Source organism: Nocardioides sp. GCM10023255 (assembly GCF_042653125.1).
In the GTDB taxonomy this organism is placed as follows: Bacteria; Actinomycetota; Actinomycetes; order Propionibacteriales; family Nocardioidaceae; genus Nocardioides.
Genome location: NZ_JBHSHU010000003.1, coordinates 651,914 through 763,502 on the forward strand (window position 1 = coordinate 651,914; position 111,589 = coordinate 763,502).

The following is a 111,589-nucleotide window of genomic DNA, read 5'->3' on the forward strand; positions in this document are numbered from 1 at the left end:
CATCTTCTGCACCACGTCGACCGGGAAGTGGTGGTCGCGGTCCCACTGCGCGGCGTGCGGCGCGATCTCGGCCTCCGCGAACTCGCGGACGCTGCGGCGGAACTCCTCGTGCTCACGGCTCAGCTCGTACGTCATGGCGCCATGCTAGCCCGGTTGGTTAGCGTTTGTTAACCACGCAGGAGGGGCTCGCGCCTCAGCGGTGCACCGAGCCGTCGACGCCTCCTCCGTTGCCGGGACGCGAGGTCCGGACCGATCGGTCAGCCCGCGTAGGGCACCCGCTCCCAGCTCAGCAGGTCCGCGCCGGGCGCACCCACGGTCACCCGCAGGTAGTCGGTGTTGTTCGAGGAGCCGTCGACGGTCACCCGGGTCAGGTTGTCCGCCGAGCCGCGCACCCGGTAGGTCGCCAGCCACGAGGAGCCGGACGCCAGCGGGCGGTCGGTGTTGTAGACGTGGCTGTCACCGTCGAGGAGGTAGACCGGGCCGGGGAACCGCGAGGCCTCGTCGACCAGCGCCTGCACCCACGGCTGGAAGGCGCTGATGTCGTCCCAGGTCGGCGTGTACGACGGGTCGAACATGTCGGCCTGCTGCAGCACCACGACCCCGCGGTCGTGCCGCGCCCGCGCCGCGGCGAAGGCCGCGTGCAGCTCGTCGACGTCGGCGGCCGTGCGCCCCTCGACGGCCCGCCGCTGCTCCGGGGTCGGCTCGGTGTTGCCCAGCCCCTCCCACGGCTGGAGCCCGTTGTTGCTGCCGGTGACGTTCGCCGCCACGAAGGTGACGCCGGCCCGGCGGTAGGTGACGTTCTCGGGGAACCCGCGACCGGCCTGCGAGGCGACCCGGAAGGCGTCCTGCCCAAGCGTGCGGCCCGGGCGGTCGAAGAAGACCTCACGCACCTTCTGCAGCCGCTCGAGGGGGTCGTAGCCGCCGTTGGTCGCGCGGTGGCAGTCGGTCCACTCGTTGTCGCCGGGCGTGTACACCAGCCCGTCCTCGAACGTGTCGAAGTCGCGGCGGATCAGCCGGAAGTAGTCGTCGCTGCAGACCGAGGAGCCGTTCTTGATGTCCCCGAGGTGCACCACGGAACGGACCGCCGGGTCCCGGTTGATCTGCTCGATCCACGCCGGGAACGCCGCGACCTGGTCCGCGCCGTACGGCACGTCGCCGATCACGGCGAAGGAGTAGCCGGCTGCGGGTCCGTCGTCCCGCGTCCCGGGCGTCCCGGATCCGGCCCGGGCGGCTCCGGATCCGGCGACCGCGAGGGCGAGGGCGGTCAGGACGGTGACGGTGCGGACACGGGGCATGGCGATCCTCCGAGGCAGACGACAGTGGTCAGAACCGTGCCCGGTCGACGTGAATGGCCGGTGATCGTGGCGTGAACTGAGACGAAGGCGACGCCCGGTGAGGTGAGACCTCCGGAGACTTCGCGCGAGCGTGGCGATACTCTCCGCTGCGGAGACCGATCAGCAACCACCGTCAGAGCAGGAGTGCCAGGTGCCGGACAGCAAGCCTGAGGTCAAGCAGCTGCGGAAGGTGCTCGTCGCCAACCGCGGCGAGATCGCGGTGCGGGTGATCCGCGCCTGCAAGGACGCGGGGATCGGGAGCGTGGCGGTCTACGCCGACCCCGACCGGGACGCACTGTTCGTCCGGCTGGCCGACGAGGCCTACTCCCTGGACGGTGCGACCCCGGCCGACTCCTACCTCGACATCGCCAAGATCATCGCGCTGGCCGAGAAGTCCGGGGCCGACTCGGTCCACCCCGGCTACGGCTTCCTCGCCGAGAACGCCGACTTCGCCCAGGCCGTCATCGACGCGGGCCTGACCTGGATCGGGCCGCCACCGGCCGCGATCGAGGCGCTCGGCGACAAGGCCAGGGCCAAGCACATCGCGGTGAAGGCGAACGCCCCGCTCGCCCCCGGCACCAAGGACCCCCTCAAGGACGCCGACGAGGCCGTCGCGTTCGCGCAGGAGCACGGCCTGCCCATCGCGATCAAGGCCGTGTACGGCGGCGGCGGCCGCGGCCTGAAGGTCGCCCGCACGCTCGAGGAGATCCCCGACGCCTTCGAGTCCGCGGTCCGCGAGGCCGTCGGCGCGTTCGGCCGCGGCGAGTGCCTGGTCGAGAAGTTCCTCGACAAGCCCCGCCACGTCGAGACCCAGTGCCTGGCCGACCAGCACGGCAACGTCGTGGTCGTCTCGACCCGCGACTGCTCGCTGCAGCGCCGCAACCAGAAGCTGGTCGAGGAGGCGCCCGCACCGTTCCTGAGCCAGGAGCAGCTCACCGAGCTCTACGAGTCCTCCAAGCGGATCCTCACCGAGGCCGGCTACCACGGCGCCGGCACGTGCGAGTTCCTGGTCGCCCAGGACGGCTCGATCTCCTTCCTCGAGGTCAACACCCGCCTCCAGGTCGAGCACTGCGTCTCCGAGGAGGTCACCGGCATCGACCTGGTCCGCGAGATGTTCCGCATCGCGGCCGGCGAGGAGCTCGGCTACGACGACCCCGAGATCCGTGGCCACTCCATCGAGTTCCGCATCAACGCCGAGGACGGCGGCCGCAACTTCATGCCCGCCCCCGGCACCCTCTCGGCCTGGAGCCCCCCGCAGGGACCCGGCGTCCGCGTCGACGGCGGCTACGAGAACGGCGAGACGATCCCCGGCTCGTTCGACTCCCTCATCGCCAAGCTCATCGTGACCGGCCGCGACCGCACCCAGGCCCTCGAGCGCTCGCGGCGCGCGCTGGAGGAGTTCGTGGTCGACGGCATGCCCACCGTCATCCCCTTCCACCGCGCGGTCGTCTCCGACCCGGCCTACGTCGGCGCCTCCAACCCCTCCGGCGAGGGCTCCTTCGACGTCTACACCCAATGGATCGAGACCGACTTCGACAACCAGATCGAGCCCTACGCCGGCCAGAGCGCCGAGGCCGACGAGCCCACCGAACGACACAAGGTCGTCGTCGAGGTCGGCGGCAAACGGCTCGAGGTCGTGCTGCCCGCCGGGCTCGGCGGACTCGGGAGCGGCCCCTCGACCGGCAACGGCGGAGCCAAGAAGCCCAAGCGCGCCGCCGGCAAGAAGGCCGGCGCGACCGCCGGTGGCGACTCGGTCACCAGCCCGATGCAGGGCACCATCGTCAAGATCGCCGTCGAGGAAGGCCAGGAGGTCGCCGAGGGCGACGTCATCGTCGTCATGGAGGCCATGAAGATGGAGCAGCCCCTCAAGGCCCACAAGACCGGCACCGTCACCGGCCTGCAGGTCGAGGTCGGCGCCACCGTCACCAACGGCGCGGTCATCTGCGAGCTCAAGGACTGAGCGGGTCGTAGCCTCGGACTCGTGAACGCCCCCGCACTCCGGGACCCCGGTCAGCGGGTCAGCCCGCGCGCCCGCTCGATGTGGCTCGTCGGCGCCCTGGTCCAGAGCGTGGTCGTGCTCGCGGTGGTCCTGCTGACCGGCCCGGTGTGGGACTGGTTCGAGCTGCGGTGGTGGCACCTGGTGCTGGTGGTGGCCGCGCTCGCGGCGTACGTCGTCGTGGTCCCCGAGTGGCGCTACCGGGTGCACCGCTGGGAGGTGACCGACACGGCGGTCTACACCCAGACGGGCTGGTGGACCCGGGAGCGGCGGATCGCGCCGATGTCGCGGATCCAGACCGTCGACTACTCCGAGGGCGCGGTGGCACGCCTGTTCGGGCTGGCCAGCGTCACCGTCACGACGGCGTCCAGCGCCGGCGCGCTCGAGATCGCCGGGCTGGACCGGGACCGGGCCCGCCTGCTGGTCGACGAGCTCACCCTCAAGGCCGACGCGGTCGCCGGCGACGCGACGTGAGCCCGCGATGAGCGAGCTCACCCGCGACCGCCGTTGGCAGCGGCTCGACGCGCGGATGCTGCTCGTCCACCCCGCGCGGGAGCTGCTGCGCTTCCTCCCTGTCCTGGTCGGCCTGCTCGTCGCGGGCAACGCCACCGGGGGGAGCGACCTGCCGTGGCAGCTGCTCGGCATCGCCGTGCCGATCGGGCTCGGGGTGCTGCGCTACGTCACCACCAGCTTCCGGATCACCCCGGGTCGGGTCGAGCTGCGCCGGGGGCTGCTCAACCGGCACCTGCTCTCCGCGCCGCTGGACCGGGTGCGGACCGTCGACCTGACCTCCTCACCCATCCACCGGCTGCTGGGGCTCACCACTGTGCGGATCGGGACCGGCACCGCCTCGTCGGACGACGAGGACCGGCTCGACCTCGACGGGCTGCCGCTCGCCCGCGCCCGCCGGCTCCGCGAGGACCTGCTGCACCTCGCCCCGGCCACCGGCGGCCCCGAGCCCGCCACGGCCGACCGCCTCGTCGTCTCGTTCGACCCGTCCTGGATCCGGTTCGCTCCGCTCACCAGCGCCGGCCTGGTGCTCGCCGCCGGTGTGCTGGGCGCCGCGGCCCAGGGCATGAACACCTTCGGGCTGTGGGACCGGCTCGACAGCGGGGCGCTGCTCGACGACACCGCCGCCCTGTCGTGGTGGACCCTGGTGCCGGTCGGCGTCGTGGCGATCGCCGTCGTCGTGTCCGCGCTGTCCGTGGCCGGCTACCTGATCGCGAACTGGGGCCTCACCCTCAGCCACGCGCAGGGCGTCTGGCACCTGCGCCGCGGCCTGCTCACCACGAGGGAGACCAGCCTGGACGACGAGCGCGTGGCCGGGGTCAGCATTCACGAGCCGCTGCCCCTGCGGCTGGCGGGCGGCGGCCGGGCGTCCGCGATCGTCACGGGTCTGGACCGCAGGCAGGCAGGCAGCTCGTTGCTCGTCCCGGCCGCACCCCGCCCGGTGGTGCTCGGGGTCGCCCGCGAGGTGCTCGGCTCCGCCGGCCCGGTGGACGCCCCGCTCGCCGGGCACGGTCCGCAGGCTCGCCGGCGGCGGTTCACCCGGGCCCTGGGCCCGGCGGCCGGTCTCGTCCTGCTCGTGCTGCTGCTCGTCCTCCTCGCCGACGCCCCGGCCTGGCTGCTGGTCCCGGCGCTCCTGGCCGTCCCGGTCGCGCTGGTCCTGGCGGTCGACCGTGCCCGCAGCCTGGGGCACGCCCTGGTGGCCGGGCACCTCGTGGCCCGGTCGGGCAGCCTGGACCGCCGCCGGCACGCCCTCGACACCCGCGACGTCATCGGGTGGACGTTCCGCTCCACCTTCTTCCAGCGTCGGGCCGGCCTCTCCACGCTGGTCGCCACCACCGCCGGCGGCCAGCAGGCGGTGACCCTGCCCGACGTACCGGAGCCGGTGGCCGTCGACCTCGCAGCGGCCGCGGTGCCCGGCCTGCTCGGGCAGTTCACCGCCTGAGCCGGGCGCGGGAACCCGGCCCGGTGTCTCGCCAGTCCGGACGCCGAGCCACGAGGCGCTCGGCGCCGCTAGCCTCGACGCCATGTTCTCCAAGGTGCTGGTGGCCAACCGTGGCGAGATCGCGATCCGGGCGTTCCGTGCGGCGTTCGAGGTCGGGGCGCGCACGGTCGCGGTCTTCCCCTACGAGGACCGGTGGTCCGAGCACCGCCTGAAGGCCGACGAGGCCTACGAGATCGGTGAGCGCGGGCACCCCGTGCGGGCCTACCTGGACCCGGAGGCGATCGTCGCGGTCGCGCTCCGCGCCGGTGCCGACGCCGTCTACCCCGGCTACGGCTTCCTCTCCGAGAACCCCGCCCTCGCCGAGGCCTGCGCCAACGCCGGCATCACGTTCATCGGCCCCACCGCCGAGGTGCTCACGCTGACCGGCAACAAGGCGCGGGCGATCGCCGCGGCCAAGGCCGCCGGCGTGCCGACGCTGGCCTCGGTGGACCCCTCGACGGACGTCGACGCCCTGGTCGAGTCGGCCGCCGACCTGCCCTTCCCGCTCTTCGTGAAGGCGGTCGCCGGTGGCGGCGGTCGCGGGATGCGCAGGGTCGACGACCCGGCCGACCTGCGCGAGGCCGTCGAGACCTGCATGCGCGAGGCGGAGGGCGCCTTCGGTGACCCCACCGTCTTCATCGAGCAGGCGGTGGTGGACCCCCGTCACATCGAGGTCCAGATCCTCGCCGACGGCGAGGGCAACGTGATCCACCTCTACGAGCGCGACTGCTCGGTGCAGCGCCGGCACCAGAAGGTCGTCGAGATCGCCCCGGCCCCCAACCTCGACCCGGAGCTGCGGGACCGCATCTGCGCCGACGCGGTGCGCTTCGCCCGGGAGATCGGCTACCGCAACGCCGGCACCGTGGAGTTCCTGCTCGACCCGGACGGCAACTACGTCTTCATCGAGATGAACCCCCGCATCCAGGTCGAGCACACGGTCACCGAGGAGGTCACCGACGTCGACCTCGTGCAGTCCCAGCTGCGGATCGCCTCCGGCGAGACCCTGGCCGACCTCGGGCTGTCCCAGGACGACATCGTGCTGCGCGGCGCGGCGCTGCAGTGCCGCATCACGACCGAGGACCCGGCCAACAACTTCCGCCCGGACACCGGGAAGATCACGACCTACCGCTCCCCCGGCGGCTCGGGCGTGCGCGTCGACGGCGGCACGACCTACACCGGTGCGGAGGTCTCCGCCCACTTCGACTCGATGCTGGCCAAGCTCACCTGCCGCGGCCGCACGTTCGACAAGGCCGTGGAGAAGGCCCGCCGGGCGGTGGCGGAGTTCCGCATCCGCGGCGTCTCCACGAACATCGCCTTCCTGCAGGCCGTTCTCGAGGACCCCGACTTCGCCGGCGGCAACATCACCACCTCGTTCATCGAGACCCACCCGCAGCTGCTCGCGGCACGCGGCAAGGGCGACCGCGGCAGCAAGCTGCTGCGCTACCTCGCCGACGTCACCGTCAACCAGCCGCACGGCCCGGCCCCGGTGAGCGTGGACCCGGTGACCAAGCTCCCGGCCGTCGACCTCGACGTGCCCGCCCCGGACGGCTCGCGCCAGCTGCTGCTCGAGCTCGGTCCCGAGGGCTTCGCGCGGCACCTGCGCGAGCAGGAGCGCGTCGCCGTCACCGACACGACCTTCCGCGACGCCCACCAGTCCCTGCTCGCCACCCGGGTCCGCACCCGCGACCTGCTCGCGGTCGCCGGCCACGTGGCGAGGACGACACCCGAGCTGTGGTCGCTCGAGGCCTGGGGCGGCGCGACGTACGACGTGGCCCTGCGCTTCCTCGCCGAGGACCCGTGGGAGCGGCTGGCCCGGCTGCGCCAGGCGGTCCCGAACATCTGCCTGCAGATGCTGCTGCGCGGCCGCAACACCGTCGGCTACACGCCGTACCCCACCGAGGTGACCGACGCCTTCGTCGAGGAGGCGGCGCGCACCGGCATCGACGTGTTCCGGATCTTCGACGCCCTCAACGACGTCGAGCAGATGCGGCCGGCGATCCAGGCCGTCCGCAGCACCGGCACCGCGGTTGCCGAGGTGGCGCTGTGCTACACCGGCGACCTCTCGAACCCGGACGAGAAGCTCTACACGCTCGACTACTACCTCGACCTCGCCGACCGGATCGTCGACGCCGGCGCGCACGTGCTGGCGATCAAGGACATGGCCGGCCTGCTGCGCGCGCCGGCCGCCCGCACCCTGGTGACCGCGCTGCGCGAGCGGTTCGACCTGCCGGTGCACCTGCACACCCACGACACCCCGGGCGGTCAGCTCGCCACCCTGCTCGCGGCCATCGACGCCGGGGTCGACGCGGTCGACGCCGCCACCGCCTCGATGGCCGGCACCACCTCGCAGCCGCCGCTCTCCGCGCTCGTGTCGGCCACCGACCACAGCGACCGCGAGACCGGGCTGTCCCTGCAGGCCGTCTGCGCCCTCGAGCCCTACTGGGAGGCCACCCGCCGGGTCTACGCGCCGTTCGAGTCCGGGCTGCCCTCGCCGACCGGGCGGGTCTACACCCACGAGATCCCCGGCGGCCAGCTCTCCAACCTGCGCCAGCAGGCGATCGCGCTCGGGCTAGGCGAGAAGTTCGAGCAGATCGAGGACATGTACGCCGCCGCCAACGCGATCCTCGGCAACGTCGTGAAGGTGACGCCGTCCTCCAAGGTGGTCGGCGACCTCGCGCTGCACCTCGTCGCGGTGGGCGCGGACCCGGCCGAGTTCGAGGAGGACCCGGGCCGGTTCGACATCCCGGACTCGGTGATCGGCTTCCTCAACGGCGAGCTCGGCGACCCGCCCGGCGGGTGGCCCGAGCCGTTCCGCACCAAGGCGCTCGAGGGCCGCACCTGGAAGGCACCGGCCGAGAAGCTCACCGAGGAGCAGGCTGCCGGGCTGGCCGCGGGCGAGACCACCCGGCGACGCACCCTCAACGAGCTGCTCTTCCCCGGCCCCACCCGGGAGTTCACCGAGTCCCGCGAGACCTACGGCGACGTCTCGGCGCTCGCGACGATGGACTACCTCTACGGGCTACGGCACGGCGAGGAGCACGCGGTCGAGATCGACGAGGGCAAGACCCTGATCCTGGGCGTCCAGGCGATCAGCGAGCCCGACGAGCGCGGCTTCCGCACCGTGATGGCGACCATCAACGGGCAGCTGCGCCCGGTCAGCGTGCGGGACCGCAATGTCGCCTCCGAGGTGGCCGCCGCGGAGAAGGCCGACCCGGGCCGGCCCGGTGAGGTGGCGGCGCCGTTCCAAGGCGTCGTCACGATCGTGGTCGCCGAGGGCGACACGGTCGCGGTCGGCGACACCGTGGCCACGATCGAGGCGATGAAGATGGAGGCCTCGATCACCGCACCGGTCGCCGGCACCGTCCAGCGCCTCGCGCTCCGCGACACCCAGGCGGTCGACGGAGGCGACCTGGTGCTGGTGCTGGGGTAGCCGCTCCCACCTGCGGGTCGGGCTCAGCCGCGGAAGGTGCTGCGGTACGCCGTCGGGCTGACGCCGACGCTGCGCTGGAAGTGCCGGCGCAGGGTGGTCGCCGTGCCCATGCCGCAGCGGGACGCGACCTGCTCGACCGACGCGTCGGTGCGCTCGAGCAGGTCCTGGGCCCGCACCACCCGCTGCTGCAGCAACCAGTCGAGCGGCGTCAGGCCGACCTCGGTCTTCATCCGGCGCGCGAGCTGTCGCGTGCTGAGCCGGGCCTCGCGGGCGAGGTCCGGCACGGTGAGCGGCTGGTCGAGGTTCGCGCGGGCCCAGTCCAGCGCCTGCTCCAGCCGGTCGGTGGCCCGGGGGTCCGGCGGCGGGGTGATGAACTGCGCCTGGCCGCCCGGCCGGTGCGAGGCCACCACGAGCCGCCGGGCCAGGCCGTTGGCCGCGGAGGCGCCGTGGTCGCGGTGGACGAGGTGGAGGCACAGGTCCAGCGCCGCCGTCTTCCCGGCCGAGGTCAGGACCTGGCCGTCGTCGACGTACAGCACGTCCGCGCGCACCTGCACCCGTGGATGCAGCCGGGCCAGCTCCGCGGCGTGCATCCAGTGCGTCGTCGCGGTGCGCCCGTCGAGCAGCCCGGCAGCGGCGAGGACGAACGCCCCGGTGCACAGGGCGACCAGGCGCACGCCGGTGGCCTGCGCCTCGCGGAGCGATGCGGCCAGGGTGGGGTCCGTCGAGCCGTCGAGCACGTCGGTGGACGGGACCACGACGGTGTCGACCTCGGCCAGCCGCGCGAACCGGTCGGTCGGGGCGCCGGGGAACCACGGCGAGGGTGACCCGTCAGGGGTGCAGACGACGAGGTCGTACCACTCGCCCGCCGGAGCGAGGTCGGAGCGGTCGACGCCGAACACCTCGGCGGCGATCGCCGACTCGTAGAGCATCGCGTCCGCGTGCAGCGCCAGTCCGACCACGTGCCGCATGTCCCAAAGTGTACGCATGGTGTCGGATCGGCCACTCGTGCCGAGCCGGGAGGACTGGTGGGATCGGTGCCATGAGCAAGGACGTGCTGGTGTACGGCGCCTACGGGCACACCGGTCGATTCGTCGTCGGGGAGCTGCTGCGCCAGGGGCTGCGACCTGTCCTCTCCGGGCGCGACCGCGGCCGCCTCGAGGACCTGGGCGCCCGCCTTCCCGGTCTCGAGGTGCGGCCGGCCGCGGTGCACGACGGCGAGGCTCTGGCCCACGCCGTCCGCGGCGCCGCGGTCGTGGTCAACTGCGCCGGTCCCTTCCTCGACACCGCGCTCCCCGTGGCGGCCGCCGCGGTCGGTGCCGGCGCGCACTACCTGGACGTCTCCGCGGAGCAGCCGGCCGTGCAGGCCGTCTACGACGCGCACGACGCGCGCAGCCGCCCCCTGGACGTCGCGGTCGTCCCGGCGATGGCGTTCTACGGCGGGCTCGCCGACCTGCTGGCGACGTCGGTGACGGGCGCTTGGGACCGCGTCGACGCCATCACCGTCGCCGTCGGGCTCGACCGCTGGTGGCCCACCGAGGGAACCCGGACCACCGGTCACCGCAACACCGCGACCCGCCTCGTCGTCCGCGACGGCCGCCTCGTGCCCGTCGCCGATCCGGCGCGGGTGCGCGAGTGGGGGTTCCCCGATCCCCTGGGACGGCAGGCCGTCGTCGACCTCCCCTTCTCCGAGATCGTGGTGATGTCCCGGCACCTGCCGGTGTCGGAGGTCGACACGTGCCTGAGCACGGTCGCGCTGCAGGACGTCCGGGACCCGGCCACGCCGGCCCCGGAGGCGGTCGACGAGACCGGCAGCTCGGCGCAGCGCTTCGTGGTGGAGGTGGTCGCGCGCCGGGGTGAGGAGGAGCGCCGGGTCTCGGCCTCCGGGCGCGACATCTACGCCGTCACGGCGCCGCTCGTGGTCGAGGCGGCCCGACGCCTGGTCGAGGGGCGCGCGAAGGTGCTCGGGGCGGCCGCACCCGGAGAGGTCTTCGACGCTGCGGACTTCCTGGACGCGCTCGGCCCGCAGCGCCTGCTCGTGCGTCACGGGTGACCGGGAGGAGGCGCGCCGGCCGCCCGTCGCTCAGCGGTGGCGGTCGGCGAGGTCCGCGGCGAGCCACGACCCGTCCGTCGCCACGGGGCGGGGGGTGGCCCGGCCGCTGCGCTCCGCGACCCTGAAGGTCAGCCAGGTCGAGCGCAGCCCGAGGGCGGCCCGGAACGTGTCACCGGAGACGGTCACCCGCTTGTCGCTGCCCACGAGGGTCACCGAGCGGACGCGGCCGCCCCAGTCGCCGTTGCCGTCGCGGTCGGTGACGACGACCTTGGTGAGGTTGCCCAGCGCCGGCCAGGTCCGCTCGAGGTCGACGTCGGTCAGCGGGACCGACCAGGTGTGCACGGGGTTGCCCGACCACCCGTCGTACGGGTCCTTGCGCGCCGGCAGGTAGGGCACCGAGCCGGCCGAGGTCCAGCCGCCCGAGCTGGCGCCGAACTGGGTGAACGCGGGCTCGCCGCCGGACGTGAGGGCCCGGTGGCGGGTCGCGTCGACGGCCGCGTTCGAGGCGGGGTGCTCCGCGGCCACGCCGCCGTACACCTGGCAGGAGGAGGTGTCACAGATCTGGTAGTGCGAGCCGTGCGGGTGCGCGCGTTCGTACGCCGCGTAGGTGCGCGCGGCCACGGCCTGGGCGCGCACGGCGGCCGGGCTCCAGAGCGCCGGCATCTCCAGCGGGACGACCCCCTTGACGTAGTCGTCCAGCCGCACCCGGTTCACGGTGTCGCGGGCCGCGGAACCGGTCGAGGGCGCCGCGGAGCGGAGCGCGCCGCGATAGCTGCGGTTGCCGGCCGGGGTGACCAGGGTGATCGGCCGGCCGTCGGCAGCGAACTGCGCCTCGCCCTTCAGTGTCGCGAACAGGTGCCACGACCTGGTGAGGTAGGCCACCCGGCTGCCGGCACCGTCGGGCACGATGCGCCAGCGCGTCGCGCCGTTGTCGGGCAGCTCGGTGCGCTTGCCGGTGGTGCGGTCACGCAGCCCCAACCCCTTGCGGGCGAGCACGACGACGTCGTCGCTCGTGTCGGAGGTGATCAGCACGTTGACGCGCCCCTTGGCGGTGCCCCAGGTGGTGCCGTCGTAGTAGAAGTCGACGATCTGCTCGTAGGACAGCCCCTCGCGGGCGGCGCCCTCGGCGCCGTACTGCGACATCCCGTGGCCGTGGCCGAACCCGTGGCCCTTCACGGTGATCTTGGCCTTCGCCGGCACCCGCCAGCTGTCACCGGCGGCCTGCGCGGACGCGGCGGCCGAGGCGACTCCGAGGGCGGCGAGGACGGTGAGGACGGCCGGCCGGAGAGTCTTCATGGGGGCTGCTCCCGGGTGGCTGTGACGGCAGGGACGGGTGTGAACGATCAATCGCACCACGAGTCACTGCAGCCCCGCAATTCGCATCGATGAACTACAGATATGTAGTTCGCGCGGGAACTCGGCGGCGGCCCGCGAGGCTAGGCTGGCGGCGCTATGGGCCAGACCACGTCGGGGCGACGGGGCAACGTGCCTGCGGAGCTGTCGAGCTTCGTGGGGCGCCGGCGCGAGCTGGCGTCGGTGCGCGACGGCCTGGCTTCGCACCGGCTCGTGACGCTGCTCGGACCCGGCGGCATCGGCAAGACCAGGCTGGCCCTGCGTGCGGCCACCGACCAGGCGCGCAACCTGCCCGACGGCGCGTGGGTCGTCGAGCTGGCCCCGGTGCAGGAGCCGGAGCTGGTGGCCGAGACCGCCGTCGGAGCCCTGGGCCTGCGGTCCGCGGACCGGGGCGGTCCCACCGAGCGTCTGGTCGCGCACCTGCGGGACCGGCGGCTGCTGCTGGTGCTGGACAACTGCGAGCACGTCCAGGAGGCCGCCGCGGCGCTCGCGGCGGCGCTGCTCCCCGGCTGTCCCGGCGTGCGGGTCCTGGCCACCAGCAGGCACGAGCTGGGGGTCCCCGGCGAGCTGGTGCTGACCGTGCCGCCGCTGCCGATGCCCGCACCGGGCCGGGCCACGGCCTCCCCGGAGGCCCTGATGCACTACGACGCGGTCCGGCTCTTCGTCGACCGGGCCACCGCGAGCTGGCCGTCGTTCCGGCTGACCGACGCCAACCAGCAGGCCCTGGCCGAGCTGGTCCTGCGGCTCGACGGGATGCCGCTCGCGATCGAGCTGGCCTCGGCTCGCGCCCGCGCGCTCACCGTGCAGCAGGTGCTCGACCGGCTCGACGACCGGTTCACGCTGCTCACCCGGGGGAACCGGGCGGCGCTCCCCCGCCAGCAGAGCCTGCAGGCGCTGCTCGACTGGAGCCACGACCTGCTCGAGCCGCGGGAGCGGCTGGCGTGGGCGCGGGCGTCGGTGTTCCGCGGCGGGTTCGACCTCGCGGCGCTCGCGGGTGTCGCCTGCGACGACGACCTGCCCGAGGAGTCGCTGGCCGACGTCGTGGACGGGCTGGTGGCCAAGTCCGTGCTCGTGCGCGAGCCGGCCGACATCGGCGGCGCGGCGCGCTTCCACATGCTCGAGTCGCTGCGCGAGTACGGCGCTGCACGGCTCGCCGGGACCGGCGGCACCGCGTCGTACGCCGCCCGGCACCGCGGCTGGTACGCCGGGCTCGCCACGACCGCCGCCGGCGAGCTCTTCGGGCCGGCCCAGGTCGGCTGGTTCACCCGGCTGCGCGCCGACCACGACAACCTCCGGGCGGCGCTGCACGGCCTGGCTGAGGATCCCGACCCTGCCGAGGGGCTGCGGATGGCGGCCGCGCTGCAGCACCACTGGATCATGGTGGGGCGCTTCGGCGAGGGCCGCGCCTGGGTGGAGCGGCTGCTGGCCCGGCTCCCGGCGGCCGTCGACGAGCCCGTCGAGCGCACCGTCGTCCGCTCCGCGGGGCTGGAGGTCGCGGGCCGGCTGGCCGTCCTGCAGGGGGAGATCGACGTCGGCAGGCCCCTGCTCGAGCAGGCCCTGGCGGCGGCGACGGCGGCCGGGGACTCCACGTGGCGGGCGCACTCCCTGCACGGGTTGGCCCTCGCCTCGGCCTTCTGGGGCGAGCCGGCCGCGGCGCTGCCGCTCCTCGAGGAGGCGCTGGCACTGCACCGGGACGGCTCGGACCCGTTCGGCGTCCCGCTCGCCCTGGTCCAGCTGGCCACGGTGCACGCGACCCTCGGCGACCCGGAGCGGGCGATGGCCTGCGCCGAGGAGTGCATCGCGCTCAGCGAGGTGGCGTCCGAGCGGTGGTGCGCAGCCATGGCCCGGTGGGTGGAGGCCTTGGTGCAGTGGCGGCTCGGGCACGGCACCCGGGCGCGCACCCACGCCCGCGACGTGCTCCGGCTCAAGGAGCCCTTCGGCGACCGGATGGGCATGGCCATGTCGGTCGAGGTGGTCGCGTGGGCCGAGTCCGCGGCCGGCCGCCCCGTCGACGCGGCCCGGCTCCTCGGTGCCGTGCAGGCCGCGCTGGACTCGATCGGCGCGGGCCTCTTCGCCCACCTGCACGAGGACCACGAACGCTGCCTGGCCCGGACCCGCGCCGACCTGGGCGGCGACGCCTTCGGGCGGGCCTTCGAGGAGGGGACGACGCTGCGCTTCGACGACGCGGTCGCGCTCGCCCTCGGGCGGCGCACGCCGGCTCCCACGGTCGCGCCCGACGAGGTCCGGCTCACCCGGCGGGAGAGCGAGGTCGCCGCACTCGTGGCCGAGGGCCTCGGCGACCGCGAGATCGCCGAGCGCCTGGTCGTGGCCCGGCGCACCGTCGAGGGCCACGTCTCCCACGTCCTCGCCAAGCTGGGCCTCACCTCCCGGACCCAGCTGGCGGCGTGGGTGGCGGCGCGGCAGGCGGGCTAGACCGGCGGCGGTCCGGGCACGGCGCCCATCCCCCAAATGGGCCATGGCCGGAGGACAACTCTGCCCACGTGTGCACGATGGGGCGTGCGGGGGTCGCTGCCTGGGGAGGGAGCACCGTTGTCCGCGCAGTCCCTGCGTCGTCGCGCCCGCTGGACGACCGGCGTCCTGGCCGGCGCGCTCGTCACCGCCCTCGTCACCGTCGGTCCGCCGGCGTCGGCTGGGACCGCGCCGAACGTGCCGTGGTCGTCCTACCTCCAGGGCTGGACCGACCGGTTCGTGCCGACCAGCGACAACGACTGCGTCGCCGGCCGCGACGCCTGCCTCAGGGCGACGCTCAAGGAGCTGGCGCGCATCGCCGACAGCACCGCGAAGAGCTGCTCGCACGACGCCGTCTTCGCCCGTGCCTACCTGCGGATGACGCAGACCTACGGCTGGAGCCGGGACGTCCCCGGCTACTACGAGGACGTGCCGTTCGCCAACCACCAGGACGCCGTCTTCGCGAAGTACTACACCGACGCCTGGTACGCCTACCGGGCGGGAGACCGCGCCTCGGTGCCGCAGGCGTGGCGCATCGCCCTGGACGCCTCGCGCGACGAGCGGGTCAGCGGCACCGGGAGCCTGCTGCTCGGCATGAACGCCCATATCAACCGCGACCTGCCGTTCGTGCTGGCCGCCGTGGGCCTGGTGGCGCCGGACGGCTCGTCGCGCAAGCCCGACTACGACGCCGTCGAGCAGTGGCTCTACACCGCCACCGAGCCGCTGCTGGCCGAGCTCGCCGCCCGCTTCGACCCGACGGTCGACGACGCGGACGACCCCCTCGGGCTCAGCAACCTCGCGCTGTTCCAGATGGTCTCCGCGTGGCGCGAGACCGCCTGGCGCAACGCCGAGGCGCTGGTCTCGGCTCCGACCCCGGAGGCGCGTGCCCGGGTCGCGGCGTCGATCGAGGCGGCCGCCGCCGACGGGGCGAGGACCCTGCTGGCCCTGCAGTCCTACGTCCCGCCACTCACGTCGGCGGGCCCCCGCGACGACTGGTGCGCCGCCCACCACGACGACGCTCCCCCGCTGCCCTACGACTTCGGGACGGCGACGCCGTACGGCTACTAGCCGACGGTCGACCATGATGCAGCGCGTGCAGCAGCCGGTGCCACGCCCGTGGCCCGCCCCGTGGCGGGCCCACCCGGACGAGCCCCTCGTCGGACGCCGCCAGGAGCTGGCCGACCTCAGGCAGTCGCTCGGTCCCGCGCGACTGGTCACGCTCACCGGGCCGGGCGGGATCGGCAAGACGGCGCTGGCGCAGGCAGCGGCGACCGACCACCACCGCGCGCGCCGCGAGGACACCTGGACGATCGACCTCGTCGACCTGGTCGACCCGGACCTGCTGGGCCACGCGGTCGCCGGCGCGCTCGGGGTCCGGCTGCCGTACGGCGCCGTGGCCGCCGACGTCGTCGCCGCAGCCGTGGCCGACCGGGCCGGACTGCTCGTCCTCGACGGCTGCGAGGTCATGCTCGGTGCGGCGGTCCGGCTGGTGAGCGCGCTGCTGGCCGCGGCCCCCCGGCTGCGGGTGCTGGCCACCTCCCGGCAGCGGCTCGGCGTGACGGGTGAGTTCGTGGTCCCGGTCGGGCCGCTGGCGGGCGAGGAGGCGCTGGCGCTCTTCGTCGCCCGGGCCGCCGCGGCCCTGCCGTCGTTCCGGCTCACCGAGGAGGACGCCGCCGCGGTCGCGGACATCTGCGAGGTGCTCGAGGGGGTGCCGCTGGCCGTCGAGCTGGCCGCGGCCCGGATCCCCGTGCTCGCACCCCGCGACATCCTCGACCGGCTCACCGACCGGCAGCGGCTGCTCACCAAGGGCGCCCGGGGCGCACCGGCCCGGCAGCGCTCGCTTCGCGCCTCGCTCGAGTCGAGCGCCGAGCTGTGCACACCCGAGGAGCGGCTGCTCTGGGCCCGCCTGTCGGTCTTCACCGGCGGGTTCCCGCTCGAGGCCGCCGAGACGGCGTGCGCCGGCGACGGCATCGACGCCGTCGACGTGCTCGACCTGGTCGACGGGCTCCTGGAGAAGTCGGTGCTCACGCGTGAGGACGACGGCGCGTCGTACGTGCGCTTCCGGATGCCGGAGTCGCTGCGCGAGCACGCGGCGGAGCAGCTGACGGCCGAGCAGCTGCGGGCCGTGCGGGACGGGCACCTGGCGTGGTGCGCGGGCCTGGTCGGTGCCGGGGCGGAGTCGTGGTTCGGCCCCGGGCAGGCCGGGTGGTACCGCACGCTCCGGCGCGAGCACGCCAACCTGCGCGAGGCCCTGCGTCATGCCGTGGGCGACCCCCGGCACGCGGCACGCACCCTGGACCTGGTCACCGCGCTGGAGCCCTGGTGGGCGGCCACCGGGCGGCTGGACGAGGCGCGGCACTGGCTGGCGCGCGCATCCGCGGTCGCCGCGGCCGACACGGACGTCCGGGCCCGTGCCCTCGCCATGGAGGCCTGGATGGCGACCCTGCAGGGGGAGGAGGCCGCGGCCCGCTCGGCGCTCGACGAGGCCGCCCCGCTGCGCGCGGGCGACGCCGCACGTGCCCGGGTGCTCGTCGCGGGCGGCGTCGCGGCCTGCTGGCGTGGCTGCCCAGGCGAGGGGCTCGTCCCGCTCGAGCAGGCGGTGACCGCCGCACGGTCGGCCGGCGACCCGGCGGTGGAGTCACTCGCGCTCCTCGTCCTGGGCGCGTGCCGCGGCCTGGCGGGGGACCTCGACGGTGCCGGTGCGACGCTGCGTGACGTCGTCGGCCGGACGGCAGCCGCGGGCGAGGTCCACGTCCGGTCGTGTGCCCTGGCCGCGCTGGGGGTGCTGGAGCTGCTGCGCGGCGACCCGGCGGTGGCCACCGACCTCGAGCGGCAGGCACTGGTCCTGACGACGGACGTCGGTGACCGGGCGGCGACGGCGTTCGTGCTCGAGGTGATGGCCTGGGCGGCGGCCGCCGAGCGGCGTACGGACCGCGCCGCGACCCTGCTCGGAGCCGCCGACGCGCTGTGGCGGCGCCTCGGCGTCGCCCCTGAGACCCTGCCGTGCCGGGCGTTCGACCGCCGCCGTGTCGAGGAGCGCGCACAAGTCGAGGGGGGCGGCGCGGCCCTCGGCGCGGCGCTCCGGCGCGGAGGCACCCTCTCCGACGAGCAGGTGCTCGCCCTGGCCCTGGAGGACTCCCCGGTCGGGGAGCCGCCGACCGAGGAGGAGGTCCCGCTGACGCGACGGGAGCTCGAGGTCGCCGGGCTGGTCGGGCTCGGCCACTCGAACCGGGAGATCGCCGACCGGCTGCAGATCTCCCAGCGCACCGTCGAGACCCACGTCGAGAACGTCCTGCGCAAGCTCGGCTTCGGGTCACGCACCCAGGTGGCTGCGTGGGTCGCCGAGCGGGAGGCCCGAGGGCGGTGAACCGGGTGGAGCCCCGCCGATGACGGTCAGGCGGCGGTGCGTCGGGCCGAGGGCACGGCCTCGAGCCGGTCGGTGATCCCGCACAGGCGGAGCAACCGCCAGACGAACGGGCTGGCCCGGACCACGGCGACGGACCGCCCCTGCGCCTCGTGGATCCGACGGAAGGCCAGCAGCGCGCTCAGGCCGCTGGCGTCGCAGAACGTGAGCTCGCCCAGGTCGACGAGCACCGTGGTCAGGTCACGTCGCGAGGCGAAGTCCTCCCGGGGCACCTCGTCGACGCACGCGACGTCGAGCTCGCCTCCGAGGGCGAGGAACAGGCACGGGGACTCGGGGACCAGCGAGACCTCCAACATGCTGGGCAGCTGGGGCGGCTCGTGCATCGCGACATCACTCCAAGGGAATCCACGTAGGGCTCTGGTGTCCTTCGATGCTGGCCCACCGGCCGCGATCCGACCTCCGGAGGACTACGGAGTCCACTACGTGACTCCTCGTGCACGGCGATGAGTCCCGGGGGTGCGTAGGGTCTCAGTCTCATGACCTTCACGACCGCTCACGTGTCCATCTCGTTGGACGGCTTCGTCGCCGGGCCCGACCAGACGATCGACGACCCCCTCGGACGAGGCGGCCTGACCCTGCACCGGTGGCACTTCGACGCGGACCTCCCCGGTCACGAGGTGGACGCGCGCTGGACGGCGTCGCTCCTGCGTCCGCGCGGCGCCTACGTGATGGGGCGCAACATGTTCGGGCCGGTGCGGGGCGAGTGGTCGTCGTACGACGGCGACTGGCGCGGCTGGTGGGGCGAGGAGCCGCCGTACCACGCCCCGGTGTTCGTGCTGACCCACCACGAGCGCGAGCCGGTCGAGATGGCGGGCGGGACGACCTTCCACTTCGTCACCGAGGGCTTCGAGAGGGCGCTCGAGCTGGCCCGTTCGGCCGGCGGCGGGGACGTCGACGTGGCCGGCGGTGCCTCGGCGGTCCGTCAGGCGCTGCGCAGCGGCGAGCTCGACGAGCTGACCCTCGACGTCGCGCCGGTGCTGCTGGGCGCGGGCGAGCGCCTGTTCGACGGCTCGGTCGACGTGCGCCTGGAGCCGCTCGAGGCCGAGCACTCCCCCTGGGCCACGCACGTGCGCTACCGCGTCGGTGGCTGAACCAGCCGAACTCCCAGGTCGCGACACCGGCGCAGCGTCGCGTCGCTCTCGTCCAGCAGCCGGGCCGCCTCCACGAGGCTCCCACCGGTGCGGTGCCCGTCGGCGGTGACCCGGACCGGTGCCGCCTCGGCCAGCCGGGCCGGCGACACCAGCACGACGCCGTCGACGCGCAGCAGCCGCACCCCGAGGACGCGGGCCAGGAGGTGGGTCTCGACCACGACCCCGTCCGAGAGGTGGTTACTCCCGTCGGGACGGATCTCCATGCTGCGCCCGCCACCCGGAGGCCAGGGAGCCTCCTTCGCCGTACGACTCCAGCCGGCGCGCCGCCTGCTGCGCCAACGCCTGGATCTGGTCATAGCGCTCCCTTCCGGCGCGGGCGCCGAGCACGAAGGCGACCCCGAAGGCGCCGATCGTGGTCAGCCTCACGAGTCACCCTGACGCCGACGGACCGCGCTCGCGGCGGCGCTGGCGACGGAGAGCGCCAGCATCGTGGCCCCGGCCGTGAGACCGGACCGGGCGACGCTGCGCCCGTCGACCTTGCCCAGCGGCTTGGCGACCTTCTCCCAGGTCGTCTCCTTGTGGAACAGTCCCATCACGCACTCCTCCTGCTCGACCTGCTCGACTTGCTCGACTTCGTGCCACCCGTGCTGATCGCGCGGAGCAGCTGCTGCTTGGTCATCGACGAACGACCGTCGACCTGCTGGGCTGCCGCGATGTCCAGGAGCTCCGCCTTGGTCAGCGCCTTCAGGTCCCCGGGCAGCTTCGGGTCCGCCACCGTGTGCGCGACCGCCGCCGCCGTCCTGGCGGTGCGTGCCTGCACCGCCTCGACCCGGCCGATCGCGGCCTCGGCCCCCTCGGCCTCCCGCTGCGCGTCGGCCGCGACCTGCTCGGCCTGGGCGCGGGCCTGCTCGGCGGCCTCGTTCGCCGCCTGCGCGGCCTCCTCCGCCCTCGCCCTGGCCTCCGCGAGCTGGTCGGTCGCCTGCCGGTAGGCCTCCTCGGCGTCGCGCTGTGCCGTCTCGGCTGCCTCTCGCGCCTTCGCGGCCCGGGCGTCGGCAGCGGCTCGCTGCTTCTCGACGACGGCCGCCGCCGCCTGCTCGGCCTGCGCGCGTTCGCGGGCCACCTGCTCGTCGGCACGGCGCCGGGCCTCTGCCTCCCGGTCCTCGACGGCGCTGCGCTGCTCGGCCTCGACCTCGCGGACCCGGGCCTGCTCCTGCTCGGCGACCCGGTCGGCCTCCTGCGCCATCTCGTGCGCGCGTTGCGCGGCCGCCAGCGCCTCCTGCTCGGCCCCGTGGGCGTCGTCGGCCGCCGCCCGGGCTCGGGCCAGCCGGGCGTCGACCGAGTCGGTGCCCGGCAGCGCGTCCCTCACGGTCTGTCCGACGCTCCTGATGGAGTCGACGACGCCGGAGGACGCGTGGTCCCGACCGTTGGCCCGGCCGTCGCCCTCCGTGGACGTGATCGCCCTGCCGACCAGCCACGACGTGTTGCGGGGGATGTCCTTCAGCCCCGCCGCCAACGTCCCGACCAGTCCATGTCGTTCGCGCGTGGTGCTCATGCGATGCCCTTCCCTCCCTGGGAGCCGCGCCCTCCCGGCACGGCCGACGTGTGGCACACGTCACACGGGCGGCGTACCCCACCTCGGGAGGGGCATGCACGACGGCAGGGGACGCGCTCAGCTCACGTCGGCGATCCGGAACATCGTCGAGCGCAGGTCGAAGTGCCGGAAGAAGCTCTCGCCCGTGACCGTGCCGTCGAAACCGCCCTCGGTCCTGATCCGGATCGTGGCGACGTGGCCGGTGCCGTCACCGCCCCTGGTCTCGATCCCGAGGTAGGTCAGGTTGCCCAGGTTGTAGGCCTTCTCGACCTCCTCGCTGGTCAGCTGCACCGTCCACCCGTAGTAGTCCGGCGACGTGCCCTCATAGGGGTCCTCCTTCGCCACGAGGTAGGGGAACCGGTCGTCGGCCACCGTCCAGCCACCGTTGCTGGCGGAGAACTGCGCGTAGGCGACCTCGCCGGCGTGGGTGAGGACCCGGTGGGCGGTCGCCTGCACCGCGTCGTCGCCGCTGCTCGTCTCCCCCGCGACCCCGCCGTACACCTGGCAGGCCGAGGTGTCGCAGAGGTCGTAGGCGACCCGGTGGGTGTGGGCCCGTTCGTACGCCGCGTAGGTGCGGGAGGCGACGGCCTGCGCCCGCAGCGCCTGCTGCGGCCAGTCCGCGCGCATCTCCCTCGTCACGACACCGCGCACGTAGGCCTCCATGGGCACGACGTTGACCGTGATCCGGGTGCCCGCCGCGCTGCGGGTCGAGCGCAGCGCGCCGCGGTAGGCGCCGCTGCCGTCCGGTGTCCGGAGCGTGACCGGCCGGCCGCCGGCGCTGATCTCCGCATCGCCCTTGAGCACCCGCCAGACGTGCCAGTGCCGGGTGCGGTAGGAGATCTCGCTCCTCGTCCCGACCGGCCGGATCCGCCAACGCGTCGCCTTCGGCTCGTCGAGCCGGAACGACTTCCCCGACTTCAGGCTGCGGACGCTCAGCCGTGCCCGGTCGTCGACCACGAGGTCCTGGTCGTCGTCCCCGCTGATCAAGACCTCGACCTTGCCGCCGGCGTCACCGAGCGTCGTTCCGGGGTAGTAGAAGCGCAGGACCTTCTTGGCGCCCAGGCTCTTGCGGGCGGCGCCGTACGCGCCGTACTGCGACATGCCGACCCCGTGGCCGAAGCCGTCGCCCCGGAGCGTGATCGTCGCGGAGGGCGGGATGTCGTACGGGTCGTCGGCGGACGCCGCGGACACGGGCTGGACGAGAGTGGCGGCGACGACGGCGACCACCGTCAGTGAGGCACGACGCAGGCTGGACATGAGCTCCCCCGAGCGGATCGGATCAATGGTGGGCGAGCATCCGACCACGGCCGCCGGATCCGGGCAAGCCGGATCAGGACTGGTCGCGAGGCGGAGTGCGGTCCAGCAGCGTCGCCCGGATGGCCTCGAGGAGGGGGACGTGCTCGCGTGCGTCCCGGGTGGCCCTGGCCAGCAGTCGCTGGGCGACGGTCCCCTCGCCGGTCGCCAGGGCCACCTCGGCCGCGCGCCAGCGGCAGTACGCCGCGTCGTGCGGCCGGGTGAGCCGGTCCCACTCCCGCGCGGCCGTGACCCACAGGTCCACGGACTCCCTGCCGGCCAGCCGGGCCCGCTCGGCGGCCCAGGCGGCCGCCAGCGCCGGCCGGCACACGATGGCGGGGTGCGGGGCGAGCGGGTCGGCGACCGCCCGGGCGAGCAGCTCGTCAAGCTCGTCGAGGAGCGCACGTCGCGTCGCCGGCGTGGCACCGTCGCCCGCGAGGTCTGCGGCCGCCCGGGCCGCGAGCACCAGCAGCGCTCCGGCGTACGTCGCCGCGGTGGTGGCGACGGCCTCACGCACGGTGGGGACCGCCCGGTCGAACGCCGCGCGAGCCCGGCCGCACCACAGGTCGGCCTCGACGAGGTGCTCGACCACCTCGATCCGGTTGTACAGGCCGTCGGTGGGGATCGCGGCGGCGAGCTCGAACCGGTGCGTGGCCTCCGCGAGCCGGCCGCGCAGCAGGTCGAGGTGGGCGCGCTCGTCGTGGTCCCCGGACCGCAGGTGGGTCGGCTCTCCCTCGGTCAGTGGATCCACGAGCTCGGCGGCGCGCTCCACCTGGCCCGCGAGGCGCATCGCCCGGGCCATGTTGTTGCGGAGCGCCGAGAGCGGCCAGGTGTCGAGCTCCCACGCGGTGGCCGCCTCCAGGCCGGGCCGCGCGGCCGCGGCGACCTCGTCGGGGCCGGCCGAGGCCATGAGCAGGATGATCGTGTGGTTCACGGCGACGTAGATCGTGCCCGAGGGGTCCGGCTCCGGCGGCTCCATCGCCACGGCCTCCTCGATGAGCTCCCGGGCGCGTCCCACCTCTCCGGCCATCGCTTCGTAGACCGCCTGCACCGACAGCCGGGTCCGCTGGCCCGCCGCGTCGCCGAGGGCGGCGCCCACCTCCATCGCCCGGGCGTTGGTGGCGGCGCCCTCGGCGTCCCGGCCGAGCGAGGCGAGCACGTACTCGCGGGCGTCGAGCGCCCGGACGTACCCGGGTGAGGGCGGCAGTGCCTCGTAGATCTCGATCGCCTTGTCCAGCAGGCTCAACGCGCCCTCGGGGTCGCCCTGGTTGCCCTGGAACTGGGCGGCGCGCCGGTAGACCTCCGCCGCGTCCGTGCTCTCCGGGTCGGGCAGCTCGCGCATCGCCTCCTCGGCCACCACGCGGGCCGCCGCCACGTCGATGAACTCGAGCGCGTCCATGGCGGCGAGGTAGGCGTCCCAACGGCGCACCCGGGGGGACACGAGGGTGTGCACCCCGGCCGGCCAGAGGTCCAGGACCCGACGCCACTGCTCGGCCTCCTGGGTGAACGCGAAGCGCTGGCCGGCTTCGCGCGCGGCCCGGATCCGCCAGACGATCTCCCGCCCGGGGTCCTCGGCGCGCTGCCAGTGCGTCGCGATCTCGGCCGGTGAGCCGTCGGGCGCTGCGGCGAGCACGGTGGCGATCCTGCGGTGCTCCTCGGCCTGCTCGTGCGGCAGCAGGCGTCTGCGGACCGCCTCGGCCAGGAGCGGGTGGCGCAGCACCACGGCGTGCCCGACGGTCGGGCCCAATAGCTGCCGGTCCGCCAGCTCGTGGAGACCCGTCGCCAGCTCTGCGGCCGGGAGCTCCGCCACGCCGGACAGCTGGGCGTCGGTCAGGGAGCGGTCGGCGACCCCGAGGGCGCGCGCGACCGCCCAGGCCGGGCCGCCGAGGCCCTCGATCCGCCGGTCGAGCAGGTCGCCCAGCAGCCGAGGCAGGTCCTGGCCGTCGTCCTGGGCCGCGAGCTGCTCGGTGAACAGGGGTTGGCCCTCGCTGCGTCGGTGGATGCTGGCGACGCGATCGGCGGTGACCGGGCGCGCGGCGAGGAGGGCGAGCTGTTCGGCAGTCTCCTCGAGGCTCAGCGGGCCGAGCACCAGCGTCGTGACCGCCGGGAGCCGCCGTACGCGCACGAACCACTCCGAGGTCGCCACCGGGGTGGCCGGGTCGTCGAGGCGCCAGGTGCCGACGACGGGGACGTCGGTCCCGCGCGCGAGCACGTGCTCGAGCAGGTCGAGCGTGGTGGAGTCCGCCCAGTGCAGGTCCTCGACGAGCAGCGCCAGCCGACGCGACGACGCGAGTGCGTTCAGCGTGGCGACCACGGCGGCGAAGAGGTGCTGAAGGGCCCACTCGTCGTCGGGGTCGGGCGCCCCGCCGACGAGCGGCTCGATCTCGGGCAGCAGCCGGCTCAACGCCAGGGGGACGTACGGCGGACAGGCGGCCAGGGCCTCCCTCAGCCACCGTCCCCCGTCGAGGTCGTGCACCGAGCGGAGGGCGTCGACGACCGGCAGCAGCGGGACGTCGACGGACAGCGGCAGGCAGGTGGCGGTGGCGACGTACGCCGGGCCCGCGTCGCCCGCGGCGGCGCTCACCAGCCGGGACTTCCCGATCCCGGCCTCCCCCATGACCAGGAGCAGGCCGCGGCCGTCCATGAGGTGCCGGTGCACGACGGCCAGCTCCGCACGCCGGCCCGCGATCGGGACCGACGTGGCCGCCGGCACCGCTGCGGCGTCGGGGGTGGTCGCCGCGAGCCAGAGCGCATGGAACCCGCCGACCTCGCCGCCCATCGCCTCGACCACGAGCTCCAGGACCCCCCAGGTCGGCAGCCGTGGTGAGGTGAAGACGGCCGAGACGGTCGTGGGGCTGCAGCCCACCTCGCGCGCCAGTGCCCGCAGGCTCGGCCAGCCCGCGCGGTGGTGCAGGTCGTGCAGCGCGTCCACCAGATCCCGGTGCGGACCGGGCGGCAGATCGGGCCGGGACAGAGCTCCCATGTGTTCTCCCGTGGCTCTGCGACCCCCTCGACCCAGCGTCCCCTCGACTGGGGAAGGTGTCCATAGCCCGCCGTCCAGTTGTGTCCAACCGCGTCAACCGGACCCGTGCGCGAAGGACGGTGGTGGACACCCCATGGAGAGGACGAGGAACATGTCCACCACACTCACCGGGCGCAGGCGTTGGCTGCTGCTGGGCCTCGCGTCCGTCACCCTGGCCACGGTCGGGGTCGTCGGATCCACGGCCACCGTGACCGCGACCGCGCAGACCACCCACCGGGCCGCCACCGCCAAGCCGGTCGCGCTCGAGATAGACCTGTACGTCGCCGCACGCAAGGCCGACTGGGCCCAGGACAAGATCGAGCGTCCCGGCCTCTGGTTCTGACCGGCCCCTGAACCTGACCGGAGTGGCCCGGGATCAGCCCGGGCTCACACCCGGTGCAGCCGCCGCGCCGCCTCGGCGATGGACCCGCTCATCGACGGGTAGACCGTGAACGCCTGGGCCAGCTGGTCCGCGGTGAGCGACTCGGCGACCGCGATCGAGACCGGGTGGATCAGCTCGCTGGCGCGCGGACCGACCACCACTCCCCCGACCACGATGCCGGTGCCCGGACGGCAGAAGAGCTTCACGAAGCCGTCGTGGACGCCCTGCATCTTGGCGCGCGGGTTGCCCGACAGCGGCAGCATGACGACCTCGGCCTGCATCTCGCCGCTGTCGACGGACTGCTGGGACCAGCCGACGGTCGCGATCTCGGGCGCGGTGAAGACGTTGGAGGAGACCTTCTTCAGGTCCAGCGGGTGGACGGTGTCGCCGAGGAAGTGCCACATGGCGATCCGGCCCTGCATCGCGGCCACCGACGCGAGCATGAGCACACCGGTGCAGTCGCCGGCGGCGTACACCCCACGCGCGGAGGTGCGCGACACCCGGTCGACCTTGACGAAGCCACCGTCGTCGAGCACGACGCCGGCTTCCTCCAGCCCCATGTCGGCGGTGTTGGGCACCGACCCGAGGGCGAGGATGCAGTGCGACCCCTGCACGGTGCGACCGTCGGTCAGGGTGACGGTGACGGTGTCCCCGCTCCGGTTGACCGACTCCATGCGCGACTTCGACAGCACGTTCATGCCGCGCCGCGTGAGCACGTCCTCGAGGACCTTGGCCGCGTCGGCGTCCTCGCCGGGCAGCACCCGGTCACGCGAGGAGACGAGGGTGACGGGGATGCCGAGGTTCAGGTACGCGCTGGCGAACTCGGCGCCGGTCACGCCCGAGCCGACCACGATCAGCTCGCTCGGTGTCTCGGTCAGGTCGTAGACCTGCTCCCAGGTGAGGATCCGCTCACCGTCGGGCCGCGCCGTGGGCAGCGTGCGCGGCGCGGCCCCCGTGGCGAGGAGCACCGCGTCGGCCTCGAGCACCTGCTCGTCACCGTCGGCGCCGCTGACGACGACCCGTCCGGTCCCGTCCAGCCGGCCGCGGCCCTGGACGATCTTCACGCCGTCGCGGGTGAGCCGGCGGGCGATGTCACCGGACTGGTCCGAGGCGAGCTGCTTGACCCGCGCGTTGACCCGGCCCAGGTCGACCCGGATCGTCGTCGCGGCGTCGCCCTCCTGGTCCTGGAAGGCCACGCCGAGCTCGGCGGCCCCGGCCAGCTCGCTCATCACCTCGGCGGTCGCGATCAGCGTCTTGCTCGGCACGCAGTCGGTGAGGACCGCGGAGCCGCCGATGCCGTCGGTGTCGACGATCGTGACGTCGGCGCCGAGCTGCGCCGCCACGTGCGCGGCCTCGTAACCACCCGGGCCGCCGCCGATGATGACGACCCGGTCGTTCCCCGACGTGGGGCTCGTCGGGACCATCACAGGTTGATCATGTGGCCGGCGATGCCCTCGACGGCCTCCTTCATCGCCTCCGACAGCGTCGGGTGGGCGAAGATGTTGCGGGCCACCTCGTCGGCGGTGAGGTCCCACTGCTGGGCGAGGGTGAGCGCCGGGAGCAGCTCGGTGACCTCGGGCCCGATCAGGTGGGCCCCGACGATCTCGTTGTGCTCCGCGTCCGCCACGATCTTGACGAACCCGACACCCTCGGCCATGCCACGCGCCTTGCCGTTGGCGGAGAACGGGAACTGGGCGACCTTGACGTCGTACCCCTTCTCCTTGGCCTGCGCCTCGGAGTAGCCGAACGACGCGATCTGCGGCTGGCAGAACGTGGCGCGCGGGATCATGTCGAAGTTGATCTCCATGGTCTCGGCGCCCGCGATCGTCTCGGCCGCCACGACCCCCATCGCCTCCGCGGTGTGGGCCAGCATGAGCTTGCCGGTCACGTCGCCGATCGCGTAGACGCCGGGCACGTTGGTGCGGCCTCGCGCGTCGACGGCGATCGCGCCGCGCTCGGTCACCTCCACGCCGGCCTTGTCGAGGCCGTAGCCCTCGACGCGCGGCGCGAAGCCGAAGGCCGCGAGGAACTTGTCGGCCTCGAGGACCTGCTCGTCCCCGCCGCCGGCCGGGGCGACGGTGACCTTCACGCCGCTGCCGGTGTCCTCGACACCCTTGACCGCGGTGGACACGAGCACCTTCACGCCGAGCTTCTTGTACTGCTTGAGCAGCTCCTTGGAGACGTCGGCGTCCTCGGTCGGCACCATCCGGTCGAGGAACTCGACGATGGTCACGTCGACGCCGAAGTTCTTCATCACGTAGGCGAACTCGACGCCGATCGCGCCGGAGCCGCCGATGATGATCGAGCCCGGCAGCGAGTCGGTGAGGATCTGCTCCTCGTAGGTGACCACGTTGTCCGACAGCGTCACGCCCGGGACCAGGCGGACCTTGGCGCCGGCGGCGATGATCAGGTTGTCGCAGGTGTACGACGTGGTGCTGCCGTCCTTGCCCTGGACGTCGACGCCGTGCTTGCCGTCGCGCTCGCCGGTGAGGGTGCCCCAGCCGTCGAGCTCGGTGATCTTGTTCTTCTTCATCAGGTAGTGCACGCCCTTGGCGCTGGCCTCGGCGACGCCGCGGCTGCGCTTGTGGGTGGCACCGAAGTCCATCGTGGCGTCCCCGGAGATGCCGAAGACGTCCTTCTCGTGCGTGATGATGTGGGCGATCTCGGCGTTGCGGAGCAGCGCCTTGGAGGGGATGCAGCCCACGTTCAGGCACACGCCGCCCCAGTACTTCTCCTCGATCACGGCCACCGACTGGCCGAGCTGAGCTGCACGGATGGCCGCCACGTAACCGCCGGGGCCGGCACCAAGAACGAGAACGTTGAAGTGGGTCACGGCCGCCAGCCTATGAGTTGGGGCCGTGAGCGACCAAGGCAGGGACTAATCTGCAGCCCGTGACCCTGTACGCCGCCTACGGGACGAACCTCGATCCCGCCCGCATGGGCGAGCGCTGCCCCCACTCCCCGCTGCGGACCACCGGCTGGCTCGAGGGCTGGCGGCTGACCTTCGGCGGGGAGGAGCACGGCTGGGACGGCGCGCTGTCCACGATCGTCCAGGACCCGTTCGACCAGGTCTTCGTCGCGGTCTACGACATCACCCGCGACGACGAGCAGCGCCTCGACGGCTGGGAGGCGGCCGACCTCGGGCTCTACCGCAAGACCAAGGTGCGCGTCTCCACGCTCAGCGGCGAGATCGTCGTCTGGACCTACGTGCTCGACGCCTACGAGGGCGGCCTGCCCTCGGCGTCGTACCTCGGCGTCCTCGCCGACGCCGCCGAGGCCGCGGACGCCCCCGCCGACTACGTCGCCGCGCTGCGCCGGCGGCCCTGCCGCTCGACGGGGCTGTAGCGGCTGCTCAACCCGCATCGCTCGCGCTGACGACACCGCTCTCGTAGGCGAAGATCACCGCCTGGACCCGGTCCCTGACATCGAGCTTCGTGAACAGGTGCCCCACGTGCGTCTTCACCGTGGCCTCGCTGACGACGAGGCGCTCGGCGATCTCCGCGTTGGACAACCCGCTCGCGAGGAGCCCGAGCGTCTCGGTCTCGCGGTGGGTGAGGTCGCGCAGCCGGGCCTGTGCCCGCTGGCTCCGGCCGGCACGCCGGACAGCCGCCGCGATGACCGAGCGGGTCACCGCGGGGTCGAGCAGCGCGTCGCCTCGGGCCACCACGCGGACCGCCGCCACGAGCTGGTCGGGCGGAGCGTCCTTGAGCAGGAACCCGCTGGCCCCGGCCCGCAGGGAGTCCGCGACGTACTCGTCGGTGCCGAAGGTCGTCAGCACCAGGACCCTCACCCGCGTGTCATGGGCGGCCACGATGCGCGCGGTCGCCGAGATCCCGTCCAGGACGGGCATCCGGATGTCCATGAGCACCACGTCGGGCAGCAGCCGCCGGGCCAGGTCCACGGCCTCGGCGCCGTTGGCCGCCTCGCCCACCACCTCCAGGCCCTCCGTGGCCTCGAGGAGCTTGGCGAAGCCCGCCCGGACCAGCGCCTGGTCGTCACACACCAGAACGCGCAGCGCCATCGCCGGCACCTCCCCCGACCGGCAGGGTCACGTGGACACCGAACCCGCCGTTCACCCGCGGCCCGGCATCGACGCTGCCGCCGAAGAGCGCGACGCGCTCACGCATGCCCAGCAGGCCGAAGCCGCGGGAACTTCCACTGGGCACCGCTTGGCCGTCGTCGGTGACCTCGATGTCGATCGCGTCGTCGTCGTAGCGCAGCACCACCCGGGCGCGCGCGTCTCGGGAGTGCCGCAGGCTGTTGGTCAGCGCCTCCTGGACTATCCGGTACGCCGAGAGGTCGACGCCGGCCGGCAACGGGCGCGGCGTCCCGGCCACCACCAGCTCGGCCGGGAGCCCAGCGGAGGCCATCCCCTCCAGCAGCCGGGGCACGTCGTCGAGCCCGGGCTGGGGACCGAGCGCGTTCTCGGTCCGCATCACGACCAGGAGCCGGCGCACGTCGTCCAGGGCGTCGCGCGCGCAACGGGCGATCCCCGCGAGCGTCTCCCGGGTCGACTCGGACGCATCGGCCGCCAGCTGTGCCCGCTCGCCCTCGGCCTGGACCACGATCACGCCCAGGGCATGGCCGACCACGTCGTGCAGCTCCCGCGCGATCCGGGCCCTCTCCTCTTCGACCGCCCGGTCGGCGTCGTCCCGGCTGAGGTCCTGACGACGGCGCAGCGCCAGCCCCGCGGCCCACGGGGTGAGGACCATGAGCACGAGGTAGAAGAGGAAGTTCGCGACGAAGTTCCAGAACCCCTCGTAGCCCTCGAGCGCGGTGATCAGCACGCCGTAGCCCACCCCCGCGCCCAACAGTGACCAAGCGGCTGCGCGTCCGGAGTGTCGCGCGGCGGAGTACATCGCCAACATCACGACGGCGATGTCCCACCCACGGCTCTCGGTCACGGTGAGGCCGACACCGGCAAGCAGCACCATCACCGCCCACGCCGCAGCGGTCGGCCGGACCCGACGGAAGACGAAGCAGGCGGAGACGAGGAGCAGCGCCGCCGACTCGACCACCCGCTGCTGCACCGACAGCCCCATCGTCGGCGTCAGCCAGATCTCCGCCAGGGCGAGGAGCATGAAGCCAAGGCTCAGCAGCAGGTCGTTGCGGGTGGGAAGCGCTCCCATTCCCGCAGGCTAGACCCGGGACACGCCCTTGCGACTCCCCCGTGAGGCGGATCCCGGGCACGCCGTCCTCCACCTCTGGTCGGATGCCGAGGTTCATCCTGTGGCCCGACGACTCCGGCGTCACCCGCTCCTACGTTCACGACGAGGCCACCAGACGGGTGGCCACGTATCCAGGAGAAGAACGATGTCCACATCCACACGCATCACCGCGACCGGGATCGGGGCCCTCGTGCTGGGCACAGGCATTGGTCTCACCGCGTTCGCCGGAGGATCCACCACGGCCGCCCCGGCAGGCAGGACCAACGACCCTCCCGCCCGGACAGAGACGATGGTCCTCGCGTTCCCGTGGGTGGGCGGCCACATGCGTTACATCGACAACGGCAAGGCGGGAGAGGGCCCGGGCGACCTCTTCCTCGGCACCGACGGGCCGATCCTCGACAACGCGACCGGGCAGCGCGTCGGCGTCGGCGACTTCGTCGAGCTCATCGTCTCGGGCCGCCACGACGGCACGGTGACCGGCCAGACCACCCTGCGCCTGGCGGGAGGGCACGTCGACCTCGACGGCATCGTCCGGCACACCGACGACCCGTTCCGCACCCCCGTCGTCGGGGGCACCGGACGCTACGTCGGCGTCACCGGCCAGCTCACGCTGCTGCGCTCGGACTCCCACCGCAAGGTCGAGGTGATGAGGCTCGAGTCACCTACTGAGAGGCGTACCGGTCGGCCGGCTCAGTCCCCGGCCGACGCGGTGTGGCAGACCGCCTCGACGTTGTTGCCGTCCGGGTCCCGCACGAACGCGCCGTAGTAGTGCTCGTGGTACTCCGGCCAGAGGCGGGGCTCGTGCAGCACCTCGGCGCCCAGCCCGGTCGCCGCCTCGAAGAACGCGCGCACGGCGGCCGCGTCGGGGGCGGAGAACGCGATGTGGACCTCGCGGTTGGGACCGGGCGCGGGGCCCTCGGCGGGCTGCTCGCTGATCCAGAACACGGGATGGCCGGTGCCGTAGCCGATGGCGACCCCGAAGTCCATCAGCCGGGAGTGGCCGAGCACCCCGAGGACCTTGTCGTAGAAGGCGGCCGAGGCGGGGACGTCGGAGCAGTTGATGCCGAAGTGATCGATCATGCGCCGCATCCTGCCCACGGCCACCGACGGCGCGCCACGGCCTTTCGGTCCGGGTCCGGGCCGGTCCGCGGTTTCCGACCGCATCACGCTCGCCACTAGAGTCGCCGCTTGTGACCGACCAGCAGACCACGCAGCAGACCTACCAGCAGCAGGCCCAGGAGGCCGCGACGCGACTCGCCGAGCTCACCGGCGTGGAGCAGCACGACGTCGCCCTCGTCCTGGGGTCGGGCTGGCTCCCGGCCGTGGACGCCCTCGGCGAGGTCACCGCCGAGATCGCGACCACCGACCTGCCGGGCTTCTCCGCCGCGGCGGTGGCCGGCCACTCGGGCAAGGTCCGCTCGGTCCGCTCCGGTGACCGGAACCTCCTGGTCTTCCTCAGCCGCACCCACTACTACGAGGGCAAGGGCGTGCGCGCCGTCGTCCACGGCGTCCGCACGGCGGCCGCGGCCGGCTGCCGCACGATCGTGCTGACCAACGGCTGCGGCGGCCTGAAGGAGACCTGGACGCCCGGCACCCCCGTGCTGATCAGCGACCACATCAACCTGACCGGCAAGAGCCCCATCGAGGGCGCGCACTTCGTCGACCTCACCGACCTCTACTCCAGCCGGCTGCGCCAGCTGTGCCGCGAGGTCGATCCGTCGCTCGACGAGGGCGTCTACGTGCAGTTCCCCGGCCCGCACTACGAGACCCCCGCCGAGATCGGCATGGTCCGGGCGATCGGCGGGCACCTCGCCGGCATGAGCACCACCCTGGAGGCCATCGCCGCCCGTGAGGCCGGCATGGAGGTCCTCGGCATCAGCCTGGTGACAAACCTGGCCGCGGGGATCAGCGGCGAGCCGCTGAACCACGAGGAGGTCCTGGAGGCCGGCCGTGCCGCCGCGTCGCGGATGGGCGACCTCCTCGGACGGATCGTCCCGAGGATCTGATGCGCGTCCTGGTGACCGGTGCCGCGGGCATCATCGGCAGGGTCCTCTCCGTGGGACTGGCCGACCGCGGCCACGAGCTCGTCGGCCTCGACCGCGTGCCGCCGCCCGAGGAGGGCTTCGACGGCCCCTGGCACCTCATCGACTGCGCCGACCCCGACGCGGTCGCGGCCGTGTTCGCCGAGGACCGGTTCGACGCCGTCGTGCACCTGGCCGGCAACCCGGACGAGGCGAGCCTGCCGGACTCGCTGACCTCCCACGTGGTGACGACGGCCGCGCTGCTCGACGCGATGGTCGAGCACGGCGTGACGCGGATCGTCCACGCCTCCTCCAACCACGCCGTCGGCCACACGCCCCGCACCGAGCTGCTGACGGCCGCCGCACGGCCGCGGCCGGACACCTTCTACGGCGTGGGCAAGGTCGCCGCCGAGGCGCTGCTCAGCCTGTACGCCGACCGGTACGGCGTCGACGCCGTGGCCTGCCGGATCGGGTCGTTCCTCCCGGAGCCGGAGACCGTGCGCCACCTGGCCACCTGGCTCTCCCACGACGACTGCGTGCGCATGGTCGAGGCCGCGCTGACGGCCACGGCACCCGGCTTCGCGGTGCTCTACGGCATCTCCGCCAACACCCGCGCGTGGTGGGACCTCGAGCCCGGTCGGCAGCTGGGCTACGTCCCGCAGGACGACGCCGAGGAGTTCGCCGACCGGGTCCCCGCCCGCGCCGGGGACGCGTCGGACGCGGCCCACGTGGGCGGCCCGTTCGCCACCGAGGCGTTCCACCGGCCGGCGCTCGACCGCAGCTGACCACGCCCGGCCCGGAGGGGCGACTCATCCACGACGGAGGATGCCTCGCCCGGAGGCGCATCGCAGGGTGGACGGGACGTCCATCTGAGAGGCAGCCGCCATGGGAGTGTGGAAGAGCAAGCGACCCGAGGACCTCGAGCAGACACTGCTCCCCCGGTTCACCCGGTCGGGGATGACGGAGGTGCCCCGGCACCAGATCCCGAAGCAGGAGATGCTGCCGCAGACGGCGTACCAGATCGTCCTGGACGAGGTGAGCCTCGACGGGAACGCCCGGTTCAACCTCGCCACCTTCGTCACCACGTGGATGGACGAGGAGGCCGACCGCCTGTACGCCGACACGTTCGACAAGAACATGGTCGACAAGGACGAGTACCCGCAGACCGCCGAGATCGAGTCCCGGTGCGTGCGGATGCTCGGGGACCTCTGGCACGCCCCCCACGCGACCGACAGCATCGGGACGTCCACCACGGGCAGCTCCGAGGGGTGCATGCTCGGCGGGCTCGCGCTGAAGCGTCGCTGGCAGCAGGCCCGGCACCGGGCCGGGCTGCCCACCGACCGCCCCAACATCGTGATGGGCGCCAACGTCCAGGTCGTCTGGGAGAAGTTCGCCAACTACTGGGACGTCGAGCCGCGCTACGTGTCCCTCGAGGGCGACGTCCTCCACCTGACCGCGGACCGGCTGCTGGACCACGTGGACGAGAACACGATCGGCGTGGTGGCGGTCCTCGGCTCGACCATGGACGGCACCTACGAGCCGGTGCAGGAGATCTGCGCGAAGCTCGACGCCTACGAGCAACAGACCGGCGTCTCGGTGCCCGTGCACGTCGACGCCGCGTCCGGCGGCTTCATCGCGCCGTTCATCCAGCCGGACCTCGTCTGGGACTTCCGCCTGGAGCGGGTGGTCTCGATCCAGGCCTCCGGGCACAAGTTCGGGCTCGTCTACCCCGGCATCGGCTGGGTGCTGTGGCGCGACGCGGCGTACCTCCCCGAGGACCTCGTCTTCCACGTGAACTACCTCGGCGGCGACATGCCGACGTTCGCGCTGAACTTCTCGCGGCCGGGCGCCCAGGTGGTCCTGCAGTACTTCCAGTTCCTGCGCCTCGGCAAGGAGGGCTACCGGCTGGTGCAGCAGACCTGCCAGGACGTGGCGGTGCACGTCGCCGAGACCGTGCGCGCGATGCCGGAGTTCGAGCTCGTGTCCGACGGGCGGGACCTGCCGGTCGTCACCTTCGCGGTCAGCAGCGCGACGACGAAGTACGACGTCTTCGACGTCTCCCGCAAGCTCCGTGAGAAGGGCTGGCTGGTGCCGGCGTACACGATGCCGCCCAACCGCGAGGACCTCGCCGTCCTGCGGGTCGTGGTGCGCAACGGCTTCAGCCACGACATGGCCGAGCTGTTCCTGCGCGACCTGCGGGCAGCCGTGGACTACCTCGACCACCTCTCCGCCCCGATGCCGAGCGAGGAGCACGCCGGGGGCTTCCACCACTGAGCAACCCTCACACCGGCACCGGCTCCTTCTTCAGCAACAGCAGCGCACCGACGAGGAACGCGAGCGCGCCCAGCGACGTGGTCGCGTTCGCGACGGCCGCGTCCACCTCCTCGGCGGTCGACGGGACGACGTACGCCGCCGCGGCTGACACGCCGAAGAGGACGCAGCCGGCGAGGTTGACGCCCGCCATCCGGCCGGCGGTGGTCCGGGGCGGGCGGTGCCACCCCGCGCCCGCCACGGCCACGTACGCGAGCACGCCCGAGACCAGGAAGCACGTCGACCCGAGGGCGTCGGGGCGCCAGACCAGCCGGTCGTAGTCAGTGGAGTCGAGCGCCGTGTGGAGGGCCCGGTAGGTCGTGACGTTGAAGAACAGGGTGCCGAGCAGCTGCCAGCTGCTGCTCCACCAGTCGAGGTCGCGGGGTGGCCGGCCGGGCAGCCACTGCAGGGTCGCGGCCGAGGTGAACAGCAGCGACCCCACGAAGAACACCCCGGCGTCGACCGACTCGCCGACGAGGTCGAGGAAGCTCGGGAGGGGCGCGACGAGGAAGCACGCGGAGCCGGCGACGAACAGCACCGCCGTCCAGGTGCGTGCGGAGCCCACGGTGGCCTCAGGTGCGGTTCGCGGCGATCTCGCGCCCGTGCACCGTGATCGCCCAGATCACCAGGACGTCGACGAGGATCACGACCACCGACCAGAACGGGTACGCCGCCAGGAACGCCATGTTGACGACCGCGCTGACCCCGGCCGCCAGGACCCCGACGACCCGGGCCCACATCTGCGCGGTGAGCAGCCCCGCGCCGGCCCCGGCCACGACCAGTCCCAGCACCAGGTGGACCCAACCCCACACGGTGTAGTCGACGTGCAGGGTCAGCCCGCTGCGACCCACGACGTAGTACTCGTCGCGGAAGATCGCCACCAGCCCCTGCACGGCGTGGAAGACGCCGAGCATCAGCATCATCGTGGCGGCGAACAGGATCCAGCCCATCCAGCCGGTCTGCTCCGGCTTCGTCCTCGTGTCGGCCATGGCGCGCTCCTCTGCCCTGGGTGGGGCCTCCAGCCTCGCCGCGCCACCCGGCGAGGTCCTCATCCGCGGCGGGTGAACGACCCCGCGTGACCTGGAGCGGACTCCAAGCGGGAGACTTGTCGCATGAGCCCCATCGCTGGCCTGTCCATCGCCGAGGCGTCGGCGCGCACCGGCCTCACCGCCGACACCCTGCGCTACTACGAGCGCGACGGACTGATGCTGCACCCGGTCGGGCGCTCGGCGACCGGGCACCGGCGCTACACCGACCTGGACCTGCGGTGGATCCAGCTCATCACCCGGCTGCGCGCCACGGGCATGCCGATCCGCGACGTACGCCGCTACGCCGACCTGGTCCGCGAGGGCGACGGCAACGAGCGCGAGCGGCTGGACCTCCTGCGCGCGCACCGCCAGCTGGTGCTGGCCCAGCTCGCCGAGGTGCAGGACCACCTCGGCGCCATCGACGCCAAGATCGGCATCTACGTCGACAAGCTGGAGCACGCCGCACAGCCCACGCTTGACCTGGAGCGCACTCCAACCAGTTGAGTGGGGGCATGACCCTTCAGCAGCGCACTCTCGGAACGACCTCCCCCTCAGCGTCTCCGCCCTCGGCCTCGGCTGCATGGGCATGTCGGAGTTCTACGGAACCGGCGACGAGCAGCAGGGCGTGGACACCATCCACCGCGCCCTCGACCTCGGCGTGACCTTCTTCGACACCGCCGACATGTACGGCCCGTTCACCAACGAGCAGCTGGTCGGCAAGGCGATCGCCGGGCGGCGCGACCAGGTCCAGCTCGCCACCAAGTTCGGCAACGAGCGCAAGCCCGACGGCACCCGTGTCGGCATCAACGGCCGGCCGGAGTACGTCCGCGCCGCGTGCGACGCCTCGCTCCAGCGGCTCGGGGTCGACCACATCGACCTCTACTACCAGCACCGGGTGGACCGCAGCGTCCCGATCGAGGAGACCGTCGGCGCGATGGCCGAGCTCGTCGCGGCCGGCAAGGTGCGGCACCTCGGGCTCTCCGAGGCCTCGGCCACGAACATCCGCAAGGCGCACGCGACGCACCCGATCACCGCCCTGCAGACGGAGTACTCCCTGTTCACCCGCGACCTGGAGGACGAGATCCTCCCGACGATCCGCGAGCTCGGCATCGGCCTGGTCCCCTACTCCCCTCTCGGGCGGGGCATCCTGACCGGTGCCATCACCGACCCCGGGTCGCTCGCCGCGGACGACTCGCGCCGGACGGCGTACTTCCCCCGCTTCAGCGGCGACAACCTCGACACCAACCTCGCCCTGGTCGCCAGGATCCGCGAGATCGCCGACCAGAAGGGCTGCACGCCCGGCCAGCTCGCGCTCGCCTGGGTGCTGGCCCAGGGTGAGGACGTGGCGCCCATCCCGGGGACCAAGCGCGTGAAGTACCTCGAGGAGAACGTGGGAGCAGCCTCGGTGGAGCTCTCCGACGACGACCTCAAGGCGCTGGAGGACGCCATCCCGCGGGACGCGGTGGCCGGGGAGCGGTACGGCGACATGAGCCACATCGACTCCTGACCCGGATCCTCGACGCGGCCGCCCGCCACCCTTTCGGGGCCTGACGCGGCGGCCGCGTCGTGGCAGGGTGACCTCGACCCTACGAGGGAGGTCGCAGTGGGCGAGACACGCCAGGAGCAGCAGCAGCGCGACGCGAGCGAGACGCTCGAGGAACGGCCGCCGCAGTCGGAGATCGAGGAGATCGAGGCCGAGCGCGAGCGCCGCCTCGCCCCGGAGAACCGCCCCGAGAACGCGGAGGTGGACAACAACGACGCCGAGCTGCCGACCGTGCGTGAGTTCGAGGAGATGAACGCCGACGGCGAGCAGGAGGGCAGCGCCGGCAGCGCCGACCCCAGCGAGGTCTTCCGCGAGATGAAGCCCTCCGACGAGGAGGTCGCCGAGATCGAGGCCGAGCGCGAGCGCCGCCTCGCCCCCGAGAACCGCCCCGAGAACGCCGAGGTCGACAACACCGGGGGCACTGAGGCCACTGGCGATGCGGGGCCCGATGTCGCGAAGGACTGAGCGGTGACGACCTGGCAGCTGACGATCGACTGCACCGACCCGAGCGTCATGGTGCGGTTCTGGGGCCCTGCCCTGGGGTACGTCGTCCAGCCGCCGCCCGAGGGCCACGCCACCTGGAACGACTGGTACCGCTCGGTCGGCGTGCCCGAGGACGAGCTGGACCCCACCGGTGACGGGTCCGACCGCATCTGCGACCCGAAGGGCGAGGGGCCCACGATCTGGTTCCAGGTCGTGCCCGAGCGCAAGACGGTCAAGAACCGCTTCCACTTCGACGTCTACCCCTCCGGCCGCGACCGGAGCATCCCGCTCGAGCAGCGACGCACGGCGGTGGAGGCCGCGGTGGCGGAGCTCATCGAGGCGGGCGCCTCCGTCCTGCGCCGCTTCCCGGACGACTTCGACTCCACCGTCACGGACCACTACTTCGTCACGATGCTCGATCCTGAGGGCAACGAGTTCTGCGTCTCCTGAGCTGCGGTGGTCGAGCAGCGGGTGCCGGCGAAGAAGCAAGAGGCACCGCAGCCACGGGTCGTCGCCCGACCCGGCCACCCGCCTGCGGGGGTGGGTGGTTGCGGTCTCGGCAGCCACGGGGAGAGGTACGCCGCGCTCGGCGCCGGTCCCCGGCTTGCCGACCCGCGGTGAGCACCGCCGGTCGTCGGGCACGGGCCCTCGTACCGCATGACGACGGAGCCCAGCTCCTCGAGCACGGCGTCAGTCCTGCGGGCCGCGTCTGGGGGGCCGTCCTTGACAGCGACGAGGCGGGTACGCCGGGGCGCGGGTCCTTACCCGGCTTTCCGGTCTGCGGCGGCAGCCGCCGGTTGTCCAGGAGCGAGAGTCAGTCAGCCCCTGACCCCAAGGTAGAGCCGTGGCCCAGCGGCCAGCCCTGAAGTTTTACTTTCGGATTTCCCCAGACCCCCCGGACCGGGCCCTTTTCGGGGGGTGGGTGTCGGTGGTCGATGAGACGATGGACACATGTTCGAAACAGACGCCAACTGGGACCCGGTCGAGGTCGAGGACCTCGACGCGGACGGCGTGCTCGAGCTCCTCGAGATCCGCCGGCAGGGCGCCCGTGCCGAGGAGCGCGGCAAGCTCCGGCTGGCCCTGCAGTGGGCGGTGCTGCACCCCGCCACCGCGGACACCGGGGTGGCGACCTGGGGCGGCCCGAGCGTGCTGCTCACCGATGAGTCGCTGGGCGGGGACGGCACGCCGGCGGTGGCGGCGTTCGCGCCGGAGCCGGTCGCCGCGACGCTGGGGATCTCCACGACCGCGGGGATGGCGCTGATCGCCGACGCCCTGGACCTGCAGTTCCGGCTGCCCCGCATCTGGCGGCTGGTCCAGCAGCTCAACGTGGAACCCCATCGGGCGCGGCAGGTCGCCCAGGCCACCCACCGGCTCTCCAAGGCCGGAGCCGCGTACGTGGACGAGCAGCTCGCCCCGAGGTTGTCCTCGTGCGGGTGGAAGGCGGTCGAGACCACCGTGGCGCACGCGATCGCCACGTTCGACCCCGACCTGATCGCCCAGCAGGAGAAGAAAGGCCGCAACGGCTGGCACGTCACCCTGCGGCACGACCAGCCCGGCCGGTTCGACGGCACCAGCTACCTCGACGTCGCCGGCGACACCCTCGACCTCACCGCCTTCCACGACCTCGTCTGCGACCAGGCCGCCCAGCTCAAGGCCATGGGCGACACCGACGACCTCGAGATCCGCAAGGCCAAAGCCCTCGGCGTGATCGCCACCCAGCAGGCCACCCTCGACCTCCTCTCCGTCACCGGACAGAGCCCAGATCAGCCCACACCCACCCTTGCGGCCGCACCCACTGCCGTGTCGGTGAAGCCGCGGCCGCCCAGGACCCGGCTCTACCTCCACCTCTCCCTGGCCGACCTCGCCACCAGCTGCACCACCACCGAGCCCGGCACCAGCGGGACGGTGACCGGCACCGTCGAGCGGCTCGGCCCCGCCACCCTCGACCTGATCAAGGACTGGGTGGGCCGCTCGAGGGTGACCGTCCAGCCCGTCATCGACCTCACCTCGACGGTGGCGGTCGACCAGCACGACCCGCCACCCTGGATGGCCGAGCTGGTCATCCTCCGCGACGGGCACTGCGTCTTCCCCTGGTGCGCCGTCGACGCCCGACGGGCTGACCTCGACCACATCGACCCCTACGTCCCGATCGACGACGGCGGACCACCCGGCCAGACCGCCCCCGACCGGCTCGCCCCCTTGTGCCGGCGACATCACCGCTGCAAGACCAGTGGCCGCTGGCGCTACCGACGCAGACCCGACGGCAGCTACGAGTGGCACGGCCCCCACGGCCGCAGCTACCTCGTCACCCCCCACGGCACCATCCGCCTCGACACCAACTGAGCACCCGCACGACCCGGACCGGGACCCGACCGCCAGCAGGACCAGGCGGCTCGGGCTCTCGGCATGCTCACCTCCGACCACAGGGGCACACGACTTCCGGTCGTCGGGGTGCAGGCCGGAGCCCCGCGGGAGGGACGCACCGGAGCTGACCACGACCTCCCCCGCTCGCCGACCTCCCCCGCTGGATGACCTCCCCGCTCGCCGGGCTCACAGGTCGCGACCGCCGCTGCGATGCCGAATCGCACCGACCCTGCGCGCCGCAGTAGCGTGCCGCTCATGACGACCCCTGACGTGGCTTCCTTGCTCGACCGCGCCCGCGCTTGGGCCGCGGAGGACCCCGACGAGCAGACCCGCGCCGAGCTCGAGCAGATCGTCGAGGCCGTCGCCGGCGGCGCCGACGCCGCCGACCTGGCCGACCGCTTCGACGGGACCCTCGAGTTCGGCACGGCCGGCCTGCGCGGCGCGCTGGGCGCCGGGCCGAACCGGATGAACCGCGTCGTCGTCACCCGCGCGGCCGCCGGCCTCGCCGCCTACCTCAAGGACAACGGCGCCGGCCGCGAGGGCAGCGTCGTGATCGGGTACGACGCCCGGCACAACTCCGACGTCTTCGCCCGCGACACCGCCGAGGTGATGACCGGGGCCGGTCTCAAGGCCTACGTGCTCCCCCGCCCGCTGCCCACCCCGCTGCTCGCGTTCGCGATCCGGGAGCTCGGCTGCGTCGCCGGCGTGATGGTCACCGCCAGCCACAACCCGCCGCAGGACAACGGCTACAAGGTCTACCTCGGCGACGGCAGCCAGATCGTGCCGCCCGCCGACGCCGAGATCGCCGCCCGCATCGAGGCGGTGGGCGCGCTCGCCGACCTGCCCCGGGGCAACGCGGGCACGGTGCTCGACGAGCACATCATCGACCGCTACCTCGACACCGTGGCCGGCCTCGCCGGCGACGGACCGCGCGACCTCGACATCGTCTACACGCCCCTGCACGGAGTCGGCGGCACCTCGGTCGCCCAGGTCCTCGAGACCGCTGGCTTCGCGGCGCCGCGCATCGTCAGCCAGCAGGAGCAGCCCGACCCCGACTTCCCCACCGTCTCGTTCCCCAACCCCGAGGAGCCGGGCGCGATGGACCTCGCCATGGCCCTCGCGGAGGAGTCCGGAGCCGATCTGGTGGTCGCCAACGACCCCGACGCCGACCGCTGCGCCGCGGCCGTCCGGGGACCCCACGGCTGGCGGATGCTGCGCGGCGACGAGGTCGGCGCGCTGCTGGCCTCCCACCTGCTCACCTCCGGCAAGCAGGGCACCTACGCCACCTCGATCGTCTCCTCGTCACTGCTCGGCCGGATGGCCGCCGCGGCGGGCCAGCCCTACGCCGAGACGCTGACCGGCTTCAAGTGGATCGGTCGCGTCGACGGCCTGGCCTTCGGCTACGAGGAGGCGCTCGGCTACTGCGTCGACCCCGAGCACGTCAAGGACAAGGACGGCGTCTCGGCACTGCTGCTGCTCTGCGAGCTCGCGGCGGGCGCCAAGGCCGAGGGCCGCACCCTCACCGACCTGCTCGACGACATCGCCGCCGAGCACGGCCTGCACGCCACCGACCAGCTCTCGGTCCGGGTCACCGACCTCGCCGAGATCGGTGCCGCCATGCAGCGGCTGCGCAGCACGCCGCCGACCTCGCTCGGCGGCCTCGCCGTGGTCGAGGTCGACGACCTGTCGCAGGGCTCGGCCGAGCTGCCGCCCACCGAGGGGCTGCGCTACCGCCTCGCCGAGGGCGGCCGCGTCATCGTGCGCCCGAGCGGCACCGAGCCCAAGCTGAAGTGCTACCTCGAGGTCGTGGTGCCGGTGAACCCCGAGGACGGCGTCACCGCGGCGCGGATCTCGGCCGCGGGCCGGCTCGACGCGCTGCGCGCGGACATCAAGGCCGCCGCGGGGATCTGAGCCCGACCGGGCGGGCTCAGCGCACCAGCATCGTCACCACGGCGCCGCCGAGGAAGACCACCAGACCGGCGATCTCGGGCCAGGCCCACGCCTTGCGGGCACCGACGGCCAGGGCGGCCTGCTCCTCGGAGAAGCGGCGTACGCCGTGCTGGGTGCGCGCGTCGTCGGCGAGCTGGAGGATCCGCTCCTCGACGAAGACGGGGTAGGACTCGATGGCCCTCTCCGGCTTGACGGCCCGGTTGTTCTTCACGGTCTGCCGCAGGGTGCGGCCGATGGCGGGCGAGACGAAGCGACGGTCCCCCGCGCTCACCGCGAGCACCTGGCGCACCGCCACCTGCTCGATCGCGGCCAGCGGGACCCACGCGGTGTGCAGCATGTTGCGCATCACCAGGTGCTCCCGGGTCGCCCAGACGCGGGGCCTGATCAGGGCGGCCCAGGCGAGGATGCCGAACGCGACCGCACCGAGGACGATGGGCAGCGGGAAGCCGCGGTCGCGCTCGACCACGCTGAACACGATCACCACGGCGGCGACGCCGATCGCGATCACTCCGGGGATCTTCCCGCTCGTCGCGTGGAACCGCTCGACGGTCTCGTCCACGCTCGTCTGACCCTGCGGGTCGACCACCTTCGTGCTCCTCACCTCGATTGCCGCACACCGGCACACCAACTCTATGCTGGGTCGGTGACAAGCTCCCCCACCACTGCCATGCCCACGGGCCAGGGGTCGAGTGCAACCGGTGCCCCGGTGGTGTCCGCCGACTTCTCCGACATCACGAGAACGAACGCGTCCCTCCAGCGGTTCCTGCACGGCCTGCCCGGGGTCGACCAGGTCGGCGCGGAGGCCCGTGCGGCCTCTCTCGGCACCCGCTCGATCAAGACCACCGCCAAGGAGTTCGCGATCGACCTCGCGATCCGGATGGTCGACCTCACCACGCTCGAGGGCCAGGACACCCACGGCAAGGTGCGGGCTCTGGCCGCCAAGGCGATGCACCCCGACCCGGCCGACCCGACCTGCCCGATGACCGCGGCGGTCTGCGTCTACCCCGACATGGTGGCGACCGCCAAGGAGGTCCTCGGCGACAGCGGCGTCAACGTCGCCGCGGTGGCCACGGCGTTCCCGAGCGGCCGCGCGGCCCTCGACATCAAGCTCGCCGACACCCGGGACGCGGTGGAGGCCGGCGCCGACGAGATCGACATGGTCATCGACCGTGGCGCCTTCCTGTCCGGGCGCTACAAGGACGTGTACGACGAGATCGTGGCCGTGCGCGAGGCCTGCGGCAGCGCCCACCTCAAGGTGATCTTCGAGACCGGCGAGCTGCAGACCTACGACAACGTCCGCCGGGCCAGCTGGCTGGCGATGATGGCCGGCGCTCACTTCATCAAGACCTCCACCGGCAAGGTCCAGCCGGCGGCGACGCCGCCGGTCACGATGATCATGCTCGAGGCGGTCCGTGACTTCCGCGAGCAGACCGGCCAGATGGTCGGGGTGAAGCCCGCGGGCGGCATCCGCACCACCAAGGACGCCATCAAGTACCTCGTGATGGTCAACGAGGTCGCCGGCCAGGACTGGCTCGACCCCGACTGGTTCCGCTTCGGCGCCTCCACGCTGCTCAACGACCTGCTCATGCAGCGCACCAAGATGCAGACCGGCCGCTACTCCGGTCCCGACTACTTCACGCTGGACTGATCCCCATGACGAGCCCCTTCGAGTACGCCCCCGCCCCCGAGTCGCGCAGCATCGTCGACATCAAGCCGTCATACGGCCTGTTCATCGACGGTGAGTTCGTCGACGGCCACGGGACGGCCTTCAAGACGATCAGCCCCGCCACCGAGGAGGTGCTGGCCGAGGTCGCCGAGGCCAGCGACGCCGACGTGGAGAAGGCGGTCAAGGCCGCCCGCAAGGCCTACGACCGGGTCTGGGGCCGGATGCCCGGCCGCGAGCGCGCCAAGTACCTCTACCGGATCGCGCGGATCATCCAGGAGCGCGGGCGCGAGCTCGCCGTCCTGGAGTCGCTCGACAACGGCAAGCCGATCAAGGAGTCGCGCGACGTCGACATCCCGACCGTCGCCGCCCACTTCTTCTACTACGCCGGCTGGGCCGACAAGCTCGAGTACTCCGGCTTCGGCAGCACCCCGCTCGGCGTCGCCGGCCAGGTCATCCCCTGGAACTTCCCGCTGCTGATGCTGGCGTGGAAGATCGCGCCCGCCCTGGCCTGCGGCAACACCGTCGTGCTCAAGCCGGCCGAGACCACGCCCCTGACCGCGCTGCTCTTCGCCGAGATCTGCCAGCAGGCCGACCTGCCCGCGGGTGTCGTCAACATCGTCACTGGCGCCGGTGACACCGGCCGTGCGCTCGTGTCCCACCCGGGCGTGGACAAGGTCGCGTTCACCGGCTCCACCGAGGTCGGCCGCGCGATCGCCAAGGCCGTCGCCGGCACCGACAAGAAGGTCACCCTCGAGCTGGGCGGCAAGGCGGCCAACATCGTCTTCGACGACGCCCCGATCGACCAGGCCGTCGAGGGCATCGTCAACGGCATCTTCTTCAACCAGGGCCACGTCTGCTGCGCCGGCTCCCGCCTCCTCGTGCAGGAGTCGGTGGCCGAGGAGGTCCTCGACCGCCTCAAGCGCCGCATGTCCACGCTGCGCGTGGGCGACCCCCTCGACAAGAACACCGACGTCGGCGCCATCAACTCCGCCGAGCAGCTCGCCCGGATCAAGGAGCTCTCCGACATCGGCGAGGCCGAGGGTGCCGGGCGCTGGTCGCCCGCCTGCGAGCTGCCCACCACCGGCTTCTGGTTCGCCCCGACGATCTTCACCGGTGTCACCCAGGCCCACCGGATCGCCCGCGAGGAGATCTTCGGCCCCGTGCTCTCGGTGCTGACCTTCCGCACCCCCTCCGAGGCCGTCGAGAAGGCCAACAACACGCCGTACGGCCTCTCGGCCGGCGTGTGGACCGACAAGGGGTCCCGCATCCTGCACATGGCCAACCAGCTGCGCGCCGGCGTGGTGTGGGCCAACACGTTCAACAAGTTCGACCCCACCAGCCCCTTCGGCGGCTACAAGGAGTCGGGCTACGGACGCGAGGGTGGCCGGCACGGCCTCGAGGCATACCTGAAGGGTGGCGTGAAGTGAGCCGCATCGACGTGCGCAAGACCTACAAGCTCTTCATCGGCGGTGCCTTCCCGCGCTCCGAGTCGGGCTACTCCTACGTCGTGAACGACTCGAACGGAGCCTTCGTGGCCAACGCCGCCCTCGCCTCGCGCAAGGACGCCCGCGACGCCGTGATCGCGGCCCGCAAGGCCTTCGGCGGCTGGTCGGCACGCACGGCCTACAACCGTGCGCAGATCCTCTACCGCGTCGCCGAGGTCATGGAGGACCGCCGCCCGCAGTTCGTGCAGGCCGTGGTGCAGTCCGAGGGACTCTCCTCCGCCAAGGCCGAGAAGGTCCTCGACGAGGCCATCGACCGCCTGGTCTGGTACGCCGGTTGGGCCGACAAGATCACCCAGGTCGTCGGCGGCGCCAACCCCGTCGCCGGGCCGTTCTTCAACCTCTCGACGCCCGAGCCGACCGGCGTGGTCGCGGTCCTCGCCCCCCAGCAGTCGAGCCTGCTCGGCCTGGTCAGCGTGGTCGCCCCGGCGATCGTCACCGGCAACACCGTGGTCGTGGTGTCGTCCTACGAGCGTCCGCTGCCCGCCGTGACGTTCTCGGAGGTCCTCGCGACGTCCGACCTGCCCGGCGGCGTGGTCAACATCCTGACCGGGTCCGCCGCGACGGTGGCCCCGTGGCTCGCCTCGCACATGGACGTCAACGCCCTCGACCTCACCGGCATCGCCGGTGACGCCGAGCTCGCGACCTCGCTCGAGGTGGCTGCGGCCGACAACCTCAAGCGGGTACGCCGGGCCCCGGCCGCCGAGCCCGACTGGACCCAGGACCCCGGCCTGGAGCCGATGACGGCGTTCCTGGAGACCAAGACGGTCTGGCACCCCATCGGCGTGTGACCCGACGGTGCGTGCCCGTGTGATCGTGCTTGCCGGCCCCTCCGGGGCCGGCAAGTCCAGGCTCGCCGAGCGACTCGGCCTGCCGGTGCTCCGGCTGGACGACTTCTACAAGAACGGCGACGACCCGTCGCTCCCCCGCATCGCCTCGGGCGCGAACGCCGGACTCGTCGACTGGGACCACCCCGACTCCTGGCTGCACGACGACGCCCTGGCCACCCTCGACCGGCTCTGCCGGGAGGGCCGCGCCGAGGTCCCGGTCTACGAGATCGCCCGCGACGGGCGGTGCGGCTGGACCGAGCTCGAGCTCGGGGAGCACGGCCTCTTCGTCGCCGAGGGCATCTTCGCCCAGCACGTCGTCCCGTCCTGCCGCGAGGCCGACCTGCTCGCGGCGGCGTACTGCGTGCGCCAGCACCCGGTGAAGACCTTCTGGCGACGCCTGACGCGGGACCTGCGCGAGCGCCGCAAGCCCCCGCTCGTGCTGGTGCGGCGCGGTCTCGCCCTGATGCGCGACCAGCAGCGGGTCGTGGCCCGTGCGGTCGAGCGCGGCTGCCTGCCCGTGACGCCGGACCAGGCGTTCCGCGCGATCGGGAGCCTGCACCAGACCGAGCCGGCGAGTGACTGAGCCCGGCGGCTCCCACGGCTCCGGCGAGGTTTTCCGCCGGGCCCTCCCCCAGCCCGACCGGCGTTCCTGCGGCGCGGCCTCGCTCGTGGTGGCGCGGATGCTCGGTGACTCGCCCTACGCCGGGTCCGTCCTCGGTCGCGGCTCGTTCGCGGCCGAGGTGCTGGCGCTGCACCGCCGGCTCACCTCCGGCCTCGACGCCCGAGGACGGCTGCAGCTCCCCTGGCCACGCGCCCTCGGCACCCCGCCCTGGGCGGTCGCCCGCCACCTCGCCGCCCTCACCGGCAGCCGTCACCGCGCCCGGTGGGCGCGCACCGGGCGGGCCGCGACGGCGGACCGGGTCCTCGATCTCGCCGCCGGTGGCAGGCCGGTCGTGGTCTACGTGGGCAGCCGGTGGCTCCCTCGCCACGTGGTCCTGGTCGTGGGCCGCGAGGGTGACGGGCTGGCGGTCTACGAGCCCGCGTCGGGTCGGCTGGTCGCCGTGAGCCGCAGCGCGCTCGCGTCGGGCCCCCTCGACCTCGGCGGCTGGGCGACGCCCTGGTTCAGCGTCGAGCCGCGAGCGCGGCGTACTCCGGCTTGATGACCTGGTCGATGATGGCCAGCCGCTCGTCGAAGGGCAGGAACGCCGACTTCATCGCGTTGATGGTGAACCAGCGCAGGTCGTCGAGCCCGTAGCCGAAGGCCTGCACCAGCGACCACATCTCGTCGGTCATGGAGGTGCGGCTCATCAGCCGGTTGTCGGTGTTGACCGTGACCCGGAAGCGCAGCCGGGTCAGCAGCCCGATCGGGTGCTCCGCGATCGACGTCGCCGCGCCGGTCTGGATGTTCGAGGCGGGGCAGAGCTCGAGCGGGATCCGCTTGTCGCGGACGTACGCCGCGAGCCGGCCGAGCTCCACGCTGCCGTCGTCGTGCACGGTGATGTCGTCGATGATCCGGACCCCGTGGCCCAGCCGGTCGGCGCCGCACCACTGGATGGCCTGCCAGATCGACGGCAGGCCGAACGCCTCGCCGGCGTGGATGGTGAAGTGGGCGTTCTCCCGCTGGAGGTACTCGAAGGCGTCGAGGTGCCGGGTGGGCGGGTAGCCCGCCTCCGCGCCCGCGATGTCGAAACCGGCCACGCCCCGGTCGCGCCACGAGACGGCGAGCTGGGCGATCTCCATCGACCGGGCGGCGTGCCGCATCGCGGTCAGCAGCTGGCGCACCACGATGCGGCCACCGGTGGCCGCCACGCCCTGGTCGAAGCCCTCCTGCACGGCCGCGACCACCTCGTCGAGGGTCAGCCCCTGCGTCACGTGCTGCTCGGGCGCGTAGCGGACCTCGGCGTACACGACGCCGTCGGCCGCGAGGTCCTCGACGCACTCGCGCGCGACCCGCGTCAGGGCGGCACCGGTCTGCATCACCGCCACCGTGTGGTCGAAGGTCTCCAGGTAGCGCTCCAGGGAGCCGGAGTCCGCCGCCTCGGCGAACCACCGCCCCAGCGACTCCGCGTCGTCGGCCGGGAGCTCGTGACCGATCTCCCGCGCCAGCTCCAGCACCGTCGCGGGCCGCAGCCCACCGTCGAGGTGGTCGTGGAGCAGGACCTTCGGCGCCCGGAGCACCTGGTCGCGGGTGAGGACGGTAGGTTCCGTGGCGGAGGCGGCAGTCATGGCGTCATCCAATCATCAGAGCGCCGAACCGACGGAGGCAGACATGCGCGTCTTCACCACCCTGGACGAGGTCGCGGCGGCGGCCGGCGAGGAGATCGGCACCAGCGACTGGGTGACGATCGACCAGGAGCGGGTGAACAGGTTCGCCGAGGCGACCGACGACTTCCAGTGGATCCACGTCGACGTCGAGCGCGCGAAGTCCGGCCCGTTCGGCGGCACCATCGCCCACGGCTACCTCACGCTGTCGCTGCTCCCGCTGTTCGGCAGCCAGATCTTCGACCTGCGCACGCCGGGCGCCAAGCTCAACTACGGGCTGAACAAGGTCCGCTTCCCCACCCCGGTCCCGGTCGGGTCGCACCTCCGGGCCACCTGCACGTTCACCGCGGTGACCGACGTCCCCGCCGGCAAGCAGGTGACGATGAGCTACGTCGTGGAGATCGAGGGCGAGCCGAGGCCCGCCCTCGTCGCCGAGTTCCTGGTCCTGCTGCTGCCCTGACCAGCCGGGGCGGGTCAGGAGATGCGGTCGATGACCAGCGGCGAGGGCCGGAACGACGCGCCGTCGGCGGCGATGTCGTAGCCGCCCTCGAGCGAGGCCAGCGCCCGGTCGAACCGCTCCGGCTCGTCGGTGAGCAGCGTGAACAGCGGCGTCCCCGCGGTCACCTCGTCCCCCGGCCGGGCGTGCCAGACGACGCCGGCGCCGTCCTGGACGGCGTCGCCCGCCTTGGCGCGGCCGGCGCCGAGGCGCCACGCCGCCATCCCGACCGCCATCGCGTCCAGCCGGGTCAGCACGCCCGAGGCCGGAGCCGCGACGACGTGCTTCTCGCGCGCCTCGCGCATCGGCGCGTCCGGGTCGCCGTCCTGGGCGCGGACCATCTTCTTCCACACGTCCATCGCCGAGCCGTCGGCCAGCTTGTCGGCCGGGTCCACGTCGGTGACACCGGCACCGGCGAGCATCTCGCGGGCCAGCGCGAGGGTCAGCTCGACCACGTCCGCGGGACCACCACCGGCCAGCACCTCCACCGACTCGGCGACCTCGATCGCGTTGCCGGCGGTCAGGCCGAGCGGCGTGGACATGTCGGTCAGCAGGGCGACCGTGCGCACGCCGGCGTCGGTGCCGAGACCCACCATGGTGCTCGCCAGCTCCCGGGCCCGGTCGACGTCCTTCATGAAGGCGCCGGTGCCGACCTTGACGTCGAGGACCAGCGAGCCGGTGCCCTCGGCGATCTTCTTGGACATGATCGAGGAGGCGATCAGCGGGATCGCCTCCACGGTGCCGGTCACGTCGCGCAGCGCGTACAGCTTCTTGTCGGCGGGGGCGAGCCCGTCGCCGGCGGCGCAGATGACCGCGCCGACCGTCTCCAGTTGCGCGAACATCTCGTCGTTCGACAGCGCCGCCCGCCAGCCCGGGATCGACTCCAGCTTGTCCAGGGTGCCGCCGGTGTGCCCGAGCCCGCGGCCCGAGAGCTGCGGCACGGCCACGCCGCACGCCGCGACGAGCGGCGCGAGCGGCAGCGTGATCTTGTCGCCGACGCCGCCGGTCGAGTGCTTGTCGGCGGTGGGCCGCGAGAGCGTGGAGAAGTCCATCCTCTCGCCGGAGGCGATCATCGCCGCGGTCCAGCGGGCGATCTCGCGACGGTTCATGCCGTTGAGCAGGATCGCCATCGCCAGCGCGGACATCTGGGCGTCGTCGACCGCGCCCCTGGTGTAGGCGTCGATCACCCAGTCGATCTGGCTGTCGCTGAGCTCGGCCCGGTCCCTCTTGGCAGAGATCACCTCGACGGCGTCGTGCTGCGCCATTGCAGTCCTTCCGTTCCGTTCAGGTCAGTGGAGGTCGTCGGGGCCGAACGCCTGGGGCAGCACCTCGGCCATCGTGCGGAGGCCGCGCGGCGTCATCAGCACCAGCTCGTTGCCGCCCTGCTCGAAGAGGAGCTGGCGGCAGCGACCGCACGGCATGATCACCTCGCCGTCGCCGTTGACGCACACGAAGTGCGTCAGCCGCCCGCCGCCGGTCGCGTGCAGCTGCGAGACGACCCCGCACTCGGCGCACAGCACCACGCCGTACGCCGCGTTCTCGACGTTGCAGCCGACCAGCATCCGGCCGTCGTCCGCGAGTGCGGCGGCGCCGACGTGGAAGCGGCTGTACGGCGCGTAGGCGTGGGCGGCCACCTCGACGGCCGCGTCACGCAGGGACTCCCAGTCGACGGCCGGTGCGTCGGTCACGATCAGCTCTCCCGGGATCAGTTCTTCGTGTACGGCTCGCCGTCGGCGGCCGGCGGGCGGACCCGACCGACGAAGCCGGCGACCGCGATGATCGTGGCGAGGTACGGCGAGGCGCGCAGCAGCTCCGGCGGGATCTTGCCGAGGAAGGCCAGCTGGCTCTGCAGGGTCCACATGAAGCCGAAGAACAGCGCGGAGAGCGACGCCCAGACCGGGTGCCAGCGGCCCATGATCACCGCGGCCAGCGCGATGAAGCCGTTGCCGGCCGAGGCGTCCTGGTCGAAGGAGCCGGTCGAGCCGACGGTGAACCACGCGCCACCGAGGCCCGCGAACACGCCGCCCAGCAGGACCGCCTGCCACCGCACCCGGTTGACCTTGATGCCGACCGTGTCCGCGGCCATCGGGTGCTCGCCGACCGAGCGGACCCGCAGGCCCCACTTGGTCTGGAAGAGCAGCACGGTCACGAAGACGACCGAGACGTACATGATGTAGACCAGCAGCGTCTGGTTGAACAGCGTGGGTCCGATGACGGGGATGTCGGCCAGCCCGGGGATGCTGATCGGCGCCAGGATCAGCGGCTCGTTCAGGTAGGCCTTGATGTCGGGGTCGTCGGGGATCTGGCTCAGCAGGAAGCTCGTGAGGCCGGTCGCGAGGGCGATCAGCACGACACCGAGGACGACCTGGTTGACCTGGTAGCGCATCGCGAAGACCGCGAGCAGCGAGGCGATGGCGACGCCGGCGAGGATGCCGCCCACGAGTCCCATCTCGGCGCTGTAGAAGGCGCTGGAGGCCACCGACGCGAAGAAGGCACCGGTCAGGAACTGGCCCTCGATGGCGATGTTGATGACACCGGCCCGCTCGCACAGGCAGCCGGCGAGCGCGCCGAACACCAGCGGGGTCGCGAGCTTGACGGTGCCCGGCAGCGGGTTCGCGATCACCAGGGTCGTCTGGTCGGCGTAGGACCACACGATGAAGCCGACGAAGAACGCGACGCCGACCAGGATGGAGGCGATCGTGCCCACCACGCCCCGCGGGACCTTGTTGACGGCCGCCGCGACCAGGCCAAGCAGGGCCACCCCGAAGCAGGCCCACACGATGTTGAGGCCGTTGACCTCCGTGCCGCGGTCGTCGGCGGTCACCCGCTCGCCGGTGATGTACTTGACGGTCGGGTTCTCAATGTCGAGGGCGAACCACAGCAGCAGCAGCGCCACGATCGCGAAGACGACGACGAGCTTGACCTGGCGGCGCACGTCGGCCCGGTCCCGGACCGCTACGACGTCGACCTGGTCGGCCTCGGTCACGACTGCGGCGCTCATCCGCCCCATCCCTTCGCCATCACGGTCTTGTTCTCCTCGGAGGTCTTGATGCGCATGAGCCCCTGCACCAGCGCGGGCGCGGCCACGAAGAGCACGATCAGCGCCTGGAGGATCTGGGTCAGCTCCTTGGGGGTGGCCGCGGCGCTCGCCTGCATGGCCACGCCGCCGACGCTCAGGGCGCCGAACAGCAGGCCCGCGAACACGGTGCCCAGCGGCGTCGCCCGGCCGAGCAGGGCGACGGTGATGGCGTCGAAGCCGATGGTGCCGGCCATGGTCGGGCTCAACGAGTCGTGGTGGCCCAGGATGCCCATGGTGGCGGCGAGGCCGGCCAGGCCGCCGGCGATGATCATGGCGGTCGTGTACACGGCCGGGACGTTCATGCCCGCGGTGCGGGACGCGTCGGCGTTGGCGCCGACCGCACGCATCTCGAAGCCCAGCGTGGACCGGTTGAGGATCCACCAGACCAGGGCGGCGGCCAGGAAGGCGACGATCACGCCGAGGTGCAGGCTGCCGATCGTCGGGAACGTCGCGGAGTCGTCGACGGGCGGCGACTGGGTGTTGTCGCTGCCGGGGCGCTGGAAGGCGTTCTTGCCCAGGCAGTAGATCAGCAGCGCCGCGGCGAGGTAGTTCATCATGATCGTGGTGATCACCTCGTGGGCGCCGGTGCGGGCCTTCAGCACGCCCGCGATCCCGCCCCACACGGCACCCCCGATGATGCCCGCGACCAGCGCGACCAGCAGGTGGAGGCCCGGGGGCAGGTTCCAGGTGAACCCGACGTAGCCCGCGGCCAGCGCACCCAGGATCAGCTGACCCTGAGCACCGATGTTGAAGAGGCCGGCGCGGAACGCGAGCGTCACGCCGAGCCCGGCGCAGATCAGCGGCGCCGAGCGCACCAGCGTCGTCGAGATCGCGTGCGCCGAGCCGACCGAGCCGGTCAGCAGCGCCCAGTAGGACTCACCGACGGCGTGGGCGGCCTCGGAGAAGAAGTCCCACGGGTAGGAGAAGAAGTACGGCAGCGTCTCGAGGACGTCCTGGCTGGAGAAGGCGATCAGCACGGCACCGATGAGCAGCGCCAGCACGATCGCGGCCAGGGTCGTCTTGACGGTGGGCAGCCAGTCGTCGGCGTTGAGCGGCCGCCGCTTCGCGGGCGCCGGCTCGGGGGCCGTCTTCTCCGGCTCCGGGGTGGTGCCCGGCTTCACTTCGGTGCTCATCTGGTTGCCTCTGCTGCCTCGGCCGGGCCGTGGGCGCCGGCCATCATCAGTCCGATGTCCTCGCGGGCGATGTCGGGGGTGACCGTGCCCACGATGCGGCCGTCGTACATGACCGCGATGCGGTCCGACAGCGCGAAGATCTCGTCGAGCTCGGTCGACACGATGATCACGGCCGTGCCCTTGTCGCGCTCGGCGATGATCCGCTTGTGGATGAACTCGATCGACCCCACGTCGACGCCGCGCGTCGGCTGGGAGGCGATGAGCACCTTCAGGGGACGGGAGAACTCCCGCGCCACCACGACCTTCTGCTGGTTGCCGCCCGAGAGGGAGCTGACGGTGCTCTCCATCGACTCGGTGCGGATGTCGAACTCCTCGATGCGGTGCGCGGCGTTCGCCTCGAGGGCGTCGAGCCGCAGCGCCAGGCCGCGGGAGAACTCGTCGTTGCGGTAGAGGTCGAGCACCAGGTTCTCGCGCACGCTGAAGGCGCCGACGTACCCGTCGTGCGAGCGGTCCTCGGGGATGTAGCCGATGCCCTCCGCCAGGCTCTCGCGGGGGCCGTGCTTGCGGATGTCCTTGCCGTCGATGGTGATCTCGCCGGCGTCGGGCTTCACGAGGCCGAGCAGCGACTTGATCAGCTCGGTCTGGCCGTTGCCCTGGACGCCCGCGATGCCGAGGACCTCCCCGGCGCGCGCCTCGAAGGACACGTCCTTGACGACCTGGAAGCCACGCGGGTCGACGACGGTGACGTTCTTGACCTCGAGCACCGGGGCGCCGACCTCGGCCGGCTCCTTGTCGACGGTCAGCTTCACCGAGCGACCGACCATCATCTCGGCCAGCTCGGCCTCGCTGGCGCTCGGGTCGGCGGTGCCGACGACCTTGCCGCGACGGATCACGCTGATCCGGTCGCCGATCGCCTTGACCTCGCGCAGCTTGTGGGTGATGAAGATGATGGAGGTGCCCTGCTTCTTCAGCTCACGCATGATCTCCATGAGCTCGTCGATCTCCTGCGGGGTGAGCACCGCGGTCGGCTCGTCGAGGATCAGGACCTTGGCGTGGTTGGCCAGCGCCTTGATGATCTCCACGCGCTGCTGCACGCCGACCGGGATCTCCTCGACCAGGGCGTCGGGGTCGACCGCCAGCCCGTAGGTGGAGGACAGCTCTCGCACCAGCCCGGCCGCGGCCGCGCGGTTGAGGAAGCCCAGGCCCCGGGTCTGCTCACGCCCGAGCATGACGTTCTCGGCCACGGTGAAGACGGGGATCAGCATGAAGTGCTGGTGCACCATGCCGATGCCGGCCGCGATCGCGTCGCCGGGCGAGGTGAAGGTGACCGGCTCGCCGTCGAGCAGCAGCTCACCCTCGGTGGGCTCCAGGAGCCCGTACAGCATGTTCATGAGCGTGGACTTGCCCGCGCCGTTCTCCCCGAGGAGGCAGTGGATCTCGCCCGGCTCGATCGTGAGGTCGATGTGGTCGTTCGCGGTGAAGGACCCGAACCTCTTCGTCAGCCCCCGGATCTCCAGCTTCATCGTTCTCCTTTGAACGTGTGACTCCCGGCTCCCCGACGTGCGGGCACCTGATGAGCGTAGAACGCGAGAAGCCGGGTCGGTAACTTACCGACCCGGCCTCTGGCGTGTTCGAGCGGGTGTGTCGGTCAGCCGACCTTCAGCGTCCCGTCGATGATCTGCTGCTTGAGCTCCTCGATCTTGTCCTTGGTGTCCTGGTCGATGAGCGAGTCGGCGTCGTGGTACGGCGCCAGGCCGACACCGTTGTTGGCCAGGGTGCCGACGTAGACCTCGTTGGAGAACTTGTTGTCGACCGAGTCCTTGATCGCGCTCTCCACGGCGACGTCCATGCCCTTCACGACCGAGGTCAGCAGCACGTCGCAGTACTCAGCGGCCGAGACGCAGCCGTCGGTGTCGACCCAGATGGCGTGGATGCCCTTGTCCTTGGCGGCCTGCAGGCCACCGAGGCCGGCGGGACCGGCGACCGGGAAGATGATGTCCGCGCCCTGCTGGATCATGCCCTCGGCGACCGACTGGCCCTTGGACTTGTCGTCGAAGGTGTTGAGGAACGAGCCGTCCTTGCCGTCCCAGCCGAGGAGCTTGACGTCGGCGCCGTTGTCCTTGTTGAACTGCTCGATGCCCTGGCGGAAGCCCTCCATGAAGATGGAGACCGTCGGGATGTTCAGGCCGCCGAAGGTGCCGACGATGCCCGACTCGGACTGCGCCGCGGCGAGGTAGCCGGCGAGGAACGAGGGCTCCGCGGTGTTGAAGGTGAGGCCCTTGAGGTTCTTGGTCGGCTTCTCGTAGCCGAAGTCGACGATGGAGAAGTCGACCTTCGGGTTCTTCTTCGCGGCCGCCTCGGTGGCGTCACCGAGGAGGAAGCCCACCGTGGTGATCGAGTTGCAGCCCTGCTTGACCAGCTCGGCGATGTTGTCGGCGTACTCCGAGTCGGAGTTCGACTCGACCTGCGCGGTCTGGATGCCGAGGTCGGCCTTGGCGTCGGTCAGGCCCTTGAGCGAGGTCTGGTTGAACGACTTGTCGTCGAAGCCGCCGGAGTCGGACACCTCGCACGCCTTGAAGTCGGGGTGGCTCTCAGCCGGCGCCGAGCTGCTGGTCGACTCGGACGGAGTCGGGCTGCTGCTGTCGTCGGCGCTGTCCGACGGACGGCTGCCGCAACCGGCAAGAACAAGGGCAGCGATGCCAACCACCGCTGCGGTGCGTGCCGTCTTCTTCACGGCGCCCTCCTGGAATTTCTGTGGGGTGTTCGGTGCGTCAGCCGATGCGCGACGCACGCCGGGCCACCCTAGTGCTCACCCGCGCGCTCACGAAGGCAACGTCACAAGATTTCTTGCGTTGTTATCGGTCGGTGACCAAAGAACCCACGGCGGCGTTCGCCAGCACGCGCGCACCCACCCCCGTGGCCCGCTCGTCGATGCGCAGGTTCCCCTGGTGGAGGTCGTACGTCGGGCCGCCGGGTGTGCGCGTCCCGAGCCGGGCCATCGCGCCCGGAACCTGGTCGAGGAGCCAGCCGAAGTCCTCGCCGCCGAGGCTCTGGTGGGCGGTGATCCGGCCCTGGTCGCCGAGCACGCGGCGGACCGCGCCGGAGAGGATCCGGTGGGACACGACCTCGTTGACGACCGGCGGCACGCCCTGCTGGTAGACGACGTGGGCCTCGACCCCGTAGGGCCGCACGATGTCGTGGACCAGCTCGCGGACCAGCGACTCGCACTCGGCCCAGGCGACCGCGTCGAGGATGCGCACGGTGCCGGCGACCATGCCCCGGTCGGGGATGACGTTGGCCGCGGCGCCGGCGTTGACGATGCCCCAGACCAGGCTCACGCCCGAGCGGGGGTCGAGCCGGCGCGAGAGCATCGCGGGCAGCTCGGTGGTCACCTTGGCCAGGGCGAAGGTCAGGTCGCCGGTCAGGTGCGGGCGGGACGTGTGGCCGCCTGTGCCCTCCAGGCGGACCTCGAGGCGGTCCGCGGCGCTGGTCAACGGCCCGAGCCGCAGCCCGACCTGCCCCAGGTCGACGCCGGGGTCGCAGTGCAGCGCGAAGACCCGCTCCACGTCCGCGAGGGCGCCCACCCCGACCAGGTGCAGCGCGCCACCCGGCATGACCTCCTCGGCGGGCTGGAACAGCAGCCGGACCCGGCCCCGCAGCTGGCCGCGGGCGTGGACCTCGGAGAGCGCGATGGCGGCGCCGACCAGCGCGGCGGTGTGCACGTCGTGGCCGCACGCGTGGGCGACGCCCGGGACGGTGCTCGTCCACGGGTCGGTCGTGGCGTCCTGCACCGGGAGCGCGTCGAGGTCGGCGCGGAGCGCGACGACCGGGCCGCTCTCCCCCATGTCGGCCAGCAGCCCGCCGTGAGGGAGCCGGGTGGTGCGCCAGCCCACCTTCTCGACCCGCGCGGCGACGATGTCGGTCGTCCGTCCCTCGGCCCAGGAGAGCTCCGGGTGGGCGTGCAGGTCACGGCGCAGCTCGACCAGCTCGTCGTCGACGGCCGCCAGGGTCTCGTCGATGACGGCGGCGGCAGCATCCAGGGGATTGTCGGCGGGCATCGGCACGAGGTTAGTTCACCGGCACCAGCCGGCGCCCGGGTGTTCGGCGTTCGGGTCCCGGTGCGGTGCCGGGCCGTCGGGGCGGGAGCGGCTCAGCCGCGCTCGTCGTACGCCGCGAGGATGCGGTCGGCGGCCGTCGTGGCCGGCAGCTCGCCGGACAGCACCGCGGCCCGGACCTCGTCGCGGATCGCCGCGACCCCGGCGGAGTGGCGCAGCCGCTCGGCCAGCTCGTCGCGCACCAGCGCCCACATGAAGTCCAGCTGCTGGCTCGCCCGCTTGTCGGCGAGCCCCGCAGCACCGAGGTGCTCCCGGTGGGCCAGCACCCGCTCCCAGAGGTCGTCGACCCCGGTGTCCTCCAGCGCCGAGCACGTCACCACCGGCGGGGCCCACTCCCCCTTGCCCCGGACCATGCGCAGCGCGCCGGCCAGCTCGCGGGCCGCGGACCGCGCCTCCTGCGCCCGGTCGCCGTCGGCCTTGTTGACCGCGATGACGTCCGCGATCTCGAGGATGCCCTTCTTGATGCCCTGCAGCTGGTCGCCGGTGCGGGCGAGCGTGAGGAAGAGGAACGTGTCGACCATGCCGGCCACCGTCACCTCCGACTGACCCACGCCGACCGTCTCGACCAGCACCACGTCGTACGACGCCGCCTCGAGGACCGCCATCGCCTGCACGGTGGCCCGGGCCACCCCGCCGAGGGTTCCCGCCGACGGCGACGGCCGGATGTAGGCGTGCGGGTCGTGCGCGAGCCGCGCCATCCTGGTCTTGTCGCCGAGCACCGACCCGCCGGTGCGCACCGAGCTCGGGTCGACCGCGAGCACGCCGACCCGGTGGCCGGCGGCCGTGAGCCGGGTCCCGAGCGCCTCGATGAAGGTCGACTTGCCGACCCCGGGGACACCCGAGATGCCGACCCGCACCACGGGCGCACGGGCGCCGGTGACCTCGGGGTCGCTCAGCTCGGCCAGCAGCTCGCGCGCCGCGGCGCGGTGGGCCGGCTTTGAGGACTCGACCAGCGTGATCGCGCGCGAGACCGCCGCACGCTGCTGCGCGCGGACGCCCTCCGCGAGCGCGGCGACGTCGACCGGTCGCGCCGCCATCAGTGACCGAGCTGCTCGCGCAGCTTGGCCAGCAGGTCGAGCGCCGACTCGGCGATCACCGTGCCCGGCAGGAACACCGCGGCCGCGCCCATCTCCTTCAACGTCGGGACGTCGTCGGGAGGGATCACGCCGCCGATCACGATCATGATGTCGGGGCGTCCCTGGTCGGCCAGCGCCTGCCTGAGCGCCGGGAGCAGCGTCAGGTGACCGGCCGCGAGCGAGGAGACACCGACGATGTGCACGTCGGCGTCGACGGCCTGCTGGGCGACCTCCTCGGGCGTGGAGAACAGGGGCCCGACGTCGACGTCGAAGCCCATGTCGGCGAAGGCGCTGACCACGACCTTCTGGCCGCGGTCGTGGCCGTCCTGGCCCATCTTGGCGACGAGGATGCGGGGGCGGCGGCCCTCGGCCTCCTCGAACTCCTCGGTGGCCTCGACGACCTGCTGCACCAGCTGGCTGCCGGCGCTGCCGGACTCGTCCCTGAACACGCCCGAGATCGTACGGATCACGGCCTGGTGGCGGCCGTAGACCTTCTCCAGCGCGTCCGAGATCTCCCCGACCGTCGCCTTGGCGCGGGCCGCGTCGACGGCGAGCGCCAGGAGGTTGCCGTCCAGGCTCCCCCGGCTCGCACCACGGTCCGCCGAGGCGGTCAGCGCGTCCAGGGTCCGGCGGACCTCGTCGTCGTCGCGCTCGGCGCGCAGCCGCTCCAGCTTGGCGATCTGCTGGCGGTAGACGTCGTCGTTGTCGACCTTGAGCACGTCGAGCTTGTCCTCGGCGGCCAGCCGGTAGGTGTTGACGCCGATCACCTTCTGCGCCCCGGAGTCGATGCGGGCCTGGGTGCGGGCCGCCGCCTCCTCGATGCGCATCTTCGGGATGCCCTGCTCGATCGCCCTGGCCATGCCGCCGGCGCGCTCGGCCTCGAGGATGTGGGCCCAGGCCCGCTCCGCGAGGTCGTGGGTGAGCCGCTCGACGTAGTACGAGCCGCCCCACGGGTCGATGGTGCCCGTCGTACCGCTCTCCTGCTGCAGCAGCAGCTGGGTGTTGCGGGCGATCCGCGCGGAGAAGTCGGTGGGCAGCGCGATCGCCTCGTCGAGCGCGTTGGTGTGCAGCGACTGGGTGTGCCCCTGGGTCGCGGCCATCGCCTCGATGCAGGTCCGCTGGACGTTATTGAAGACGTCCTGCGCGGTCAGCGACCAGCCACTGGTCTGGGAGTGCGTGCGCAGGCCGAGCGACTTGGGGTTCTTCGGGTCGAACTCGCGGACCAGCCGCGCCCAGAGCGCGCGGGCCGCGCGCATCTTGGCGACCTCCATGAAGAAGTTCATCCCGATCGCCCAGAAGAACGAGAGCCGGGGCGCGAACCGGTCGATGTCGAGACCCGCGTCGAGGCCGGCGCGGATGTACTCCACGCCGTCGGCCAGCGTGTAGGCGAGCTCCAGGTCGGCCGTCGCCCCGGCCTCCTGGATGTGGTAGCCCGAGATGGAGATCGAGTTGAAGCGCGGCATCTTCTCGGCGGTGTAGCTGAAGATGTCGGAGATGATCCGCATGCTCGGCGCCGGCGGGTAGATGTAGGTGTTGCGGACCATGAACTCCTTGAGGATGTCGTTCTGGATGGTCCCTGCAAGCTGCTCCGGCTTCACCCCCTGCTCCTCGGCCGCCGCGATGTAGAGCGCCATGACCGGCAGCACCGCGCCGTTCATCGTCATCGACACCGACATCTGGTCCAGCGGGATGCCGTCGAAGAGCGTCCGGGCGTCGTAGATCGAGTCGATCGCCACGCCGGCCATGCCGACGTCACCGCGCACCCGCGGGTGGTCGGAGTCGTAGCCGCGGTGGGTGGCCAGGTCGAAGGCCACGGAGAGGCCCTTCTGGCCGGCCGCGAGGTTGCGACGGTAGAACGCGTTGGACTCCTCGGCGGTCGAGAACCCCGCGTACTGCCGGATCGTCCACGGCTGGGTGGTGTACATCGTCGGGTAGGGGCCGCGCAGGAACGGGCTCAGGCCGGGGAGCGTGTCGAGCGCGTCCAGGCCCTCGACGTCCTCGGGGCCGTACGACGGCTTGATCCCGATGCCCTCGGGGGACATCCAGGGCTCGCCGGACGCGCCCCCGGTGGCCGCGCCGGGGCCCCCGGTGGTCGAGCCCGTCGAGACCAGGGGCAGTCCGTTGAAGCTCTTCGGGACACTCATGCCAGCTTCTCCCTCGTCCGGGTCAGGAAGTCCAGGGCGTCGACACCCACCGCGCAGGAGTCGTCGACGCTCCCCGCACCGCTGAGGGCGGCGGGCTTCCCGGCGATGATCACGTGCCTGGCGCCGGCCTCGCGGAGCGCGGTCGCTGCCTCGGCGCCCCACTCGGCGTAGGTCGGGTCGCTGCCGGCGAGGCAGACGACGGCCTGCTCGTCGTACGCCGCGACCAGCTCGTCCACACCCGCGGTCGGGCCCGCCGGGTCGACCGCGATCCCACCGGCGGCGAACAGGTTCGCGGCGAAGGTCGCGCGGGCGGTGTGGTCGGCGACCGTGCCCAGCGTGGCCAGGAAGACGTGACCCGTGGCGGGCTCGTCACGCAGCGCCTCGAAGCTGGCGCCGTAGCGGCGCACCTCGCGCGCGGTCGGGTCGGCCGGGCGCTCGGGCAGCGTCTCGTCGAGGTTCGGGAACTCCGTCAGGCCGGTGAGCGGTCGCGTGCGCCGCGCGATCTCGGCCTCGCGCTTCTCGACCGTGGCGGCGACGAGCCCGTCGAGCGACTCACCGGCCTCCAGCCGCCCGAACAGCTCCCAGGCAGCGCGCGCGAGGTCGTCGGTCAGCTTCTCGACGGCGTAGGCGCCACCGGCGGGGTCCGCCACGCGCGCGACGTGCGACTCGGAGATCAGCAGTGCCGAGGTGTTGCGGGCGATCCGCCGGCCGAAGCCGTCGGGCACGCCGAGCGGCGTGTCGAAGGGCAGCACCGTCACCGCGTCCGCTCCCCCGACGCCTGCGGCGAACGCGGCGACGGTCGTGCGCAGCATGTTCACCCAGGGGTCGTACTTGCTCATCATCGGGCGGCTGGTGACGGCGTGCTGCCGCTGCGCCCAGCCGTGGGTCTCCTGGGAGGAGGCCTCGCTGAGCTCGAGCACGCGGGCCCAGAGCCGGCGCGCCGCGCGGAGCTTGGCGATGGTCGGGAACTGCTCGTCCGTGGCGGCGTACCGGAACTCGACCAGCCGCGCCGCCTCCTCGACCGAGAGGCCGGCCCCGGTCAGGACGCGCAGCACGCGGACGCCCACGGCCAGCGAGTGCGCGAGCTCCTGCGCGTCGGAGGCGCCACGGTCGTGCACGACGGTCGCGTCGACCACCACGCCGAGCGTGCCTGCCCTGCGCGCGAGCTCCGCGACCGCGACCAGGTCACCCTCGGCCGCCTCCCCGCTGACGCCGAGGTTGGTGCCGGCGGCGAGATCGCGGTCCCCGCTGTGGGCGAGGAACGCCTCGGCGACGGCGACCGGTGCGCCGGGGGCGTCCAGGACCACGGGCGCGAGGTCGAGCAGGACCCTGTCGAGGAGGGTGGCCAGGTCGGTGCCGGCGTCCGCCTCGACCCACAGCGACGTGACGCCGCCCTCCAGGTCGACCAGCGCGGCCTCGTTGGCGGCCTTCGCGTCGGCGCCGGACAGGTGGGCGCGGATGTCCCAGTCGCCGGACCGCAGCGGGCGGCCCTGCGTCTCGAGGTCGTCGAGGAGGGCGCGGGTGCCGAGCGGGGTGACGCCGATGCCGTCGAGCGTGGTGCGGGTCAGCTTGTCCCAGACGAGGCCGTCGGGGTCCTCGTCGGTCATCCGGCGCGCCTTGCGCAGCACGGCGGCCGCGGCCTGCTCCCAGTCGGCGACGGCCCAGCGGTCCCCGGCGTCCGCCAGGTCCAGCGTGCCCTGCTCCGGCTCGAGCTCCTCGGGCTCGTCCAGCCCACCCTCGACCTGTGTCATGGTGCGAACGATAGGAGCACCGGCGGAACGGGTTCCAGCCGGTGTGATGTTTTCGTCGGGCCGGCCCGGCCGGGTGCTCAGCCCTCGTCCGCGCTGGTGGCCGGGACCTCGACCTCCGCGAGGTAGCGCTGCAGCGCCTGGTCGACGACCTCCTCCGGGCGCCTGCCGGTGCGCTCGGCCGCCGCGACGACGCGGGCGGCGAGCTCGGGCGGGACGACGATCGTGGCCGGCGCGGCCACCGGGGCGGCCTGGACCCGCAGCCCGCGGCCGAACTTCGTCAGGGCGGTGACCACCACCGTCCCGAGCACGTCGAGGATGGCGACCACGCCGAGCACCCGGAAGTAGGGGCCGCTCGGCTCCGTCCCGAGGATCAGGTAGCTGATCATGGCGGCCAGCACGGCCGCCGCCGCCAGGGTGCCGACGAGGATCCGCCGGACCCCCGAGCGGGCCCCGTGGGAGATCCCGAGGAGCAGGCTGACCTGGGCGAGGGTGGCGGCCACGACGGCCCCGACGCCGAACGTCTTCCCGAGCCACTCCGGTGGCGCCTCGCTGAAGTCGCTCCAGATCATCACCAGCGCGGTCACCAGCGGGACCAGCACCACCACACCGCCGGCCACACCCACCGGCTGGTACGGCGTCTCCGCCGTCGCGAGGTAGCAGAGCACGGCGACGCTCACGATGCCGACCAGCAGCGTCGTGAGCAGGATCCGTCCCTCGGTGGCGCCGAACGCGCCGCCGCCGATCAGGGCGATCACTCCGAGAAGCGCAGCGAGCGAGAACGACCCGATCGTGACCCGGACGATCGCGGTCCGGATCGGGGCCGCGGTGTCGGTCTTCCCAGCCATGGCTCATGGTCCCACCGCCGGGACCTCCCGGGCACCGGACGATGGTCCCGACCCGGCAGGGTCTCCTACCCTGTGCCGGTAAAGGTTCGCGAGCCCTCGGGACAGGTGTGGCGGGTCAGCCGGCGATGGGTGCCGTGGCGCAGGCGGCTCAAGGGCACGCTCGACTCCGGACCCGACCTGTCCATGTTCCAGGGCCTGGGCGACGACCCCGTCAGCGTCGTCCTCGCGGTCGTCGCGCTGGTGCTGCTGCTGCCGTTCATCGTCCTCGTGCTCGTGGCCGGCGCCGAGTTCCTGCTGCTGCTGGTGGTCCTCCCCTTCGCGATCCTGGGCAGGGTCGTGCTCGGGCGGCACTGGACCGTCGAGGTACGCCGCGGCTGGCGGCCGTGGTGGGAGGTGCAGGCCGGCGACTGGCAGTCGAGCAGCGTGCGGATCCACGAGATCGCCGACGCCGTGCGTCGCGGCGACCTGCCCCCGCAGACGCTCGGGCGCGCCGCCGACACCACCCGCAGCCAGGGCTGAGGCAACCTGCGAGCCGTCCGCGGCGTCTCACAGGTAGGGCCCTGCGGAGCCGGGCCCGGCGCGGGTCCCCCGGCGAGCCGAGGGGGTCGCGCCCACCTCGGGAGGAGTGGGTCGAGATGGCAGGAACGCTGCACCACGCGCCGCGGCGCGAGGGGGATCCGTCCCTGGCCGCGGCGATCGTCAGGGCGGCCGTCACGCTGGTGCTGGTGACGGCGGTCGTGGCCGCCGGGCTGGCCGGGGCCACCTGGGTCGCGTCGCGGGCACTGGTGGGCCTGCTGGGGTAGTCAGACCTCGGTGCGCCCGTCGTCGTCCTTGTTGCGCAGCCCGATCTTGTTGCCGAGCCAGACCAGCGGGTCGTACTTCCGGTCGACCACGCGCTCCTTCATGGGGATGATCGCGTTGTCGGTGATCCTGATGCCCTCCGGGCAGACCTCGGTGCAGCACTTGGTGATGTTGCACATCCCGATGCCGGCGGCCCCCTGGGCCAGGGTCCGACGGTCGTGGGTGTCGAGCGGGTGCATGTCGAGCTCGGCGTAGCGCAGGAAGAACCGCGGGCCGGCGAAGGCCGGCTTGTTCTCCTCGTGGTCGCGCACCACGTGGCAGGTGTCCTGGCACAGGAAGCACTCGATGCACTTGCGGAACTCCTGGCCGCGCTCCACGTCGATCTGCGCCATCCGCCGCTTGCCGTCGTCGTCGCGAGGCGGCGGCGCGAACGACGGCAGCTCCCGCGCCTTCTCGTAGTTGAAGGACACGTCGGTCACCAGGTCGCGGATCACCGGGAACGTGCGCATCGGCGTGACGGTGATGGTCTCGGAGGGGTCGAAGTCCGAGAGCCGGGTCATGCACAGCAGCCTCGGCCGGCCGTTGATCTCGGCACTGCAGGAGCCGCACTTGCCGGCCTTGCAGTTCCACCGGATCGCCAGGTCGCCGGCCTGGGTGGCCTGCACGCGGTGCAGCGCGTCCAGCACGACCTCCCCCTCGGACACCTCCACGGTGTAGTCGCCGAGGTCGCCGCCGTCCTGGTCGCCGCGCCAGATCCGCATCTTCAGGTCGTAGCCCACGTCCGTCCCCCTCAGTCGAAGTACTTCTTGAGCTCGTCCGGCATCACCGGGAGCGGCTTCTCGTGCAGGTCGACGCCGCTGCCCTCGGCGTTCAGGCTCACCACCAGGTTCTTGGTGCCCCAGACCTCGTGGTCGGTCTGCGGGAAGTCGTCGCGCGTGTGGCCGCCGCGCGACTCCTCGCGCGCGAGGGCCGCCTTGGCGATGGCCTCGCTGACCAGCAGCATGTTGCGCAGGTCGATCGCGAGGTGCCAGCCGGGGTTGTACTGCCGGTGTCCCTCGACCGACATGTGCCTCGCCCGCTCCTTGAGCCGCTCGATCTCCTGCAGCGACAGCTCGAGCTCGGCACGGGTGCGGATGATGCCCACCAGGTCGTTCATCGACTGCTGCAGGTCCTGCTGGATCGTGTAGGGATTCTCGGCCCCCTCGACCTCGAACGGCGCCAGCGCGCTCTGCTCGGCGGCCTTGACGTCGGTGTCCGAGACGGCCGGTCGCGTCCCGCCCAGCCCGTCGGCGTACGAGGCAGCCGCCTCGCCGGCCCGGCGGCCGAAGACCAGCAGGTCGGAGAGCGAGTTGCCGCCGAGGCGGTTGGAGCCGTGCATGCCGCCGGAGCACTCCCCCACCGCGTAGAGGCCGGGCACGGCGGCGAGCTCGGTGTCGGGATCGACCTCGACGCCACCCATGACGTAGTGGCAGGTCGGTCCGATCTCCATCGGCTCGGCGGTGATGTCGACGTCGGCCAGCTCCTTGAACTGGTGGTACATCGACGGCAGCCGCTTGCGGATGAACTCCGGGCTCCGGCGCGACGCGATGTCGAGGTAGATGCCGCCGTGCGGCGTCCCGCGGCCCGCCTTGATCTCGGAGTTGATGGCCCGGGCGACCTCGTCACGCGGCAGCAGCTCCGGTGGCCGCCGGTTGTTCGCCTTGTCGTCGTACCACCGGTCGGCCTCCTCGACCGTGTCGGCAGTCTCCGCCCGGAAGAACTCCGGGATGTAGTCGAACATGAACCGCTTTCCCTCGGAGTTCTTCAGGACGCCGCCGTCGCCGCGCACCGACTCCGTGACCAGCAGGCCCTTCACCGACGGCGGCCAGACCATGCCGGTCGGGTGGAACTGCACGAACTCCATGTTGATCAGGCTGGCGCCGGCCCGGAGCGCGAGCGCGTGGCCGTCACCGGTGTACTCCCAGGAGTTCGAGGTGACCTTGAAGGACTTGCCGATGCCGCCGGTGGCGAGCACGACGCTGGGCGCCTCGAAGACGACGAACCGGCCGGTCTCGCGCCAGTAGCCGAACGCGCCCGAGATCGCGCCCGTGCCGCCGACGGAACCGTCCTTGAGCAGCTCGGTGACCGTGCACTCCATGAAGACGTCGATCCCCAGCGCCACCGCCCGCTGCTGGAGGGTCCGGATCATCTCCAGGCCGGTGCGGTCGCCGACGTGGGCGAGGCGGGCGTACTTGTGGCCGCCGAAGTCGCGCTGGGAGATCAGGCCGTCGTCGGTGCGGTCGAACAGCGCCCCCCAGTCCTCGAGCTCCATCACCCGCTCGGGCGCCTCCTGGGCGTGCAGCTGGGCCATCCGCCAGTTGTTGAGCATCTTCCCGCCACGCATGGTGTCGCGGAAGTGCACCTCCCAGTTGTCCTCGGGCCAGCGGTTGCCCATGGCCGCCGCGATGCCGCCCTCGGCCATCACCGTGTGCGCCTTGCCGAGCAGGGACTTGCAGACGATGGCCGTGCGCGCGCCCGCGTCGTGCGCCGCGATCGCGGCCCGCAGGCCCGCGCCCCCGGCGCCGATCACGACGACGTCGTAGCGGTGGCGCTCCAGCCCTCCGGCCTCGGTGCCCGACATCTCGTTGCCGGTCATCGGGTGACGGTCACTCATCAGCTGACTCGTTCCTTTAGAAGAAGCGCGGGTCGTCGAAGACGTCGGTCGCGAGCAGGTAGATGTAGAGGTCCACGATCGCGACGGAGAACAGGGAGTACCAGGCGTACCGGGCGTGGTCGGCGTTGAGCCGCGACACGAAGGTCCACATCCTGTAGCGGACGGGGTGCTTGGAGAAGTGCCGCAGCCGGCCGCCGGTGATGTGCCGGCAGGAGTGGCACGACAGCGTGTAGAGCCAGATCAGCACCACGTTGGCCACCATCAGCACGGTCCCGAGGCCCATGTGGATCCCGTCGGACTCCCCCTCGGCCGGCCCGAAGGCGAGCAGGGCGTCCCAGGTGAGGATCAGCGCGACGACCACGGCGGCGTACCAGAAGTAGCGGTGGATGTTCTGCAGGATCAGCGGGAACCGGGTCTCACCGGAGTAGGCGCCGTGCGGCTCGGCCACCGCGCACGCCGGCGGGGAGAGCCAGAAGGCCCGGTAGTAGGCCTTGCGGTAGTAGTAGCAGGTCATCCGGAAGCCCAGCGGGAAGATCAGGATGACCAGCGCCGGGGACAGGCTCCACCAGCTGAGCGGCTGGCCGAAGTCGGACGAGCCCGCCACGCAGGAGTCGGTCAGGCAGGGCGAGTAGAACGGCGACAGGTAGGGCTCGGCGAAGTAGTCGCTGCCCGCGAAGGCGCGCCAGGTCGCGTAGACCACGAACGCCGTGAACACCACGAACGTCGCCAGCGGGTAGAGCCACCACCGGTCGGTGCGCAGCGTCCGCACACCGATGCGGGCCCGTTCGGGCCCGTCCACGCCTCTTGCCGAACGAGCGTCCGTCGACGCCATCGCCACCTCCGGTGGGCTTCGCAGGTCGGGTGCTGGGGCATGAGTCTGCACACAATGACCCCGATGTGAAAGGGGCCACACCGCTGGGGCCGGGACCCGCGTCCCCGGAGTTCACGCGACGGCCACGCGGAGTCAGCCCGCACGTCTCCTGGCCGGGACAGGCTGCAGCCATGAGGATCACCCTCGTCGCGGACGCCTTCTACCCCGCCGTCGACGGCCGGACCCGGACCGTCAAGGCGGTGGCCGACGGCCTGGTCGACACCGGGCACGAGGTCGGCATCGTCGCTCCCGGGCCCGGGCTCGGCTCCTACCGGCGCAGCCCGGTCCTGCGCACCGGGAGCCGGTTGCGGGTCGGCGCCCAGGTGGCGTCGGCACTCGCCGGCCTCGCACCGGACGTGGTCCACGTGGCCGCCACCGGTCCGCTCGGCGCGGCGGCACGCCAGGCGGCGCATCGGCTGCGGATCCCGACGTACGACCAGGGCGGCGGCTGGCTCCCCGGCGTCGACACGGACGCCTTCAACCCCGGACTGCGCGACCCGTGGCTGCACGCACGCTGGTCGCGCGCCCGCTCACGCAGCGGGCACCGGCGGCACGGGGGGCCGCTGGTCGTGGTGGGCTTCGCGGGCTCCCTCGAGGCCCACCACGGCGCACGCGCCCTCGCGGCCCTCGCCACGTGCCGGGGATCCGTCCCGTCGTGATCGGGGACGGGTCGCTGCGCGGCTGGCTGCGCAGCCGGCTGCCGGACGCGGTCTTCAACGGCGACCTCCACACCGGCCACCTCGCCGTGGCCCTCGCCTCGCTGGACCTGCTGGTCCACCCCGGCGCGGAAGAGGGCTGCTGCCACGCCGTCCGTGAGGCGGCAGCGAGCGGCGTCCCCGTCGTGGCCGGCCGCCCGGACGGCGGCCTCAGCGTGGTGCGCCACCTGGAGACCGGCCTGCTCCACGACCCGGAGGACCCGCGTGCACTGGCCCGTGCGGTCGCCGCGATCGCGGCGGACCCGCACCGGTCGCTGCTCGGACAGCGGGCCCGGGAGCTCCTGACGGCCCGGACCTGGCGGGTGGCCGTCGACGAGCTGGTCGAGCGGCACTACCGCCCGCTGGCCTGCCGCGAACCGCGGATGGCGCTGCCGGCCTGACCTGACCGCCCGGTAACCGGACGTATCTCACACGCCCCGCGGTCATTGGAGGGAACTCCGGACGGTACCGTGGCGTCTCGTGGCAACGACGACCCTTGTCAAGGGAGCGCGCTCGACGCGCTCGACCATCGCCCTGAAGATGCTGATGGCGGTCAGCGGCATCATCTTCATCCTCTTCGTGCTCCTGCACATGTACGGCAACCTCAAGGCCTTCGCCGGCCACGACGCCTACAACGAGTACGCCGAGCACCTGCGCACCATCGGCGAGCCGATGCTGCCGCGCGAGGGCCTGCTGTGGGTGATCCGCGCGGTGCTGGTCGTCTCGCTGGTCGTGCACGTGTACGCCGCGGTGACGCTGTGGCACCGCGCCGGCAAGGCCCGCACGGTGAAGTACCAGGTGAAGAAGAACGCCGCCTCGTCGTTCTCCTCGCGCTTCATGCGCTGGGGCGGGCTGACGCTGCTGATCTTCATCGTCTGGCACCTGCTGAACTTCACGATCGGCAAGGTGAACGTCTCCGGCGGCGCCACCAACGACCCGTACAACCTCCTCGTCGACTCCTTCGACGTGTGGTGGCTGACGCTGATCTACCTGGTCGCCATGGCCGCTCTCGCGCTGCACCTGCACCACGGTGTGTGGAGCTCCGCGCAGACCCTCGGCCTCACCAACAACGCCAAGGCGCGCCGCAACGCGAAGACCCTGGGCTGGATCGTCGCGGTGGTCATCGCCGGCGGCTTCTCCCTCGTCCCGGTCTTCGTCCTCGCCGGCGTCATCACCAAGTAAGGGCTGCCCATGACTGAGTTCCCGGACACCACCACCACGTCCGACCCCTCCCACGACGCACCGGGCGAGCACGGCGACGACGCCGTCGGCTACTACCGCCCCGGTGACCCGATCGCCGACGCCAAGGCGCCGGGCGGCCCGATCAGCGACCGCTGGAGCACCCGCAAGTTCGAGGCGCGCCTGGTCAACCCGGCCAACCGCCGCAAGCTCTCGGTGATCATCGTCGGCACCGGCCTGGCCGGCGCGTCCGCCGCCGCCACCCTCGGCGAGGCGGGCTACCAGGTGAAGTCCTTCTGCTACCAGGACTCCCCGCGCCGGGCCCACTCGATCGCGGCCCAGGGCGGCATCAACGCGGCCAAGAACTACAAGGAGGACGGCGACTCGGTCCACCGTCTCTTCTACGACACGGTCAAGGGCGGCGACTACCGCTCGCGCGAGTCGAACGTGTATCGCCTGGCCGAGGTCAGCGTGAACATCATCGACCAGTGCGTCGCCCAGGGCGTCCCCTTCGCCCGCGAGTACGGCGGCCTGCTCGACAACCGCTCCTTCGGCGGCGTGCAGGTCTCCCGCACCTTCTACGCGCGCGGCCAGACCGGCCAGCAGCTGCTGCTGGGCGCCTACCAGGCGCTCGAGCGCCAGGTGGCGGCCGGCACGGTCACGACGTACACCCGGCACGAGATGCTCGAGCTGATCGTGGTCGACGGCAAGGCGCGCGGCATCATCGCCCGTGACATGGTCACCGGCGAGATCGAGACCCACCTCGCCGACGTCGTGGTCCTGGCCAGCGGTGGCTACGGCAACGTCTTCTACCTGTCGACCAACGCGATGGGCTGCAACGTCACCGCCTCGTGGCGTGCGCACCGCAAGGGCGCCTACATGGCCAACCCCTGCTACACGCAGATCCACCCCACCTGCATCCCGGTCTCCGGCTCGCACCAGTCGAAGCTGACCCTGATGTCGGAGTCGCTGCGCAACGACGGCCGGATCTGGGTGCCGAAGAACCAGGCGGACTGCACCAAGGACCCCCGGGAGATCCCGGAGGAGGACCGCGACTACTACCTCGAGCGGATCTACCCGTCCTTCGGCAACCTGGTCCCCCGCGACATCGCCTCGCGTGCGGCCAAGAACGTCTGCGACGAGGGCCGCGGCGTCGGCCCCGAGGTCGACGGCGTCCGCCGTGGCGTCTACCTCGACTTCAGCGCGGCGATCGAGCGCCTGGGCAAGGCCGGCATCGAGGAGAAGTACGACAACCTCTTCGACATGTACGAGCGGATCACGGGTGAGAACCCCTACGAGGTGCCGATGCGCATCTACCCCGCCGTGCACTACGTGATGGGCGGCCTGTGGGTCGACTACGACCTGCAGTCCACGATCCCGGGCCTCTTCGTGACGGGCGAGGCGAACTTCTCCGACCACGGTGCGAACCGCCTCGGCGCCTCGGCGCTGATGCAGGGCCTGGCCGACGGCTACTTCGTCCTCCCCCACACGATCCGTGACTACCTGGCCGACGGGCCCTTCGAGAAGGTCGCGGAGGACCACCCGGCGGTCGTCGAGGCCCAGCAGTCGGTGCGGTCGCGGATCGACCACTTCCTGAACAACAACGGCACCCGCAGCGTCGACTCCTACCACCGCGAGCTCGGCAACATCATGTGGGAGTACTGCGGCATGGAGCGCAGCGAGGACGGCCTGAAGAAGGCCATCGATCTCATCCGCACCCTCAAGGACGACTTCCACCGCAACGTGAAGGTCCTCGGCACCAACGAGAGCGTCAACCAGTCGCTGGAGAAGGCCGGCCGCGTGGCCGACTTCTTCGAGCTCGGCGAGCTGATGTGCATCGACGCCCTGAACCGTCGTGAGTCCTGCGGCGGCCACTTCCGGGCCGAGTCGCAGACCGAGGACGGCGAGGCGCTGCGCCACGACGAGACCTTCGCCTACGTCGCCGCGTGGGAGTTCGCCGGCGACGGCGAGCTGCCCGTCCTGCACAAGGAAGACCTCGTCTACACCGCCATCGAGATGAAGCAGCGGAGCTACAAGTGAGACTCACCCTCAAGATCTGGCGCCAGGCCGACGCGGCCTCCCAGGGCGCCATGCACACCTACGAGCTCGACGGGGTCTCCGAGGACATGTCGTTCCTCGAGATGCTCGACGTGCTCAACGAGGACCTCATCGCCAAGGGCGAGGACCCGGTCGCGTTCGACTCCGACTGCCGCGAGGGCATCTGCGGCATGTGCGGCCTGATGATCAACGGCCAGGCGCACGGTCCCGAGGTCACGACCACCTGCCAGCTGCACATGCGGTCCTTCAAGGACGGCGACGAGATCGTGATCGAGCCCTGGCGTGCCGACGCGTTCCCGGTGATGAAGGACCTCGTCGTCGACCGCGGCGCCTTCGACCGGATCATCCAGGCCGGCGGCTACATCTCGGTCAACACCGGCTCGGCCCCCGAGGCGCACTCGGTGCCGGTCCCCCGCGACGACGCGATGCGCGCGTTCAACGTGGCCACCTGCATCGGCTGCGGCGCCTGCGTCGCGGCCTGCCCCAACGGCTCGGCCTCGCTGTTCATGGGCGCCAAGGTCACCCACCTCGGCGAGCTCCCGCAGGGTCAGCCCGAGCGCGACACCCGCGTGGTCAACATGGTCGCCCAGCACGACCACGAGGGCTTCGGCGGCTGCACGAACATCGGTGAGTGCACCGCCGCCTGTCCCAAGGAGATCCCGCTCGACGTGATCTCCCGCCTCAACTGGGACCTCCACGCCGCGATGCGCCACGGCCACTGAGCCGTCGCGGCCGCACGCCGAGACCGACCCGTCGTCCGATGGACGACGGGTCGGTGTCATTTCGCGGTGAAGACGCGACGGGTCGGCGCCCTCCGGCGTCAGGAAGCGACGGGTCGGCGCAGGATCTTGAGGGCCAGGCGGGCGAGGACCACCGCGATGACGAGGTCCACGACGATCAGGACCGTGTGGGCGACCCAGTAGCCGGTCGGGCGGTCCTCCCCCGCGGCGTGCGCCGCGGAGAGGTTCTTGGCGAACATCAGCCAGATCACGACGTTCCAGGCGGCCACGGCGAGCAGCAGCCAGCCGTGCTTGCGCTCGAGCTTCACGAGTCGTCCTTCGAGGGTCGGTTCCTGAGTACGGCGACCGCGGCGAGCGCCGTGGCGCCCCCGGCGGCGAAGGGGACGACCCAGCCGGCCCGGGTCGCCCCGGACGAGGTCGCCCCGGACGAGGTCGTCCCGGTCGCGACCTCGGTGGAAGGGACATCCGCGGAGGCGGCCGCCTCGGAGCGGGTCACCTCGGTCAGGGCGGGCGTCTGCGGCCCCTGCAGGGGCGCCGCCGGCTCCGCCACCCGCTGGGCGCGGGCCGCCGCGGAGGTGTGGGCCCAGGCCGCGGCGTAGAGCACCACCCGGGAGAAGTAGTTGATCCAGACCAGCACGATGAGCGCGATCCCGAACGCCTGGAACGCCGGGTTGCCTTGGGCGGACCTGATCAGCAGCCCGGAGACCTGCTTGAGGGCCTCGAACGCGACCGCGCCGAGCAGCGCGCCCGACCACAGGGAGCGGCGCGGGGTGCGGGGCTCGGCGAGCAGCACGAACATCGTGAAGAACAGCAGCATGTTCGCGGCGAACCCGAGGACCACCGTCAGGAGCTTCACCAGCCAGTCGAGCTCGCTGCCGAGCCCGACCCATTCGAGCAGGTCCTGGGAGAAGCCGCCGACCAGTCCGGCGACGGCGACGGAGAGGAGCAGGATCAGTCCGATGAGGGCCAGCGTGGCCAGGTCGCGCAGCTTGCCGAGCAGGAAGCTCGGCTGCTCCCTCGCCGGCACCTCGAAGACCACCACGAGGGCGTCGCGCATCGCCGCCAGCCAACCCAGGCCGGAGTACAGCAGGATGACCGCACCGACGGCCCCGAGGGTCGCCGCGGCCGCCTCGATGTCATGGATCTGGACCTGGTTGTCACCGGTCCCCACCAGGCCGGGCATGACGCTGTTGAGCGCCCGGCGCAGGTCGCCGCGCGCCCCGTCGTACACCTTGGCGATCCAGCCGACGACGAAGAACGAGAGCGCCAGGATCGGGAAGAACGACAAGAACCCGAAGTAGGTGACCGCGCCCGCCTGCTGGGCCGCCTTGACCGCGCCGTAGTGCTCCTGCGTGCGCACGGCGTGGTCGACCAGCGGTCGGCGGGCACGCACGGCGGCGAGCCGCGCGGCGACGCGCTGCTTCAGGGACGGCATCGCGTCAGTGGTCGTGGCCGGCCAGGCGGAAGTCGCGGGTCGGCTGCCAGCCTGCCTGCTCGTCGTGGACGTAGAGGTGGAAGTCGTCGACGGCGAACTCGCACTCGAAGTCGGCGAGGTCCTCGAACGCCTGGTCGAGGAGCTCGTCCGCGAGGTGGTGGGCCACGGTGACGTGGGGGTGGTAGGGGAAGGCGATGTCGACGTCGAGCGGGCCGCGGCGCACGGCGCCGGCCAGCTGCTCGCAGGAGGAGATCCCCTCGGCCACGGTGACGAAGACGACCGGCGAGACCGGGCGGAAGGTCCCCGTGCCACGCAGGTGCACACCGAAGCGCGGGGAGTCGGCGGCGACCTCCTCGAGGTGCTTCTCGATGGTCACCAGGTCGTCGTCGGACACGTCGGTCGGCGGCACCAGCGTGATGTGGGTGGGGATCATCGTCGCGGTCGTGTCACCGATGGCGGTGCGGTAGTCCTGCAGCTGCGTGGCCCAGGGCTCGGGGATGGCCAGCGCCACTCCGATCGTCGGCATCTAGGTCGTCCCTCCTCGCGTCACGGCGTCCACCGACCCTACTGGGCGGGGGCGACGAAGCCGACCCGCTGGTAGACGTCGCGCAGGGTCGCCTCGGCGACGGAGTTGGCCCGCTCCGCGCCGCGGCGCAGCACCTCGGTGAGGTGGGCCTGGTCGTCGAGCAGCTCGAGGGTCCGCTCGCGGAACGGCGTGACGAAGTCGACGACCACCTCGGCCAGCTCCTTCTTGAGGTCGCCGTAGCCGCGGCCCGCGAAGTCGCCCTCGAGCTCGACGATGGGTCGGCCGGTCAGCGCCGAGTAGATGGTCAGCAGGTTGCTGACCCCGGGCTTCTCCTCCGCGTCGAACCGGATCTCCGACCCCGAGTCGGTCACCGCGGAGCGGATCTTCTTCGCGCTCGCCTTCGGGTCGTCGAGCATCTCGATGATGCCGGCCGGGGAGGACGCGGACTTCGACATCTTCGAGGTCGGGTCCTGCAGGTCGGCGATCTTCGCGGTGGCCTTCAGGATGTAGGGCTCGGGCAGCCGGAAGGTCTTCTTGTAGCGGTGGTTGAACCGCTGGGCGAGGTCGCGGGTCAGCTCGAGGTGCTGGCGCTGGTCCTCGCCGACCGGGACGAAGTGCGGTCGGTAGAGCAGGATGTCGGCCGCCTGCAGGACCGGGTAGGTGAACAGCCCGACGCTGGCGGCGCCCTCACCACCCTTGGCGGACTTGTCCTTGAACTGCGTCATCCGGCGCGCCTCGCCGAAGCCGGTCAGGCACTGCAGGATCCAGCCCAGCTGCGCGTGTGCGGGCACCTGGCTCTGGATGAAGATCGCCGAGCGCTCGGGGTCGATGCCCATGGCCAGCAGCTGGGCGGCGGCGCGCAGGCAGCGCTCGCGCAGCACCTTGGGGTCCTGCTCGACGGTGATCGCGTGCAGGTCGGCGATGAAGAAGAACGGCTGGTAGTCCTCCTGCAGGTCCACCCACTGGCGCAGGGCGCCGAGGTAGTTGCCGAAGTGGAACGAGTCGGCCGTGGGCTGGATGCCCGAGAGCACGCGCGGCCGGGCGGTCCCCGAGGCCGCAGCGGTGACCTCGGGTGCGGTTGCGGTGGACATGCCCCCATTCTCCCCGATCACCTCGTGACGTGCTCATCCGGGGAGGCGCCCGGTCGGCAGCGGGTCAGCCGGGGGCACCGGTCCCGGCGGCGGCCGGGACGGACTCCCTCGAGGGCGGGATGTTCTGGTTGTGCCGGAACACGTTGGTGGGGTCCCACGCGTCCTTGATCGCCTGCAGCCGGGCGAACTTCTCCGGCCCGAACGCCGCCTCCACCCGGCCCAGTCCCTCCTCGCCGATGAAGTTCAGGTAGGCGTTGCCGGTCGTCCACGGCTTCATCGCCGCCGCCAGCTCCCGGATGAAGCCGATGTTGCGCTCGTCCTCGGCGTGGTCGGGCGGCCACATCCCCAGGTAGTGCAGGTTGTACGGCGCCTGCCGCTGCCCGAACGCGGTCTCGTCCTCGCCCACCCGCGAGATCGCCCCGCCGCCCTGGACCAGGATGATCTGGGTCATCGGCGAGGGCGCCGGCTGGGCCTGTGCCACCAGCCGTTCGACAGCCTCGTCGGGCAGCTCGGCCAGGAAGTCGCCGCTCCAGTAGTTGTGCATCCCCGACGGGTTGGCCTGGTCGAGCAGCTGCTGGACCGCGGTGTAGGGCATCGGCTGCACCAGGTCGACCGCCGGCGGGCCGAAGTCCCGCAGCGGAGCGAGGAACGCGTCGCCCTCCTCGATGTCGCCCGCCCAGCAGACGATGACACCGGCGGCCGGCTGGCCGCGCGCCGGCTCGGGGACGAACTCGGCCGGGGGCGCGGTGACCAGCGCGACGCCCGAGCCGAGGGCGTCGGGCGCGTCCTGCACCAGGTCCCTCCAGAACGCGATCAGGTCACGGGCCAGGAAGCCGGGGTACAGCAGCATCCCGCCGAGCACCAGCGGACCGACCTCGTGCAGGCCGAAGGTGAACTCGGTGACCACGCCGAAGTTCCCACCGCCACCGCGCAGCGCCCAGAACAGGTCGGGGTTCTCCTGGGCCGAGGCGGTCACCACCCGTCCGTCGGCGGTCACCACCTCCATCGACAGCAGGCTGTCGCAGGTCAGCCCGCACCGGCGCTCGAGCCACCCGCTCCCCGATCCCAGGGTGAGCCCGGCCACCCCGGTGGTGGTGACCCGGCCCCCCGTCACCGCCAGGCCGTGCTGCTGGGTCGCCGCGTCGACCTGCCCCCAGGTCGCCCCGCCGCCGACCCTGGCGATCCGCTCCTCGGGGAGCACCTCCACGGCGGCCAGGGCACGCAGGTCCAGGCACACAGCGCCGTCGACCACCGCGGAGCCGATCACGCCGTGGCCACCGCCGTACACCGTCAACGGCTGGGCTGCGTCCACGACGGATCGCACCGCCGCCGCCACCTCCCCGGTGTCCGAGGGACGCAGGATCCGGTCCGGTCGGCGGTCGACGAGTCCGTTGAAGACGCGTCTGGCCTCGTCGTAGCCGTGGTCTCCGGGTCGCACGGTCAGTCCGGCGTAGGGCTGGGTCATGGTGCACCTGCTTCTCCCCCGCCTGGGCCTCCCCCCATTGGAGTCCTGCGACGGTGGGGGCGCCATCGCCCGTCTTGGGGACCTGTGGCCGCGTTGCCACGGGTTGACCGCTTGCCGTTGCGGACGGGTCGCGGGCAGGGTTCGGCCATGGCGCAGGCACCCACGCTCACCGACGGCACCGTGACCATCCGCCCGCACCGGGCCGACGACGCGCAGGGCGCGTACGAGCAGAGCCAGGACCAGAGGTCGCAGCGGTGGACGCAGGTGCCGCTGCCCTACTCCATGGAGCACGCCCACACCTTCGTCGGCGAGATCATGCCGAAGGGCTGGACGGACGACTCGGAGTGGGGCTTCGCGGTCGAGGTCGACGGACGGTACGCCGGCACGATCTCGCTGCGCCCCGAGGGGGCCGAGCGGGCCGAGGTGGCGTTCGGGTCCCACCCCTGGGTGCGCGGCACCGGCGCCATGGAGCGGGCGCTGCGGCTGCTGCTGGAGTGGGGGTTCACCGAGCAGGGCCTGCGGACCGTGGCCTGGTGGGCCAACCGCGGCAACTGGGCGTCCCGCAAGCTGGCCTGGCGGCTGGGCTTCTCCTTCGACGGCACGCTGCGTTCCTGGCTGCCGCAGCGCGGCGAGCTGCTCGACGGCTGGGTCGGCGTGCTGCTGCGCGACGACCCGCGCGAGCCCCGGACGACCTGGCTCGACAACCCGGTGGTGGAGGGTGACGGCGTCCGGCTGCGGCCGTTCACCGAGGCGGACGTGCCGCGGGTCGTCGAGGGGATCGGCGACGCCGACACCCAGTACTGGCTGGCGTTCATGCCGCGGGACCCGGGCGAGGCCGAGGGCCGCGCCTACCTGGAGACCGTCCAGGAGCGACTCGCGTCCAACCAGACCATCACCTGGGCCTTCTGCGCGGCCGACGACGACCAGCTGCTGGGCGTGGTGGGGCTCTACCGGATGGACGGGGCGCCCGAGGTCGGTTACTGGGCCCACCCCGAGGCACGCGGTCGCGGCCTCACCACGCGCGCCGCCGGGCTGGCCGTCCGGCACGCCTTCGAGACCCTCGGCCTCGAGCGGCTGTCGGCGTACGCCTCGGTGCCGAACGTCGGCTCCCGACGGGTCCTCGAGGCGCTCGGCATGCGGCCGATCGGCCTGCACCGGCTCGCCGCCCGCACCGGCGACGGCACGGCGGTCGACCTGGCCGCCTACGACCTGCTGGCCACCGAGGTCCGCTCGCGCACGTGAACCGCCGCCGAGGCGAGGATCACCAGCAGGCCGGCGGCCGAGAGCGCGACCCCGACGAGGGCCGGCGCGCGGTAGCCGAGGCCGGCGGCGATCACGAGCCCGCCGAGCCACGCCCCGAGCGCGTTCGCCACGTTGAGGGAGGCGTGGTTCATCGCCGCACCGAGGGTCTGCGCGTCGCCCGCGACGTCCATCAGCCGCAGCTGCAGGTTGACCACCAGCACCGAGCCCAGGACGGTGATCAGGAAGACCGGCACCAGCGACCACCAGCCGTGCGGTGCGAGCACCCAGAACAGCGCCAGCACCAGTCCCATGCCCCCCGACCCGATCAGCAGCGACCGGAAGATCGACCAGTCAGCCAGCTCGCCCGCCAGCCAGGTGCCGGCGACCATGCCGAGGCCGAAGACGAAGAGGGCGACCGGGACCGACGACTCGGACAGGCCACCGACGTCGGTCAGCGTGGGTGAGATGTAGGAGTAGACCGCGAACATCCCGCCGAAGCCGATGGCGCCGGCGAGCAGGGTCAGCCAGACCTGCGGCTTGGAGAACGCCGCCAGCTCACGGCGTCCGGTGGCCTCCGGGTCGCCGGGGCACGACGGCACGAACGCCAGGACCATCACGACGGTGAGCAGCGCGAGCGCGGCCACGGCGAAGTACGCCGACCGCCAGCCGAGGTGCTGCCCGAGCCAGGTGGCGGCGGGGACACCGACCACGTTGGCGACCGACAGCCCGAGCATGACCAGGGCGACCGCCCGGCCCTTGCGACCGGCCGGCGCCATGGTGGCGGCCACCAGCGAGGCCACGCCGAAGTAGGCACCGTGCGGGAGGCCGTCGAGGAAGCGCGCCACGAACAGCAGGTGGAAGTCGGTGGCCAGCGCGCTCGCGGCGTTGAACACGGCGTAGGCCAGCATCAGCGCGACCAGCAGGCCGCGGCGGGGCCACTTGGCCCCGAAGAACGCCAGGAGCGGGGCACCGACGACCACCCCCAGCGCGTAGGCCGAGATCAGGTGGCCGGCGCTCGGGATGGAGGCGTCGACGCCGTCCGCGACCTGGGGCAGCAGGCCCATCGTCACGAACTCGGTGGTGCCGATGGCGAAGCCGCCCATCGCGAGGGCGAGCACGGCCAGGAAGAAGTGGCCGGCGGGCGCGGCGGTCTCGGTGGGGGCGGGTGCGGTCGTCGTCATGACGGAAGGTGAGTCTTCCTGGTCGGGTGCGAGGGGCGGGCTGACGGCGTACGCAGCACTCCCAGTGTCCAACCACCCCGCCAGCGGGTCCTATTCCTCGCTGACCCGCACGTGCCGGCCCGGCCGCGACCGGGCGGGCTCGGGCCGCCGCAGGGCGGAGCGTCCCGCCTCGCGCTCCCGGCGAGGCGCGAGCACGAGCGTCTCGTAGAGGTTGAGGGCGACGTCGACGACCAGCTTCCCGGAGCAGAGCAGGACCACCGGCCAGAGCGTCGCTCCCCCGGCCCCGTCCGGGTGCTCGACCAGCATCGCGGCCCCCACCAGGGCGCCGACCTGCAGGACCCCGAGCCGGGCGTAGGGCAGCGCGATGACCGCGCGGCCACTGATCAGGTCCCGGTCGCCGTTGCCGAACCAGCCCAGCCACAGGGCGACGAGGTGTCCGGCGGCGATGCCGCTCGCGGTGAGCGCCCACTGCCAGGGGCCACCGTGCACCCCCGTCTGCTGGGCGAGGTCGAAGGCGATCGCACCCTGGCCGGCGGTGAAGGCGCCGTAGTGGAGCCCGAAGACGAACGGGTTCGTGACCGTGAAGCTCCAGCGGCTGTCCCGTGCGGTCGCGACCTTGACGGTGCTCACCAGCCAGAACACGACGTTCTCGCACCAGTAGACGAGGAACACGTCCCCGAGCGTGAGGTCGCCGCGCAGCACCGACCACACCGGCACCAGGTTGCCCGCCACGATGGCGGCCGAGGCAAGCACCCGCGCCCGGGCCGGGGGCAGTGCGAGCCCCGCGTGGATGAGCGCGCCCGGCACCAGCCAGCGCAGCAGCTTCGTCATGACGTCCCCCGAGTCGGCGCCGGTCGTCGTGCAGAATGCCGAGTCGGCGCTGTCGGCCCCTCGCAGGAGGTGCGACAGCGCCGACTCGGCGGGTGGGTCAGAGCGTGGCGAGGGCCTCGTTCAGCGTCGTCGAGGGACGCATCACGTGGTCGGCCTTCTCGTCGTCCGGCTGGTAGTAGCCGCCGATGTCGGCCGGCGAGCCCTGCACGGCGACGAGCTCCTCGACGATCTGCTGCTCCTTGCTGCTCAGCGTCTCGGCGAGCGGCTTGAACGCGGCGGCCAGCTCGGCGTCGTCGGACTGGTTCGCCAGCTCCTGGGCCCAGTAGAGCGCCAGGTAGAAGTGCGAGCCGCGGTTGTCGATGCCGCCGAGCCTGCGGGTCGGCGACTTGTCCTGCTCGAGGAACGTGCCGGTGGCCCTGTCGAGGGTGTCGGCGAGGACCTTCGCGCGCGGGTTGTCGGCGTACCCCGCGAGGTGCTCGAAGGACGCGGCGAGCGCGAAGAACTCACCGAGGCTGTCCCAGCGCAGGTAGTTCTCCTTGACCAGCTGCTGGACGTGCTTGGGCGCCGAGCCGCCGGCGCCGGTCTCGAACAGGCCGCCGCCGTTCATCAGCGGGACGACCGAGAGCATCTTCGCGCTGGTGCCGAGCTCGAGGATCGGGAACAGGTCGGTGTTGTAGTCGCGCAGCACGTTGCCGGTCACCGAGATGGTGTCCTCGCCCCGGCGGATCCGCTCGAGGGAGTACGCCGTGGCCTCGGCCGGGGCCATGATCTCGATGGTCAGGCCCTCCGTGTCGTGCTCGGGGAGGTACTCCTCGACCTTCTTGATCAGGTTGGCGTCGTGGGCGCGGTGCTCGTCGAGCCAGAAGACGGCCGGGGCGCCGGTCGCCCGGGCCCGGGTGACGGCGAGCTTGACCCAGTCGCGGATCGGGGCGTCCTTGGTCTGGCAGGCACGCCAGATGTCGCCCGGCTCGACGTCGTGCTCGATCAGCACGTCGCCGGCGCTGTTGACGACCTGCATCCTGCCGGCCGCGGGGACCTCGAAGGTCTTGTCGTGGGAGCCGTACTCCTCCGCCGCCTTGGCCATCAGGCCGACGTTCGGCACCGAGCCCATGGTCGCGGGGTCGAAGGCACCGTGGGCGCGGCAGTCGTCGATGACGGTCTGGTAGACGCGGGCGTAGGACGAGTCCGGGATCACCGCGAGGGTGTCGGCCTCGTTGCCGTCGGGGCCCCACATGTGGCCCGAGGTGCGGATCATCGCCGGCATCGAGGCGTCGATGATGACGTCGGACGGCACGTGCAGGTTGGTGATGCCCTTGTCGGAGTCGACCATCGCCATCGCGGGACCGTCGGCCAGGCCGGCCTCGACGGCGGCCTTGATGGCCTCACCCTCGGGCAGGTCCTTGACCGCGCCGAGGAGCGCGCCGAGGCCGTCGTTGGGCGAGATGCCCGCGGCGGCCAGCGCCTCGCCGTACTGCTCGAAGAGCGTGGGGAAGAACGCCTGCACGACGTGGCCGAAGATGATCGGGTCCGAGACCTTCATCATCGTGGCCTTCAGGTGCACCGAGAACAGCACGTCCTCGGCCTTGGCGCGGGCGATCTGCTCGGTGAGGAAGCGGCGCAGCGCGGCGACGTTCATGAACGTGCCGTCCACGACCTCGCCGGCGAGGACCGACACGTTGTCCTTCAGCACGGTCTCGGTGCCGTCGGCGGCGACGTGCTTGATGGTCAGGGTGTCGTCGGCCGGGATCACCACCGACTTCTCGTTGGAGAAGAAGTCGTCCTTGCCCATGGTCGCGACGTTGGTCTTCGAGTCCGGCGTCCACGTCCCCATCCGGTGGGGGTGTGCCTTGGCGTAGTTCTTCACCGAGGCGGGCGCGCGGCGGTCGGAGTTGCCCTCGCGCAGCACCGGGTTGACCGCGGAGCCCTTGACCTTGTCGTACTTCGCCCGGATCTCCTTGTCCTCCTCGGACTGCGGGTTCTCGGGGTAGCTCGGGAGGTCGTAGCCCTTCTCCTGCAGCTCCTTGATCGCGGCCTTGAGCTGCGGGATGGAGGCGGAGATGTTCGGCAGCTTGATGATGTTGGCCTCGGGCTTGGTGGCCAGCTCGCCGAGCTCGGCGAGGGCGTCGTCGAGGCGCTGCTCCTCGGTGAGCCGCTCGGGGAACTGCGCGATGATCCGGCCGGCGAGGGAGATGTCCCGGGTCTCGACCTCGACGCCCGCCTGGGCGGCGTACGCCTGGATGATCGGCAGGAAGGAGTACGTCGCGAGCAGCGGCGCCTCGTCCGTGTGCGTGTAGATGATCTTGGCCATGGGCTTCGGCGACTCCTGAGACGAGGGGTTATTTCTTGACGTCAAGATACCTGACGGGTGCGACCCGATCAGCGTTGCACCCGTCCGCGCTCCCGGCAACGACGGTCCGGCGGCACTAGAGTTGCCCGTGGGTCCCGACCGCCGGGGCCGTGTGTGCACGGGGAGGCCCACCCGATGGCAGAGATGTCCACCACCGCCCAGAAGCTCGCCGCCGAGATCCTCGGCTCGTTCGTCCTGGTCTTCTTCGGCTGCGGCACCGTCCTGGTCAGCGGCGGCGACTACGTCGGCACGGCGTTCGCCTTCGGCCTGACCGTCCTGGTGATGATCTACGCCGTGGGCCGCGTGTCCGGTGGCCACTTCAACCCGGCGGTCTCGATCGGCGCCGCCATGGGTGGCCGGATGTCGTGGAGCCAGGTCCCGGTGTACGTCGCCGCCCAGCTCGGCGGTGCCCTCGCGGCCGGGCTCGCGCTGTTCACGCTCATGCACGGCTTCAGCGGCTTCGACGCCGAGGGCAACATGGGCCAGAACTCCTTCGGCGACGCCGGCAGCGGCTACGCCTGGTGGGCGGCGTTCCTGCTCGAGATGCTGATGACCGCCGTCTTCGTGTGGGTCATCCTCGCCGTCACCGACCCCCGCAACGAGCACCCCGCGCTGGCGCCGCTGGCCATCGGCCTGTCGCTCACGATGATCCACCTCGCCTCGATCGGCGCCACCGGCACCTCGGTGAACCCGGCACGCTCGATCGGGGTCGGCGTCTTCGCCGGCACCGACGCGGTGGTGCAGCTCTGGCTGTTCATCCTCGCGCCGCTGGCCGGCGCGGCGATCGCGGGCACGACGTACGCCCTGCTGTTCGGCCAGGGCAGCGAGCCCGTGCCCGGCTCCGGTCTCAGCTTCTCGCGGCCGGCACCCTCCGCGGTGCCCGGCTACGGCGCCCCGGACGCCTACCAGCAGGAGTGGAACCAGGAGAACCCCGCCGTCCAGGCCCAGGCCGCCGAGGCCCAGGCGCAGGCCGCGCAGACCCCTCAGGACCAGCAGGGCCAGCAGGCGGGCTGGGGCAGCGAGCCGATCATCCAGGACGGCTGGCAGTGGGACCCGCAGACCCAGCAGTGGATCCCCGCGCAGCAGCCGCAGGCGCCCCAGCAGGGTGGCCAGCAGTGGCCGCCGGCCGACGGCGACCAGGGCACCCAGATCCGCCCGCCCGGCCAGTGAGCTGAGCCCGCGGCCGGCGGGCGTTCGTGGACCGGTCTGCATACTGGACCGAGATGACCGAGCACACCAGCCAGCGGTTCGGGATCGACTGGCTCACGACGGTCTCGGGAGCCCTCGCGGCGGTGTCGTCCGCCGTGCTGCTGTCGACCCTCGGCGCGGCCGGCACCATCGTCGGGGCCGCGCTCGGCAGCGTGGTCGCGACGGTCGGGGGCGCGGTCTACCGGCAGGGCCTCGGTCGTAGCCGCGAGCACCTGACCCGGGCCCAGGCCGCCGCCCGGCGCAAGGTCGGGATCGCCCAGGCCGAGGTGCAGATGGCGGAGAGCCGGCACGAGGCCGGCGACCACTCCGTCGACGCGGGCCTCACGCGCGCCCAGCGGCGGCTGGCCGAGGCCGAGCGCGACCTGGCCGAGGCGGGTGGCCGGGCTCCGAGCGGCCCCGGCTGGCGGGAGCGCTTCACCGGTCTGCCGTGGAAGCGGATCTCGGTGGTCGCCGCCGGGCTGTTCGCGGCCACCGTCGTCGCGCTCACCGCCTTCGAGCTCGTGGCGGGCGAGCCGGTCTCGGCGATCACAGGTGGCACCGACGGGGACGGTGGCACCACCATCACCCGCATCGGAGGCGGCTCACACGGCTCCTCGGACAACGGCGACCAGGCGCCGAGCGACGAGCAGACGTCGCCGACGGACGAGCCCACGGACGCGCCCTCGGTGCAGCAGACGCCCTCGGAGGAGCCGTCCGTGCTGCCCTCGGACACGCCGTCCGGCTCGAGCAGCACCAGCCCGTCGCCGACACCGGCGGCTCCGACCACGACCGCGCCCACGTCTCCGTCCGCGCCCGCCGCGACCGCGCCCACGGAGTGATCCCGGGCCTCGACCTCAGTCGTGGGTCTGCGCCACCAGCTCCGTGCTCCCGGTCCCGCCCGCGACGGTCTCGACGTACACGAGGCCGACCCCGGGTGCGTAGTACCTGCGCTCGACCAGGCCCGGGTCCAGCAGCGAGCTGTCCTCGGTCTGCACCAGGTCGTCGTACTCCCCCAGCGGGACGGTGCGCTGCTCGTTGACCGACAGCACCTCGGACCGGTCCTCGGCGACCCCCGGCGCGCGCTCCTGGGCGTAGCCGTCGCCGACCCGCGGCCGGGCGGCCATGACCAGCCCGGCCTCGGCCCCGTCGACACCGGCCTCCCACGAGCCGCTGCCGGAGCCCCGCCGTCCGGACGCGCTCTCGCCGAGCTTCCACACGTTGCCGTCGACGTCCTGGGCGTACCACGCGGACGACGTCGACACGACCTTCCCGTCGGCACCGGTCACCACGTCCCGCACGACGGTCGTGGACACCCCCTGCACGACGCGGGTCCGGTCGGTGACCGTGACGACCTCGGTGCGGGCGTCGCCCTCCCCCGTCCGCCGGTAGGTCCAGACAGTTCCCGGCTCGAGGGGGAACCAGCGGTTGTCCACGTGGTCCACGAAGTCGCGGGGGTCGGCCGAGGGCGTCGGGATCTCCAGGCCGTCGACGCCCGACGGGGCCACCGTGGGCGGTCCGCCGGCGCACGACGTGGTCGCGATCGCCGTCACGGCCGCGGCGCCCGCCGCGGCGAGCACGCGGCGTACGCCCGGGCCGGTCCCCCTGCTGGTCATGGCAGCAGCATGGCGCACGGGCGGTGCCCGGCCGCGCGGACCTCCGTCGCAACGCCCCCGGGCGCGCTGCTAGCGTCGGCCCGAGATCCACCCCGTCTGCCCGGACCCGGGCACGCCGTCCGACAAGGAGTCCACGTGAGCTCTACTCCCCTCAAGGTGGCCGTCACCGGTGCCGCCGGCCAGATCGGCTACAGCCTGCTCTTCCGCCTCGCCAGCGGCGCGCTGCTGGGCGCGGACCGTCCCATCGAGCTGCGGCTGCTGGAGATCACCCCGGCGCTGAAGGCCCTCGAGGGTGTCGTCATGGAGCTCGACGACTGCGCGTTCCCGACCCTGGCCGGCGTCGAGATCGGCGACGACGCCAACACCATCTTCGACGGCGCCAACCTGGCCCTGCTCGTCGGCGCCCGCCCCCGCACCAAGGGCATGGAGCGCGGCGACCTGCTGTCCGCCAACGGCGCCATCTTCACCGCCCAGGGCAAGGCGCTCAACGAGGTGGCCGCCGACGACATCCGCATCGGCGTGACCGGCAACCCGGCCAACACCAACGCCCTGATCGCGATGTCGAACGCCCCCGACATCCCGCAGGAGCGCTTCTCCGCGCTGACCCGCCTCGACCACAACCGGGCGATCTCGCAGCTGGCCGCCAAGACCGGCGCCGCGGTCACCGACATCAAGAAGATGACGATCTGGGGCAACCACTCGGCCACCCAGTACCCCGACGTCTTCCACGCCGAGATCGGCGGGCGCAACGCCGCCGAGGTCGTGGGCGACCAGGCCTGGATCGAGAACGACTTCATCCCGACCGTCGCCAAGCGCGGCGCCGCGATCATCGAGGCGCGGGGCTCGTCCTCGGCCGCCTCCGCCGCGTCCGCCACGATCGACGCCGCGCGCGACTGGCTGCTCGGCTCCCCCACCGACGACTGGGTGTCCATGGCGGTCGCCTCCGACGGCTCCTACGGCGTCCCCGAGGGCCTGATCTCCTCCTTCCCCGTCACCACCAAGGACGGCAGCTGGGAGATCGTCCAGGGCCTCGAGATCGACGACTTCTCCCGCTCGAAGATCGACGCCTCGGTCGCCGAGCTCGCCGAGGAGCGCGACGCGGTCACGGAGCTGGGCCTGATCTGACGCCGACCCGTCGCAGCTCGACGGCTCAGGCACCTCGACCCGTCGCTGCTTCACGTCTCGCCGACGTGAAGCAGCGACGGGTCGATGCGTTTCTCGGTGAAGCTGCGACGGGTCGACGCATCTCCTGGTGAAGCTGCGACGGGTCGATGCGTTTCCCGGTGAAGCTGCGACGGGTCGGCGTCAGACCGGCTGGTTGGGGATGCTGCTGGCCAGGAAGATCAGCAGCACGCCGACCCCGCCGAGCATCAGGCAGTCGACGAGGCGGTGGCGTACGGCGAGCATGCCCGCCTCGCGCGCGGGCAGCACCAGGCGCACCGCGGCGGCGAAGAGGAGCGCGGCGGCGATCCACCGGATGCCGAGCCGCCAGTCACCGGTCCAGACGATGCCGATGCCGACCGCGGTCACCGCCAGCACGCCGAGGTAGAACATCCCCCCGAGCGTGGAGGGGTGACGCCGACCCTCGACGGGGTCGGCGTCCTCCGCAGGCAACGAGGGCTCGGCCACCGGCTGCCCGACCGTCAACCCCGGGCCTTCTCGGCCATCGACACGATGTTGGACAGCAGCATCGCGCGCGTCATCGGCCCGACGCCGCCGGGGTTCGGCGACACCCAGCCGGCGACCTCCCAGACGTCGTCGGCCACGTCACCGGCCAGCTTCCCGTCCACCCGGGAGACCCCGACGTCGAGCACCGCCGCACCCGGCTTGACCATGTCGGCGGTGATGATCCCGGGGACCCCGGCCGCGGCCACCACGATGTCGGCCTGCCGCACGTGGGCGGCGAGGTCGCGGGTTCCGGTGTGGCACAGGGTGACCGTGGCGTTCTCCGAGCGACGGGTCAGCAGCAGCCCGAGCGGCCGCCCGACGGTGACGCCGCGGCCGACTACCACGACCTCCGCACCGGCGATCTCGACGTCGTGGCGACGCAGCAGCTCGACGATCCCGTGGGGGGTGCACGGCAGCGGCGCCTCGGTGCCGAGCACCAGCCAGCCCAGGTTCGTGGGGTGCAGGCCGTCGGCGTCCTTGGCGGGGTCGACCAGGCCCAGCACGCGGTTCTCGTCGCGACCCTTGGGCAGCGGCAGCTGCACGATGTAGCCGGTGCAGGCCGGGTCGGCGTTGAGCCGGTGGACCGCCTCCTCGATCTCCGCCTGGGTGGCGGTCGCGGGCAGGTCCACCCGGATCGACTCGATGCCGACCTCGGCGCAGTCCTTGTGCTTGCCGTTGACGTACCACCGCGAGCCCGGGTCGTCGCCCACCAGGACCGTGCCGAGGCCGGGGACCACGCCCGCCTCGCGCAGCGCAGCCACCCGCGCCTTGAGCTCGTCCTTGATGGCCGCGGCCGTCGCGGAGCCGTCCAGCTTCTGTGCGGTCATGCGGGTCCCTTCCGGTGGGGACGTCATGCGAGACGTGGGTCCTAGGCCACGAACCGTATGACGTTGTGCTCGGATCAGTGAAAGAAGTGTCGCGTTCCGGTGAAGTACATCGTGACGCCCGCGGCTCGGGCCGCCTCGATGGTGAGCTCGTCGCGCACCGATCCGCCGGGCTGCACGATGGCGCGCACGCCCGCGTCGATGAGGATCTGCGGGCCGTCCTCGAACGGGAAGAAGGCGTCGGACGCCGCCACCGAGCCGGCGGCCCGCTCCCCCGCCCGCTCCACCGCGAGCCGGCACGAGTCGACCCGGTTCACCTGGCCCATGCCGACGCCGACCGAGGCGCCGTCCTTGGCGAGCAGGATCGCGTTGGACTTCACCGCGCGGCAGGCCTTCCACGCGAACGCGAGGTCGGCCAGCACCTCCTCAGAGGCCGCCTCACCGGTGGCCAGGGTCCACGTCGAGGGGTCGTCCCCCTCGGCGTCGACGTGGTCGCGCTGCTGCATGAGCAGCCCCCCGGAGATCGGGCGCGTCTCGACGTCGCCCCGGCCCAGCGGCCCGCACACCAGGAGCCGGATGTTCTTCTTCGCCGTCAGCACCTCGACGGCGCCGTCGTCGTACGCCGGGGCGACGACCACCTCGGTGAAGACCTCCGCCACCTGGGTCGCCATCTCGACCGACACCGGCACGTTGGTCGCGATCACGCCACCGAACGCGGAGACCGGGTCGCACGCGTGCGCCCTGCGGTGGGCCTCGGCGACGTCGGCGCCGACGGCGATGCCGCACGGGTTCGCGTGCTTGATGATCGCGACCGCCGGCTCGTCGAAGTCGTACGCCGCCCGGCGCGCGGCGTCCGCGTCGACGTAGTTGTTGTAGGACATCTCCTTGCCGTGCAGCTGGGTCGCCTGCGCGAGGCCGGTGCCGAAGCCGTTGAGGTAGAGCGCGGCGCTCTGGTGCGGGTTCTCGCCGTACCGCAGCACCGCGGCCTTGTCCCACGTCGCGCCGACCCACGCAGGGAAACCCTGCCCGTCGGAGGTGTCGGTCAGCACGTTGCCCATCCAGGAGGCGACGGCGACGTCGTAGGTCGCGGTGTGCACGAACGCCTCGGCGGCGAGCCGCTGCCGCTCGGCCAGCGTGAAGCCGCCCTCGGCGGCGGCGCGGAGCACGTCGGCGTAGCGGTCCGGCGAGGTCACGATCGCGACCGAGGGGTGGTTCTTCGCGGCGGCACGGACCATGGAGGGGCCGCCGATGTCGATCTGCTCGACGCACTCGTCGGGTGCGGCGCCCGAGGCGACCGTCTGCGTGAACGGGTAGAGGTTGGAGACCACCAGGTCGAAGGGCTCCACCCCGAGGTCGGCGAGCTGCTGGACGTGGGAGTCGAGGCGGCGGTCGGCCAGGATGCCTGCGTGCACCTTCGGGTGCAGGGTCTTGACCCGGCCGTCGAGGCACTCGGGGAAGCCGGTGAGTTCCTCCACCTTCGTCACCGGGAGGCCCAGCCCCTCGATCAGGGCCGCGGAGCCGCCGGTCGACACCAGCGCCACGCCGGCGTCGTGCAGCCCGCGGACGAGGTCGTCGAGTCCTGACTTGTCGTAGACCGACACCAGGGCCCGCTTGAGCGGAATGCGCGACTCAGGGCTGTCCGACATGCACTTCTCCTCATCGATGTGTGGATCGTCCGATGAGGGCACCCAGGCGTTCGATGCTCTCCGTCCCCGCGAGCGGGGCACTCCCCGGTGGTGACCCCACCTGCGCCAGTCGTGTGCGGCCCAGACTAGTGGACCGGGGCCCCGAAGCTCACCTTGCGGCCGGTGACCGTCCAGCCCTGCCGGGCCATCCGGCCGATGCAGGCGACCAGCATCTGCCGCTCAGCGACCTTGATCCGCTCGTGCAGGGACTCCACGGTGTCGTCGTCCTCCACCGGCACCACCGCCTGGGCGAGGATCGGCCCGGTGTCCACGCCCGCGTCGACCACGAAGAGCGTCGCGCCGGTGACCTTCACGCCGTACTCCAGCGCGTCCGCCGGGCCGTGCATGCCCGGGAACGACGGCGACAGCGCCGGGTGGGTGTTGACGGTCCGGCCGCCGAAGCGCTCGAGGAACTCCTCCCCCACCAGCTTCATGAACCCGGCCAGCACGACCACGTCGGGCTCGAAGCCGGCGACGGTGTCGGCCAGCGCGCGGTCCCAGTGCTCCCGGCTGGTGAACTGCCCGACCTTCTTCACGAACGTCGGGATCCCGGCGCGCTCGGCCCGGGCCAGCCCCTCGATGTCGTCGCGGTCGGCGCCGACGGCGACCACGCGGGCGCCGTACGCCGGGTCCGCGCACGCGTCGATCAGCGCCTGGAGGTTGGTGCCGGAGCCCGACACGAGCACGACGAGACGCGCGGGGTTCGGGGTCGGCACGCGCCGCAGTCTAACGAGCGCCGGCGGCGACGATCAGGCCGTCTCGGCCGCGTGGCGGGCAGCCCGACGCTGCCACCAGGTCATCGCCAGCCCGCCGAGCAGGCCACCGATGCCGAACGCGGTGACCGCGTGGACGAGCACGTCGAGGCCGGCCGGACCGACCTCGCGCATCCGACCGGGTCCCACCGCGCCGCCGGCGAGGCCTGCGAGCAGCCCGAACAGCACGCCCGCGGCGACCCCGCCCGCGCACCCGCGCAGCGCGCCCTCGTCCCAGCGCAGCGTGGGCAGGCGCCGCTGGGCGCGCGCCGCACCGAGCGCCGCGACGAGGACCGGCACCGCCACCAGCGCCACCGTCCAGGCCGGGGTCGGTCCGTCGTCGGGGAGCGCAGCGAGCAGCGGGAACATCGGCAGCGGCCCGAGCACGACCAGGCTGGGCGAGACGATCGTGTGCGCCCCGACCGCGAAGCCGGGGCCGAGGAGGTAGGAGCCGGAGAACGCCACGGCGTTGGGGACGACGGTGAGGCTCAGCAGGACCAGCATCGTGGCGTCACCGCCGCTGGTGTGCAGCCGGGACATGACGTTGGCGGCCGCGCCGAGGTCGACGACGAGGGCGGCGACGAACGCGAGGGTGGCGACCGCGGCGTACGCCCCGAGGACCCGCACGCAGGCGGCGGCGGCACCGCGCACGACCAACGGGAGGTACGACGCCCAGATCGCCGCGCGACCCGAGCCGATCGCGATGGCAGGACCACCCAGCAGCGCGCAGATCATGAGCGACCAGCCGACCACCCGCGCGCCGGAGACCCCGGTCAACGGGTCGGTCGCCGTCGCCACGGTGACCAGGGCCACCGCCACGTAGCCGACCGCGAAGAGCAGCGAGGCCGACGCGACCGTCCAGTCGCGCTCGCCGTCGGCGATCCGGTCGGCGTCCGGGCCGTGACCGGAGACCGAGTCACCCACCCGGTGGCCGACCCGCCAGACGGCCCACGCGCACAGCAGGGTCAGGCCGAGCGGGACCGCGGTGACCGGCACCCCCTCGACGGAGACGCCGGAGCCGTGGGCCAGGAGCCACCCCAGCGCGCCGACGCGCAGGCCGCCGCGCGGGGTCCCGTGCGCGCCCGCGTCGGTGAGGAACCACCCCACGACGCCGACCGCCATGCAGACCAGAAGTGTCGAGCCGGCCGCGACCGCGCCGCCCAGCGTCGCGATCAGGGCCAGGGGCCGCCGGTGCGCGAGGTCGTCGCGGGCGTCCGCGGCGCCGGTGGCTCGGGTGGTCGATCGAGGGAGCAGCGAAGTCATGGCCCGACCATCATCACCCGCCAGGGCGGCCGATCCGGGGCTCCCACGCCGGTTGGCCGAGGCCCCCGCCGCTCCCGTACCGTGGGGAGGTCATGAGGAATCCCGACGAGTTCGACGCGTTCTACAAGGACGCCCGTGACCGCCTCCTCCTCCAGACCTATGCGCTGACCGGCGACCTGCCCGCCTCCCGGGCCGCGGTCCGCGACTCGTTCGTCGTGGCGTGGCACCACTGGCGCAAGATCTCGCGGATGGACGACCCGGAGGCATGGGCCCGTCCGCACGCCTGGGCGCACGCGCAGCGCCGCCACACGGCGCGCCTGTGGCACCGGGACAAGGGCCTCGACCCCGAGGACCGCGCCACCCTCGACGCGCTCGGCAAGCTGAGCGTGAACCAGCGCAAAGCGCTGCTGCTCACCCAGCTCGCCACCGTGTCCATGGGACAGATGGCCCGGGAGGTCGGCCTCCCCCGCCACGACGCCGAGCGCGAGCTCCAGACGGCCACCGCCCAGTTCGCCGTGCACCGCGACGTGCCCAGCACCGGGATCCGCCCCCTGTTCGAGTCGCTGCGCGCGCACCTCGGGGACGGCCGCTGGCCGCGGCCGACCATCATCCGGCGCGCCGGGGCCGCCCGTCGGCGCACCCACACCGCGGTCGGCGCCATCGCCGCCGTCGCGGCGGTCGTGGTCACCGGCATCCTCGTGACCGACGCGGCAGGGGTCCGGCCGACCCTCGGTCGCGACCACGTCGTCAACGCGACGGCGTCGAGGCAACCGGCGGCCCGTCCGGAGCCCTCGCCCGAGGCGCTCCCGGAGACCGCGCTGCTGACCTCGGCCCAGGTCGCCGACGACATCGCCGGGAACCGCTGGGCCGAGGGACCGACGACCGGCAACACCGGCGGCGACGGACTGGTCCTGCCGTGCCAGCAGGCGCGGTACGCCGACCCCCGCGGCGCCGCCGCGCTGGTGCGCACCTTCACCGCGCGGCCGAGCCGGGGCAACGACGGCTCCCAGGCGTTCCAGACCGCCGAGGTCTCGACGAGCGGGAAGGCCGCCCGACGGACGTTCGACCGGACGCTCGGCTGGTACGCAGGCTGCACCGACCGTCGGGTGCAGCTGCTGTCCACCCACGAGGTGACCGGTGTCGGGGACGAGGCATCCCTGGTGGTCCTGCGCTCCTGGAAGGAGCCGACCACGATGGTGGTCGGCGTCGCCCGCACCGGGATGGTCACCACCACGACCCTGGCCCGGGTGCCGGGCACCGGCGCACCCGCGGTGACCCGGTCCGCACAGCTGCTCTCCGCCGCGGTCGAGGGGCTCTGCGACCTGCCCGACTCCGGCGCCTGCTCCGGTCGGCCCCGGGTGCGGACCGCCGCGCCCGTCCCCGTGGGCCAGGTCCCGGGCATGATCGGCGAGGTCGACCTGCCGCCGGTCGCCGGCATCGCGCGCCCCTGGGTCGGGACCGAGCCCCGCAGGGCGATGACCAACATCGCCGCCACCCGCTGCGACGAGGCCGACTTCAGCGGCGCCGGGATCACCAACAACCTGACCCGCTCCTTCCTCGTGCCGGGCGCGAAGGTGCCGGACGAGTTCGGCCTCACCGAGACGGTCGGCTCGATGCCCGCGCCGCGGGCGCACGCGTTCGTCGAGCGGGTCCGGTCCCGGCTGGCTGCGTGCCAGGACAAGGACCTCGGCACGGACGTGACCCGCCTCGCCCAGGCCTCCACGAGGACCACCGACCTCACCGTATGGCGGGTGACCACCGAGATCAGCGACCAGTCGTCGGTCGTGTTCTTCATGGGCATCGCGCGGTCGGGGACGTCGGTCGCCCAGGTCGGCTTCGTGCCGGCCGGCAGGTTCACCATGGCCCCCGGCGCGTTCCCGGCGCTGGTGCGGCGCGCGCTCGACCGGCTGCCCGCGATGCCGCCACCCGCGTCCGGGGGCTGAGGCTCCCGAGAAAGTCCCCCTCGTGCTGCAACCCTGAGGTCTGTCCGGGCGTATCCCTCCCGACAGACAGCACACACCACCTCACGAGACGGGGACGGGTCGATGGACGAACGCGAGTTCGACGACTTCTACAACGCCTCCTTCGCGCGCATCACCGGTCAGCTCTACGCCATGATCGGCAGCCGCGACGAGGCCGAGGAGTGCGTCCAGGAGGCGTTCGTCCGCGCCTGGGCTCACCGACGCAAGCTGGACCGCGCCGAGCATCCCGAGGCGTGGGTCCGGACCACGGCCTACCGCCTCGCGGTGAGCCGCTGGCGGCGTACGACCCGGGGCCGGCGGCCGGCGGACCGGGCGGTGGGGGCCGCGACCCAGTCGGCGCCACCGAGCGAGACCCACGTCGCCCTGGTCACCGCGCTCAGACAGCTGCCCGAGGCCCAGCGCCAGGCGCTGGTCCTGCACCACATCGCCGACCTGCCGGTCCACCAGGTGGCCCGCGAGGTGGGCGTGCCCGAGGGCACCATCAAGGCCCGGCTGAGCCGGGGCCGCGCGGCGCTGGCCGCCCTGCTCTCCGACGACCCCAACGGCGGCCTCCAGGAGGGAGCGAGCCATGCCTGACCCGATCAACGACCTCGAGAACCTCAAGAACGAAGGACTTCCCGTGAACCCGCTGCCCGCCTCCGAGGTGCGCCGGCGCGGCACCCGGATGCGGCGCCGCAACAACGCGATCGCCACCGTGGGCGCCCTGGCCGTGGCCGCCATCGTCGCCACCCCCATCGCCGTGGCCGCCCGCGGCGGCGACCACGCCTCCCCCGGCCCGGTCGACACCCCGTCGCCGAGCCCGACGCAGGTCGTGCAGGCCGACTGGAAGCAGACCGTCCCCGCCGACTTCGACCTGACTGCCCTGCCCGCGGGCTCGTCGTTCAGGTTCACCGCCCGCGACGGCTCGGTCGTCGACGACTTCACGCTCTGCGGCCGCCCGACCTTCTCGACCGGGTCGAACGACCCGGTCGGGCCGGCCGCGGACACCGCCGGCGCCTCCTACGGCGAGCCCGGGACCGACGGCAACGCCGCGCGCACCCTGGCGCTCTACGAGAACGACGAGGTCGCCGCGAAGGCCCTCGAAGGGTTCCGGACGGGCGTGGACCTCTGCCCCGAGGAGACCCAGGGCCGCGGCGCCCCGCTGGTGTACGCCGCGGTGGACACCGAGCTGCCCGCCGTCGACTCGTTCGTCTTCACCCAGCAGGCCCGGATGGACAAGGACCTGCTGGCCGACCTCACCGTCATCCAGGTCGCCCGGGTCGGCAACGCGATCTACGTCGCCACCGACCACACCAGCGCCGGCGGCCCGCAGGTCGTCGACGCGGAGGTACGCCGGCTGGCCACCTGGTCCGCGCCCGTGCTCTCAGGGATGTGCGTCTTCGCCGCCCAGCCGTGCGACGGTCCGGGGGCCCAGCCCGGCACCGGCGAGGGGGCGGTCAGCGCGATCCCGGCCGACTTCCCGATCGACCGCGACATCTCCTCGCCCGAGGGCGACCCGCTCGACGGTCCCTCGGCGAAGGCCGACGGCGTCCCGGCGCTGGACCTGTGCGGACGCTCGGTCTGGCCGGTCGAGGGCGTGGAGCGGCTGGCGGTCACGGCCACCGGCCCGGAGTACCGCGAGAGCCGGGAGCTCGTGACCTTCTCCCGGAGCGCCGACGTGACGGCCGCGCTCGACGCGATCCGCCAGGCCGTCCAGGACTGCCCTGAGATGCCCGGCGACACCTCGGCCGACGACCGGCTCGTCGGCCTGCAGGAGGCAGACCTCTCCACCGCCGACGACTCGGTGACGTTCTCGGTGACCTACCGCGAGGGCCTCGGCGGCGGGATCTACCAGTTCGCCCGCGTCGGTCGGGCCCTGGTGGGCACGTTCAACGGTGGCGAGTGGTCCAGCGACACCGTCCCCGCCGGCGTCGAGGAGATCACCGGCAAGACCAAGGCGCTGCTGCCCGAGCTGTGTCCCTGGACCGAGCAGGGCTGCTGACGCCGACCAGTCGCAGCAACACCCGGAAATCACCCCGGCCCGTCGTCAGCTGACGACGGGCCGGTGTGATGGTGCGGTGCCTCAGAGGCTCTTGAGGACCTCGCGCATGAGCTCGGCGGTCTCGGACGGCGTCTTGCCGACCTTCACGCCGACGGCCTCGAGGGCCTCCTTCTTCGCCTGCGCGGTGCCGGACGAGCCGGACACGATCGCACCGGCGTGGCCCATGGTCTTGCCCTCGGGGGCGGTGAAGCCCGCGACGTAGCCGACGACCGGCTTGGTGACGTGGTCCTTGATGTACGCCGCTGCGCGCTCCTCCGCGTCACCACCGATCTCGCCGATCATCACGATCGCCTTGGTCTCGGGGTCGTTCTCGAACGCCTCGAGAGCGTCGATGTGGGTGGTGCCGATGATCGGGTCACCGCCGATGCCGATGGCCGTCGAGAAGCCGTAGTCCCGCAGCTCGTACATCATCTGGTAGGTCAGCGTGCCCGACTTCGAGACCAGGCCGACCGGGCCCTTGCCCGCGATGGTGTGCGGGGTGATGCCGGCCAGCGACTCCTCCGGGGTGATGATGCCCGGGCAGTTGGGGCCGATCATCCGGGTGGTCTTGCCCTGCAGGTAGGACCACACCTCGGCGGTGTCCTGGACCGGCACGCCCTCGGTGATGACGACCAGCAGGCCGATGCCGGCGTCGATGGCCTCGATGCAGGCGTCCTTGGTGAAGGCCGGCGGCACGAACACGACCGACACGTCGGCACCGGTCTCGGCCATGGCCTCCTTGACGCTGCCGAACACCGGCAGCTCCTTGCCGGCCAGCTCGACCGACGTACCGGCCTTGCGGGCGTTGACGCCGCCCACGATGTTGCTGCCGGCCTCGAGCATGAGGGTGGTGTGCTTGGAGCCCATCCCGCCCGTCATGCCCTGGACGATGATCTTGGAGTCCTTGTTCAGGTAGATCGACATTGTTCTCTCGCTCCGTATCAGGCGTTCGCCAGCTCGGCGGCCTTGTCGGCCGCACCGTCCATCGTGTCGACCAGCGTCACCAGCGGGTGGTTCAGCTCGGTCAGGATGGCGCGACCCGCGTCGACGTTGTTGCCGTCGAGGCGGACGACCAGCGGCTTGCTGGCCTCGTCGCCGAGGATCTCCAGCGCACCCTTGATGCCGCTGGCGACCTCGTCGCACGCGGTGATGCCGCCGAAGACGTTCACGAACACGCTCTTGACCTGCGCGTCGTTCAGGATGACGTCCAGGCCGTCGGCCATGACCTGCGCGTTGGCGCCGCCACCGATGTCGAGGAAGTTCGCGGGCTTGACGCCCCCGTGCTTCTCGCCGGCGTAGGCCACGACGTCGAGGGTGGACATGACCAGGCCCGCGCCGTTGCCGATGATGCCGACCTGGCCGTCGAGCTTGACGTAGTTGAGGCCCTTGTCCTTGGCCTTCGCCTCGAGGGGGTCGGCCTCCTCGCGGATCTCGAACTCCTCGTGGTCGGGGTGACGCACCTCGGAGGCGTTGTCGTCGAGCGACACCTTGCCGTCGAGGGCCTCGAGCTTGTCACCGGCCAGCCGCGCGAGCGGGTTGACCTCGACGAGCGTCGCGTCCTCGTCCACGAAGACCTTGTACAGCGCCTGGATCATGTCGACGGCCTGCTCGAAGACGGCCTCGGGGAACTTGGCCTCGGTCGCGATGGCGCGGGCCTTCTCCTCGTCGACGCCGGCGCCCGGGTCGATGGCGATCTGCTTGACGGCGTCGGGGTTGGTCTTGGCGACCTCCTCGATCTCCACACCGCCCTCGACGCTGGCGATGCAGAGGTACTGGCGGTTCGCGCGGTCGAGCAGGAAGGAGAAGTAGTACTCCTCCTCCGGCGGCGTCGCCGGCGTGACCAGCACCCGGTTGACCGTGAGGCCCTTGATCTCCATGCCCAGGATGTTCGACGCGTGCTCGAACGCCTCGTCAGCGGTCTTGGCGAGCTTCACGCCACCGGCCTTGCCACGGCCACCGGCCTTGACCTGCGCCTTGACGACGGTCACGCCGCCCATCTCCTCGGCAGCGGCCTTCGCGGCCTCAGCGGTCTCGACGACGACGCCCAGCGTCGTGGCCACACCGTGCTTGGCGAAGAGCTGCTTCGCCTGGTACTCCATCAGGTCCACGATCCACCCAGTCCTTCTTCAGTTGACAGTCCGGGGATTCCTCCCGGCACCTTAGTCCCGTCGTACGGCGCGGGACGAGGCCGGGGGCCGCGACGTGGCACACACCACTGCGGCGCGGAGGCGTGGAGTCAGGCGGGGGTCTCCTCGGCGAAGTGCTCGGCCACCCAGCCGGTGATCTCGTGGGTCGGGGCGCCCGGCGTGAAGACCTTGGCCACGCCGATCTCCCGCAGGACCGGGATGTCCTCCTCCGGGATGATCCCGCCGCCGAAGACCACGATGTCGGAGGCGTCGCGCTCGGCGAGCAGGTCGACGAGCTTGCGGAAGAGCGTCATGTGCGCGCCGGAGAGGACGGAGAGGCCGATCAGGTCGGCGTCCTCCTGGATCGCGGTCTCCACGATCTGCTCGGGCGTCTGGTGCAGGCCGGTGTAGATGACCTCGTGCCCGGCGTCGCGCAGCGCGCGTGCGACGATCTTCGCGCCGCGGTCGTGCCCGTCCAGACCAGGCTTCGCCACCACGATGCGGATCCGTCCGGTCGAGCCTGTCGAGGTCATGGGCGCAGGTTATCCGACTCGTGACGAACGCCACGAACGGGCCGCCTCCCCCGCCCCAGCCCCGCCTGAGCAGACGGACCGAGCCCCGCTCCGTACCCCAAAAGGACGGGATGGATGCCCCTCACAATTCCCCAATTGGGGGGTTTCGGTTTCACTGCCCGTGACCCATCCGTTACAGTCGTCGCTCGCTGACCCCCCACCCCCGACAGCAGGGACACTCCTCCATGGGCAACCACCGAGCGGATCGTCGCGGCCCGAACCGCGCCGTCTCGGAGACCCCGATCGCGGTGAGCTCCACCGGGGGCAAGCGCAGGGCCGAGAAGCCCGCGCGTCGCCACACCGCGTCCCGGGGGCAGCTCTTCCGAGGTCTTCCCTCCACGCCGGTCCTGCTGGGCGTCGCCGCCCTGGCCGTCTCCGCCGGCGGCGCGGTCACCGCCGCGAACCCCGGTCTCGTCGACTCCGGACAGACCGGCTTCGCCCAGGCCAGCGCCCTCACCGGCAGCAGCGACGTGTCGCGGGTGAGCCTCCTCGAGGCCCGCACCGCCGCCATCAGCCGTGACTCGAGCCGCGAGGCGCTCGCCGACGCCGCCGACGACAAGCTCGTCGCCCAGGCCGAGCAGCAGGCCGAGCAGCACAACGCCGCGCTGGCCAAGCTCGCCAAGCAGGCCGAGTCGCAGGCGGCCAAGATCGCGCTCAACCAGTGGGTGCTGCCGGTCGACGGCTACCACCTCACCGCCACCTTCGGCCAGTGCAGCAGCCTGTGGTCGTCCTGCCACACCGGCCTGGACTTCGCTGCTCCCAACGGCACCCCGATCCACGCCGTCGCCAACGGCACGGTCACCTCGGTGGGCTACGACGGGTCGTACGGCAACAAGACCGTGATCACCCTCGACGACGGCACCGAGCTGTGGTTCTGCCACCAGACGTCGTACGCCGTGAACACGGGCGACGTCGTGCGCGCCGGGCAGCTGATCGGCTACGTCGGCTCGACCGGCAACGTCACCGGTCCCCACCTGCACCTCGAGGTCCGCCCCGGCGGCGGCGACCCGGTGGACCCGTACCAGGCGCTCGTCGTCCACGGACTGACCCCGTAGCGAGCGCCGGCGAGCGGAGCGGGTCGGCCCGTGGACGACTGGCTCGCAGGACTGGTGTCGGAGCCGAGTCGGCGGCCGCTCATCGAACCGCAGAGCCGACAGGACGCGCCCGAGCGAAGCGAGAGGGGCGCGACCCCGACCCCATCAGAGCTTCTCGACCGGCGCGTACCTCAGCAGCAGCCGCTTGACGCCCTCGGAGCCGAAGTCGATCGACGCGACCGACTTGTCGGCGACGCCCTCGACGGCCACCACGGTCCCCATGCCGAACGAGTCGTGCAGCACCCGGTCGCCCGGCTCGAGGGACGGGATCTCGCGGGCCGGCTTCGCCTTGGCGGCCGCGTCGGCGCGCAGCGCGGCCGAGGAGAAGTTGCGCCGGCCCGCGGCCGTCGGCTGGCCCATCCGGGCGGGTGAGCCGCTGGCGAGGTCGGGGCGCCCCCACCGGGTCTGGGCGGCCTCGGTGCGGCGCCAGTCGACGAGGTCCACGGGCAGCTCGTCGAGGAACCGTGAGCCGGGGTTGTGGGACGGGGCGCCCCACGCGGAACGCACCACCGCCCGGGAGATGTAGAGGCGCTGCTGGGCGCGGGTCACGCCGACGTAGGCGAGCCGCCGCTCCTCCTCCAGCTCCGGCTGGTCACCCAGGGAGCGGGCGTGCGGGAACACGCCGTCCTCCAGCCCGGTCAGGAACACCACCGGGAACTCCAGGCCCTTGGCGGTGTGGAGGGTCATCAGGGTGACGACCCCGTCGCCGTCGTCGGGGATCTGGTCGGTGTCGGCCACCAGCGCGACCCGCTCGAGGAAGTCCCCGAGCCCGGGGGCGAGGATGCCGGCGTCGACGTCGGCGGGGTCGGCGGAGGGGCCGGCCACCGGGTCGTCGGAGAACTCGCGGGCGACCGCGACGAGCTCGGCGAGGTTCTCCACCCGGGTGTCGTCCTGCGGGTCGTCGGACGCCTCGAGCTCGGCGAGGTAGCCCGAGCGCGAGAGCACGTTCTCGAGGATGACGTCGGCGCGCTCCCCCGCCTCGACCATCGACTGCAGCTCCTCGACCATCGCGACGAAGCCGCGGATGTTGGTCAGGGACCTGGTCGCCAGCCCCGGGGCGTCCTCGGCGCGGCGCAGCGCCTCCCAGAAGGTGATCCGCTCGCGCTCCGCGAGCGCGTCGACGCACGCGACCGCCCGGTCGCCGATGCCCCGCTTGGGGGTGTTCAGGATCCGGCGCAGCGACACCTGGTCGGCCGGGTTGACCAGCATCCGCAGGTAGGCCAGCGCGTCGCGGACCTCCCGGCGCTCGTAGAAGCGCACGCCGCCCACGACCTTGTAGGGCTGGCCGGTGCGGATGAACACCTCCTCGAACACGCGGGACTGGGCGTTGGTGCGGTAGAACACCGCCACGTCGGCGGCCCGGACGTCGCCGGCGTCCACGAGCTTGTCGATCTCCTCGGAGACGAACCGCGCCTCGTCGTGCTCGTCGTCGGCGACGTAGCCGACGATCCGCTCGCCGTCGCCGGCGTCGGACCACAGCCGCTTGGGCTTGCGCCCCTTGTTGTGCCCGATGACGGAGTTGGCCGCCGTCAGGATCGTCTGGGTGGAGCGGTAGTTCTGCTCCAGCAGGATCGAGGTGGCGTTCGGGAAGTCCTGCTCGAAGTCGAGGATGTTGCGGATGTTGGCGCCGCGGAACGCATAGATCGACTGGTCGGCGTCACCGACCACCATCAGCTCGGCGGGCTCGACCCGCTCGGCCTCGGGGTCGGCCATCGAGCCCCCCTCGTCCATCGGGTCGGCGCACAGCTGGTGGATCAGGGCGTACTGCGCGTGGTTGGTGTCCTGGTACTCGTCGACGAGGACGTGGCGGAACCTCCGCCGGTAGGTCTCGCGCACCTCGGGGAACGCCTGGAACAGGTGGACGGTGGTCATGATCAGGTCGTCGAAGTCCAGGGCGTTCGCCTCGCGCAGACGCCGCTGGTAGAGCGTGTACGCCGCGGCGTACGTCTCCTCCAGCTTGTTCTGCGCGTCCTTGGTCGCCTCCTCGGCGTCGCGCAGCTCGTTCTTGTGGTTCGAGACCCAGTGCAGCACCGCGTTGGGCTGGAAGCGCTTGGGGTCGAGGTCGAGGTCCTTGCAGACCAGCGTCATCAGGCGCTTCTGGTCGGCGGCGTCGTAGATGGAGAAGTTCGACTTGTAGCCGAACTTGTCGATCTCCTTGCGCAGGATGCGCACGCAGGCGGAGTGGAACGTGGAGACCCACATGATCCGGGCACGCTTGCCGACCAGGTCCTCGACCCGCTCCTTCATCTCGGCCGCGGCCTTGTTGGTGAAGGTGATCGCCAGGATGGAACCGGGGTGGGCCCTGCGCTCGGAGATCAGCCAGGCGATCCGCCGGGTCAGCACCCGGGTCTTGCCGGAGCCGGCGCCGGCCACCACGAGCAGCGGTGCGCCCTCGTGGACGACGGCGGCCCGCTGCGGCTCGTTCAGCCCGTCGAGCAGTTCCTCGCGGGTGGGGCCGCGTCGCGTGGTGCGGGGCTCCTCGGCGCCGTCGAGTCGCTCGAGTCCGGGCAGCGTGAAGGGGGTGCTCATGTCGCAGCCAACCCTACGTCCCGGCACCCCCCGGCCTGCGCGGTGCGTTCGTGCGGAGGCGTACGACGACGGGCGCGCTCGACCCGGGCAGCAGCGCGGCGGGGTCGGCGGGCAGCCGGACCTCCGGCTCGAGGTGGGGCGCCACACGGTAGGGCTGGGTGAGCAGCAGCCCGCCGAGCACCCGGCGCAGCCGGGAGACCTCGGCGCGCACGGTGACCAGCCGCCCTGGACCCGCGAACAGGTCGTCGGCGAGGTCGGAGGCAGTGCGCCCGGCCGCGCCCGCCTGCAGCAGGGCCAGCAGGATCTCGGCGTGCCGGCGGGAGAGCCGTTGGGTCCACTCCACGCTCGGGCCGCCGACCCGCACCTCCGGCTCCCGGGAGAGGTCGAGCACGAGCCGGGCCGGCTCCGGCTCGTCGGCGCCGGCCAGGCGCAGCAGCCACCCGTCCGAGAGCGACTCCACCGTGGCCGCGCCCAGGCGGGGCAGCCAGGCCTCGCCGTCGCGCAGCCCGTCGGGCAGCGCGACCCGGTCGGGCGCGCGCAGTCCCGAGGCGGCGGCGAGGTGTCCGTCGCGGTCGACGACCAGCGCCGGGCCGGCGATCCGCGCGAGGACCGGCGCCGCGTGGCCCCGCAGCCTGTCGAGGCGGGCCCGGTGCTCCTCGAGGAGCTCCACCGCGGCCAGCCGTGCGGCCATCTCGACCAGCGCGAGCTCGGCCGGGTGCAGGCTGCGGCTGGGTCCGCTCACGTCGACGACGCCGAGGTGCCGCCCGGTCCACGGGTCGACCAGGGGAGCCGCGGCGCAGCCCCAGCGGGTGTGGGACTCCACGTAGTGCTCGCCGCCCCGGATCTGGACCGGGGCGCCCAGCACGAGCGCGGTGCCGATGGCGTTGGTGCCCACGTTGCCCTCGGTCCACGCCGACCCGCGCACGAAGCCGAGGTCGTCGGCCATCCGGCGGACCCCCGGGCTGCCCTGGCGCCACAGGACCCGACCGTCCTCGTCGGCCACCACGACCAGCTGGCCGGCGTCCACGACCGACTGCAACGACCGCACCAGCCCGGGCACGACGTGGGCGAGCGTGCTGGCCGCGCGGCGCCGCTCGACCTCGGTCGGCGGCAGCGGCGCGACGGCGGGGCCGCCGGCCGGGTCGAGCCCGCACAGCGCCATCCGGCGCCACGAGGCCACGATCTCGGCGCGCGGCGCGGCGGGGCCGACGCGGCCACCCGCGAGGACGGCCTCGCGGGTGCGGCGTACGGCGAGGTCGTGGTCGTCCACGCTGGCCGCCTTCCTGGGGCCGACCGACGCGGAGGTGATGCAACCCCCTGCAACCCTGTCGCGGCACCACGGTCCCGGTGTGTGCTCCATCACAGCGTAGGCGAAGGAGGCAACACGTGACCCAGACCATCGACTCCCCCACCACGACCGATCCGCAGGAGCGCGCGGCCGGCTGGTTGTCCGGCTTCGAGGAGGCCTTGCGCGCCCGCGACGTGCGCCGGGCCGCCCGGATGTTCGCGGCGACCAGCTTCTGGCGGGACCTGATCTCGTTCTCGTGGAACATCACCACGGTCGAGAACCCGGACGGCGTGGCCGAGCTGCTCGACGACACCCTCGACCGCACCGACCCCGGCGGCTTCGCGCTCGCCGAGCCGGCCGACGAGGCCGACGGGGTGACGACCGCCTGGTTCACGTTCGAGACCGCGGTCGGCCGGGGCAAGGGACTGCTGCGGCTGGTCGAGGAGGACGGCGAGCCGCGGGCCTGGACGTTCCTGACGACCATGCACGAGCTCAAGGGGTACGAGGAGCCGCGCGGCGAGCGCCGCCCGATGGGTGCCCAGCACGGCGCCGACAAGCACCGCACGACGTGGCTCGAGCGACGCCAGCAGGAGGCCGAGTCCCTCGGCTCGACCAGCCAGCCCTACGTCCTGGTGGTCGGTGGCGGCCAGGGCGGCATCGCGCTGGGCGCCCGGCTGCGCCAGCTCGGGGTGCCCAGCCTGGTGATCGACAAGCACCCGCGGCCCGGCGACCAGTGGCGCAACCGCTACAAGTCGCTGTGCCTGCACGACCCGGTCTGGTACGACCACCTGCCCTACCTGAAGTTCCCCGACAACTGGCCGGTGTTCGCCCCCAAGGACAAGATCGGCGACTGGCTGGAGTCCTACACGAAGGTGATGGAGGTGCCGTACTGGCCGAGCACCGTCGCCCTCGGCGCGGCGTACCACGAGCCGACGCAGGAGTGGGTCGTCGAGATCGAGCGTGACGGCAAGCCCCTGACGCTGCGACCGAAGCAGCTGGTGCTGGCGACCGGGATGTCGGGCAAGCCGAACATCCCCGTCCTCCCCGGACAGGACGTGTTCCTGGGCGACCAGCACCACTCGTCCGCCCACCCCGGGCCCGACGCGTACGCCGGACAGCGCTGCGTGGTCATCGGCAGCAACAACAGCTCGTTCGACATCTGCGGGGCGCTGTGGGAGCACGACGCGGACGTGACGATGGTGCAGCGGTCCAGCACCCACATCGTCAAGAGCGACACCCTGATGGACATCGGGCTGGGCGACCTCTACTCCGAGCGCGCGCTCGCCGCCGGGGTGACGACGGAGAAGGCGGACCTGATCTTCGCCTCGCTGCCCTACCGGATCATGCACACCTTCCAGATCCCCCTGTACGAGCAGATGGCCGAGCGCGACAAGGACTTCTACGAACGCCTCGAGGCAGCCGGGTTCTGGCACGACTGGGGCGAGGACGGCTCGGGCCTGTTCATGAAGTACCTCCGGCGCGGGTCGGGCTACTACATCGACGTCGGCGCCGCGGACCTGGTGGCCGACGGCCGGGTGAGGCTCGCCCACGGCCAGGTCGACCACCTGACCGAGGACTCCGTCGTCCTCGCCGACGGCACGGAGCTCCCGGCCGACCTGGTCGTCTACGCCACCGGGTACGGCTCGATGAACGGTTGGGCGGCCGACCTGATCTCCCCCGAGGTGGCCGACCGGGTCGGCAAGGTGTGGGGCCTGGGCTCGGACACCACCAAGGACCCCGGTCCGTGGGAGGGCGAGCAGCGCAACATGTGGAAGCCGACCCAGCAGGAGGCGTTGTGGTTCCACGGCGGCAACCTGCACCAGTCGCGGCACTACTCGCTCTACCTCGCGCTGCAGCTCAAGGCGAGGTTCGAGGGCATCCCCACCCCGGTGCACGGGCTGCAGGAGGTGCACCACCTGTCGTGACCGACCACCCCCGGCCGGCTGTCCCCCCGGGCCGGCCGGGGGCCCATCAGGACCTCAGCCGTGCACCGGTGACCAGAAGACGGCGACCGCGATGTTCGCGACGGTGAGCAGGAGCAACCCGGCCCACAGCCCCTGGGGGATCCGCTCCTTGCGCATGTTGGCCATCACCAGCACGAGGATGACCAGCCCGATGGCGAACTTCACGCCGACCTTGGCGTGGTTCACCGGGTCGTCCCCCGCCTCGAGCACGCCGACGAGCAGGAGGCCGGCGACGAACGCCGTCCCGATCCCGTCACGCATGGCGGCGTTGACGACCTTCTCCGGGAGCCGGGCCTGGACCAGCAGGCCGCCCAGCAGCGCCGCGAACCCGAGGATGTGGACGAACAGCAGGACGAGCCGCACAGTCTCCATGGCCAGATCGTAGGGCCAGTCCTGCCGACCCTGCCCGGCCCGGCCGGGGCACCCCCTGGTGCTTGTTGCACATTGTTTGCAACTACGAACTCGGGGCTCCTACTATGCCCCGGTGACACCGACGACGATCGACCGTCCCGCCCGGCGCTCGCTCACGCGCGAGGAGAAGGGCAGCCTGGCCCGCACGCTGGGATTCGTGCTCCTGCTCCACGTGGTCGGCTGGGGCCTCCTGGTCGGCATCGTCGCCCCCCACGACTACGAGGTCGGCGGCAAGGTGCTCGGGGTCGGCCTCGGCCTGACGGCGTACACCCTCGGCATGCGGCACGCCTTCGACGCCGACCACATCGCCGCCATCGACAACACCACCCGCAAGCTGATGGCCGACGGCAAGCGACCGATGAGCGTCGGCTTCTGGTTCAGCCTCGGGCACTCCTCGGTCGTGTTCGTGATGGTCATGGGCGTCGCCCTCGGCGTGCGCGCGCTCTCCTCCGGCATCGGCGACGAGAACTCCGCGCTCCAGCAGCTCAGCGGCGTGTGGGGCACCGCGGTCAGCGGGCTGTTCCTGCTCACCATCGGCCTGATCAACCTCGCGGCGCTGATCGGCATCCTGCACGTCTTCCGCGAGATGCGGCAGGGCCGGTTCGACGAGGCCGAGCTCGAGCGGCAGCTCGACAACCGGGGCCTCCTCAACCGGGTCCTCGGCAAGGTCACCCGTGCCGTCACGAAGCCGTGGCACATGTACCCGACCGGCTTCCTGTTCGGTCTCGGCTTCGACACCGTCACCGAGATCGGCCTGCTGGTCATCGCCGGCGGCGCGGTCGCCGCGAGCCTGCCCTGGTGGGCGGTCATCACGCTGCCGATCCTGTTCGCGGCGGGCATGTCGCTCCTCGACACCCTCGACGGGGCGTTCATGACCGTCGCCTACGGCTGGGCGTTCTCCCGGCCGGTGCGCAAGATCTACTACAACATCACCGTCACCGCGCTGTCGGTCGCGGTCGCGCTGATCATCGGCGGCATCGAGATCGTCGGGCTGCTCGCCGAGAAGGCGGGCATCACCGGTGGCCCCCTCGCCACCATCGCGAACCTCGACCTGGAGCACGTCGGCTACGGGATCGTCGTCCTCTTCTTCGTCACCTGGGCGCTCTCGGTCGCGATCTGGAAGCTGGGCCGCATCGACGAACGCTGGAACGCGCACCTTCGTTGAGCCGGGCCTGATTCAGCGTCGGGCTGGCCCAGATCCGGTCCCGTCGGCGCAGTCGACCGCGACTGGGACCAACCTAGGGATTTCTCCTCATGCCGATGACCCTCCGCCGGCTCGACGATGACCGCACGTCGGTTCCGAGCTGGAGGTGCGTGATGATCTGGTCGATCCTCGTCGTGGTGACGATCGCCTTCTTGGGCTGGACGCGATGGCTGGACCGTCAGCATCGCGGTCGAAGCGACATCGGTGACATCGTGCGTCGCCAGGACCCCGAGGGTCAGGCATTGCGCAGCTACATCGGCCGAGACGTGTGACTGCCGCGCCGCCGTAGGCCCGGTCAACGAGCTGAGCGCTCGTCGGCACCGGCCGACACGAGACCGGCACGGTGTGCCAGCGCCGCCGCCTCGCCGCGGCTGGACACCCCGAGCTTCGCCAGGATGTTCGACACGTGCACCGAGGCGGTCTTGGGCGAGATGACGAGTGCCCGTGCGATGGATGCGTTCGAGGCTCCAGCGGCGACCAGCCTCAGCACATCCACCTCCCTGCGGGTCAGGCCGAGCTCGGAAGCAGGGCGAGGGAGGTCGACCGCCAGCCTCAGGTGTGCCCTCCTCGACACGGCCAGCGCCTCTTCCACCAGCGGTCGCGCTCCCAGCTGCATCCCGATCTGCACAGCCTCCCGCAGTGCCGCGCCGGCGTCGGAGGTGTGCCCGGCGACGCGACTGGCTTCGCCAGCTCGCACCAGAGCGACGCCGAGCTGGAACGGAGTCCCGATCGCGCGCCACCGGTCGACGACGGCGGTCCAGGTCTCCGGCGTGTCGGTCCCGGCTCGACGTTCGAGCTCCGCGCGAGTGTGCTCGGCGTATGCGCCGTCGCGGGCATTGCGCAGTCGTGCGCGCGCCAGCATGACCCGGATCCGGTCAGCCACCCGGACCCCGTCGGCCGGCGCCGGATCCGCTCCGGACCTGGCCAGGTCCGCCTCGACCCCTGCCGCCACCGCGAGAAGCGGCCACAGGACTCCGCTGCTGCAGTCGAGGACGCGGTCGTCGTCGATCACCGCCATGGCCTGCCGGCGGGCAAGGAGCAGGTCTCCGGAGCCGGCGGCGATGTCGCAGGAGATGCAGCGGGCGGTGATGAGGTCGTCGATCTTGCCGTGATCGACCCAGTCGTCCTGCCCCGTCGAGTCCGACGGGCCCGGCGGCGTCCGGTCACCGCGCCTGGCGGACAGCTGGGCCAGGAGCCGGCGGGTCCAGACTGACACCCAGTCGGGCACTCGCTCGGCGAGGACGAGCTCGAGCACGGCCTGCGCCTCGTCCCACCTGCCGGCATCGATCAGGGACTCGGCACGGCTCGTCTGCGCCAGGCCCCACCTGCCCACGAGGGGCCCGGACCGGTCACCTCCGAGGATCCCGACCAGGCGGGCGTCGAGGTCGAGAGTGCTCTCGCCTGCCTGCCACACCGCGAACTGCAGGCCGTTCAGGGCGTGGACCAGGCGGAACAGGTCGTCGCTCCGCTCCGCCACGGTCACCGCCCGCTGCGCAGTCGCGAGTGCATCGGCGTGACCGCCCTGGAGCGCAAGCGCCTCGCTCAATGGCACCAACGAGTGGACCAGGAGATCCGCGTCGGCGATCGCCTCGGCAGCCTCGACCGCTCGCCGCGCATACGGCTGAGCCCTCGAGGCCTCCCCCGCCTGGAGGAGGGCCTCGGCCGCCGTCAGGCACGCAACCGCTGCGTCCTCCGTGGCAGGTTCCATCTCCACGTCCGCGACGGCCGCCAGCACCCCGGACGTGTTGAGGCCCCCGCGCTCGTGCCACCGTGCCCTGTGCCACAGCAGCGTCAGCATCGCTCGGCGGTGCCTGGACGCCTCCGGCGGCAGCGCGTCGATCGCCCGATCGACCAGGCGCTGGGACTCCTCAAGGTCCGCCATCGTCTGGTAGGTCGCCCAGAACGCGTCCGAGTACACGTCGGAGAGGGTCGTGCCCGTGCGCGTCTCGGCGTCGGGGACCTCCGGCCAGAGCTCGGCGGCCTTCTTCAACATCTGCGACTCCTCGGCGTACGCCGAGATCTCCCGAGCGAGCCGCGCGGCGGCCAGGTACGCCTCGAGCGCGCCGCCCAGGTCGCCTGCCTCGCGCCGGTGGTGTGCGGCGGCGACGGTGGCCGCTTGGTTCTGCGGACGAGCACCGATGACCCTGCTCCAGGCTCGGTGTAGTGACCGCTCCGCGTTCGGAAGGGTGCGCGCGAGAGTCGCCTCGCGCAGAAGAGCGTGCCGGAACCCGACCTTGCCGTGGTGCCGGACGAGCACACCATCGGTGATCGTTTCGGCGAACGCCGTGTCGAACTTGTCGGGTGCGAGAGGCGCGGCCTCGGCGAGCTGGCCCGGGGTCGGCTCCAGGACAGCAACCGCAGCCGTCTCGGCCACGACCCGGGCGGCGCGAGACAGCCGGCCGAGCCGGTGGCCGACCAAGTGGTCCGCAAGTGCTCCGACGTCCTCCAGATCGGCGTCGACGACCTCCTCGACGAGCAGAGGGACGCCCTCGGTGATCGCGACGATCCGAGCCAGCTCCTCGACGTCCGTGCGCCCCGGGCGGAGGTTGGCGACCTGCGCGAGCACCTGCTGATCCGTGAGCCGAGACAGGTCGATGCGGGCGCCGTGCCGCAACCCAGTCAGGTCGGCGAGGAAAGTCCGACAGCTCTCGTAAGCCGGGTCGTGGGTGCGGGCCGTCATTACCAGCAGGAGCAGCTCGTCGCGCAGCGATCGTCCGACGAAGTCCAAGAGGTCGCGGCTCGTGTCGTCTATCCAGTGCACGTCCTCGACGATCACCAGCAGCCGCCTCGGTCTGGCGAGGTCGCGCACCAGGCGCGCCACGCCGTCGAAGAGCTGTGCCTGTGACCGGACGGCCACCCCACTCTCGAGCGAGCCACCGGGCTCGGACAGGAGCGTCGTGACCGCTGAGTTGTCCGCGTGGGTCAACCGACCCAGCCGTGGACCCAGCTCCCGGTGCAAGGACTGCACGAGCTCCCGGATCGGTGCCAGAGGGAACCCGCGAGCGGCGCCGGGAGCGCAGCATCCGCGCGCCACGAGCGCTCCCTCGGCGGAGAGCTCCCGGGCCAGCTCGTCCACGAGCCGCGTCTTGCCGATTCCGGCCTCACCGAGGACGGCTACGACGGAAGGCCGACGGGAGCCCGCGGCGGCGGCGAGCTCCCTCAGGACCGCCATCTCCGCATCGCGTCCGACCATCGGGGCGGACCGCAGCTCGGCCATCCCTCCATGCTGGCACTGCAGGCATGTGCCCGCCACCCGCCCCGGTGACGCACTGACCGGATGAGGCCCCCAACCTCCCGGTCAGCCCATCTGCATGGTCTGGCCGGACGGGATGGTCAGGCCGGGCAGCGCGCCGGGCGCGACCAGCAGCAGGACACCGAGCCCCAGCAGCAGGGCCGCCACGCCGTAGGTGAGCCCGTGTCGCAGCGGGAGCGTCTTCTCCACCGCGATGATGCCGGCGACCAGGGCCATCCAGCTGACGCTCATCACCCCCAGGGCGAACAGAGAGGCCATCAGCGCCCAGCAGCAGCCGACGCACCACGCGCCGTTGCGCACCCCCATCCGCAGCGCGCCCGTGGGCCCACCCCGCCACGACCCCAGGAACGAGCCGAGAGGGCTGCGGCACCGGGCGAGGCACACGTCCTTGAGCGGGGTGACCTCGTAGAAGGCGGCGACCAGCAGCGTGGCAGCGGCGATCTCCTGACCCGCGCGGTCCCAGGCCAGCACGTCCCCGAAGGCCGCGACCGCCACGACGCCCACGGTGTAGGCGACCAGGCCGGCCGCAGCCCACGCGAGCAGGTAGCCGCCGGCGAACAGCCAGGGTGCGGTCGGGGAGCTCTCCCTGGTCACCCGCGTGTAGAGCGCGATCGTCGGTGCGACCGAGGGGAACATCATCGCCGCCATCATCACGACCCAGACGCCCAGGAACCAGCCGAGGCTGCCGAGGCCCGTCCACGGGCCGGCATCCATGCCACGCATCTCGTGCACGGTCCAGACCCACCCGAGCGCCGCGACGGCGAACAGGCCCGCCACCAGGGCGAGCCGGGCCCGTACGGCGCCGACCGCGGTCGTGGGGCCGGCGCGCCCCGGTCCGGTCGCCGAGGCCATCGACGTCAGGCGGCCCAGGAGAACTCGGACGTGGACAGACCCGTCCTGCCCTCGTAGGAGATGCCGAACGCGTTGATGCGGCTGCGCCTTGCCTCGGCCATCGTGAGGTCCGACGCGACCGGGTGGAACATGCCCTGGAAGCGCACCGGCTCGCCGGTCTCCACACCGAACGGCACGACGTCCTCGATCTCGAAGTCGATCGTGTCGCCCACGCGGACGCTGTGCAGCACCCCGTCGTCGGTGACCTCGATCGCGGCACGCTCCACGCCGACGATCTCGCCGACCAGCGGGGCCAGGGCCGCCATCGGCCCACCCAGCTGCCCGCCGAAGACCTTGACGAGCTGGTCGAGCTGCCGGTCGCTGGCCTGGTCGTCGACGTACACGCCGAGCCGCCAGTTCCCGTCGGTCATCACCTTCGGGGTGTCCGCGATCAGCACCACCCGACGTCCGGAGATGTCGGTGCCCTCGATCTCACCCTGCCGGATGTCGAACACCAGCGTCACCCGGCAGAAGTCGTAGGTGGCACCGTGGTCGAAAGTGAGGTTGCAGGGACACATCAGCTCGCACGAGCAGGTCTCCACGTAGCTGCCGGTCAGATTCCATGCCATGGCCCGGCTCCTTCCCGCGTCCCTCCCAGTCTCCGCAGGCCCCGCGTGACCCGTCAATGGACCGACCGTGCCATCTGCGGGGTCGGCGGCTCAGAGCAGGCGGCGGTCCGAGGCCCAGCGGGTCAGCTCGTGGCGCGAGGACAGCTGGAGCTTGCGCAGCACGCTGGACATGTGGGTCTCGACGGTCTTGATGGAGATGAAGAGCTCCTTGGCCACCTCCTTGTAGGCGTAGCCGCGGGCGATGAGCCGCATCACCTCCCGCTCCCGCTCGGTGAGCCGGTCGAGGTCCTCGTCGACCGCCGCGACGTCGATGGTGCCGGCGAACGCGTCGAGCACGAACCCGGCGAGCCGCGGGGAGAACACCGCGTCGCCCTCGGCGACCCGCCT

Annotated in this window: 103 protein-coding genes (2 of these 103 cut by a window edge); 45 read left to right on the forward strand and 58 right to left on the reverse strand. The window is 72.4% G+C overall.

The genetic code is table 11. From position 1 onward, the window contains the following. A protein-coding gene (locus ACFO9I_RS06935; RefSeq protein WP_379179138.1) for an acyl-CoA dehydrogenase family protein crosses the window boundary here: on the reverse strand, positions 1-135 show its beginning. It extends 1,053 nt beyond the left edge of the window; 135 of the gene's 1,188 nt are visible here — the first part of the coding sequence; it begins with the start codon at positions 133-135; the stop codon falls past the left edge of the window. Positions 136-257: 122 nt separating this feature from the next. Continuing rightward, positions 258-1,295, reverse strand: coding sequence for a hypothetical protein (locus ACFO9I_RS06940; RefSeq protein WP_379179140.1), 1,038 nt, complete (start codon positions 1,293-1,295; stop codon positions 258-260). Positions 1,296-1,515: 220 nt separating this feature from the next. On the opposite strand from ACFO9I_RS06940, the gene ACFO9I_RS06945 reads away from it, so the two are divergent. The 4 genes from ACFO9I_RS06945 to ACFO9I_RS06960 all read left to right on the forward strand — a co-directional run bounded on the left by ACFO9I_RS06945 (position 1,516) and on the right by ACFO9I_RS06960 (position 8,750). Then, positions 1,516-3,294 carry an acetyl/propionyl/methylcrotonyl-CoA carboxylase subunit alpha gene (locus ACFO9I_RS06945; RefSeq protein WP_417607720.1) on the forward strand — a complete coding sequence of 593 codons (1,779 nt, stop codon included), beginning with the start codon at positions 1,516-1,518 and terminating at the stop codon, positions 3,292-3,294. Positions 3,295-3,315: 21 nt separating this feature from the next. Then, positions 3,316-3,804 (forward strand): PH domain-containing protein, encoded by a 489-nt coding sequence (locus ACFO9I_RS06950; protein WP_379179143.1) that lies wholly within the window; start codon positions 3,316-3,318, stop codon positions 3,802-3,804. A gap of 7 nt (positions 3,805-3,811) precedes the next feature. Then, positions 3,812-5,281 (forward strand): PH domain-containing protein, encoded by a 1,470-nt coding sequence (locus tag ACFO9I_RS06955; RefSeq protein WP_379179145.1) that lies wholly within the window; start codon positions 3,812-3,814, stop codon positions 5,279-5,281. Positions 5,282-5,363: 82 nt separating this feature from the next. Continuing rightward, positions 5,364-8,750: a pyruvate carboxylase gene (locus ACFO9I_RS06960; protein WP_379179147.1), complete on the forward strand. Its 3,387-nt coding sequence runs from the start codon at positions 5,364-5,366 to the stop codon at positions 8,748-8,750. A gap of 23 nt (positions 8,751-8,773) precedes the next feature. On the opposite strand, the gene ACFO9I_RS06965 is transcribed toward ACFO9I_RS06960, so the two are convergent. Continuing rightward, positions 8,774-9,718, reverse strand: coding sequence for a GlxA family transcriptional regulator (locus tag ACFO9I_RS06965; protein WP_379179149.1), 945 nt, complete (start codon positions 9,716-9,718; stop codon positions 8,774-8,776). Positions 9,719-9,789: 71 nt separating this feature from the next. Here ACFO9I_RS06965 and ACFO9I_RS06970 point away from each other — a divergent pair, with 71 nt between their 5' ends. Beyond that, the gene (locus ACFO9I_RS06970; RefSeq protein ID WP_379179151.1) at positions 9,790-10,800 is read left to right on the forward strand and encodes a saccharopine dehydrogenase family protein; all 1,011 of its coding nucleotides are present in this window, start codon (positions 9,790-9,792) and stop codon (positions 10,798-10,800) included. A gap of 30 nt (positions 10,801-10,830) precedes the next feature. Here the strand turns inward: ACFO9I_RS06970 and ACFO9I_RS06975 are convergent, their stop codons facing one another. After that, positions 10,831-12,096, reverse strand: a complete 1,266-nt coding sequence (locus tag ACFO9I_RS06975) for a SpoIID/LytB domain-containing protein (RefSeq protein WP_379179153.1) — start codon at positions 12,094-12,096, stop codon at positions 10,831-10,833. 156 nt (positions 12,097-12,252) lie between these two features. Between ACFO9I_RS06975 and ACFO9I_RS06980 the strand changes: the two genes are divergently transcribed. The 3 genes from ACFO9I_RS06980 to ACFO9I_RS06990 all read left to right on the forward strand — a co-directional run bounded on the left by ACFO9I_RS06980 (position 12,253) and on the right by ACFO9I_RS06990 (position 17,989). Then, a complete protein-coding gene (locus ACFO9I_RS06980; protein WP_379179155.1) occupies positions 12,253-14,586 on the forward strand; it encodes an ATP-binding protein in 2,334 nt (777 codons plus the stop codon). 117 nt (positions 14,587-14,703) lie between these two features. Continuing rightward, positions 14,704-15,690 (forward strand): DUF5995 family protein, encoded by a 987-nt coding sequence (locus ACFO9I_RS06985; RefSeq protein WP_379179157.1) that lies wholly within the window; start codon positions 14,704-14,706, stop codon positions 15,688-15,690. 13 nt (positions 15,691-15,703) lie between these two features. Further along, positions 15,704-17,989: an ATP-binding protein gene (locus tag ACFO9I_RS06990; protein WP_379179159.1), complete on the forward strand. Its 2,286-nt coding sequence runs from the start codon at positions 15,704-15,706 to the stop codon at positions 17,987-17,989. 26 nt (positions 17,990-18,015) lie between these two features. Here the strand turns inward: ACFO9I_RS06990 and ACFO9I_RS06995 are convergent, their stop codons facing one another. Continuing rightward, on the reverse strand, positions 18,016-18,369 hold the full coding sequence (locus ACFO9I_RS06995; RefSeq protein WP_379179161.1) for an STAS domain-containing protein: 354 nt from the start codon (positions 18,367-18,369) through the stop codon (positions 18,016-18,018). A gap of 153 nt (positions 18,370-18,522) precedes the next feature. On the opposite strand from ACFO9I_RS06995, the gene ACFO9I_RS07000 reads away from it, so the two are divergent. Beyond that, positions 18,523-19,137, forward strand: a complete 615-nt coding sequence (locus ACFO9I_RS07000; protein WP_379179163.1) for a dihydrofolate reductase family protein — start codon at positions 18,523-18,525, stop codon at positions 19,135-19,137. On the opposite strand, the gene ACFO9I_RS07005 is transcribed toward ACFO9I_RS07000, so the two are convergent. The 6 genes from ACFO9I_RS07005 to ACFO9I_RS07030 all read right to left on the reverse strand — a co-directional run bounded on the left by ACFO9I_RS07005 (position 19,119) and on the right by ACFO9I_RS07030 (position 25,004). Further along, complete coding sequence (locus ACFO9I_RS07005) at positions 19,119-19,400, reverse strand: hypothetical protein (protein WP_379179165.1); 282 nt, start codon at positions 19,398-19,400, stop codon at positions 19,119-19,121. The genes ACFO9I_RS07000 and ACFO9I_RS07005 overlap by 19 nt on opposite strands. Continuing rightward, positions 19,375-19,563, reverse strand: a complete 189-nt coding sequence (locus ACFO9I_RS07010) for a hypothetical protein (RefSeq protein ID WP_379179167.1) — start codon at positions 19,561-19,563, stop codon at positions 19,375-19,377. Before ACFO9I_RS07010 ends, ACFO9I_RS07005 begins: the two co-directional genes overlap by 26 nt. Beyond that, positions 19,560-19,730, reverse strand: a complete 171-nt coding sequence (locus ACFO9I_RS07015) for a hypothetical protein (RefSeq protein WP_379179169.1) — start codon at positions 19,728-19,730, stop codon at positions 19,560-19,562. Before ACFO9I_RS07015 ends, ACFO9I_RS07010 begins: the two co-directional genes overlap by 4 nt. Next, entirely contained in the window at positions 19,730-20,689 is a 960-nt protein-coding gene (locus ACFO9I_RS07020; protein ID WP_379179171.1) for a Rho termination factor N-terminal domain-containing protein, read from the reverse strand. The genes ACFO9I_RS07015 and ACFO9I_RS07020 overlap by 1 nt, the downstream gene beginning before the upstream one ends. A gap of 117 nt (positions 20,690-20,806) precedes the next feature. Next, entirely contained in the window at positions 20,807-21,985 is a 1,179-nt protein-coding gene (locus tag ACFO9I_RS07025; protein WP_379179173.1) for a SpoIID/LytB domain-containing protein, read from the reverse strand. Positions 21,986-22,058: 73 nt separating this feature from the next. Continuing rightward, positions 22,059-25,004 carry an ATP-binding protein gene (locus ACFO9I_RS07030; protein WP_379179175.1) on the reverse strand — a complete coding sequence of 982 codons (2,946 nt, stop codon included), beginning with the start codon at positions 25,002-25,004 and terminating at the stop codon, positions 22,059-22,061. Positions 25,005-25,155: 151 nt separating this feature from the next. Between ACFO9I_RS07030 and ACFO9I_RS07035 the strand changes: the two genes are divergently transcribed. Then, a complete protein-coding gene (locus ACFO9I_RS07035; RefSeq protein WP_379179177.1) occupies positions 25,156-25,386 on the forward strand; it encodes a hypothetical protein in 231 nt (76 codons plus the stop codon). A 44-nt stretch (positions 25,387-25,430) separates the two neighbouring features. On the opposite strand, the gene ACFO9I_RS07040 is transcribed toward ACFO9I_RS07035, so the two are convergent. Next, complete coding sequence (locus tag ACFO9I_RS07040; protein WP_379179402.1) at positions 25,431-26,849, reverse strand: NAD(P)H-quinone dehydrogenase; 1,419 nt, start codon at positions 26,847-26,849, stop codon at positions 25,431-25,433. After that, positions 26,849-28,258, reverse strand: a complete 1,410-nt coding sequence (gene lpdA / locus ACFO9I_RS07045; RefSeq protein ID WP_379179179.1) for a dihydrolipoyl dehydrogenase — start codon at positions 28,256-28,258, stop codon at positions 26,849-26,851. The genes ACFO9I_RS07040 and lpdA overlap by 1 nt, the downstream gene beginning before the upstream one ends. A 59-nt stretch (positions 28,259-28,317) precedes the next feature. Here lpdA and ACFO9I_RS07050 point away from each other — a divergent pair, with 59 nt between their 5' ends. Further along, positions 28,318-28,770, forward strand: coding sequence for a gamma-glutamylcyclotransferase (locus tag ACFO9I_RS07050; protein ID WP_379179181.1), 453 nt, complete (start codon positions 28,318-28,320; stop codon positions 28,768-28,770). Between the two features lie 7 nt (positions 28,771-28,777). Here ACFO9I_RS07050 and ACFO9I_RS07055 read toward each other — a convergent pair whose 3' ends face one another. Together ACFO9I_RS07055 and ACFO9I_RS07060 are read right to left on the reverse strand one after the other, a co-directional pair. Next, the gene (locus tag ACFO9I_RS07055; protein WP_379179182.1) at positions 28,778-29,446 is read right to left on the reverse strand and encodes a response regulator; all 669 of its coding nucleotides are present in this window, start codon (positions 29,444-29,446) and stop codon (positions 28,778-28,780) included. After that, positions 29,421-30,554, reverse strand: coding sequence for a sensor histidine kinase (locus ACFO9I_RS07060; protein WP_379179183.1), 1,134 nt, complete (start codon positions 30,552-30,554; stop codon positions 29,421-29,423). The genes ACFO9I_RS07055 and ACFO9I_RS07060 overlap by 26 nt, the downstream gene beginning before the upstream one ends. 184 nt (positions 30,555-30,738) lie before the next feature. Here ACFO9I_RS07060 and ACFO9I_RS07065 point away from each other — a divergent pair, with 184 nt between their 5' ends. After that, positions 30,739-31,359 (forward strand): hypothetical protein, encoded by a 621-nt coding sequence (locus ACFO9I_RS07065; protein ID WP_379179184.1) that lies wholly within the window; start codon positions 30,739-30,741, stop codon positions 31,357-31,359. Here the strand turns inward: ACFO9I_RS07065 and ACFO9I_RS07070 are convergent. Further along, complete coding sequence (locus ACFO9I_RS07070; RefSeq protein ID WP_379179185.1) at positions 31,284-31,673, reverse strand: VOC family protein; 390 nt, start codon at positions 31,671-31,673, stop codon at positions 31,284-31,286. The two genes, ACFO9I_RS07065 and ACFO9I_RS07070, sit on opposite strands and share 76 nt — an antisense overlap. Positions 31,674-31,783: 110 nt before the next feature. On the opposite strand from ACFO9I_RS07070, the gene ACFO9I_RS07075 reads away from it, so the two are divergent. The 3 genes from ACFO9I_RS07075 to ACFO9I_RS07085 all read left to right on the forward strand — a co-directional run bounded on the left by ACFO9I_RS07075 (position 31,784) and on the right by ACFO9I_RS07085 (position 34,888). Next, positions 31,784-32,599, forward strand: coding sequence for a purine-nucleoside phosphorylase (locus ACFO9I_RS07075; RefSeq protein WP_379179187.1), 816 nt, complete (start codon positions 31,784-31,786; stop codon positions 32,597-32,599). Next, positions 32,599-33,399, forward strand: a complete 801-nt coding sequence (locus ACFO9I_RS07080; protein WP_379179188.1) for an NAD-dependent epimerase/dehydratase family protein — start codon at positions 32,599-32,601, stop codon at positions 33,397-33,399. Before ACFO9I_RS07075 ends, ACFO9I_RS07080 begins: the two co-directional genes overlap by 1 nt. 100 nt (positions 33,400-33,499) lie before the next feature. Next, positions 33,500-34,888, forward strand: coding sequence for a glutamate decarboxylase (locus ACFO9I_RS07085; protein WP_379179190.1), 1,389 nt, complete (start codon positions 33,500-33,502; stop codon positions 34,886-34,888). 7 nt (positions 34,889-34,895) lie between these two features. On the opposite strand, the gene ACFO9I_RS07090 is transcribed toward ACFO9I_RS07085, so the two are convergent. Next, on the reverse strand, positions 34,896-35,489 hold the full coding sequence (locus ACFO9I_RS07090) for a hypothetical protein (protein ID WP_379179192.1): 594 nt from the start codon (positions 35,487-35,489) through the stop codon (positions 34,896-34,898). Positions 35,490-35,496: 7 nt separating this feature from the next. Next, positions 35,497-35,913 carry a DUF7144 family membrane protein gene (locus tag ACFO9I_RS07095; protein ID WP_379179194.1) on the reverse strand — a complete coding sequence of 139 codons (417 nt, stop codon included), beginning with the start codon at positions 35,911-35,913 and terminating at the stop codon, positions 35,497-35,499. Between the two features lie 123 nt (positions 35,914-36,036). On the opposite strand from ACFO9I_RS07095, the gene ACFO9I_RS07100 reads away from it, so the two are divergent. The 6 genes from ACFO9I_RS07100 to ACFO9I_RS07125 all read left to right on the forward strand — a co-directional run bounded on the left by ACFO9I_RS07100 (position 36,037) and on the right by ACFO9I_RS07125 (position 42,253). Then, a complete protein-coding gene (locus ACFO9I_RS07100) occupies positions 36,037-36,456 on the forward strand; it encodes a MerR family transcriptional regulator (protein ID WP_379179196.1) in 420 nt (139 codons plus the stop codon). 82 nt (positions 36,457-36,538) lie between these two features. Next, positions 36,539-37,459, forward strand: a complete 921-nt coding sequence (locus ACFO9I_RS07105) for an aldo/keto reductase (RefSeq protein ID WP_379179198.1) — start codon at positions 36,539-36,541, stop codon at positions 37,457-37,459. A 96-nt stretch (positions 37,460-37,555) separates the two neighbouring features. Next, on the forward strand, positions 37,556-37,960 hold the full coding sequence (locus ACFO9I_RS07110) for a hypothetical protein (protein WP_379179200.1): 405 nt from the start codon (positions 37,556-37,558) through the stop codon (positions 37,958-37,960). A gap of 3 nt (positions 37,961-37,963) precedes the next feature. Then, positions 37,964-38,428, forward strand: a complete 465-nt coding sequence (locus tag ACFO9I_RS07115) for a VOC family protein (protein WP_379179202.1) — start codon at positions 37,964-37,966, stop codon at positions 38,426-38,428. Between the two features lie 501 nt (positions 38,429-38,929). After that, on the forward strand, positions 38,930-40,321 hold the full coding sequence (locus tag ACFO9I_RS07120; RefSeq protein WP_379179204.1) for an HNH endonuclease signature motif containing protein: 1,392 nt from the start codon (positions 38,930-38,932) through the stop codon (positions 40,319-40,321). A 276-nt stretch (positions 40,322-40,597) separates the two neighbouring features. Then, positions 40,598-42,253, forward strand: a complete 1,656-nt coding sequence (locus ACFO9I_RS07125; protein WP_379179206.1) for a phospho-sugar mutase — start codon at positions 40,598-40,600, stop codon at positions 42,251-42,253. Positions 42,254-42,269: 16 nt separating this feature from the next. Here the strand turns inward: ACFO9I_RS07125 and ACFO9I_RS07130 are convergent, their stop codons facing one another. Continuing rightward, positions 42,270-42,878 carry a hypothetical protein gene (locus tag ACFO9I_RS07130; RefSeq protein WP_379179208.1) on the reverse strand — a complete coding sequence of 203 codons (609 nt, stop codon included), beginning with the start codon at positions 42,876-42,878 and terminating at the stop codon, positions 42,270-42,272. 81 nt (positions 42,879-42,959) lie between these two features. On the opposite strand from ACFO9I_RS07130, the gene deoC reads away from it, so the two are divergent. From deoC to ACFO9I_RS07155, 5 genes are read left to right on the forward strand one after another with little or no spacing between them, the layout of a single operon-like run. Beyond that, a complete protein-coding gene (deoC, locus tag ACFO9I_RS07135) occupies positions 42,960-43,940 on the forward strand; it encodes a deoxyribose-phosphate aldolase (protein WP_379179404.1) in 981 nt (326 codons plus the stop codon). 5 nt (positions 43,941-43,945) lie between these two features. Beyond that, positions 43,946-45,385, forward strand: coding sequence for an aldehyde dehydrogenase family protein (locus tag ACFO9I_RS07140; protein WP_379179210.1), 1,440 nt, complete (start codon positions 43,946-43,948; stop codon positions 45,383-45,385). Continuing rightward, positions 45,382-46,251 carry an aldehyde dehydrogenase family protein gene (locus ACFO9I_RS07145; protein ID WP_379179212.1) on the forward strand — a complete coding sequence of 290 codons (870 nt, stop codon included), beginning with the start codon at positions 45,382-45,384 and terminating at the stop codon, positions 46,249-46,251. Before ACFO9I_RS07140 ends, ACFO9I_RS07145 begins: the two co-directional genes overlap by 4 nt. 7 nt (positions 46,252-46,258) lie before the next feature. After that, on the forward strand, positions 46,259-46,873 hold the full coding sequence (locus ACFO9I_RS07150; protein WP_379179214.1) for a uridine kinase family protein: 615 nt from the start codon (positions 46,259-46,261) through the stop codon (positions 46,871-46,873). Beyond that, positions 46,866-47,450: a hypothetical protein gene (locus tag ACFO9I_RS07155; RefSeq protein WP_379179216.1), complete on the forward strand. Its 585-nt coding sequence runs from the start codon at positions 46,866-46,868 to the stop codon at positions 47,448-47,450. Before ACFO9I_RS07150 ends, ACFO9I_RS07155 begins: the two co-directional genes overlap by 8 nt. Here ACFO9I_RS07155 and ACFO9I_RS07160 read toward each other — a convergent pair. Beyond that, a complete protein-coding gene (locus ACFO9I_RS07160) occupies positions 47,413-48,516 on the reverse strand; it encodes an adenosine deaminase (RefSeq protein ID WP_379179218.1) in 1,104 nt (367 codons plus the stop codon). The two genes, ACFO9I_RS07155 and ACFO9I_RS07160, sit on opposite strands and share 38 nt — an antisense overlap. 43 nt (positions 48,517-48,559) lie before the next feature. Between ACFO9I_RS07160 and ACFO9I_RS07165 the strand changes: the two genes are divergently transcribed. Beyond that, positions 48,560-49,012, forward strand: coding sequence for a MaoC family dehydratase (locus tag ACFO9I_RS07165; RefSeq protein ID WP_379179220.1), 453 nt, complete (start codon positions 48,560-48,562; stop codon positions 49,010-49,012). A 14-nt stretch (positions 49,013-49,026) separates the two neighbouring features. Here ACFO9I_RS07165 and ACFO9I_RS07170 read toward each other — a convergent pair whose 3' ends face one another. The 11 genes from ACFO9I_RS07170 to ACFO9I_RS07220 all read right to left on the reverse strand — a co-directional run bounded on the left by ACFO9I_RS07170 (position 49,027) and on the right by ACFO9I_RS07220 (position 63,191). Further along, positions 49,027-50,313 carry a thymidine phosphorylase gene (locus ACFO9I_RS07170; protein ID WP_379179222.1) on the reverse strand — a complete coding sequence of 429 codons (1,287 nt, stop codon included), beginning with the start codon at positions 50,311-50,313 and terminating at the stop codon, positions 49,027-49,029. A gap of 24 nt (positions 50,314-50,337) precedes the next feature. Further along, positions 50,338-50,736, reverse strand: a complete 399-nt coding sequence (locus ACFO9I_RS07175) for a cytidine deaminase (protein WP_379179224.1) — start codon at positions 50,734-50,736, stop codon at positions 50,338-50,340. A 17-nt stretch (positions 50,737-50,753) separates the two neighbouring features. Further along, on the reverse strand, positions 50,754-52,049 hold the full coding sequence (locus tag ACFO9I_RS07180) for an ABC transporter permease (protein WP_379179225.1): 1,296 nt from the start codon (positions 52,047-52,049) through the stop codon (positions 50,754-50,756). Then, a complete protein-coding gene (locus ACFO9I_RS07185) occupies positions 52,046-53,260 on the reverse strand; it encodes an ABC transporter permease (protein WP_379179227.1) in 1,215 nt (404 codons plus the stop codon). The genes ACFO9I_RS07180 and ACFO9I_RS07185 overlap by 4 nt, the downstream gene beginning before the upstream one ends. After that, the gene (locus tag ACFO9I_RS07190) at positions 53,257-54,783 is read right to left on the reverse strand and encodes an ABC transporter ATP-binding protein (RefSeq protein WP_379179229.1); all 1,527 of its coding nucleotides are present in this window, start codon (positions 54,781-54,783) and stop codon (positions 53,257-53,259) included. The genes ACFO9I_RS07185 and ACFO9I_RS07190 overlap by 4 nt, the downstream gene beginning before the upstream one ends. 125 nt (positions 54,784-54,908) lie before the next feature. After that, the gene (locus tag ACFO9I_RS07195) at positions 54,909-55,994 is read right to left on the reverse strand and encodes a BMP family lipoprotein (RefSeq protein ID WP_379179231.1); all 1,086 of its coding nucleotides are present in this window, start codon (positions 55,992-55,994) and stop codon (positions 54,909-54,911) included. 121 nt (positions 55,995-56,115) lie between these two features. Continuing rightward, positions 56,116-57,318, reverse strand: a complete 1,203-nt coding sequence (locus ACFO9I_RS07200) for an amidohydrolase (RefSeq protein WP_379179233.1) — start codon at positions 57,316-57,318, stop codon at positions 56,116-56,118. A gap of 92 nt (positions 57,319-57,410) precedes the next feature. Further along, a complete protein-coding gene (gene meaB, locus ACFO9I_RS07205; protein WP_379179235.1) occupies positions 57,411-58,412 on the reverse strand; it encodes a methylmalonyl Co-A mutase-associated GTPase MeaB in 1,002 nt (333 codons plus the stop codon). Further along, positions 58,412-60,595, reverse strand: a complete 2,184-nt coding sequence (scpA, locus tag ACFO9I_RS07210; protein WP_379179237.1) for a methylmalonyl-CoA mutase — start codon at positions 60,593-60,595, stop codon at positions 58,412-58,414. The genes meaB and scpA overlap by 1 nt, the downstream gene beginning before the upstream one ends. Continuing rightward, complete coding sequence (locus tag ACFO9I_RS07215) at positions 60,592-62,346, reverse strand: methylmalonyl-CoA mutase family protein (RefSeq protein WP_379179239.1); 1,755 nt, start codon at positions 62,344-62,346, stop codon at positions 60,592-60,594. Before ACFO9I_RS07215 ends, scpA begins: the two co-directional genes overlap by 4 nt. Before the next feature lie 77 nt (positions 62,347-62,423). Continuing rightward, entirely contained in the window at positions 62,424-63,191 is a 768-nt protein-coding gene (locus tag ACFO9I_RS07220; protein ID WP_379179241.1) for a hypothetical protein, read from the reverse strand. Positions 63,192-63,263: 72 nt separating this feature from the next. Between ACFO9I_RS07220 and ACFO9I_RS07225 the strand changes: the two genes are divergently transcribed. Then, entirely contained in the window at positions 63,264-63,710 is a 447-nt protein-coding gene (locus ACFO9I_RS07225; protein WP_379179243.1) for a hypothetical protein, read from the forward strand. A gap of 116 nt (positions 63,711-63,826) precedes the next feature. Then, positions 63,827-63,994: a hypothetical protein gene (locus tag ACFO9I_RS07230; protein WP_379179245.1), complete on the forward strand. Its 168-nt coding sequence runs from the start codon at positions 63,827-63,829 to the stop codon at positions 63,992-63,994. On the opposite strand, the gene ACFO9I_RS07235 is transcribed toward ACFO9I_RS07230, so the two are convergent. The 3 genes from ACFO9I_RS07235 to ACFO9I_RS07245 are packed head-to-tail and all read right to left on the reverse strand — an operon-like array spanning position 63,995 to position 67,444. Further along, complete coding sequence (locus tag ACFO9I_RS07235; RefSeq protein ID WP_379179247.1) at positions 63,995-64,771, reverse strand: succinate dehydrogenase/fumarate reductase iron-sulfur subunit; 777 nt, start codon at positions 64,769-64,771, stop codon at positions 63,995-63,997. 11 nt (positions 64,772-64,782) lie between these two features. After that, on the reverse strand, positions 64,783-66,645 hold the full coding sequence (locus ACFO9I_RS07240) for a fumarate reductase/succinate dehydrogenase flavoprotein subunit (protein WP_379179249.1): 1,863 nt from the start codon (positions 66,643-66,645) through the stop codon (positions 64,783-64,785). A 16-nt stretch (positions 66,646-66,661) separates the two neighbouring features. Further along, entirely contained in the window at positions 66,662-67,444 is a 783-nt protein-coding gene (locus ACFO9I_RS07245) for a hypothetical protein (protein ID WP_379179251.1), read from the reverse strand. Between the two features lie 203 nt (positions 67,445-67,647). Between ACFO9I_RS07245 and ACFO9I_RS07250 the strand changes: the two genes are divergently transcribed. The 5 genes from ACFO9I_RS07250 (at position 67,648) to ACFO9I_RS07270 (ending at position 72,170) form a co-directional block, all read left to right on the forward strand. After that, complete coding sequence (locus ACFO9I_RS07250) at positions 67,648-68,175, forward strand: glycosyltransferase (RefSeq protein WP_379179253.1); 528 nt, start codon at positions 67,648-67,650, stop codon at positions 68,173-68,175. Beyond that, complete coding sequence (locus ACFO9I_RS07255) at positions 68,172-68,612, forward strand: glycosyltransferase (RefSeq protein WP_379179255.1); 441 nt, start codon at positions 68,172-68,174, stop codon at positions 68,610-68,612. The genes ACFO9I_RS07250 and ACFO9I_RS07255 overlap by 4 nt, the downstream gene beginning before the upstream one ends. A 79-nt stretch (positions 68,613-68,691) precedes the next feature. Further along, the gene (locus ACFO9I_RS07260; RefSeq protein WP_379179257.1) at positions 68,692-69,393 is read left to right on the forward strand and encodes a succinate dehydrogenase cytochrome b subunit; all 702 of its coding nucleotides are present in this window, start codon (positions 68,692-68,694) and stop codon (positions 69,391-69,393) included. 9 nt (positions 69,394-69,402) lie between these two features. Then, positions 69,403-71,430 carry a fumarate reductase/succinate dehydrogenase flavoprotein subunit gene (locus ACFO9I_RS07265; protein WP_379179259.1) on the forward strand — a complete coding sequence of 676 codons (2,028 nt, stop codon included), beginning with the start codon at positions 69,403-69,405 and terminating at the stop codon, positions 71,428-71,430. Then, positions 71,427-72,170 (forward strand): succinate dehydrogenase/fumarate reductase iron-sulfur subunit, encoded by a 744-nt coding sequence (locus tag ACFO9I_RS07270; protein ID WP_379179261.1) that lies wholly within the window; start codon positions 71,427-71,429, stop codon positions 72,168-72,170. Before ACFO9I_RS07265 ends, ACFO9I_RS07270 begins: the two co-directional genes overlap by 4 nt. Positions 72,171-72,268: 98 nt before the next feature. On the opposite strand, the gene ACFO9I_RS07275 is transcribed toward ACFO9I_RS07270, so the two are convergent. The 5 genes from ACFO9I_RS07275 to ACFO9I_RS07295 form a co-directional block, all read right to left on the reverse strand. Continuing rightward, entirely contained in the window at positions 72,269-72,496 is a 228-nt protein-coding gene (locus ACFO9I_RS07275) for an SCO4848 family membrane protein (RefSeq protein WP_379179263.1), read from the reverse strand. Next, on the reverse strand, positions 72,493-73,623 hold the full coding sequence (locus ACFO9I_RS07280) for a YihY/virulence factor BrkB family protein (RefSeq protein WP_379179265.1): 1,131 nt from the start codon (positions 73,621-73,623) through the stop codon (positions 72,493-72,495). The genes ACFO9I_RS07275 and ACFO9I_RS07280 overlap by 4 nt, the downstream gene beginning before the upstream one ends. A gap of 4 nt (positions 73,624-73,627) precedes the next feature. Beyond that, positions 73,628-74,149, reverse strand: coding sequence for a 2'-5' RNA ligase family protein (locus ACFO9I_RS07285; RefSeq protein WP_379179267.1), 522 nt, complete (start codon positions 74,147-74,149; stop codon positions 73,628-73,630). Positions 74,150-74,187: 38 nt separating this feature from the next. Then, positions 74,188-75,240, reverse strand: a complete 1,053-nt coding sequence (trpS, locus tag ACFO9I_RS07290; protein WP_379179269.1) for a tryptophan--tRNA ligase — start codon at positions 75,238-75,240, stop codon at positions 74,188-74,190. A 64-nt stretch (positions 75,241-75,304) separates the two neighbouring features. Then, entirely contained in the window at positions 75,305-76,705 is a 1,401-nt protein-coding gene (locus tag ACFO9I_RS07295; RefSeq protein WP_379179271.1) for an FAD-binding oxidoreductase, read from the reverse strand. 147 nt (positions 76,706-76,852) lie between these two features. On the opposite strand from ACFO9I_RS07295, the gene ACFO9I_RS07300 reads away from it, so the two are divergent. Next, a complete protein-coding gene (locus ACFO9I_RS07300; protein ID WP_379179273.1) occupies positions 76,853-77,947 on the forward strand; it encodes a GNAT family N-acetyltransferase in 1,095 nt (364 codons plus the stop codon). On the opposite strand, the gene ACFO9I_RS07305 is transcribed toward ACFO9I_RS07300, so the two are convergent. From ACFO9I_RS07305 to ACFO9I_RS07315, 3 genes are all read right to left on the reverse strand, one after another. Next, positions 77,908-79,128, reverse strand: coding sequence for an MFS transporter (locus tag ACFO9I_RS07305; RefSeq protein WP_379179275.1), 1,221 nt, complete (start codon positions 79,126-79,128; stop codon positions 77,908-77,910). The two genes, ACFO9I_RS07300 and ACFO9I_RS07305, sit on opposite strands and share 40 nt — an antisense overlap. A gap of 90 nt (positions 79,129-79,218) precedes the next feature. After that, positions 79,219-79,959, reverse strand: coding sequence for a DUF6498-containing protein (locus tag ACFO9I_RS07310; RefSeq protein WP_379179277.1), 741 nt, complete (start codon positions 79,957-79,959; stop codon positions 79,219-79,221). Positions 79,960-80,056: 97 nt separating this feature from the next. Next, positions 80,057-82,267, reverse strand: a complete 2,211-nt coding sequence (locus ACFO9I_RS07315; protein WP_379179279.1) for an NADP-dependent isocitrate dehydrogenase — start codon at positions 82,265-82,267, stop codon at positions 80,057-80,059. A 174-nt stretch (positions 82,268-82,441) separates the two neighbouring features. Here ACFO9I_RS07315 and ACFO9I_RS07320 point away from each other — a divergent pair, with 174 nt between their 5' ends. Continuing rightward, positions 82,442-83,476: an aquaporin gene (locus ACFO9I_RS07320; RefSeq protein ID WP_379179281.1), complete on the forward strand. Its 1,035-nt coding sequence runs from the start codon at positions 82,442-82,444 to the stop codon at positions 83,474-83,476. A 53-nt stretch (positions 83,477-83,529) separates the two neighbouring features. Next, the gene (locus tag ACFO9I_RS07325) at positions 83,530-84,333 is read left to right on the forward strand and encodes a hypothetical protein (RefSeq protein WP_379179283.1); all 804 of its coding nucleotides are present in this window, start codon (positions 83,530-83,532) and stop codon (positions 84,331-84,333) included. Between the two features lie 15 nt (positions 84,334-84,348). Here the strand turns inward: ACFO9I_RS07325 and ACFO9I_RS07330 are convergent, their stop codons facing one another. Next, the gene (locus tag ACFO9I_RS07330) at positions 84,349-85,107 is read right to left on the reverse strand and encodes a hypothetical protein (protein WP_379179285.1); all 759 of its coding nucleotides are present in this window, start codon (positions 85,105-85,107) and stop codon (positions 84,349-84,351) included. Positions 85,108-85,242: 135 nt separating this feature from the next. Between ACFO9I_RS07330 and ACFO9I_RS07335 the strand changes: the two genes are divergently transcribed. Further along, positions 85,243-86,232: a malate dehydrogenase gene (locus tag ACFO9I_RS07335; protein WP_379179287.1), complete on the forward strand. Its 990-nt coding sequence runs from the start codon at positions 85,243-85,245 to the stop codon at positions 86,230-86,232. Between the two features lie 180 nt (positions 86,233-86,412). Here the strand turns inward: ACFO9I_RS07335 and ACFO9I_RS07340 are convergent, their stop codons facing one another. The 5 genes from ACFO9I_RS07340 to ACFO9I_RS07360 all read right to left on the reverse strand — a co-directional run bounded on the left by ACFO9I_RS07340 (position 86,413) and on the right by ACFO9I_RS07360 (position 91,299). Next, positions 86,413-86,754 carry a DUF3017 domain-containing protein gene (locus ACFO9I_RS07340; RefSeq protein ID WP_379179288.1) on the reverse strand — a complete coding sequence of 114 codons (342 nt, stop codon included), beginning with the start codon at positions 86,752-86,754 and terminating at the stop codon, positions 86,413-86,415. Then, the gene (locus ACFO9I_RS07345; protein WP_379179290.1) at positions 86,751-87,602 is read right to left on the reverse strand and encodes a bifunctional methylenetetrahydrofolate dehydrogenase/methenyltetrahydrofolate cyclohydrolase; all 852 of its coding nucleotides are present in this window, start codon (positions 87,600-87,602) and stop codon (positions 86,751-86,753) included. The genes ACFO9I_RS07340 and ACFO9I_RS07345 overlap by 4 nt, the downstream gene beginning before the upstream one ends. 74 nt (positions 87,603-87,676) lie before the next feature. After that, on the reverse strand, positions 87,677-89,245 hold the full coding sequence (gene purH, locus ACFO9I_RS07350) for a bifunctional phosphoribosylaminoimidazolecarboxamide formyltransferase/IMP cyclohydrolase (protein WP_379179292.1): 1,569 nt from the start codon (positions 89,243-89,245) through the stop codon (positions 87,677-87,679). Positions 89,246-89,370: 125 nt separating this feature from the next. Further along, entirely contained in the window at positions 89,371-90,009 is a 639-nt protein-coding gene (gene purN, locus ACFO9I_RS07355; protein ID WP_379179406.1) for a phosphoribosylglycinamide formyltransferase, read from the reverse strand. Positions 90,010-90,033: 24 nt separating this feature from the next. Next, a complete protein-coding gene (locus ACFO9I_RS07360) occupies positions 90,034-91,299 on the reverse strand; it encodes a DUF6350 family protein (RefSeq protein WP_379179294.1) in 1,266 nt (421 codons plus the stop codon). A 92-nt stretch (positions 91,300-91,391) separates the two neighbouring features. On the opposite strand from ACFO9I_RS07360, the gene ACFO9I_RS07365 reads away from it, so the two are divergent. The 3 genes from ACFO9I_RS07365 to ACFO9I_RS07375 all read left to right on the forward strand — a co-directional run bounded on the left by ACFO9I_RS07365 (position 91,392) and on the right by ACFO9I_RS07375 (position 95,262). Next, positions 91,392-93,242 (forward strand): hypothetical protein, encoded by a 1,851-nt coding sequence (locus ACFO9I_RS07365; RefSeq protein WP_379179296.1) that lies wholly within the window; start codon positions 91,392-91,394, stop codon positions 93,240-93,242. Positions 93,243-93,344: 102 nt separating this feature from the next. Next, complete coding sequence (locus ACFO9I_RS07370) at positions 93,345-93,857, forward strand: RNA polymerase sigma factor (RefSeq protein WP_379179298.1); 513 nt, start codon at positions 93,345-93,347, stop codon at positions 93,855-93,857. Beyond that, on the forward strand, positions 93,850-95,262 hold the full coding sequence (locus tag ACFO9I_RS07375) for a hypothetical protein (protein ID WP_379179300.1): 1,413 nt from the start codon (positions 93,850-93,852) through the stop codon (positions 95,260-95,262). Before ACFO9I_RS07370 ends, ACFO9I_RS07375 begins: the two co-directional genes overlap by 8 nt. A gap of 81 nt (positions 95,263-95,343) precedes the next feature. Here the strand turns inward: ACFO9I_RS07375 and sucD are convergent, their stop codons facing one another. The 3 genes from sucD to ACFO9I_RS07390 all read right to left on the reverse strand — a co-directional run bounded on the left by sucD (position 95,344) and on the right by ACFO9I_RS07390 (position 97,960). Beyond that, positions 95,344-96,225 (reverse strand): succinate--CoA ligase subunit alpha, encoded by an 882-nt coding sequence (sucD, locus tag ACFO9I_RS07380; protein WP_379179302.1) that lies wholly within the window; start codon positions 96,223-96,225, stop codon positions 95,344-95,346. Between the two features lie 17 nt (positions 96,226-96,242). Then, positions 96,243-97,409, reverse strand: a complete 1,167-nt coding sequence (gene sucC / locus ACFO9I_RS07385; RefSeq protein ID WP_379179304.1) for an ADP-forming succinate--CoA ligase subunit beta — start codon at positions 97,407-97,409, stop codon at positions 96,243-96,245. Positions 97,410-97,537: 128 nt separating this feature from the next. Then, positions 97,538-97,960, reverse strand: coding sequence for a cobalamin B12-binding domain-containing protein (locus ACFO9I_RS07390; RefSeq protein WP_379179306.1), 423 nt, complete (start codon positions 97,958-97,960; stop codon positions 97,538-97,540). Between the two features lie 224 nt (positions 97,961-98,184). Between ACFO9I_RS07390 and ACFO9I_RS07395 the strand changes: the two genes are divergently transcribed. Further along, entirely contained in the window at positions 98,185-99,054 is an 870-nt protein-coding gene (locus ACFO9I_RS07395; RefSeq protein ID WP_379179308.1) for a M23 family metallopeptidase, read from the forward strand. Between the two features lie 144 nt (positions 99,055-99,198). On the opposite strand, the gene pcrA is transcribed toward ACFO9I_RS07395, so the two are convergent. Beyond that, complete coding sequence (pcrA, locus tag ACFO9I_RS07400; protein ID WP_379179310.1) at positions 99,199-101,622, reverse strand: DNA helicase PcrA; 2,424 nt, start codon at positions 101,620-101,622, stop codon at positions 99,199-99,201. 13 nt (positions 101,623-101,635) lie between these two features. Beyond that, the gene (locus ACFO9I_RS07405; protein WP_379179312.1) at positions 101,636-102,892 is read right to left on the reverse strand and encodes a GAF domain-containing protein; all 1,257 of its coding nucleotides are present in this window, start codon (positions 102,890-102,892) and stop codon (positions 101,636-101,638) included. Between the two features lie 116 nt (positions 102,893-103,008). Between ACFO9I_RS07405 and ACFO9I_RS07410 the strand changes: the two genes are divergently transcribed. After that, complete coding sequence (locus ACFO9I_RS07410; RefSeq protein ID WP_379179314.1) at positions 103,009-104,835, forward strand: flavin-containing monooxygenase; 1,827 nt, start codon at positions 103,009-103,011, stop codon at positions 104,833-104,835. A gap of 54 nt (positions 104,836-104,889) precedes the next feature. On the opposite strand, the gene ACFO9I_RS07415 is transcribed toward ACFO9I_RS07410, so the two are convergent. Next, positions 104,890-105,246 (reverse strand): hypothetical protein, encoded by a 357-nt coding sequence (locus tag ACFO9I_RS07415; RefSeq protein ID WP_379179316.1) that lies wholly within the window; start codon positions 105,244-105,246, stop codon positions 104,890-104,892. Between the two features lie 112 nt (positions 105,247-105,358). Between ACFO9I_RS07415 and ACFO9I_RS07420 the strand changes: the two genes are divergently transcribed. Then, positions 105,359-106,450, forward strand: coding sequence for a HoxN/HupN/NixA family nickel/cobalt transporter (locus tag ACFO9I_RS07420; protein WP_379179318.1), 1,092 nt, complete (start codon positions 105,359-105,361; stop codon positions 106,448-106,450). 89 nt (positions 106,451-106,539) lie between these two features. Continuing rightward, positions 106,540-106,761, forward strand: a complete 222-nt coding sequence (locus ACFO9I_RS07425) for a hypothetical protein (protein ID WP_379179320.1) — start codon at positions 106,540-106,542, stop codon at positions 106,759-106,761. Positions 106,762-106,784: 23 nt separating this feature from the next. Here ACFO9I_RS07425 and ACFO9I_RS07430 read toward each other — a convergent pair whose 3' ends face one another. The 4 genes from ACFO9I_RS07430 to ACFO9I_RS07445 form a co-directional block, all read right to left on the reverse strand. Beyond that, complete coding sequence (locus ACFO9I_RS07430; protein WP_379179322.1) at positions 106,785-109,706, reverse strand: helix-turn-helix transcriptional regulator; 2,922 nt, start codon at positions 109,704-109,706, stop codon at positions 106,785-106,787. 81 nt (positions 109,707-109,787) lie between these two features. Continuing rightward, positions 109,788-110,594 (reverse strand): DUF2182 domain-containing protein, encoded by an 807-nt coding sequence (locus ACFO9I_RS07435; RefSeq protein WP_379179324.1) that lies wholly within the window; start codon positions 110,592-110,594, stop codon positions 109,788-109,790. Between the two features lie 5 nt (positions 110,595-110,599). Then, positions 110,600-111,202 (reverse strand): DUF1326 domain-containing protein, encoded by a 603-nt coding sequence (locus ACFO9I_RS07440; RefSeq protein ID WP_379179326.1) that lies wholly within the window; start codon positions 111,200-111,202, stop codon positions 110,600-110,602. 90 nt (positions 111,203-111,292) lie between these two features. Next, positions 111,293-111,589, reverse strand: the final stretch of a protein-coding gene (locus ACFO9I_RS07445) for a LuxR C-terminal-related transcriptional regulator (protein ID WP_379179328.1). 360 nt of this gene lie beyond the right edge of the window; the window shows 297 of its 657 coding nt (coding positions 361-657); its start codon lies beyond the right edge, outside the window; it ends in the stop codon at positions 111,293-111,295.

What these genes read in the sequence shown, in the direction of transcription:
- ACFO9I_RS06940 (WP_379179140.1), bottom strand. Translation starts at nt 1,295, where the DNA reads ATGCCCCGTGTCCGCACCGTCACCGTCCTGACCGCCCTCGCCCTCGCG.
- ACFO9I_RS06955 (WP_379179145.1), top strand. Translation starts at nt 3,812, where the DNA reads ATGAGCGAGCTCACCCGCGACCGCCGTTGGCAGCGGCTCGACGCGCGG.
- ACFO9I_RS06960 (WP_379179147.1), top strand. Translation starts at nt 5,364, where the DNA reads ATGTTCTCCAAGGTGCTGGTGGCCAACCGTGGCGAGATCGCGATCCGG.
- ACFO9I_RS06965 (WP_379179149.1), bottom strand. Translation starts at nt 9,718, where the DNA reads ATGCGGCACGTGGTCGGACTGGCGCTGCACGCGGACGCGATGCTCTAC.
- ACFO9I_RS06970 (WP_379179151.1), top strand. Translation starts at nt 9,790, where the DNA reads ATGAGCAAGGACGTGCTGGTGTACGGCGCCTACGGGCACACCGGTCGA.
- ACFO9I_RS06975 (WP_379179153.1), bottom strand. Translation starts at nt 12,096, where the DNA reads ATGAAGACTCTCCGGCCGGCCGTCCTCACCGTCCTCGCCGCCCTCGGA.
- ACFO9I_RS06980 (WP_379179155.1), top strand. Translation starts at nt 12,253, where the DNA reads ATGGGCCAGACCACGTCGGGGCGACGGGGCAACGTGCCTGCGGAGCTG.
- ACFO9I_RS06990 (WP_379179159.1), top strand. Translation starts at nt 15,704, where the DNA reads ATGATGCAGCGCGTGCAGCAGCCGGTGCCACGCCCGTGGCCCGCCCCG.
- ACFO9I_RS06995 (WP_379179161.1), bottom strand. Translation starts at nt 18,369, where the DNA reads ATGCACGAGCCGCCCCAGCTGCCCAGCATGTTGGAGGTCTCGCTGGTC.
- ACFO9I_RS07000 (WP_379179163.1), top strand. Translation starts at nt 18,523, where the DNA reads ATGACCTTCACGACCGCTCACGTGTCCATCTCGTTGGACGGCTTCGTC.
- ACFO9I_RS07005 (WP_379179165.1), bottom strand. Translation starts at nt 19,400, where the DNA reads ATGGAGATCCGTCCCGACGGGAGTAACCACCTCTCGGACGGGGTCGTG.
- ACFO9I_RS07015 (WP_379179169.1), bottom strand. Translation starts at nt 19,730, where the DNA reads ATGGGACTGTTCCACAAGGAGACGACCTGGGAGAAGGTCGCCAAGCCG.
- ACFO9I_RS07020 (WP_379179171.1), bottom strand. Translation starts at nt 20,689, where the DNA reads ATGAGCACCACGCGCGAACGACATGGACTGGTCGGGACGTTGGCGGCG.
- ACFO9I_RS07025 (WP_379179173.1), bottom strand. Translation starts at nt 21,985, where the DNA reads ATGTCCAGCCTGCGTCGTGCCTCACTGACGGTGGTCGCCGTCGTCGCC.
- ACFO9I_RS07030 (WP_379179175.1), bottom strand. Translation starts at nt 25,004, where the DNA reads ATGGGAGCTCTGTCCCGGCCCGATCTGCCGCCCGGTCCGCACCGGGAT.
- ACFO9I_RS07035 (WP_379179177.1), top strand. Translation starts at nt 25,156, where the DNA reads ATGTCCACCACACTCACCGGGCGCAGGCGTTGGCTGCTGCTGGGCCTC.
- ACFO9I_RS07040 (WP_379179402.1), bottom strand. Translation starts at nt 26,849, where the DNA reads ATGGTCCCGACGAGCCCCACGTCGGGGAACGACCGGGTCGTCATCATC.
- ACFO9I_RS07055 (WP_379179182.1), bottom strand. Translation starts at nt 29,446, where the DNA reads ATGGCGCTGCGCGTTCTGGTGTGTGACGACCAGGCGCTGGTCCGGGCG.
- ACFO9I_RS07060 (WP_379179183.1), bottom strand. Translation starts at nt 30,554, where the DNA reads ATGGGAGCGCTTCCCACCCGCAACGACCTGCTGCTGAGCCTTGGCTTC.
- ACFO9I_RS07065 (WP_379179184.1), top strand. Translation starts at nt 30,739, where the DNA reads ATGTCCACATCCACACGCATCACCGCGACCGGGATCGGGGCCCTCGTG.
- ACFO9I_RS07070 (WP_379179185.1), bottom strand. Translation starts at nt 31,673, where the DNA reads ATGATCGATCACTTCGGCATCAACTGCTCCGACGTCCCCGCCTCGGCC.
- ACFO9I_RS07080 (WP_379179188.1), top strand. Translation starts at nt 32,599, where the DNA reads ATGCGCGTCCTGGTGACCGGTGCCGCGGGCATCATCGGCAGGGTCCTC.
- ACFO9I_RS07085 (WP_379179190.1), top strand. Translation starts at nt 33,500, where the DNA reads ATGGGAGTGTGGAAGAGCAAGCGACCCGAGGACCTCGAGCAGACACTG.
- ACFO9I_RS07095 (WP_379179194.1), bottom strand. Translation starts at nt 35,913, where the DNA reads ATGGCCGACACGAGGACGAAGCCGGAGCAGACCGGCTGGATGGGCTGG.
- ACFO9I_RS07100 (WP_379179196.1), top strand. Translation starts at nt 36,037, where the DNA reads ATGAGCCCCATCGCTGGCCTGTCCATCGCCGAGGCGTCGGCGCGCACC.
- ACFO9I_RS07105 (WP_379179198.1), top strand. Translation starts at nt 36,539, where the DNA reads ATGTCGGAGTTCTACGGAACCGGCGACGAGCAGCAGGGCGTGGACACC.
- ACFO9I_RS07120 (WP_379179204.1), top strand. Translation starts at nt 38,930, where the DNA reads ATGTTCGAAACAGACGCCAACTGGGACCCGGTCGAGGTCGAGGACCTC.
- ACFO9I_RS07125 (WP_379179206.1), top strand. Translation starts at nt 40,598, where the DNA reads ATGACGACCCCTGACGTGGCTTCCTTGCTCGACCGCGCCCGCGCTTGG.
- deoC (WP_379179404.1), top strand. Translation starts at nt 42,960, where the DNA reads ATGCCCACGGGCCAGGGGTCGAGTGCAACCGGTGCCCCGGTGGTGTCC.
- ACFO9I_RS07140 (WP_379179210.1), top strand. Translation starts at nt 43,946, where the DNA reads ATGACGAGCCCCTTCGAGTACGCCCCCGCCCCCGAGTCGCGCAGCATC.
- ACFO9I_RS07160 (WP_379179218.1), bottom strand. Translation starts at nt 48,516, where the DNA reads ATGACTGCCGCCTCCGCCACGGAACCTACCGTCCTCACCCGCGACCAG.
- ACFO9I_RS07165 (WP_379179220.1), top strand. Translation starts at nt 48,560, where the DNA reads ATGCGCGTCTTCACCACCCTGGACGAGGTCGCGGCGGCGGCCGGCGAG.
- ACFO9I_RS07170 (WP_379179222.1), bottom strand. Translation starts at nt 50,313, where the DNA reads ATGGCGCAGCACGACGCCGTCGAGGTGATCTCTGCCAAGAGGGACCGG.
- ACFO9I_RS07180 (WP_379179225.1), bottom strand. Translation starts at nt 52,049, where the DNA reads ATGAGCGCCGCAGTCGTGACCGAGGCCGACCAGGTCGACGTCGTAGCG.
- ACFO9I_RS07185 (WP_379179227.1), bottom strand. Translation starts at nt 53,260, where the DNA reads ATGAGCACCGAAGTGAAGCCGGGCACCACCCCGGAGCCGGAGAAGACG.
- ACFO9I_RS07190 (WP_379179229.1), bottom strand. Translation starts at nt 54,783, where the DNA reads ATGAAGCTGGAGATCCGGGGGCTGACGAAGAGGTTCGGGTCCTTCACC.
- ACFO9I_RS07200 (WP_379179233.1), bottom strand. Translation starts at nt 57,318, where the DNA reads ATGCCCGCCGACAATCCCCTGGATGCTGCCGCCGCCGTCATCGACGAG.
- meaB (WP_379179235.1), bottom strand. Translation starts at nt 58,412, where the DNA reads ATGGCGGCGCGACCGGTCGACGTCGCCGCGCTCGCGGAGGGCGTCCGC.
- scpA (WP_379179237.1), bottom strand. Translation starts at nt 60,595, where the DNA reads ATGAGTGTCCCGAAGAGCTTCAACGGACTGCCCCTGGTCTCGACGGGC.
- ACFO9I_RS07215 (WP_379179239.1), bottom strand. Translation starts at nt 62,346, where the DNA reads ATGACACAGGTCGAGGGTGGGCTGGACGAGCCCGAGGAGCTCGAGCCG.
- ACFO9I_RS07220 (WP_379179241.1), bottom strand. Translation starts at nt 63,191, where the DNA reads ATGGCTGGGAAGACCGACACCGCGGCCCCGATCCGGACCGCGATCGTC.
- ACFO9I_RS07230 (WP_379179245.1), top strand. Translation starts at nt 63,827, where the DNA reads ATGGCAGGAACGCTGCACCACGCGCCGCGGCGCGAGGGGGATCCGTCC.
- ACFO9I_RS07240 (WP_379179249.1), bottom strand. Translation starts at nt 66,645, where the DNA reads ATGAGTGACCGTCACCCGATGACCGGCAACGAGATGTCGGGCACCGAG.
- ACFO9I_RS07250 (WP_379179253.1), top strand. Translation starts at nt 67,648, where the DNA reads ATGAGGATCACCCTCGTCGCGGACGCCTTCTACCCCGCCGTCGACGGC.
- ACFO9I_RS07265 (WP_379179259.1), top strand. Translation starts at nt 69,403, where the DNA reads ATGACTGAGTTCCCGGACACCACCACCACGTCCGACCCCTCCCACGAC.
- ACFO9I_RS07280 (WP_379179265.1), bottom strand. Translation starts at nt 73,623, where the DNA reads ATGCCGTCCCTGAAGCAGCGCGTCGCCGCGCGGCTCGCCGCCGTGCGT.
- ACFO9I_RS07285 (WP_379179267.1), bottom strand. Translation starts at nt 74,149, where the DNA reads ATGCCGACGATCGGAGTGGCGCTGGCCATCCCCGAGCCCTGGGCCACG.
- trpS (WP_379179269.1), bottom strand. Translation starts at nt 75,240, where the DNA reads ATGTCCACCGCAACCGCACCCGAGGTCACCGCTGCGGCCTCGGGGACC.
- ACFO9I_RS07295 (WP_379179271.1), bottom strand. Translation starts at nt 76,705, where the DNA reads ATGACCCAGCCCTACGCCGGACTGACCGTGCGACCCGGAGACCACGGC.
- ACFO9I_RS07300 (WP_379179273.1), top strand. Translation starts at nt 76,853, where the DNA reads ATGGCGCAGGCACCCACGCTCACCGACGGCACCGTGACCATCCGCCCG.
- ACFO9I_RS07305 (WP_379179275.1), bottom strand. Translation starts at nt 79,128, where the DNA reads ATGACGACGACCGCACCCGCCCCCACCGAGACCGCCGCGCCCGCCGGC.
- ACFO9I_RS07310 (WP_379179277.1), bottom strand. Translation starts at nt 79,959, where the DNA reads ATGACGAAGCTGCTGCGCTGGCTGGTGCCGGGCGCGCTCATCCACGCG.
- ACFO9I_RS07315 (WP_379179279.1), bottom strand. Translation starts at nt 82,267, where the DNA reads ATGGCCAAGATCATCTACACGCACACGGACGAGGCGCCGCTGCTCGCG.
- ACFO9I_RS07320 (WP_379179281.1), top strand. Translation starts at nt 82,442, where the DNA reads ATGGCAGAGATGTCCACCACCGCCCAGAAGCTCGCCGCCGAGATCCTC.
- ACFO9I_RS07325 (WP_379179283.1), top strand. Translation starts at nt 83,530, where the DNA reads ATGACCGAGCACACCAGCCAGCGGTTCGGGATCGACTGGCTCACGACG.
- ACFO9I_RS07330 (WP_379179285.1), bottom strand. Translation starts at nt 85,107, where the DNA reads ATGACCAGCAGGGGGACCGGCCCGGGCGTACGCCGCGTGCTCGCCGCG.
- ACFO9I_RS07345 (WP_379179290.1), bottom strand. Translation starts at nt 87,602, where the DNA reads ATGACCGCACAGAAGCTGGACGGCTCCGCGACGGCCGCGGCCATCAAG.
- purH (WP_379179292.1), bottom strand. Translation starts at nt 89,245, where the DNA reads ATGTCGGACAGCCCTGAGTCGCGCATTCCGCTCAAGCGGGCCCTGGTG.
- ACFO9I_RS07360 (WP_379179294.1), bottom strand. Translation starts at nt 91,299, where the DNA reads ATGACTTCGCTGCTCCCTCGATCGACCACCCGAGCCACCGGCGCCGCG.
- ACFO9I_RS07365 (WP_379179296.1), top strand. Translation starts at nt 91,392, where the DNA reads ATGAGGAATCCCGACGAGTTCGACGCGTTCTACAAGGACGCCCGTGAC.
- ACFO9I_RS07370 (WP_379179298.1), top strand. Translation starts at nt 93,345, where the DNA reads ATGGACGAACGCGAGTTCGACGACTTCTACAACGCCTCCTTCGCGCGC.
- ACFO9I_RS07375 (WP_379179300.1), top strand. Translation starts at nt 93,850, where the DNA reads ATGCCTGACCCGATCAACGACCTCGAGAACCTCAAGAACGAAGGACTT.
- sucD (WP_379179302.1), bottom strand. Translation starts at nt 96,225, where the DNA reads ATGTCGATCTACCTGAACAAGGACTCCAAGATCATCGTCCAGGGCATG.
- ACFO9I_RS07390 (WP_379179306.1), bottom strand. Translation starts at nt 97,960, where the DNA reads ATGACCTCGACAGGCTCGACCGGACGGATCCGCATCGTGGTGGCGAAG.
- ACFO9I_RS07395 (WP_379179308.1), top strand. Translation starts at nt 98,185, where the DNA reads ATGGGCAACCACCGAGCGGATCGTCGCGGCCCGAACCGCGCCGTCTCG.
- pcrA (WP_379179310.1), bottom strand. Translation starts at nt 101,622, where the DNA reads ATGAGCACCCCCTTCACGCTGCCCGGACTCGAGCGACTCGACGGCGCC.
- ACFO9I_RS07415 (WP_379179316.1), bottom strand. Translation starts at nt 105,246, where the DNA reads ATGGAGACTGTGCGGCTCGTCCTGCTGTTCGTCCACATCCTCGGGTTC.
- ACFO9I_RS07425 (WP_379179320.1), top strand. Translation starts at nt 106,540, where the DNA reads ATGCCGATGACCCTCCGCCGGCTCGACGATGACCGCACGTCGGTTCCG.
- ACFO9I_RS07430 (WP_379179322.1), bottom strand. Translation starts at nt 109,706, where the DNA reads ATGGCCGAGCTGCGGTCCGCCCCGATGGTCGGACGCGATGCGGAGATG.
- ACFO9I_RS07435 (WP_379179324.1), bottom strand. Translation starts at nt 110,594, where the DNA reads ATGGCCTCGGCGACCGGACCGGGGCGCGCCGGCCCCACGACCGCGGTC.
- ACFO9I_RS07440 (WP_379179326.1), bottom strand. Translation starts at nt 111,202, where the DNA reads ATGGCATGGAATCTGACCGGCAGCTACGTGGAGACCTGCTCGTGCGAG.